The 115,343-nt window shown below is 71.4% G+C and carries 70 protein-coding genes and 1 pseudogene (1 of these 71 running past the window's edge); 35 read left to right on the forward strand and 36 right to left on the reverse strand.

Annotation, left to right across the window (positions count from 1 at the left end; genetic code table 11):
* The 5 genes from AB0E24_RS29880 to hemA form a co-directional block, all read right to left on the reverse strand.
* On the reverse strand, positions 1–15,962 hold a 15,962-nt coding region (locus tag AB0E24_RS29880), incomplete at its 3' end, for a type I polyketide synthase (RefSeq protein WP_359381600.1).
* Positions 15,963–16,056: 94 nt separating this feature from the next.
* Positions 16,057–34,278 (reverse strand): SDR family NAD(P)-dependent oxidoreductase, encoded by an 18,222-nt coding sequence (locus tag AB0E24_RS29885; protein WP_359381602.1) that lies wholly within the window; start codon positions 34,276–34,278, stop codon positions 16,057–16,059.
* A gap of 257 nt (positions 34,279–34,535) precedes the next feature.
* On the reverse strand, positions 34,536–35,603 hold the full coding sequence (locus tag AB0E24_RS29890; RefSeq protein ID WP_359381605.1) for an acyl-CoA synthetase family protein: 1,068 nt from the start codon (positions 35,601–35,603) through the stop codon (positions 34,536–34,538).
* A complete protein-coding gene (locus AB0E24_RS29895) occupies positions 35,600–36,229 on the reverse strand; it encodes a hypothetical protein (protein ID WP_359381608.1) in 630 nt (209 codons plus the stop codon). Before AB0E24_RS29895 ends, AB0E24_RS29890 begins: the two co-directional genes overlap by 4 nt.
* A 535-nt stretch (positions 36,230–36,764) precedes the next feature.
* Positions 36,765–37,991, reverse strand: coding sequence for a 5-aminolevulinate synthase (gene hemA / locus AB0E24_RS29900; protein ID WP_079260297.1), 1,227 nt, complete (start codon positions 37,989–37,991; stop codon positions 36,765–36,767).
* Between the two features lie 281 nt (positions 37,992–38,272).
* Between hemA and AB0E24_RS29905 the strand changes: the two genes are divergently transcribed.
* Positions 38,273–39,814: a class I adenylate-forming enzyme family protein gene (locus AB0E24_RS29905; protein WP_232636574.1), complete on the forward strand. Its 1,542-nt coding sequence runs from the start codon at positions 38,273–38,275 to the stop codon at positions 39,812–39,814.
* Positions 39,811–41,352 (forward strand): long-chain-fatty-acid--CoA ligase, encoded by a 1,542-nt coding sequence (locus tag AB0E24_RS29910; RefSeq protein WP_069867734.1) that lies wholly within the window; start codon positions 39,811–39,813, stop codon positions 41,350–41,352. The genes AB0E24_RS29905 and AB0E24_RS29910 overlap by 4 nt, the downstream gene beginning before the upstream one ends.
* Before the next feature lie 170 nt (positions 41,353–41,522).
* Here the strand turns inward: AB0E24_RS29910 and AB0E24_RS29915 are convergent.
* From AB0E24_RS29915 to speB, 8 genes and pseudogenes are all read right to left on the reverse strand, one after another.
* Positions 41,523–42,512: pseudogene (locus AB0E24_RS29915) on the reverse strand (extracellular catalytic domain type 1 short-chain-length polyhydroxyalkanoate depolymerase); the annotation flags it as partial.
* 38 nt (positions 42,513–42,550) lie between these two features.
* Positions 42,551–43,333 (reverse strand): SGNH/GDSL hydrolase family protein, encoded by a 783-nt coding sequence (locus tag AB0E24_RS29920; protein ID WP_232636576.1) that lies wholly within the window; start codon positions 43,331–43,333, stop codon positions 42,551–42,553.
* A gap of 169 nt (positions 43,334–43,502) precedes the next feature.
* Positions 43,503–44,018: a GNAT family N-acetyltransferase gene (locus AB0E24_RS29925; protein ID WP_093707122.1), complete on the reverse strand. Its 516-nt coding sequence runs from the start codon at positions 44,016–44,018 to the stop codon at positions 43,503–43,505.
* A gap of 79 nt (positions 44,019–44,097) precedes the next feature.
* Positions 44,098–45,546 (reverse strand): gamma-aminobutyraldehyde dehydrogenase, encoded by a 1,449-nt coding sequence (locus tag AB0E24_RS29930; protein ID WP_359381612.1) that lies wholly within the window; start codon positions 45,544–45,546, stop codon positions 44,098–44,100.
* Positions 45,543–45,950, reverse strand: coding sequence for a YybH family protein (locus AB0E24_RS29935; protein ID WP_069867730.1), 408 nt, complete (start codon positions 45,948–45,950; stop codon positions 45,543–45,545). Before AB0E24_RS29935 ends, AB0E24_RS29930 begins: the two co-directional genes overlap by 4 nt.
* A 26-nt stretch (positions 45,951–45,976) precedes the next feature.
* A complete protein-coding gene (locus tag AB0E24_RS29940) occupies positions 45,977–46,621 on the reverse strand; it encodes a cyclase family protein (RefSeq protein WP_359381615.1) in 645 nt (214 codons plus the stop codon).
* A gap of 7 nt (positions 46,622–46,628) precedes the next feature.
* Positions 46,629–48,170 carry a purine-cytosine permease family protein gene (locus AB0E24_RS29945; protein WP_359381618.1) on the reverse strand — a complete coding sequence of 514 codons (1,542 nt, stop codon included), beginning with the start codon at positions 48,168–48,170 and terminating at the stop codon, positions 46,629–46,631.
* Positions 48,163–49,125, reverse strand: coding sequence for an agmatinase (gene speB, locus AB0E24_RS29950; RefSeq protein ID WP_174884425.1), 963 nt, complete (start codon positions 49,123–49,125; stop codon positions 48,163–48,165). Before speB ends, AB0E24_RS29945 begins: the two co-directional genes overlap by 8 nt.
* A 111-nt stretch (positions 49,126–49,236) precedes the next feature.
* Here speB and AB0E24_RS29955 point away from each other — a divergent pair, with 111 nt between their 5' ends.
* Positions 49,237–50,697: a PucR family transcriptional regulator gene (locus tag AB0E24_RS29955; protein ID WP_359381622.1), complete on the forward strand. Its 1,461-nt coding sequence runs from the start codon at positions 49,237–49,239 to the stop codon at positions 50,695–50,697.
* A gap of 127 nt (positions 50,698–50,824) precedes the next feature.
* Here the strand turns inward: AB0E24_RS29955 and AB0E24_RS29960 are convergent, their stop codons facing one another.
* The 5 genes from AB0E24_RS29960 to AB0E24_RS29980 all read right to left on the reverse strand — a co-directional run bounded on the left by AB0E24_RS29960 (position 50,825) and on the right by AB0E24_RS29980 (position 56,879).
* Entirely contained in the window at positions 50,825–51,631 is an 807-nt protein-coding gene (locus AB0E24_RS29960; RefSeq protein WP_435865337.1) for a class I SAM-dependent methyltransferase, read from the reverse strand.
* Positions 51,628–53,232: a PucR family transcriptional regulator gene (locus AB0E24_RS29965; RefSeq protein WP_069867727.1), complete on the reverse strand. Its 1,605-nt coding sequence runs from the start codon at positions 53,230–53,232 to the stop codon at positions 51,628–51,630. The genes AB0E24_RS29960 and AB0E24_RS29965 overlap by 4 nt, the downstream gene beginning before the upstream one ends.
* Positions 53,233–53,328: 96 nt before the next feature.
* Positions 53,329–54,723, reverse strand: coding sequence for an NAD(P)/FAD-dependent oxidoreductase (locus tag AB0E24_RS29970; protein ID WP_100808272.1), 1,395 nt, complete (start codon positions 54,721–54,723; stop codon positions 53,329–53,331).
* A 62-nt stretch (positions 54,724–54,785) separates the two neighbouring features.
* A complete protein-coding gene (locus AB0E24_RS29975) occupies positions 54,786–55,451 on the reverse strand; it encodes an HAD family hydrolase (RefSeq protein WP_069867725.1) in 666 nt (221 codons plus the stop codon).
* A 57-nt stretch (positions 55,452–55,508) separates the two neighbouring features.
* Positions 55,509–56,879 carry an MFS transporter gene (locus tag AB0E24_RS29980; protein ID WP_069867724.1) on the reverse strand — a complete coding sequence of 457 codons (1,371 nt, stop codon included), beginning with the start codon at positions 56,877–56,879 and terminating at the stop codon, positions 55,509–55,511.
* Between the two features lie 404 nt (positions 56,880–57,283).
* Here AB0E24_RS29980 and AB0E24_RS29985 point away from each other — a divergent pair, with 404 nt between their 5' ends.
* Positions 57,284–58,270, forward strand: a complete 987-nt coding sequence (locus AB0E24_RS29985) for a D-2-hydroxyacid dehydrogenase (RefSeq protein ID WP_359381631.1) — start codon at positions 57,284–57,286, stop codon at positions 58,268–58,270.
* A gap of 108 nt (positions 58,271–58,378) precedes the next feature.
* On the opposite strand, the gene AB0E24_RS29990 is transcribed toward AB0E24_RS29985, so the two are convergent.
* The gene (locus tag AB0E24_RS29990; protein ID WP_359381632.1) at positions 58,379–60,085 is read right to left on the reverse strand and encodes a CocE/NonD family hydrolase; all 1,707 of its coding nucleotides are present in this window, start codon (positions 60,083–60,085) and stop codon (positions 58,379–58,381) included.
* 99 nt (positions 60,086–60,184) lie between these two features.
* Between AB0E24_RS29990 and AB0E24_RS29995 the strand changes: the two genes are divergently transcribed.
* Positions 60,185–60,907, forward strand: coding sequence for a TetR/AcrR family transcriptional regulator C-terminal domain-containing protein (locus tag AB0E24_RS29995; protein WP_359381634.1), 723 nt, complete (start codon positions 60,185–60,187; stop codon positions 60,905–60,907).
* A 54-nt stretch (positions 60,908–60,961) separates the two neighbouring features.
* Here the strand turns inward: AB0E24_RS29995 and AB0E24_RS30000 are convergent, their stop codons facing one another.
* Together AB0E24_RS30000 and AB0E24_RS30005 are read right to left on the reverse strand one after the other, a co-directional pair.
* Entirely contained in the window at positions 60,962–61,420 is a 459-nt protein-coding gene (locus AB0E24_RS30000; protein ID WP_069867719.1) for an RrF2 family transcriptional regulator, read from the reverse strand.
* A 33-nt stretch (positions 61,421–61,453) separates the two neighbouring features.
* Positions 61,454–62,680: an acyl-CoA dehydrogenase family protein gene (locus AB0E24_RS30005; protein ID WP_147965513.1), complete on the reverse strand. Its 1,227-nt coding sequence runs from the start codon at positions 62,678–62,680 to the stop codon at positions 61,454–61,456.
* Positions 62,681–62,805: 125 nt separating this feature from the next.
* Here AB0E24_RS30005 and AB0E24_RS30010 point away from each other — a divergent pair, with 125 nt between their 5' ends.
* On the forward strand, positions 62,806–65,796 hold the full coding sequence (locus tag AB0E24_RS30010) for an ATP-binding SpoIIE family protein phosphatase (RefSeq protein ID WP_359381638.1): 2,991 nt from the start codon (positions 62,806–62,808) through the stop codon (positions 65,794–65,796).
* Positions 65,797–65,889: 93 nt separating this feature from the next.
* On the opposite strand, the gene AB0E24_RS30015 is transcribed toward AB0E24_RS30010, so the two are convergent.
* Positions 65,890–66,630, reverse strand: coding sequence for an SDR family NAD(P)-dependent oxidoreductase (locus AB0E24_RS30015; protein WP_069867718.1), 741 nt, complete (start codon positions 66,628–66,630; stop codon positions 65,890–65,892).
* 174 nt (positions 66,631–66,804) lie between these two features.
* Here AB0E24_RS30015 and AB0E24_RS30020 point away from each other — a divergent pair, with 174 nt between their 5' ends.
* On the forward strand, positions 66,805–67,650 hold the full coding sequence (locus tag AB0E24_RS30020; RefSeq protein WP_359381641.1) for an SDR family NAD(P)-dependent oxidoreductase: 846 nt from the start codon (positions 66,805–66,807) through the stop codon (positions 67,648–67,650).
* A 96-nt stretch (positions 67,651–67,746) separates the two neighbouring features.
* Positions 67,747–69,480, forward strand: a complete 1,734-nt coding sequence (locus AB0E24_RS30025) for an IlvD/Edd family dehydratase (protein ID WP_359381644.1) — start codon at positions 67,747–67,749, stop codon at positions 69,478–69,480.
* 34 nt (positions 69,481–69,514) lie between these two features.
* Here the strand turns inward: AB0E24_RS30025 and AB0E24_RS30030 are convergent, their stop codons facing one another.
* From AB0E24_RS30030 to AB0E24_RS30045, 4 genes are all read right to left on the reverse strand, one after another.
* Positions 69,515–70,525: an alpha/beta hydrolase fold domain-containing protein gene (locus AB0E24_RS30030; RefSeq protein WP_100808268.1), complete on the reverse strand. Its 1,011-nt coding sequence runs from the start codon at positions 70,523–70,525 to the stop codon at positions 69,515–69,517.
* Between the two features lie 137 nt (positions 70,526–70,662).
* Positions 70,663–71,382, reverse strand: coding sequence for a TIGR03943 family putative permease subunit (locus tag AB0E24_RS30035; RefSeq protein ID WP_359381647.1), 720 nt, complete (start codon positions 71,380–71,382; stop codon positions 70,663–70,665).
* A complete protein-coding gene (locus AB0E24_RS30040) occupies positions 71,379–72,392 on the reverse strand; it encodes a permease (RefSeq protein ID WP_359381649.1) in 1,014 nt (337 codons plus the stop codon). The genes AB0E24_RS30035 and AB0E24_RS30040 overlap by 4 nt, the downstream gene beginning before the upstream one ends.
* A gap of 154 nt (positions 72,393–72,546) precedes the next feature.
* Positions 72,547–73,701 (reverse strand): Gfo/Idh/MocA family protein, encoded by a 1,155-nt coding sequence (locus AB0E24_RS30045; RefSeq protein ID WP_359381652.1) that lies wholly within the window; start codon positions 73,699–73,701, stop codon positions 72,547–72,549.
* 146 nt (positions 73,702–73,847) lie between these two features.
* On the opposite strand from AB0E24_RS30045, the gene AB0E24_RS30050 reads away from it, so the two are divergent.
* The 10 genes from AB0E24_RS30050 (at position 73,848) to AB0E24_RS30095 (ending at position 84,098) form a co-directional block, all read left to right on the forward strand.
* On the forward strand, positions 73,848–74,876 hold the full coding sequence (locus tag AB0E24_RS30050; protein WP_359381654.1) for a LacI family DNA-binding transcriptional regulator: 1,029 nt from the start codon (positions 73,848–73,850) through the stop codon (positions 74,874–74,876).
* Between the two features lie 288 nt (positions 74,877–75,164).
* Positions 75,165–75,344, forward strand: a complete 180-nt coding sequence (locus AB0E24_RS30055) for a hypothetical protein (RefSeq protein ID WP_359381656.1) — start codon at positions 75,165–75,167, stop codon at positions 75,342–75,344.
* Between the two features lie 2 nt (positions 75,345–75,346).
* Positions 75,347–75,991, forward strand: a complete 645-nt coding sequence (locus AB0E24_RS30060; protein WP_069867707.1) for a TetR/AcrR family transcriptional regulator — start codon at positions 75,347–75,349, stop codon at positions 75,989–75,991.
* An 86-nt stretch (positions 75,992–76,077) separates the two neighbouring features.
* Entirely contained in the window at positions 76,078–77,307 is a 1,230-nt protein-coding gene (locus AB0E24_RS30065) for a cytochrome P450 (RefSeq protein WP_079256322.1), read from the forward strand.
* A 17-nt stretch (positions 77,308–77,324) separates the two neighbouring features.
* Positions 77,325–77,519, forward strand: a complete 195-nt coding sequence (locus AB0E24_RS30070; RefSeq protein ID WP_069867705.1) for a ferredoxin — start codon at positions 77,325–77,327, stop codon at positions 77,517–77,519.
* 206 nt (positions 77,520–77,725) lie between these two features.
* Positions 77,726–78,490: an SDR family NAD(P)-dependent oxidoreductase gene (locus AB0E24_RS30075; protein ID WP_069867704.1), complete on the forward strand. Its 765-nt coding sequence runs from the start codon at positions 77,726–77,728 to the stop codon at positions 78,488–78,490.
* 154 nt (positions 78,491–78,644) lie between these two features.
* On the forward strand, positions 78,645–80,249 hold the full coding sequence (locus tag AB0E24_RS30080) for an NAD(P)-binding domain-containing protein (protein WP_069867703.1): 1,605 nt from the start codon (positions 78,645–78,647) through the stop codon (positions 80,247–80,249).
* 9 nt (positions 80,250–80,258) lie between these two features.
* Positions 80,259–81,377, forward strand: coding sequence for an alpha-hydroxy acid oxidase (locus AB0E24_RS30085; RefSeq protein WP_359381661.1), 1,119 nt, complete (start codon positions 80,259–80,261; stop codon positions 81,375–81,377).
* Complete coding sequence (locus AB0E24_RS30090) at positions 81,374–82,807, forward strand: cytochrome P450 (protein ID WP_232636593.1); 1,434 nt, start codon at positions 81,374–81,376, stop codon at positions 82,805–82,807. The genes AB0E24_RS30085 and AB0E24_RS30090 overlap by 4 nt, the downstream gene beginning before the upstream one ends.
* Before the next feature lie 13 nt (positions 82,808–82,820).
* Positions 82,821–84,098, forward strand: coding sequence for a cation:proton antiporter (locus AB0E24_RS30095; protein ID WP_232636594.1), 1,278 nt, complete (start codon positions 82,821–82,823; stop codon positions 84,096–84,098).
* A gap of 96 nt (positions 84,099–84,194) precedes the next feature.
* Here the strand turns inward: AB0E24_RS30095 and AB0E24_RS30100 are convergent, their stop codons facing one another.
* The 3 genes from AB0E24_RS30100 to AB0E24_RS30110 all read right to left on the reverse strand — a co-directional run bounded on the left by AB0E24_RS30100 (position 84,195) and on the right by AB0E24_RS30110 (position 87,927).
* A complete protein-coding gene (locus AB0E24_RS30100) occupies positions 84,195–85,769 on the reverse strand; it encodes a class I adenylate-forming enzyme family protein (RefSeq protein WP_147965501.1) in 1,575 nt (524 codons plus the stop codon).
* A gap of 163 nt (positions 85,770–85,932) precedes the next feature.
* Entirely contained in the window at positions 85,933–86,538 is a 606-nt protein-coding gene (locus AB0E24_RS30105) for a GOLPH3/VPS74 family protein (RefSeq protein ID WP_359381666.1), read from the reverse strand.
* A gap of 96 nt (positions 86,539–86,634) precedes the next feature.
* On the reverse strand, positions 86,635–87,927 hold the full coding sequence (locus tag AB0E24_RS30110; RefSeq protein ID WP_174884403.1) for a helix-turn-helix transcriptional regulator: 1,293 nt from the start codon (positions 87,925–87,927) through the stop codon (positions 86,635–86,637).
* Between the two features lie 162 nt (positions 87,928–88,089).
* Here AB0E24_RS30110 and AB0E24_RS30115 point away from each other — a divergent pair, with 162 nt between their 5' ends.
* Positions 88,090–89,010 (forward strand): NADP-dependent oxidoreductase, encoded by a 921-nt coding sequence (locus tag AB0E24_RS30115; RefSeq protein ID WP_359381668.1) that lies wholly within the window; start codon positions 88,090–88,092, stop codon positions 89,008–89,010.
* A gap of 1 nt (position 89,011) precedes the next feature.
* On the opposite strand, the gene AB0E24_RS30120 is transcribed toward AB0E24_RS30115, so the two are convergent.
* Positions 89,012–90,478 (reverse strand): glycoside hydrolase family 76 protein, encoded by a 1,467-nt coding sequence (locus tag AB0E24_RS30120; protein ID WP_102933588.1) that lies wholly within the window; start codon positions 90,476–90,478, stop codon positions 89,012–89,014.
* A gap of 18 nt (positions 90,479–90,496) precedes the next feature.
* On the reverse strand, positions 90,497–91,708 hold the full coding sequence (locus AB0E24_RS30125; RefSeq protein WP_359381671.1) for a glycoside hydrolase family 64 protein: 1,212 nt from the start codon (positions 91,706–91,708) through the stop codon (positions 90,497–90,499).
* 320 nt (positions 91,709–92,028) lie between these two features.
* Between AB0E24_RS30125 and AB0E24_RS30130 the strand changes: the two genes are divergently transcribed.
* From AB0E24_RS30130 to AB0E24_RS30140, 3 genes are all read left to right on the forward strand, one after another.
* On the forward strand, positions 92,029–92,607 hold the full coding sequence (locus AB0E24_RS30130; RefSeq protein ID WP_359381673.1) for a DsbA family protein: 579 nt from the start codon (positions 92,029–92,031) through the stop codon (positions 92,605–92,607).
* 143 nt (positions 92,608–92,750) lie between these two features.
* Positions 92,751–92,921: a hypothetical protein gene (locus AB0E24_RS30135; protein ID WP_158525863.1), complete on the forward strand. Its 171-nt coding sequence runs from the start codon at positions 92,751–92,753 to the stop codon at positions 92,919–92,921.
* Positions 92,922–93,217: 296 nt separating this feature from the next.
* Positions 93,218–93,868 (forward strand): TetR/AcrR family transcriptional regulator, encoded by a 651-nt coding sequence (locus AB0E24_RS30140; RefSeq protein WP_079256330.1) that lies wholly within the window; start codon positions 93,218–93,220, stop codon positions 93,866–93,868.
* 224 nt (positions 93,869–94,092) lie between these two features.
* On the opposite strand, the gene AB0E24_RS30145 is transcribed toward AB0E24_RS30140, so the two are convergent.
* The 3 genes from AB0E24_RS30145 to AB0E24_RS30155 are packed head-to-tail and all read right to left on the reverse strand — an operon-like array spanning position 94,093 to position 96,641.
* On the reverse strand, positions 94,093–95,157 hold the full coding sequence (locus tag AB0E24_RS30145; RefSeq protein ID WP_359381676.1) for a 4-oxalomesaconate tautomerase: 1,065 nt from the start codon (positions 95,155–95,157) through the stop codon (positions 94,093–94,095).
* Positions 95,154–95,933 (reverse strand): 4-carboxy-4-hydroxy-2-oxoadipate aldolase/oxaloacetate decarboxylase, encoded by a 780-nt coding sequence (locus tag AB0E24_RS30150; protein WP_359381679.1) that lies wholly within the window; start codon positions 95,931–95,933, stop codon positions 95,154–95,156. Before AB0E24_RS30150 ends, AB0E24_RS30145 begins: the two co-directional genes overlap by 4 nt.
* A gap of 57 nt (positions 95,934–95,990) precedes the next feature.
* Positions 95,991–96,641 carry a GntR family transcriptional regulator gene (locus tag AB0E24_RS30155; protein ID WP_069867692.1) on the reverse strand — a complete coding sequence of 217 codons (651 nt, stop codon included), beginning with the start codon at positions 96,639–96,641 and terminating at the stop codon, positions 95,991–95,993.
* A gap of 195 nt (positions 96,642–96,836) precedes the next feature.
* On the opposite strand from AB0E24_RS30155, the gene AB0E24_RS30160 reads away from it, so the two are divergent.
* On the forward strand, positions 96,837–99,395 hold the full coding sequence (locus AB0E24_RS30160) for a polysaccharide lyase family 8 super-sandwich domain-containing protein (protein ID WP_359381683.1): 2,559 nt from the start codon (positions 96,837–96,839) through the stop codon (positions 99,393–99,395).
* On the opposite strand, the gene AB0E24_RS30165 is transcribed toward AB0E24_RS30160, so the two are convergent.
* Positions 99,382–100,986 carry an APC family permease gene (locus AB0E24_RS30165; protein ID WP_359381686.1) on the reverse strand — a complete coding sequence of 535 codons (1,605 nt, stop codon included), beginning with the start codon at positions 100,984–100,986 and terminating at the stop codon, positions 99,382–99,384. The two genes, AB0E24_RS30160 and AB0E24_RS30165, sit on opposite strands and share 14 nt — an antisense overlap.
* Positions 100,987–101,190: 204 nt before the next feature.
* Between AB0E24_RS30165 and AB0E24_RS30170 the strand changes: the two genes are divergently transcribed.
* The 3 genes from AB0E24_RS30170 (at position 101,191) to AB0E24_RS30180 (ending at position 103,347) form a co-directional block, all read left to right on the forward strand.
* Positions 101,191–102,063, forward strand: coding sequence for a polysaccharide deacetylase family protein (locus AB0E24_RS30170; protein ID WP_435865338.1), 873 nt, complete (start codon positions 101,191–101,193; stop codon positions 102,061–102,063).
* Between the two features lie 52 nt (positions 102,064–102,115).
* Positions 102,116–102,652, forward strand: coding sequence for a DoxX family protein (locus AB0E24_RS30175; protein WP_069867688.1), 537 nt, complete (start codon positions 102,116–102,118; stop codon positions 102,650–102,652).
* Positions 102,653–102,873: 221 nt separating this feature from the next.
* Positions 102,874–103,347, forward strand: coding sequence for a hypothetical protein (locus tag AB0E24_RS30180; RefSeq protein ID WP_100808253.1), 474 nt, complete (start codon positions 102,874–102,876; stop codon positions 103,345–103,347).
* 73 nt (positions 103,348–103,420) lie between these two features.
* On the opposite strand, the gene AB0E24_RS30185 is transcribed toward AB0E24_RS30180, so the two are convergent.
* A complete protein-coding gene (locus AB0E24_RS30185) occupies positions 103,421–104,188 on the reverse strand; it encodes an NPP1 family protein (RefSeq protein WP_069867686.1) in 768 nt (255 codons plus the stop codon).
* Between the two features lie 292 nt (positions 104,189–104,480).
* Here AB0E24_RS30185 and AB0E24_RS30190 point away from each other — a divergent pair, with 292 nt between their 5' ends.
* The 9 genes from AB0E24_RS30190 to AB0E24_RS30230 form a co-directional block, all read left to right on the forward strand.
* On the forward strand, positions 104,481–105,431 hold the full coding sequence (locus AB0E24_RS30190; RefSeq protein ID WP_435865339.1) for a formylglycine-generating enzyme family protein: 951 nt from the start codon (positions 104,481–104,483) through the stop codon (positions 105,429–105,431).
* A gap of 44 nt (positions 105,432–105,475) precedes the next feature.
* Positions 105,476–106,666, forward strand: a complete 1,191-nt coding sequence (locus tag AB0E24_RS30195) for an ROK family transcriptional regulator (RefSeq protein ID WP_359381832.1) — start codon at positions 105,476–105,478, stop codon at positions 106,664–106,666.
* 54 nt (positions 106,667–106,720) lie between these two features.
* The gene (locus AB0E24_RS30200; protein WP_069867684.1) at positions 106,721–107,530 is read left to right on the forward strand and encodes an ABC transporter permease; all 810 of its coding nucleotides are present in this window, start codon (positions 106,721–106,723) and stop codon (positions 107,528–107,530) included.
* Positions 107,527–108,306: an ABC transporter ATP-binding protein gene (locus AB0E24_RS30205; RefSeq protein ID WP_079256339.1), complete on the forward strand. Its 780-nt coding sequence runs from the start codon at positions 107,527–107,529 to the stop codon at positions 108,304–108,306. Before AB0E24_RS30200 ends, AB0E24_RS30205 begins: the two co-directional genes overlap by 4 nt.
* Before the next feature lie 53 nt (positions 108,307–108,359).
* Positions 108,360–109,340, forward strand: coding sequence for an aliphatic sulfonate ABC transporter substrate-binding protein (locus AB0E24_RS30210; protein ID WP_093699961.1), 981 nt, complete (start codon positions 108,360–108,362; stop codon positions 109,338–109,340).
* Positions 109,337–110,803 (forward strand): sulfatase family protein, encoded by a 1,467-nt coding sequence (locus tag AB0E24_RS30215; RefSeq protein WP_359381696.1) that lies wholly within the window; start codon positions 109,337–109,339, stop codon positions 110,801–110,803. Before AB0E24_RS30210 ends, AB0E24_RS30215 begins: the two co-directional genes overlap by 4 nt.
* The gene (locus AB0E24_RS30220; protein ID WP_359381699.1) at positions 110,804–113,191 is read left to right on the forward strand and encodes a glycoside hydrolase family 43 protein; all 2,388 of its coding nucleotides are present in this window, start codon (positions 110,804–110,806) and stop codon (positions 113,189–113,191) included.
* A gap of 88 nt (positions 113,192–113,279) precedes the next feature.
* Positions 113,280–113,513: a hypothetical protein gene (locus AB0E24_RS30225; RefSeq protein WP_069867679.1), complete on the forward strand. Its 234-nt coding sequence runs from the start codon at positions 113,280–113,282 to the stop codon at positions 113,511–113,513.
* A 122-nt stretch (positions 113,514–113,635) separates the two neighbouring features.
* Positions 113,636–115,343: the 5' portion of a glycoside hydrolase family 2 protein gene (locus tag AB0E24_RS30230; protein ID WP_359381702.1), read on the forward strand. Its footprint extends 188 nt past the window's final position; 1,708 of the gene's 1,896 nt are visible here — the first part of the coding sequence; it begins with the start codon at positions 113,636–113,638; the stop codon falls past the right edge of the window.

Genomic DNA, 115,343 nt, shown 5'->3' on the forward strand with positions numbered 1-115,343 from the left:
ATCACACCCGCCACACCCGCAGCCGCCTGCGTATGACCGATGTTCGACTTCACCGCCCCCAACCACAACGGCCAACCCTCCACCGCCCGCTCCTGGCCATACGTCGCAAGCAACGCCTGCGCCTCAATCGGGTCACCCAGCGTCGTCCCCGTACCATGCGCCTCCACCGCATCCACCTCAGCGGCCGACAACCGAGCACTCTCCAACGCCGCCCGAATCACCCGCTGCTGCGACGGACCATTCGGCGCCGACAACCCATTCGACGCACCATCCTGATTCACCGCCGAACCACGCACCACCGCCAACACCCGATGACCACTCCGCCGCGCATCCGACAACCGCTCCAGCAACAGCATTCCGACGCCCTCGGCCCAGCCGGTACCGTCCGCGGCCCCCGCGAAGGGCTTGCAGCGCCCGTCCGGGGCCAGTCCGCGCTGACGGCTGAACTCGACGAACGCGACCGGGCGGGCCATGACCGTCGCGCCACCCGCGAGGGCCAGCGAGCACTCGCCCTGCCGCAGCGCCTGTGCGGCCCAATGCAGCGCCACCAAGGATGACGAGCATGCCGTGTCCACGGTCACCGCCGGGCCCTCGAAGCCGAAGGTGTAGGAGATACGCCCCGAGGCCACGCTTCCGGCGTTGCCGGTCATGAGATAGCCCTCGGCGGCCTCGCCGGCCTGGTGCACCGCATCGCCGTAGTCGTGGTAGGTCAGCCCGCAGAAGACGCCGGTCTGGCTGCCGCGCACCGAGGCCGGGTCGATACCAGCCCGCTCCAGCGCCTCCCACGACGTCTCCAGCAACAACCGCTGCTGCGGATCCATCGCCAACGCCTCACGCGGCGAAATACCGAAGAACTCCGGATCGAACTCACCCGCGTCATAGAGGAAACCACCCTCACGCGCATACGCCGTGCCCCGGTGATCAGGATCCGGGTGATACAGACCCTCCAGGTCCCAACCACGATCGTCGGGCAACCCCGAGATCGCGTCCCCACCGCTGATGAGCAGTTGCCACAGCTCTTCGGGCGTACGCACACCGCCCGGGAAGCGGCAGCCCATTCCGACGATGGCGATCGGCTCGTCGTCGGTCGTGTCCTTGCGCACCGACGGCGTGGCCCGGGCCCGGTCGACGGCCGAGGCCCCGGCCTGTTCGGAGCCCATCACCTCGCCGAGGATGTGGCGGGCGACGGCGATCGGTGTCGGATAGTCGAAGACCAGCGTGGCCGGAAGCCGAAGCCCGGTGCCGGCGTTGAGGCGGTTGCGCAGCTCGACCGCGGTGAGCGAGTCGAAGCCGATCTCGCTGAACGCACGGTCGGGAGCGATCGCGTCCGATTCCGTATGGCCGAGCACGGCTCCCGCATGCTCGGTCACCAGTTCCAGCAGGACGTTCTCCCGCTCGGACGGGGGCAGTCCCGTGAGACGCCGTACGAGGGCGGTGGCACCGTCCTGGCCCTCGGCAGTGGCGTCGATCACTCGGCGGGCCGGGGCGCCGATGAGGTGGCGCAGCAGTGCGGGTGTGGTGCCGGGACGGGCGTGTTCGCGGAGCACCGCGACGTCCATGCGCGTCGGCACCAACAGGGCGTCACCGGCCGTGTGTGCCGCGTCGAAGAGGGCCAGCCCCTCGTCGGCGGACAGCGGGGTCATCCCGAACCGGGCCATCCGGGCCATGTCGACCTCGCCCAAGTGGCCGGTCATATCGCTGCGTTCGGCCCAGAAGCCCCAGGCCAACGACACCCCCGCAAGCCCACGCGCCCGACGACGCGCCGCCAGAGCATCCAGGAACATGTTCGCCGCCGCATAATTCCCCTGCCCCGCCGCACCGAAGGTCGCAGCCGCCGACGAGAACACCACAAACGCCGACAGATCCAGGCCGCGCGTCAACTCATCCAGATGCACCGCCGCATCCACCTTCGGCCGCAACACCGCGTCCATGCGCTCCGGCGTCAACGACTCGACCAGACCGTCATCCAGCACACCGGCCGCATGCACCACACCACGCAACGGACGATCCACCGGAATACGCGCAAGCACACCGGCCAACGCCTCACGATCCGCGACATCACACGCCTCGAACACCACGTGTGCGCCGATTTCGGTGAGCTCGGCCTCCAGCTCCGCGGCACCCGCCGCGTCGCGGCCGCGTCGCGACACCAGCACCACGCTGCGCACCCCATGGCGGGCGACCACATGACGCGCCACCAGCCCACCCAGTACACCGCTGGCGCCCGTGATCAGTACCGAACCGTCGGGCTCCCACACCAGCTCGCGCTGAGACGCCACGGGAACCAGGGCCCGGGTCAGCCTGGGGGCGGACAGACCTCCCCCACGCACGGCGATCTGAGGCTCTCCGGTGGCCACCGCCGCACCGATCGCCTCGGCGGCCCACTCCAGGCTCTCCAGATCCACCAGCATGAATCGGTCCGGATGTTCGGCCTGCGCCGAGCGCACCAAACCCCAGACCGTGGCGGCCGCCGCATCCGGCACATCCTCGTCCGGCACGGCCGCCACCGCACCGCGCGTCACCACCACCAGTCGCGCGTCGGCGCACCGCGCGTCGGCCAGCCATGCCTGGAGCGCGTCCAGTGCGCGATGCGTCGCCTGGTGTGCCACGGACACGAGGTCGCCTCCCGCCTCGACGGTGTCGGTGGCCGAGGCGGTGAGGAACGGCAGGAGCACGAGGTCGGGGACGGCCGTGGCCGATGCGTCGGACCGGAGCAGTGCGCCCATGTCGTCGTACTCGTCGATCCGGCCCCCGCCGGATTCGAGTGCGGTGCGCAGCTCCGCGCCGTCAGGGCCGACGACCGTCCAGTGGGACCGGTCCGGCTCGGCCCCGGATGAGCCTGCCGGGACGCTCATCCACTCCACCCGGAACAGTGACTCATGGGGCATCCGGCCCCCGGTGAGCTGCTCCGCCGTGAAGGTACGGGTCACCATCGCGGCCACGTCGGCCACCGCGTGGCCCGATTCGTCCGCCAGCAGGATCGACACACCGTCGTTCCGTTCCGGCTCCGTGGCGAGCCGTACGCGCAGGGTCGTCGCGCCGGTGGCGTACAAGGACATCCCGGTCCAGCGGTACGGGAGCCGGACGCGGCCGCCGCCGTCGTCGGCCGCCAGATCGGCCACGGCGTGCAGGGCCGCGTCGAGCAGCACCGGATGCAGACCGAAGCGGCCGGCGTCCGAGCGCATGTCCTCCGCCAACGCCACCTCGGCAAAGATCTCCTCACCGCGACGCCACGCATGGCGCAGGGCCTGGAAGGCGGGTCCGTACTCCACTCCGCCGAGCGCGGCCGCGCTCGGATACCGTGCGGCGATATCGATCGGCTCGGCGTCCGCCGGTGGCCACTGACCGAGCCCGGTTTCCGTCGGCATGGTGGGCCCCTCCGTGATCAGCACACCGGTGGCATGGTGCGTCCACGGCAGGTCGGCGGGCCCGTCCTCGAAGCGCGAGTAGAGGTTCACGGTGCGTCGTCCGGAGTCGTCCGGGCTCCCGACCGTCACTTGCAGCTGAACGGCGCCGCGCTCGGGAAGGGCGAGGGGCGTTTCCTGTGTCAGCTCCCCCAGGTGGGCGCAGCCGACCGCGTCACCGGCTCGCAGCGCCAACTCGACCAGGGCGGACCCAGGGAGCAGCGCGGTGCCGTGGATGGTGTGATCGGCCAGCCAGGGGTGCGACCTGAGGGAGAGCCGACCGGTGAACAGATGTCCGCCGGACTCGGGCAGCGCGACCGCCGCGCCGAGCAGGGGGTGGTCCGCGGAGACCAGCCCGGCCGAGGACACATCGCCCGCCACCGCCGAAGGCTCGACCCAATAGCGCTGGTGCTGGAAGGCGTACGTCGGCAGATCGACGCGCTTTGCCGTCGTATCCGCGAACACCCCAGGCCAGTCGACGGACGCGCCGCCCACGTACGCCTCGGCCAAGGAGGTGGCGAAGCGGTCGAGACCGCCTTCGTCGCGGCGCAGCGACCCGACAGCCGTGACCCGGGTGCCGTGGTCCTCGGCGGTCTGCTCCACACCCATCGTCAGGACGGGGTGTGCGCTGGCCTCGATGAACGTATCGAAGCCGTCAGCCAGCAAGGCGCGGACGGTCTCGTCGAAACGCACGGTCTGACGCAGATTGCGGTACCAGTACCCGGCGTCCAACGCGGTCGTATCCAGCACCCCACCGGTCACCGTCGAATAGAACGGCACCGACGACGACCGAGGGCTGATCCCCGCGAGCTCTCGCAGCAACTCGTCCTCGATGGCTTCGACATGGGCGCTGTGGGAGGCGTAATCCACAGGGATACGGCGTGCCCGGATCCCATCGCCCTCGCATACGGCCAGCAGCTCGTCCAGGGCGTCGGCATCGCCGGAAACCACGACCACCGAGGGTCCGTTGACTGCCGCCACCGACAGCCGCTCGCCCCAACGGACCAGCCGCTCCCGCACCATCTCCACGGGCAGCGACACCGACACCATGCCGCCACGACCCGACAACGCCCGCAACGCCCTGCTCCGCAACGCCACCACCCTCGCGGCGTCCTCCAACGACAACGCACCCGCCACACCCGCCGCCGCGATCTCACCCTGCGAATGCCCAATAACAGCAGCAGGCTCGACACCGTACGAACGCCACAACTCCGCCAACGACACCATCACCGCGAACAGAGCGGGCTGCACCACATCCACCCGCTCCAACACGGCCGCAGCACCCTCACCACCCCGCAACACATCCCCGAGCGACCACTCCACAAACGGCGCCAACGCCGCCGCACACTCACCCACCCGCTCCGCGAACACCGGCGAAGACTCCAACAATCCCGCCGCCATCCCCACCCACTGCGACCCCTGACCAGGGAAGACCAACACCGCACGACCATCAGCACCGGCCATGCCCCGGATCAACCCCGAGGCGTCCCGGCCCTCCGCGAGCGCGGCCACACCGTCGACCAGTCCATCCCGGTCCCCGGCCAGCACCACCGCACGGTGCTCGAACGCACTGCGCGTCGTCGCCAGCGACAGCCCGACGTCCTCGGCCGAGAGCTCCGCCCGCGCACGCACATGGGCCAGCAGCCGGTCCGCCTGGGTGCGCAGCGCGGCCTCGGACTTGCCCGACACCAGCCATGGGGTGCCGGGTATCCGCCCCACCCCGCCGACCGGCCCGTCCACCATGGGCCGCTCGGGCTCCGGATCCCGCGGCGGAGCCTGTTCGAGGATGATGTGGGCGTTGGTGCCACTGACGCCGAAGGAGGACACGCCCGCCCGCCGCAACCGACCGGTCTCGGGCCATGGCGTGGCCTCGGCCAGCAGTTGGACGGTGCCGGGCGACCAGTCCACGTACGGGCTGGGCTCGTCCACGTTCGGCATCCCGGGCAGCAGACCGTGCCGCATGGCCAGCACCATCTTGATCAGACCCGCCACGCCGGCGGCCGCCTGGGTGTGCCCGATGTTGGACTTGATGGACCCCAGCCACAGGGGCTGGTCGTCGGTGTGTTCACGCCCGTACGTGGCGAGCAGTGCCTGCGCCTCGATCGGATCGCCCAGCGTCGTACCCGTACCGTGTGCCTCCACGACATCGACCTGCCCGGCCGTGAGCCCGGCGTTGGCCAGCGCCTGACGGATCACCCGCTGCTGGGACGGCCCATTGGGCGCGGTGAGGCCGTTGCTGGCACCGTCCTGGTTGACGGCGGAGCCACGTACCACCGCCAGCACCTCATGGCCGTTGCGGCGCGCGTCCGACAGCCGTTCCAGCAGCAGCATGCCCACGCCTTCACCCCAGGCCGTGCCGTCGGCGGCGGCCGCGAACGGCTTGCACCGGCCGTCGGGCGCCAGGCCCCGCTGGCGGCTGAACTCGACGAAGCCACGCGGGGAGACCATCACCGAAACGCCACCGGCGAGCGCGAGAGAGCACTCACCCTGCCGCAGCGACTGTGCCGCCAGGTGCAGCGCCACCAGCGACGACGAGCAGGCGGTGTCCACCGTGACCGCCGGGCCCTCGAAGCCGAAGGTGTAGGAGATGCGACCGGAGACGACGCTGGCCGCGTTTCCGGTGGCCACATAGCCCTCGGTGGTCTCGGGGGCACGGTCGAGCAGGGACACGTACTCCTGGCCGTTGGTGCCCATGAACACGCCGGTACGGCTGCCGCGCACCGTTTCGGGGTCGATTCCGGCCCGTTCCCACAGCTCCCACGACGTTTCCAGCAGCAGCCGCTGTTGCGGGTCCATGGCCAGCGCCTCGCGTGGCGAGATGCCGAAGAAGGACGCGTCGAAGCCGCTCACCTCGGAGAGGAACGCACCCTCGCGTACGTAGCTCTTGCCGAGCGCGTCCGGGTCCGTGTCGTACAGTCCGTCGAGGTCCCAGCCACGGTCCGTGGGGAAGGCCGAGACGGCGTCCTCTCCGGCCGCCAGCAGCCGCCACAGGTCTTCGGCGGAGCGTACGTCGCCGGGGAAGCGGCAGCTCATCGAGACGATCGCGATCGGATCATCCGTCGCGGTGGACTCGGTCGTGGCCACGTCGGCGGTCGCGCCGTCCGTCTGCTGGTGGCTGCCGAGCAGTTCGGTGAGCAGATATCCGGCGAGCGCGGTCGGTGTGGGGTAGTCGAAGACCAGGGTGGCCGGGAATTGGACGCCCGTGGCCTCGCTGAGCTGGTTGCGCAGGCCCACCGCGGTCAGGGAGTCGAAGCCGATCTCCATGAAGGCGCGGCCGGGCCCGATGGCGTCCACACCGCTGTGCCCGAGTACGGCGGCCACATGGGCACGCACGAGCTCCAGCAGGCTTCGCTGGCGTTCGGCTCCGGACAGTGCCTCCAGCCGGCGGACGAGCGCCGAAGACCCCTCGATGTAGGGCGTTTCGGTGTCGCCCGGCCGGGTGGCCGCGGCCAGCTTCCGGACTTCCGGGACTCCGCTGAGCAGCCGGGAAAGCCGCCGCGCCTCGAAGGTATCGGCGAAACGCTCCCAGTCGGCGTCGACAACGGCGAGTGCGGCGTCCGAGTGGGTGATGGCGCGCTCCAGCGCCGCCAGAGCGAGCCGTGGATCCATCGCGGTCATGCCATTGCGCCGGATGGTGCGGCTGACTTCGGCGCTGCTGACGGCCATGCCGTTGTCGGCCCAGGGTCCCCACGCCACCGAAGTGGCCGGCAACCCCGCACCACGCCGCCACTCCGCCAACGCATCCAACACCGCATTCGCCGCCGCATAATTCGCCTGCCCAGCCGCACCCACCACCCCCGAAAACGACGAAAACAACACAAACGCCGAAAGACCCAACTCACACGTCAACTCATGCAGATGCCACGCCGCCTCCGACTTCGCCCGCAACACACCCTCGAACCGCCCCACCGACAGCCCGTCCAGCACCCCGTCATCGAGGACACCCGCCGTATGCACCACCGCCGTCAGCGGAAACTCCACCGGCACCCGGGCCAACACCCCGGCCAACGCCTCACGATCACCCACATCACACGCCACCACCGTCACCCGAACACCCACCCCACGCAGCTCAGCACACAACTCATCCACACCCTCAGCCCCAGGACCACGACGCGAAACAAGCAACAGATGCTCCGCACCCAAACCCGCCAACCACCGCGCCACATGCCCACCCAACGCACCCGTACCACCCGTCACCAACACCGTCCCCGACGGCACCCACCCCCCAACGGTGCTTCCGCCCACCGACGCCCGGACAACACGACGCCCAAACACCCCCGACGCCCGCACCGCCACCTCAACCTCACCCACACGACCACTCACCACGCCCACCAGACGATCCGCCACCCGCGCATCCCACACCTCGGGCAGGTCCAGCAGACCGCCCCACCGCTCCGGCACCTCCAACCCGGCCACCCGGCCCAGCCCCCACACCGCCGCCTGCTCCACCTCGCGCACGTTCTCGGAACCAGACACAGCGACCGCGCCGCGCGTCACGGACCACACCGGAGCGGCCACACCCACATCGCCCACCGCCTGCACCAGCGACAGCGTCAATGCCACGCCCAGGGGCACCGACCGGTACTGGTCATGTCGGCCCTCGGCAAGCGCCAGCAGGGACAACACCCCTGTGACATCGGTCGTTTCGGACCCGGCCAGCGCCTCGCGCAGCCGCGCCGCCACCGCCTCACGGTCGGTGTCATCGGGCCCCAGCTCGACCTTCACCGGCCACACACCACGCCCGGTGAGGGCATCCGCACATGCCGATACCCATGGGTCGGCGGCCATCCCCGCGGGGACCGCCAGCAGCCACGGCCCCGTCAGCGTCCCCGCCCCATCGGACACCGGCGACCACGACACGCGGTAGCGCCACCCGTCCACCGTGGCGCGCTCACGACCACGGCGACGCCAGGACGAGAGCACCGGCAGCACCGCCGCGAGCGATTCGCCGGCGCCGCTTTCGTCCGTCACCGCCAGCGTGTCCGTGAGCGCGGGCAGATCCTCACGCTCCACCGCGTCCCAGAACTCGGCGTCCACGGCATCCGCGCTCCCCGTCTCAGCCGTCGAGACGGACGACTCCAGCCAGAAGTGCTCCCGCTGGAAGGGGTACGTGGGCAGCTCGACGGGCCGGGGTCCCGCAGGTGCCAGCTGGGCGGCCCAGTCCACGGAGCGGCCCCGCACATGGATCTGCGCCAGCCCCTCCATGACCGAGGCGGTCTCTTCTCGACCGGTGCGGAGAACAGGGGCGAATACGGCGTCCGGGACGCACTCCTGCCCCATCCCGGAAAGGACTCCGTCCGGGCCCAACTCCAGGTAGGTGACCGCTCCTTGTCCGGCCAGGGTCTGCACCCCATCGGCGAAGCGCACGGTCTCGCGGACATGCCGCACCCAGTATTCGGCCGAGCACAGCGTTTCGGCATCCGCCACCCCGCCCGTCACGTTCGATACGACGGGGATGCGCGGGGGCGCGTACGACAGTCCCTCCGCCACCTGCCGGAACTCCGCCAGCATCGGCTCCATCAACGGCGAATGGAAGGCATGCGAAACACGCAGCCGCTTCGTCTTGACGCCCTCGGCCTCCAGCAGCCCAGCGACCTCCATCACCGCGTCTTCCACACCGGAGATCACGGTCGAGCGCGGACCGTTGACCGCCGCCACACTCACCTCGGCCTCACAACCGGCCAACAACGGCAGGACATCCGCCTCGGCGGCCTGCACCGACACCATCACCCCACCCGACGGCAGCTGCTGCATCAACCGCCCACGAGCCGCCACCAACACACACGCGTCTTCAAGCGACAACACACCCGCCACATACGCCGCCACCAACTCACCAATCGAATGCCCCGCTACGAAATCCGGCCGCACACCCCACGACTCGACCAGCCGGAACAGCGCCACCTCCACCGCGAACAACCCACACTGCGTAAACCCGGTCTCATCCAACACATCCGTGTCCGCATCCCCGAACACCACATCCCGCAGCGGGCGCGCCAACTCCATGTCGAACAGCGCACACACCTCGTCAAACGCGTCGGCGAACACCGGGAACGCCTCATACAGCTCCCGGCCCATCCCGACCCGCTGACTGCCCTGCCCCGAGAACAACACCGCCAACTTCCCCGGCAGCACCGAACCCCGCACCACACCAGCCGCCGGAACGCCCTCCACCAGCGCCCCCAACCCAGCGGCGAACCCCTCACCGTCACCCGCCAGCACCACCGCCCGCTCTTCAAGGGCCGACCGGGTCGTGGCCAGCGACAACGCCACATCGGCCACCGACGCCTCCGCCCCGGCCTCACCCCGGGCGTAGGACAGCAACCGCTCCGCCTGCGCCCGCAGCGCACCCTCGGACTTCGCCGACACCACCCACGGCACCAGCCCCGGCTCCTCGGGGCCCTCGGTCACAGGCCCGGCGACCGGCTGCTCCTCCGGAAGGTGTTCCAGGATCACGTGTGCGTTGGTGCCGCTGATACCGAACGACGACACCCCCGCACGCCGCGGACGATCCGCGTCCGGCCACTCCACCTCGTCCGTCAGCAGCTCCACCGCGCCCGCCGACCAGTCCACATGCGGCGAGGGCTCATCAACATGCAGCGTCCTCGGCAAAACCCCGTGCCGCATCGCCAGCACCATCTTCATCACACCGGCCACACCCGCGGCGGCCTGCGTATGACCGATGTTCGACTTGATCGAGCCCAGCCACAGCGGCCGGTCCTCGGCTGTCCGCTCCTGGCCGTACGTCGCGAGCAGCGCCTGCGCCTCGATGGGATCGCCCAGCTTCGTCCCCGTACCGTGCGCCTCCACCGCGTCCACCTCGGCGGCCGACAGGCGGGCGCTCTCCAGCGCCGCCCGGATCACCCGCTGCTGGGAGGGGCCGTTCGGCGCCGTCAGACCGTTCGACGCGCCGTCCTGGTTGACCGCGCTGCCCCGTACCACCGCCAGCACCCGGTGCCCGTTGCGCCGTGCGTCGGACAGCCGCTCCAGCAGCAGCACACCGACGCCCTCCGCGAGCCCCATTCCGTCCGCGGCCCCCGCGAACGCCTTGCAGCGGCCGTCGAGCGCCAGGCCCCGCTGGCGGCTGAAGCCGATGAGGGCGCCGGGGTTCGGCATGACGGCGACCCCACCGGCGAGCGCCAGCGAGCACTCCCCGTTCCGCAGTGCCTGGGCCGCCAGGTGCAGCGCCACCAGCGACGACGAGCACGCGGTGTCCACCGTCACCGCGGGGCCCTCGAAGCCGTAGGCGTATGCGACGCGTCCGGACACCACGCTGGCCGCGCTGCCCGTCATCAGGTGGCCTTCGGAGCCCTCGGGCGCCTCGTGCACTCGCGGTCCGTACTCCTGGTAGTTGGAGCCGATGAAGACGCCGGTGCGGCTGCCGCGCAGCGCGAGCGCCGGCACACCGGCGCGCTCGAAGGCTTCCCATGAAGTTTCCAGCAGCAGCCGCTGCTGGGGGTCCATCGCCAGCGCCTCACGCGGCGAAATACCGAAGAACGCCGGGTCGAACTCGCCCGCGCCGTAGAGGAATCCGCCCTCGCGTACATACGTCCTGCCGGGCGCGTCCGGGTCCGGGTCGTAGATGCCCTCGATGTCCCAGCCCCGGTCGGTGGGCAGTCCGCCGATCGCGTCACCACCGGACACGATCAGCTGCCACAGCTCCTCGGGGGAGGCCACTCCGCCCGGGTAGCGGCAGCTCATCGCCACGATGGCGATGGGGTCGTCGTCGGAGTCCGCGGGCACGGCCCGGGGCACCGCCACCCCGGCCGCCGTGTTCGTGAGGGCGGGGACGTCGGCCTCGCCGTCGGTCGCCGCCCCCGTCAGCTCGGTGAGGATGTGCTCGCTCAGTACGGCGGTGCTGGGGTAGTCGAAGGCCAGCGTGGCGGGCAGGCGCAGCCCGGTGGCGGCGTTCAGCCGGTTGCGCAGCTCGACGGCGGTCAGCGAGTCGAATCCGAGGTCCTTGAAGGCTCGTTCGGAGTCCACCGCGTCCGAGGTGGCGTGGCCCAGGACGGCCATCACCTGCGCGCGCACCAGTTCCAGGACGGTGTGCTCACGCTCGGTGGGGGTCAGTCCGGCCAGCCGCTGCCGCAGGCCCGAGGAGGCGTCGGCCGAGGCGTTCGCGATCGCCGCGTCGCCGTCGGTGCCCTCCTGAATGCGTCGCATCGCGGGCAGTTCGTCCAGCAGCGGGCTGGGGCGGGCGGAGGTGAAGACCGGGATGAAGCTGTCCCAGTCGATATCGGCGATCGCCAGGTGGGTCTGGTCGTGGTCGAGTGTCTGCCGCAGTGCGGCGACGCCGAGCGCGGGGTCCATGAACCGCAGTCCGCGCCGCCGCAACTGGTCCAGGTCCAGGGCCTCGGGCATGTTGTCGCCGGTGGCGTCCCACACTCCCCAGGCCACCGAGGTGGCCGACAGGCCGTTCGCCCGCCGTCGCTCCGCGAGCGCGTCCAGGTAGGCGTTTGCGGCGGCGTACGCGCCGTGGTCGCCCACGCCCCACAGCCCGGAGACCGAGGAGAACAGCACGAAGGCGTCCAGCGGGGTGTCGCCCAGCAACTCGTCCAGATGGGCCGCGCCCGCCACTTTCGCGTCCATGACCTGGGCGAACTCCGCCGAAGTCGTGGCGCCCAGCCCGGCCAGGTCGATATGGGCCGCGGCATGGATGACGGCGGTCAGCGGCTGGTCGTCCGGTATGGCCGCGAGGACGCGCTGGAGCGCGGCGCGGTCGGCCACATCGCAGGCGGCGACGGTGACCGGGGTGCCCTGTTCGGCGAGTTCGGCGACCAGGTCTTCCGCGCCGGGGGCCGCCGGCCCACGACGGCTGGTCAGCACCAGGTGTTCGGCGCCGTTGTGCGCCAGCCACCGGGCCAGATGGGTGCCGAGGGCACCGGTGCCACCGGTGATGAGGACCGTGCCACGGGGCTTCCAGGCGCGCCGCGCGGGGGTGTTCCCGAGGGGCGCGGGTTCGAGCCGGCGCAGCATCACGCCCGAGCCGCGGATCGCGACCTGGTCCTCGGGGCCACCGGCCGCGAGTACTCCGGCGAGCCGGGTCCCGGCCCGGGTGTCCATGGTCCGCGGCAGGTCGATCAGCCCGCCCCAGCTGTCCGGGTACTCCACTCCGGCCACCCGGCCCAGGCCCCACACCGCGGCCTGGGCGGGGCTGGTGAGCGGGTCGGAGCTGCCGATGGACACCGCGCCCCGGGTGGCGCACCACAGCGGTGCCCGGACACCGAGGTCGGCGAGGGCCTGGATCAGCGCGAGGGTCAGGGTCAGGCCGGTGGTGGCCACCGGATGTGCGGGATAGGGGCGCTCGTCCAGCGGCAGCAGCGACAGCACCCCGGACAACGTGTTCAGCGGGTGGTCGGCGGTGGCGGCGCGCAGCCGCTCGGCCACCGTGGCGCGGTCCGCGTCGTCTTCGCCCAGTTCGACGAGGACGACATCGGCGCCGTGTCCGGCGAGTGCCTCGCGGGAGGCCGTGACCAGCGGGTCGCCGGTACGGGAGCCGGGTGCCAGCAGCAGCCATGGCCCCGTGAGCGAGGGGGCCGGGGTGCCGCTCGTGGGGCGCCAGATCACACGGTAGCGCCACTCGTCCACGGTCGATTCGGAGCGCCGCTGACGGCGCCACTGTGCGAGGGCTGGCAGGACGGTGCCCAACGAGGTGTGCTGCTCGGTGGATTCGACCTGGAGGGTTGCGGCCAGCGCCTCGGCGTCCTCGCGCTCCACGGCCTGCCAGAAGTGCGCGTCCGCGGCGTCTTCGGCCGAGGTGCCGTCGATGGGACGCGCCGTGGTGGCCGAGGTGAGCCAGTAGCGCTGGTGCTGGAAGGCGTAGGTGGGCAGGTCGACGGGGTGCGCACCGGTCCCGGCGAAAACCTTCCGCCAGTCGACGGCGATGCCGCCGACGTGCGCCTCGGCCAGGGAGGTCAGGAAGCGTTCCGGCCCGCCTTCGTCGCGGCGCAGCGAACCGATGGCCGCCACCTCAGTGCCGTGGTCGTCGGCCGTCTGCTCGATGCCCATGGTCAGCACCGGATGCGCGCTGGCCTCCACGAACGTCTGGAAGCCCTCGTCGAGAAGCACCCGTACGGTGTCGTCGAAACGCACGGTCCCGCGGAGGTTGCGGTACCAGTAGCCGGCGTCCAGCTCCGTGGTGTCCAGCACACCGCCGGTCACCGTCGAGTAGAACGGCACCGAGGAGGGTCGCGGGGCGATCCCGGCGAGGGTGCGCCGGATCTCGTCCTCGAGGCTCTCGACGTGGGCGGAGTGCGAGGCGTAGTCGACGGGGATGCGGCGCGCCCGGATCTCCTCCGCCTCACAGGCGGTCAGCAGCTCGTCCAGCGCGTCGGCGTCGCCGGAGACCACGGCCGCCGAGGGGCCGTTCACCGCCGCCACCGACAGCCGCTCACCCCATGCGGCGATCCGCTCCCGTACGCGTTCCACGGGCAGCGACACCGAGGCCATGCCGCCGCGCCCGGACAGCGCCCGCAGCGCCTTGCTCCGCAACGCCACGACGCGTGCGGCGTCCTCCAGGGAGAGCGCCCCGGCGACACACGCGGCGGCGATCTCGCCCTGTGAGTGGCCGATGACGGCCGCGGGCTCGACTCCGTACGAGCGCCACAGCTCCGCCAGCGAGACCATCACCGCGAACAGGGCGGGCTGCACCACATCCACCCGCTCCAACGCGGCCGCGGCGCTCTCCCCGCCGCGCAACACGTCCACGAGTGACCAGTCCACATGCGGGGCCAGGGCCGCCGCACACTCACCGATCCGCCGGGCGAACACCGGGGAAGAATCCAGCAGCCCGGCTGCCATCCCCACCCACTGCGAGCCCTGGCCGGGAAAGACGAAGGCGACTCCGGCGCTGCGCCTGGCGACGCCTTCGACCAGCCCGGAGGTCGCCCGGCCCGCGAGGTGATCGGCCAGGGTACGTACCGCGTCCGCACGGTCGGATGCCAGCACGACCGCACGGTGGTCGAAGGCGGTCCGTGCGGTGGCGAGGGAGAGTCCGATGTCCCCTGCCGTGACCTCCGGGTGCTGCTCCGCGTGGTCCAGCAGCCGCGTGGCCTGGGCGCTCAGCGCCGCCTCTGACTTGCCCGACAGCGGCCAGGGGACGAGCGGCAGCACCGTCCGGGGCGCCTCCGCCGACTCCGCCACGTCCGTGCCGGAGGTGGCATCGGTGGCGGCCGGTGGTGGCGCCTGCTCGATGATGGCGTGGGCGTTGGTGCCGCTGATGCCGAATGAGGACACCCCGGCCCGGCGCGGTTCCTCACCTTCGGGCCATGGGGTGGCCTCGGTGAGGAGTTCGACGGTGCCCGCAGTCCAGTCCACATGCGGGGACGGCTCGTCGATGTGCAAGGTGCGGGGCAGCACACCGTGCCGCATCGCCAGCACCATCTTCATCACACCGGCCACACCGGCCGCCGCCTGCGTATGCCCGATGTTCGACTTGACCGACCCCAGCAGCAGCGGTTGGTCCGCGGTGCGCTCACGGCCGTAGGTGGCCAGCAGGGCCTGGGCCTCGATCGGGTCGCCCAGTTTCGTACCCGTCCCGTGTGCCTCCACGGCGTCGACCTGCCCGGCCGTGAGCCCGGCATTGGCCAGCGCCTGACGGATCACCCGCTGCTGGGACGGCCCGTTGGGCGCGGACAGCGCGCTGCTCGCACCGTCCTGATTGGTCGCCGTGCCACGGACGACGGCCAGCACGGGGTGCCCGTTGCGGTGTGCGTCGGAGAGCCGCTCCAGGAAGAGCATGCCCGCGCCTTCGGCGGGCCCGAAACCGTCGGCCGCCGCCGCGAAGGGCTTGCACCGGCCGTCCGGTGCGAGTCCGCGCTGCCGGCTGAAGCCGATGAAGGTGCCGGGTGTGGCCATGACGGTGACACCACCGGCCAGGGCGAGGGAGCACTCCCCCTGCCGCAGGGCCTGTACGGCCAGGTGCAGGGCGACCAGCGACGAGGAGCACGCGGTGTCCACCGTGACGGCCGGGCCCTCCAGGCCCAGGCTGTAGGCCACGCGCCCGGACACCACGCTGATGGCGCTGCCGGTCACCAGATGGCCCTCGACACCGTCGGTGGCCTCGTGCACCCGCGGCCCGTAGTCGGGGGCCACGGCCCCGACGAAGACGCCGGACCGGCTGCCCCGGAGCGAGTCCGGATCGATGCCCGCCCGCTCGATGGCCTCCCACGAGGTCTCCAGCAGCAACCGCTGCTGGGGGTCCATCGCCAGCGCCTCACGTGGCGAGATCCCGAAGAAGGAGGGATCGAAGTCGCCGACGTCGTGCAGGAATCCGCCCTCGCGCGCATAGGAGGTGCCCGGCCGGTCGGGGTCCGCGTCGTAGAGCGAGCCGAGGTCCCAGCCGCGGTCCTCGGGGAACGCCGTGATGGCGTCCTCGGCCCCGCTCAGCAGCCGCCAGAACTCCTCGGGGGAACGCACCCCGCCGGGGAAGCGGCAGCTCATCCCGACGATCGCGATCGGCTCGCGGGCCGCGGACTCCACGTCCTGAAGGCGCTGCCGCGTCTGGTGCAGATCAGCCGTCACCCGCCGGAGGTAGCCGAGCAGCTTTTCTTGTTCCGACATCAGAACCTCTCGGGGTCGCGCTTCGGGAGCGGGGTGGTCGGCGGGCAGGTGGTGTGGCTTCGTGGGTGCGCCGTGGTGGCGGCCGCTGTTCGGATCACGACGACCCGAACTCCTGGTCGATGAAGGCGAAGAGCTCGTCGGCCGCCGCCGTCTCCAGATGGTCGGCGACGTCGTCCGGCCCTCCGGGAGCGGTGGCGGGGGCCGTGTCGCCGGAACCGTTGGCCGTGGCCGTGTCGCCGGATGCGGTGGCGGGGTCCGCACTGCTGGGAGCGTTGGCCGCGCCATTCGGCGCCGGGCCGCCACGATCGCCGTCCCATCGAGACAGAAGGCGCTTCAGCCGTCCGGTCACCATCTCGCGGGTGGCGTCATCGGCGGCCGTGTCCGTGCCGAGCAACGCGGCTTCCAGCCGGTCGAGTTCGGCGGCCATGTCCGACTGGCCGCCCACCGCCACGGGTGCGATCTCCTCACCCAGGTGTCCGGCCAGTGCGGCAGGGGTCGGGTAGTCGAAGATGAGGGTCGCGGGCAGCCGCAGCCCGGTGGCGGCGTTCAGCCGGTTGCGCAGTTCGACCGCGGTGAGCGAATCGAAGCCGAGCTCCAGGAAGCCACGGTCGGTGACCACCGACGACGGTGTCCCATGGCCGAGGACCGTGGCGGCGTGTTCCTGGACCAGACGCAGCAGCGTCCGCCGCCGCTCCCCCTGTCCGAGCCCGGCCAGACGCCTGGCCAGCGGCGCCTCCCTCGACCCGGGGTCATCCTGGGCCGAGGCGCGCCGCGGCGGGGCGGGCCGCCGTATGAGTCCGTTGAGCAACGGGGGTACGGGCGTGGTGTCGGCGGCGGCCGCCAGGTGGATCAGGTCGAGCCGCGCGGGCACCACCACGCCCTCGGCCAGCCGGCCGGCCGTGTCGAACAGCCGCACCCCCTCCTCGGACGGGAACGGCACCACTCCGACCCGTGTCATACGCGAGAGGTCCGCCTGACCGAGGTGTTCGGTCATCCCCGTGCGCTCGGCCCACATGCCCCAGGCGAGCGACACTCCGGGCAGGCCCATGGCCCTGCGCCGCTGGGCCAGCCCGTCCAGGAAGGTGTTGGCGGCGGCGTAGTTGGCCTGCCCGGCGGATCCCAGGACACCGGCGGTCGACGAGAACAGGGCGAACATGGCCACATCGAAGCGGCGTGTCAGCTCATGCAGATGCCACGCCCCGTCGACCTTGGCGCGCAGCACCGCGTCGAGCCGCTCCGGTGTCAGCGAGGCCACCGTTCCGTCGTCCAGGATGCCCGCGGCGTGCACCACACCGGTCAGACCGTGTCCATCGGGCAGCTCCGCCAGCAGATCGGCCAGCGCCTCACGGTCGGCGACATCGCAGGCGGCGACGGTGACCGAGGCCCCCAGCGCCGTCAGCTCCGCCTCGAGCCCCGCCAGGCTCTCGGCCGCGCGGCCACGGCGGCCGACCAGCAGCAGCCGGTGTATGCCGCGCTCCGCCACCAGATGCCGGGCGATAATTCCGCCCAGGACACCTCCAGCGCCGGTGATCAGTACGGTCCCCTGCGGATCCAGCGCGGCCGGAACGCTGAGCACCAGCTTGCCCACATGGCGCGCCTGGCTCATGAACCGGAACGCCTCGGGAGCCCTGCGCACATCCCACACCCGGGTGGGCAGCGGCTCCAGCACACCTCGTTCGAAGAGGGCCACGATCTCCGCGAGCATCTCGCCGATGCGCTCGGGGCCCGGCTCCGCCAGGTCGAACGCCCGGTACAGCACGCCCGGATGGTCCGCGGCCACCGCGTCGGCGGACCGTACGTCCGTCTTGCCCATCTCGATGAAGCGCCCGCCCTCGCCGAGCAGCCGCAGCGACGCGTCGACGAACTCACCGGACAGCGAGTCCAGGACGACATCCACCCCACGACCGGTCGAGGAGTCCCTGAACCGCCGCTCGAACTCCACCGTCCGCGACGAGGCGATATGCGCCTCGTCCAGCCCGAGGTCGCGCAGGACATCCCACTTGGTCTCGCTCGCGGTGGCGAACACCTCGACGCCCCAGGCCCGCGCCAGCCGCACCGCCGCCATTCCCACGCCACCGGCGGCGGCATGGACCAGCAGCGATTCACCGCGCCGTACGCCCGCCAGTTCCCGTAGCGCGTACAAAGCCGTCACGAAGACGATGGGGACGGCCGCGGCCTCGGTGAAGGACCAGCCGTCCGGGATCCGCACCAGGGTGCGCTGGTCCACCACCGCCAACGGCCCGAAGCCACCGGACCACAGCCCCATCACCCGGTCGCCGACGGCGAGGGATGTCACACCGGGACCGGTGGCCACGACCACCCCGGCCCCCTCGCCACCCATCATGGCCTCGTCCGGATACATGCCCAGGGAGATGAGGACATCGCGGAAGTTCAGGCCCGTGGCGCGAACGGCCACCCGCACCTCGTGCTCGCCGAGCTCCCGGGTGGCGTCCGTGGCCGTGGCCAGCGTCAGCCCCTCCAGCGTGCCCGTCCCGGACGCCTCCAGCCGCCACGCCTCCGCGCCGTCCGCGGGCGTCAGCACACCCTTCGCGGCTCCGGGGACCAGACGCGGCACCAGCACCTCGGCACCACGTACCGCGAGCTGAGGTTCGCCGGTCGACACCGTCTGGTGCACCACGGCGAGCGACGGCTCGCCACCGTCCACATCCAGCAGGACGAACCGGTCCGGATGCTCGGCCTGCGCCGACCGCACCAGCCCCCACACCGGGGCCGCCGCCAGGTCACGCGGGTCCGCACCGTCCTCGGTGGCCAGCGCGCCACGGGTGACGAACACCAGCCGCGCCCCGGCGAACCGGTCCTCCGCCAGCCATTCCCGTACCAGGTCCAGGGTGCGGTGGGCCACCGTCCGCGTGGCCGGGACGATGTCCTCGCCGGCGCCGGAGGACATGGTGACGAACACCAGGTCCGGCGTGGGAGCGCCGGATCGCACATGTGCTTCGAGAGCGGCCAGGTCGGCGTGTTCCTCCACCGATCCGTCGGCCGCCTTCAACGCCCTGGCCAGGCCGAAGGCGTCCGGTCCGGCCACGGCACACCGATCGGTGGCGAAGGTCGCGGCCGGAGCCGGGTCGGTGGCGGGCGTTGCGACCCACTCCACCCGGTACAGCGACTCACCGTCGTCGGTGGACGCTGCGAGCTGTGCCTCCGAGACCGGTCGGGTGACCAGCGCATCCGCCGTGGCCACCGGCGTTCCGGCGGCGTCGGCCACCAGCACGGACATCCCGTCGGCACCGGCGCGGGCCAGCCGTACCCGCAGGGAGGTCGCGCCGGTGGCGTACAGCGACACACCGCTCCATACGAACGGCAGCCGGATCCCGTCCGCGGCCCCGCCCTTCTTCGCGGCGGCGCACACCAGCCAGGCGTGCAGCGCCGTGTCCAGCAGCGCGGGGTGCAGCCCGAACCGGGCCGCATCCGCCCGCGACTCCTCCGGCAGCGCCACCTCGGCGAAGACCTCGTCGCCCTTGCGCCAGACGGCGCGCAGCCCTCGGAACACCGGCCCGTACGCAAGCCCGGTGGCCGCCACATCCTCGTAGAAGCCCGCGGTCTCGACCGCCTCGGCCCCCGGCGGTGGCCATGTGATCAGGTCCGCCGGGTCCGTCGTCCGGGCGACGGCACCGGACGCCGGGGCCAACATGCCCTTCGCATGGCACATCCACGACGCGTTCGGAGCATCGTCACGGCGGGCATACACGCTGAACTCGCGCTGCCCGTCCTGCGCGGGCCCGTTCACCACCAGCTGCACCTGGACCGCCCCCTCGTCGGGCAGTACCAGAGGCGCCTCCAGCGTCAGCTCCTCCAGCCGGTCGCAACCGACCGCGTCACCGGCCCGCGTCGCGAGCTCGACAAACGCCGTACCGGGCAGGATGGCCCGGCCCAGCACCGCGTGGTCGGCGAGCCAGGGATGGGTACGGAGCGACAGCCGCCCGGTGAGCAGGAAACCGTCGGAGCCGGGCAGCGGCACGGCGGCCCCCAGCAGCGGATGCCCGGCCGAGTCCAGCCCCACCGATGACACATCACCGGCCTCCGCGGTCTCGGACTCCAGCCAGAAGTGCGTGCGCTGGAAGGCGTACGTCGGCAGATCGACGCGCTCCGCCCCGGTCCCGGTGAAGAGCCCTGCCCAGTCGACGGACGCGCCGCCGACGTACGCCTCCGCCAGGGAGGTCAGGAGCCGCTCCAGGCCACCTTCATCGCGGCGCAGCGAACCAACGGCGGTGACCCTGACACCCTGGTCCTCGGCCGTCTGCTCCACACCCATCGTCAGGACGGGGTGGGCGCTGACCTCGATGAACACCTGGAAGCCATCGGACAGCAGGGCGCGTACGGTCTCATCGAAACGGACCGTCTGGCGCAGGTTGCGGTACCAGTACCCGGCGTCCAGCGCGGTCGTATCGAGCACCCCACCGGTCACCGTTGAATAGAACGGCACCGACGACGGCCGAGGACCGATCCCCGCGAGCACTTGCCGAAGCTCGTCCTCGATGGCCTCGACGTGAGCACAGTGCGAGGCGTAATCCACAGGCACACGACGCGCCCGAATCCCCTCCGCCTCGTACAGCGCGAGTAGCTCGTCCAACGCGTCCGCGTCACCGGAGACCACCACCGCCGACGGCCCGTTCACCGCCGCCACCGACAGCCGCTCACCCCACATCGCAAGCCGCTCCCGAACCTCCTCCACCGGCAGCGGCACCGACACCATGCCGCCACGGCCTGATAGCGCCCGCAGCGCCTTGCTCCGCAACGCCACCACCTTCGCGGCGTCCTCCAACGACAACGCACCCGCCACACACGCCGCCGCGATCTCACCCTGCGAATGACCGATAACGGCCGCGGGCTCCACGCCGTACGAACGCCACAACTCCGCCAACGACACCATCACCGCGAACAGAGCGGGCTGCACCACATCCACCCGCTCCAACGCAGCGGCATCACCCAACACATCCACCAACGACCACTCCACAAACGGCGCCAACGCCGCAGCACACTCACCCAACCGCTCCGCGAACACCGGAGAAGACTCCAACAACCCCGCCGCCATACCCACCCACTGTGACCCCTGACCAGGGAAAACCAACACGACATGGTCCCTGGCGGCCGCCGTCCCCCGCACCACACCGGGTGCCGCATGCCCTTCGGCCAGCGCGCCCAGGCCGTTCAAGATGCCGTCCCCGTCTCCCGCCAGAACCACCGCGCGGTGTTCGAACACACTGCGTGTGGTCGCCAACGACAGCCCGATATCGGTGGGCGACAGCTCTCGGCGCTCACGCATGTGTGTCAGCAACCGCTCCGCCTGTGCCTCGACCGCGGCGTCCGACCGTCCGGAGATCACCCATGGTGTGATCTCCGGCAGTTCCGCGGCCAGGGTGTCGTCATCGACGCCAGCGCTGGGAGCCTCCTCGAACGGAGCCTGTTCCAGCACGGCGTGGGCGTTGGTTCCGCTCATCCCGAAGGCGGAGACCGCCGCGCGCCGCGGCCGTCCCGTCTCCGGCCAGGGCATATCGTCCGTCAGCAGACGCACTCCGCCCGTGGACCAGTCCACATGCGGCGATGGCTCGTCCAGGTGCAGTGTGCGCGGCAGCAGCCCATGTCGCATACCGAGCACCATCTTGATCACACCGGCCACGCCCGCCGCCGCCTGTGTATGCCCGATGTTCGACTTCACCGAGCCGAGCAGCAGCGGCCGTTCTTCGGGGCGGCCCTTGCCGTATGTGGCCAGCAGGGCCTGTGCCTCGATCGGGTCGCCCAGCGTGGTCCCGGTGCCATGTGCCTCGACCGCGTCCACCTCGGCCGCCGACAGCCGCGCGTTCGCCAGCGCGGCGCGGATCACCCGCTGCTGGGACGGCCCATTGGGCGCGGTGAGACCGTTGCTCGCACCGTCCTGGTTGACCGCGGTGCCACGTACCACCGCCAGCACCTGATGGCCGTTGCGCCGCGCGTCCGACAGCCGCTCCAGCAGCAGCACACCAACGCCCTCCGCCGGGCCGAAGCCGTCGGCGGCGGCGGCGAAGGGCTTGCAGCGCCCGTCCGGTGCCAGCCCGCGCTGGCGGCTGAAGCCGACGAAGGTCCAGGGGGTGGACATGACGGCGGTGCCACCGGCCAGGGCCAGGGAGCATTCGCCCTGCCGCAGCGACTGAGCGGCCAGGTGCAGCGCCACCAGCGACGACGAGCACGCCGTGTCGACGGCGACGGCCGGCCCTTCGAAGCCGAACGCATAGGCGAGCCGACCGGAGGTCACGCTGAGGGCGTTGCCGGTGAGCAGGTAACCCTCGACACCGCTCGCCGGCCGGATCGGGCCCGCGCCGTACCCGTGTGATCCGGCGCCCACGAACACACCGGTCTGGCTGCCACGCAAGGAGGCCGGGTCGATACCCGCACGCTCGAAGGTCTCCCATGACGTCTCCAGCAGCAGCCGGTGCTGCGGATCCATCGCCACCGCCTCACGCGGGGAGATACCGAAGAACGCCGCGTCGAATTCACCGGCGCCGTCGACGAAGCCACCGTGCCTGGCGTAGGTCTTCCCGGGCACTTCGGGGTCGGGGTCGTAGAGCCCGTCGAGCTCCCAGCCGCGGTCCTCGGGGAAGCCGGATATCGCATCACGGCCCTCGGTCAGCAGGTCCCACAGGTCCTCCGGGGAGTGGACGCCGCCGGGCAGACGGCACCCCATCGCCACGATGGCGATCGGATCGTCGTCCGGCTCGGCCCGGGTGACGGGTGTGGGCACCGAGGGGGCATCGCCTTCCCGGAGGCCGAGCAGTTCCGTGCGGAGGTATTCCGCGAGCGCCACCGGGGTCGGGTAGTCGAAGACGAGCGTCGCGGGCAGCCGCTCCCCTGTCGCCACGTTCAGCCGATTCCGCAGTTCCACCGCCGTGAGGGAGTCGAACCCGTGCTCCTTGAAGGAGATCTCCGGCTCGACCGCGTCCGGTGCGCTGTAGCCGAGGACGGTGGCGGCCTGATCCTGGACCATGCGCAGCACCATTCGTTCGCGCTCCGCGTCGCCCCCCACGCTCAGCAGCCGCTGCCGCAGCGACGCCTCCTCCGCTCCGAGCGCCACCTCAGCCAATGCGCGCCGGACCACCGTGGCCCGTTCCGGCCGAACGCCGCCGGGCTTCGCTGCCGCGGCCGTGAGCTGCTCCTCCGTCACCGGCCGCGCCACCAGCGCGTCCACCGTGGCCACCGGTGTTCCAGCCGGGTCGGCGACCAGCGCGGACAGGGTGTCGGTGCCCTTACGGCTCAGCCGCACACGGAGCGTGGACGCCCCGGTCGCATGCAACGACACACCGCTCCAGAGGAACGGCAGGCGGATACCGTCCGCATCGCCCGACAGGGGCGCCAGGCCCGGCTGCAAGGCGGTGTCCAGCAAGGCCGGATGGATGCCGAACCGAGGCACCTCACCACGCGCTTCCTCCGGCAACACCACCTCGGCGAAGAGCTCGTCACCGCGGCGCCACACCGCACGCACCCCACGGAACACAGGGCCGTACGCCACCCCGGCGTCGGCCAGCCGCTCGTAGAACCCGGCGGTGTCGACGGCCTCCGCGCCCTTCGGCGGCCATACGCTGAGGTCGGCGGCCGGGTTCGGGGCCGTGACAGGGCTATCGGCCTCACCGTGGGCTTCGCTGTGAATCAGCGTTCCCGAGGCATGCCGGGTCCACGGCCGGTGCGCGGTGTCCTCGGTCCTCGCGTACATCCGCAAGGGGCGCCCGCCGCCCTCGTCAGCCGCGCCAACGGTCAACTGGATCTGTACGGCGCCCTGTTCGTGAAGCACCAGAGGCGCCTCCAGCGTCAGCTCCTCCACCCGGTCGCATCCGGCCGCGTCACCGGCCCGCAGCGCCAACTCGACGAACGCGGACGCGGGCAGCAGGGCCCGGCCGAGTACGGTGTGTTCGGCCAGCCAGGGATGCGTACGGAGCGAGAGGCGGCCCGTCAGCAACCACCCGTCCGAGTCGGGCAGCGCGGTCCCCGCACCGAGCAGAGGGTGGTCGGCGGAGACCAGTCCGGCGGAGGACACATCACCCGTCGCGGCTGAGGGCTGGACCCAGTAGCGCTGGTGCTGGAAGGCATACGTCGGCAAGTCGACGCGTCGGGCGCCGGTGCCCGCGAACATCACCGACCAGTCGACAGCGGCACCGCCGACGTACGCCTCGGCCAGGGAGGTGGCGAAGCGGTCGAGACCGCCTTCGTCGCGGCGCAGCGACCCTACGGCGGTGATGTGCGTGCCGTGGTCCTGAGCCGTCTGCTCCACGCCCATCGTCAGAACGGGGTGGGCGCTGGCCTCGATGAACGTATCGAAGCCATCGGCCAGCAGGGCGCGGACAGTCTCCTCGAAGCGCACCGTCCGGCGCAGATTGCGGTACCAGTACCCGGCGTCCAGTTCCTGGGTGTCCAGCACACTTGCCGAAACCGTGGAGTAGAACGGCACCGACGACGAGCGCGGAGCGATCCCCTCAAGAGCCTGCTGAAGTTCGTCCTCGATGGCCTCGACATGAGCGCAGTGGGAGGCGTAGTCCACCGGGATACGACGCCCCCGGATCCCCTCCGCCTCGCACCCCGCCAGCAGCTCGTCCAACGCATCGGCGTCACCGGAGACCACGACCGCCGAGGGCCCGTTCACCGCCGCCACCGACAGCCGCTCGCCCCATCGGACCAGCCGCTCCCGCACCGCCTCCACGGGCAACGACACCGACACCATGCCGCCACGACCCGACAACGCCCGCAACGCCCTGCTCCGCAACGCCACCACCCTCGCGGCGTCCTCCAGCGACAACGCACCCGCCACACACGCCGCCGCGATCTCACCCTGCGAATGCCCAATAACAGCGGCAGGCTCGACACCGTACGAACGCCACAGCTCCGCCAACGACACCATCACCGCGAACAGAGCAGGCTGCACCACATCCACCCGCTCCAACGCCTCCGCAGCACCCTCACCACCCCGCAACACATCCCCGAGCGACCAGTCCACAAACGGCGCCAACGCAGCCGCACACTCACCCACCCGCTCCGCGAACACCGGCGAAGACTCCAACAACCCCGCCGCCATCCCCACCCACTGCGCCCCCTGACCAGGGAAGACAAAGGCGACACGGTCCGAAGGGCCAGAGGCCACCCCGTGCACGAGGCCCGCGGTCTCGCGGCCCTCCGCCAGCGCAGACAGACCGTTTATCAGGACGGTGCGGTCACCGCCGAGCACCACCGCCCGACGCTCGAAGAGCGCGCGTGTGGTCACCAGCGACAGACCGACGTCCAGAGACTCTGGACCGGCCTCGTCGCCCACCATCGCCAGCAGGCGCGCCGCCTGATCCCGGAGCCCCGCGTCGGACCTCGCCGATACCACCCACGGCACCACGGCCGGTTCGGAAGTGGTCTCCGTGGCGGCGTCGGGCTCCAACGGCCCCTGCTCCAGGATCACATGGGCGTTGGTGCCGCTCACTCCGAAGGAGGAGACGCCCGCCCGACGCGGCCTGCCGGTCTCGGGCCATGCGATCGGGGCGGTCAGAAGCTCCACCGCGCCCGCCGACCAGTCCACATGCGGTGACGGCTCATCGATGTGCAGGGTCCGCGGAAGCACACCGTGGCGCATGGCCAGCACCGACTTGATGATCCCGGCCACACCGGCCGCGGCCTGAGTGTGCCCGATGTTGGACTTGATCGAACCCAGCCGCAGCGGCCGCTCCTCGGGCCTCTCCTGCCCGTACGTGGCGAGCAGTGCCTGGGCCTCGATCGGATCGCCCAGCGTCGTACCCGTACCGTGTGCCTCGACCACATCGACATCGGCGGCCGACAGTCCGGCGTTCGCCAGGGCGGCCCGGATCACCCGCTGCTGCGATGGGCCGCTCGGCGCGGTGAGACCGTTGCTCGCACCGTCCTGGTTGACGGCGGAGCCACGTACCACCGCAAGGATCCGGTGGCCGTTGCGGCGCGCGTCCGACAGCCGCTCCAGCAGCAGCAAGCCCACACCCTCGCCCCAGCCCGTGCCGTCCGCGGCCGCCGCGAACGCCTTGCAGCGACCGTCGGCCGCCAGTCCGCGCTGACGGCTGAACTCCACGAAGAGCTCGGGGGTGGACATGACGGTGACACCGCCGGCGAGCGCGAGCGAGCACTCGCCCAGGCGCAGGGACTGCGCCGCCAGATGCAGGGCGACCAGCGATGACGAACAGGCGGTGTCCACCGTGACCGCCGGGCCCTCGAAGCCGAACGTGTAGGAGATACGGCCGGAGACGACGCTGGCCGCGCTACTGGTGACCAGGTGCCCCTCGACATGCTCCGATGGCGCCTGGCGCAGGCTGGTCCCGTAGTCCTGACCGTTGCTGCCCACAAAGACCCCGGTCCGACTGCCCCGGAGCAGTGTGGGATCGATCCCCGCCCGCTCGAACGCCTCCCACGATGTCTCCAACAGCAGCCGCTGCTGCGGGTCCATCGCCACCGCCTCGCGCGGCGAGATGCCAAAGAACTTAGGGTCGAAGTCGCCCGCGCCTTCGAGGAATCCGCCCTCGCGGACATAGCTCTTGCCGTGCTCGTCCGGGTCCGGTCCATAGAGCGTGTCCAGGTCCCATCCGCGGTCGGCGGGGAACTCGGTCAGCACCTCGCGTCCGGCGAGCAGCAGCTGCCATAGGTCTTCGGGCGTTCGTACCTCGCCGGGAAAGCGGCAGCTCATGGCCACGATGGCGACGGGTTCGTCGCCGATGGCCACGGCGGCGGGCACCGCGGCGTCCGCGCCGTTTCGCAGCCCCAGCACCTCGGTGCGCAACAGTTTCACCAGCGCCGTCACGGTGGGGTGGTCGAAGAGCAGGGTGCTCGGCAGGCTCAGCCCGGTGGCCGCGTTCAGCCGGTTGCGCAGGGTCACCGCCGCGAGGGAGTCGAAGCCCAGTTCCTTGAAGGCCCGGTCGGCGTCGATGGCCTCGGGACGGCGGTGGCCCAGGACGGCTGCCACATGCGAGCGCACGAGCTCAAGGAGGACACGGTCTTGTTCGGCCGCTCCCAGCCCGGCGAGTCGTCGGCGAAGCGACCCGTCAGCGGTGGTCTCCTCGTGGGGGGCGTCGGATGAGCCGTGGGCCGTCAGGTCGTTCAGGAGTCGGCGCGAACGCGCGTCCGCCATGGTCCGGGCCAGGGTGTCCCACTCGACATCGGCGAGGATCAGCGACGCTGCCGCCGGGTGGTTGACGCTCTTCTCCAAGGCAGCGACGGCGGACTCGGGGTCCATCGCGGGAAGGCCATGGCGCCGCCACCGATCCGCGATGCCCTCTGCCATGCCGTTGTCGGCCCAGGGCCCCCACGCCACCGAAGTGGCCGGCAACCCCGCACCACGCCGCCACTCCGCCAACGCATCCAACACCGCATTCGCCGCCGCATAATTCGCCTGCCCAGCCGCACCCACCACCCCCGAAAACGACGAGAACAACACAAACGCCGAAAGATCCAGCTCACGCGTCAACTCATGCAGATGCCACGCCGCCTCCGACTTCGCCCGCAACACACCCTCGAACCGCCCCACCGACAACCCGTCCAACACCCCGTCATCCAGCACACCCGCCGCATGCACCACCGCCGTCAACGGAAACTCCACCGGCACCCGGGCCAACACCCCGGCCAACGCCTCACGATCACCCACATCACACGCCACCACCGTCACCCGAACACCCACCCCACGCAGCTCGGCACACAACTCATCCACACCCTCAGCCCCAGACCCACGACGCGAAACAAGCAACAGATGCTCCGCACCCAAACCCGCCAACCACCGCGCCACATGCCCACCCAACGCACCCGTACCACCCGTCACCAACACCGTCCCCGACGGCACCCACCCGCCAACGGTGCTTCCGCCCACCGACGCCCGGACAACACGACGCGCAAACACCCCCGACGCCCGCACCGCCACCTCGACCTCACCCACACGACCACTCACCACATCCACCAGACGATCCGCCACCCGCGCATCCCACACCTCGGGCAAGTCGACAAGGCCGCCCCACCGCTCCGGGGCCTCCAGTCCGGCCACCCGGCCCAGCCCCCACACCGCCGCCTGCTCCACGCTCAACGGACTCTCCGAACCGCCGACCGCCACCGCACCCCGCGTCACACACCACACACGGCCACCCACACCCGCATCCCCGACCGCCTGAAGCAGGGACAACGTCAGCGCCACACCCAACGGCACCGCCCCGTACTCGCCATGCCGCCCCTCCGCCAGCGCCAGCAGCGACAGCACACCCCCGGCGTCGGAGACATCGGCCTCATCCAGAGCCCCGCGCAGCCGGTCCGCCATCACCGCACGGTCGGCATCGTCATGCTCCAGCTCGACGACAACGGGCAGGGCACCTCGCCCGGCCAGCGCGGCCACACAGGCCACAACCCACTCATCCCCGGCCAGTCCAGCGGGGACCGCCACCAGCCACGTGCCCGTCAGCGCACCCGCCACGTCCGAAACGGGCGACCACGACACCCGGTGGCTCCACCGGTCGGCCGCGGGCGCCGCCGCCGGAGCCGTGCCGGTACGGACCGGCTCCAGCCAGAAGCGCTCGCGTTGGAACGCATACGTCGGCAACTCCACACGACGAGGGCGGGCCGGTGCCAACACAGCAGACCAGTCGACCTGCCGCCCCCGTACATAAATCTCGGCGAGCGCTTCCTGTATCGACGCGACTTCGCCCCGGCCATCGCGCAGCGCGGACGCGAAGACGGCGTCGGACACACATTCCTGACCCATCCCGGACAGCACCCCATCCGGACCCAGCTCCAGGAAGGTGGTGACTCCCGCGTCCGCCAGACTCCGCACCCCATCCGCGAACCGCACGGCCTCACGGACATGCCGCACCCAGTACTCGGCCGAGCACAGCACCTCGACGTCAGCGACCTGGCCCGACACATTCGACACGACCGGGATGCGCGGGGGCGCGTACGACAGCCCCTCCGCCACCTGCCGGAACTCCGCCAGCATCGGCTCCATCAAGGGTGAATGGAAGGCGTGCGAAACGCGCAGCCGCTTGGTCTTGACGCCCTCGGCCTCCAGCAGCCCGGCAACCTCGGACACCGCCGCCTCGGCACCGGAGATCACGGTCGACCGCGGACCGTTGACCGCCGCCACACTCACCCCGGCCTCACAACCGGCCAGCAACGGGAGCACATCCGCCTCGGCAGCCTGCACCGACACCATCACCCCACCCGACGGCAACGCCTGCATCAACCGCCCACGAGCCGCCACCAACACACACGCATCGTCGAGCGACAACACACCCGCCACATACGCCGCCACCAACTCACCAATCGAATGCCCGGCCACAAAATCCGGCCGCACACCCCACGACTCCACCAAGCGGAACAGCGCCACCTCCACCGCGAACAACCCACACTGCGTAAACGCCGTCTCATCCAGCCCCTCCACATCCCCGCCGATCACCTCCCGCAAAGGACGCTCCAGCAATCCGTCAAACCGCCCACACACCTCATCGAACGCCTCCGCGAACACCGGAAACGCCTCATACAACTCCCAACCCATCCCAACCCGCTGACTGCCCTGCCCTGAAAACAACACCGCCGACTTCCCCGACACCACCGAACCTCGCACCACACCAGCCGCCGGAAGACCATCCACCAGCGCCCCCAACCCAGCGGCAAACCCCTCACCATCACCAGCCAGCACCACCGCCCGGTGCTCGAACGCCGAGCGCGTGGTCACCAGCGACGAGGCCACATCCACGACCGACGCCTCGGCGGCCATGCCACCGCTCACCGCCGACAACAACCGCTCCGCCTGCGCCCGCAACGCACCCTCGGACTTCGCCGACACCACCCACGGCACCAGCACCGGGGCCTCGCGCCCCTCGTCCACCGGCTCGACAACGCCCAGTTCTGCGGGAGCCTGCTCCACAAGGACATGGGCGTTCGTTCCACTGATGCCGAACGACGACACACCGGCACGCCGCGGACGCGCCGTCTCCGGCCACTCCACCGCATCCGTCAACAACTCCACCGCACCCGCCGACCAATCCACATGCGGCGACGGCTCATCGACGTGCAGCGACTTGGGGAGCACCCCATGCCGCATCGCCAGCACCATCTTCATCACACCCGCCACACCGGCGGCCGCCTGCGTATGACCGATGTTGGACTTCACCGAGCCCAGCCACAGCGGCCGGTCCTCGGCGCCCCGCTCCCGCCCATAGGTCGCGAGCAGCGCCTCGGCCTCGATCGGGTCGCCCAGGGCCGTGCCGGTGCCGTGCGCCTCGACCACGTCCACATCGGCGGGCGAAAGCCGCGCGTTCGCCAACGCCGCCCGGATCACTCGTTGTTGGGAGGGTCCGTTCGGCGCAGTCAGACCGTTTGACGCGCCGTCCTGGTTGACGGCGCTGCCCCGCACCACGGCAAGCACCTGGTGACCGTTGCGCCGCGCGTCGGAAAGCCGCTCCAGCAGCAGCATCCCGGCGCCCTCGGCAAAGCCCGTGCCGTCCGCCGCCGACGCGAACGGCTTGCACCGGCCGTCCGGGGCCAGCCCTTGCTGCCTGCCGAACTCCACGAACAGCCCCGGCGTCGACATCACCGTCACCCCACCGGCGAGCGCGAGCGCGCACTCCCCCTGGCGCAACGACTGGACCGCCAGATGCAGCGCCACCAAAGAGGACGAGCAGGCGGTGTCCACCGTCATCGCCGGGCCCTCGAATCCCATGGCGTAGGAGATACGGCCCGAAGTGACGCTGACGGTGTTGCCGGTCAGCAGGTATCCCTGTAGCTCATCCGAAGCGTCGTGCATCCGTGGTCCGTAGTCCTGGGCCATCGCGCCCACGAAGACACCGGTCCGGCTCTTCTCCCGCCCGGCCGGGTCGATACCGGCCCGTTCGAAGACCTCCCAGGAGGTCTCGAGCAAGAGCCGCTGCTGCGGGTCCATCGCCAGTGCCTCGCGCGGCGAGATCCCGAAGAAGTCGGCGTCGAAGTCGCCTGCGTCGTAGAGGAATCCGCCCTCGCGGGTGTAGGTCGTCCGGGCTCGTCCAGGGTCGGAGTCGTACAGGCCGGACAGGTCCCAGCCCCGGTCCGCGGGGAACGTCCCGATGGCGTCGCCGCCTGCGGCGATCAGCTGCCACAGCTCCTCCGGCGACCGCACACCACCGGGGTAACGGCAGCTCATGCCGACAATCGCGATCGGCTCGTCCAGAGCCGCGCCGACCGGCACCGACGCGGCTGTCTCCCGTCCGTCGTCGCCCAGGAGCGCGTCCCGCAGATGGCGTACGAGTGCCTGGGGCGTGGGGTGGTCGAACAGCAGCGTGGTCGGCAGCCGGAGTCCGGTGGCGGTGTTGAGACGATTGCGGAAGTCGACGGCGCCGACCGAATCGAAGCCCAGTGCCTGGAAGGTCCGGCCGAGATCGACGGCTTCCCGACCTTCGTATCCCAGGGCCGTGGCGACCTGGTCACACACCAGATCGGCCAGTATCTCGCCTTGCTGGAGGTCGTTCAGCGCGACGAGACGTGTCCGCAGGAGGGACGCCGTATCGGTCGCCGATGTGTGGTTCTCTCCGCCCCTGGGGTCGATCGCATCGGCCTCGATGTGCGGGCTCGGCTGCGGCAGCGCCTGGACATCCAGCCAGTGCCGCCGGCGCTGGAAGGCGTACGTGGGCAGCTCGACCCGCCGCGCTCCCGTCCCCGCGAACATCCGCGCCCAGTCGACAGCGGCCCCGCCCACGTACGCCTCGGCCACGGAGGTCAGAAAGCGACCCAGGCCGCCTTCGTCACGGCGCAGCGAGCCGACGGCGGTGACCCGGGTACCGTGGTCCTCGGCCGTCTGCTCCACACCCATCGTCAGCACCGGATGGGCACTGGCCTCGATGAACACCTGGAAACCGTCAGTCAGCAGGGCGCGTACGGTCTCTTCGAAGCGCACCGTGTGGCGCAGATTGCGGTACCAGTACCCCGCGTCCAGCCCGGCGGTATCGAGCGTCCCACCGGTCACCGTCGAATAGAACGGCACCGACGACGACCGAGGACTGATCCCGGCAAGCTCCCGCAGCAACTCGCCCTCGATGTCCTCGACATAAGCGCAGTGCGAGGCGTAATCCACGGAGATGCGGCGCGCCCAGACCTCCTCCACTTCGCACCATGCCAGCAGCTCGTCCAACGCGTCCGCGGCACCGGAGACCACGACCGCCGAGGGCCCGTTCACCGCCGCCACCGACAACCGCCCACCCCACGCCACGAGCCGCTCCCGCACCTCCCCCACCGGCAACGAGACCGACGCCATGGCCCCGCGCCCCGACAACGCCCGCTGTGCCTTGCTCCACAACGCCACCACGCGGGTCGCGTCCTCCAACGACAACGCGCCCGCCACACACGCCGCCGCGACCTCACCCAGCGAATGCCCCACCACCGCCGCAGGCTCGACACCGTACGAACGCCACAACTCCGCCAGGGACACCATCACCGCGAACAGAGCCGGCTGCACCACATCCGCCCGCTCCAGCGCGGCCGCGGCACCTTCCCCGCCCCGCAACACATCGACCAACGACCAGTCCACAAACGGCGCCAACGCGGCCGCACACTCACCCACCCGCTGGGCAAACGCGGGCGAAGAGTCCAACAACCCCGCCGCCATACCCACCCACTGCGACCCCTGACCAGGGAACACCAACACCGCACGGCCATCAGCGCCCGCAACCACACCCCGCACCACGCCTGCCGCGTCCCGGCCCTCCGCCAGCGCGGCCACGCCACCGACCAGACCGCCCCGGTCGTCGGCCAGCACCACCGCACGATGCTCGAACGCACTGCGTGTCGTCGCCAAGGACAGCCCGATGTCCTCGGCCGACAGCTCGGGCCGTTCCTCCGCGTACGACGCCAGCCGGCCCGCCTGGGCCGGCAACGCCGCTTCGGAGCGTCCGGATACCACCCAGGGGATCCGGCCCGAAACACCCTCCGGCGCGGATTCCACCGCGCCCGGGGCCACGGCCGGTTCCGGGACTCCGGAGAGCACTACATGGCAGTTGGTGCCGCCCACTCCGAAGGAGCTGACCCCGGCGGTCAGTGGCTTTCGCGTGTCCGGCGTGTCCGGGTCGGCGGTCCACGGTTCGGAGGTCGTCTGCACACGCAGGTTGAGCTGGTCCAGGGGAATGTCCGGGTTGGGCGTCCGGAAGTTGAGGCTGGGGAAGAGTTCGCCGTGTTTGAGCCCCAGGGCCGTCTTGATGAAGCCGACGACACCGGCCGCGCCTTCCAGATGCCCCACATTGGTCTTCGCCGACCCCACCCGCAGCGGGGCTCCAGTGGGCCGAGCGGCGCCCAGAACCGCGCCCAGGGCCGCCGCCTCGACCGGGTCGCCGACCTTCGTGCCGGTGCCGTGGAGTTCCACGTACTGGACATCGGCGGGGTCCACTCCGGCCTGCTGGTAGGCGCGGCGCAGGAGGTCCTCCTGGGCGGCCTGGTGGGGGGTGGCGAGGTGGTCCCCGCCCCCGTCGTTGTTGAGTGCGCTGCCACGGATGACGCAGTACACGGGGTCCCCGTCGGCAAGGGCGTCCGCGAGGGGCTTGAGGACGACGACGCCGCCACCCTCGCCGCGTACGAAGCCGTTGGCGCGGGCGTCGAAGGCGTAGGTGACGCCGTCCGGGGACAGCGCGCCGAACCGGGCGGCGGTGACGTCGCTTTCGGGGACGAGGTTGAGGTGCACGCCACCGGCGATGGCGATGGATGTCTCGCCGCGACGGATGCTTTCGCAGGCCAGGTGGATGGCCGCGAGCGATGACGCCTGTCCGGCGTCGAGGGTGAGGCTGGGGCCGCGCAGGCCGAGGTGGTGGGAGACGCGGTTGGCGATGATGCCGCGGTGGAGTCCGGTGAAGCTGTGCCGGTCGATGGCCGCGGGGCCGCCCCGCCGGATCAGCGTGGCGTAGTCGTCCGCGATCACTCCGATGTACACGCCGGTTCGGCTGTCGCGGAGCCGGTCCGGGATGATTCCGGCGTCTTCGAGGGCCTCCCAGGTCAGTTCCAGGGTGAGTCGCTGTTGGGGGTCCATGGCCGCGGCCTCGCGCGGCGATATGCCGAAGAAGGCGGCGTCGAAGTGGTCGATCCGGTCCCGGTCCAGGAATCCGCCACGGCGGGTGGCGACCGTGCCGGTGCCCGTATCCGTGTCGGTACCCGAATCCGTGTCGGTACCCGAATCCGCGCCCGCGCCCCATCGTCCCTCGGGGGCTTCCGTGATGGCGTCGGCGCCGTCGCGCAGGAGTTGCCGGAACGTGGCGGGGTCGGGTGCTCCGGGGAGGCGGCAGGACAGGCCGACGACCGCGATCGGCGCGTCCGTCGTGCTCGGCGAGGTGCCGTCGGAACCCTTCATGAGCGTGACTCCCTGGATCCAGGAACGTAGGACGTCAGGCGCACACCAGCGCAGGGCGGAGGTGTGCGCCGCGTCCGGGCAGGACAGCGGGACAGCGGAACAGGAGAACAAGATGGCGAAGTGGGGAGGAATGGGGCGGGACATGGGCGGGCAGGGCCCTCCCCGTGGCACATGCCACGCGGTTCGTTCGTGTCCCGTGTCCGGTGTCCCGTGTTCCCCGGGCTTCGTGGAGGCTGTTTTCGGGGTGTGGGCGAGGGCTAGTAGATGCCTTCCGGCGCCGATCGCACGACCTGGAGTGGCTTCACGTTGGCGACGCCGTCACATGGCCACTCCTCGCCCGTGTCGTACCGCACCGCGAGGTCGCGCTCCAGCACATTGGGCAGGAAGAGATCGTCGTGCAGGACGGTCAGCCGGACCTGGCCCTGTTCGCCGTATGCGACGACCTTGGACCAGTCGTCCTTGTCGACGACCGCCATGGTGACCTGCGGGTAGTTCGGCAGGTACGGCATGAGGGCACCGTCGTGCTCCACGGGCAGGCCCACGGTGTTGCCGAAGGTGTTGGCGTAGGTGACGACGACCAGTCCGCCGCCCAGGGCGTTGTGGAACGACCGGCGCATGGCGGGGGTGGCGTGTGTCCCGCTGAGCCGTACGCCCTTCAGCCGCGCCACCAGCTCCGGCCTGCTCTTGATCAGGGCTTGGAGCAGGGCCGGGGTGGTGACGAGGTAGTCCACCGGCTGGTGCTCCAGGACGGCCGCGATCTGCTCGGTGACGTGGGCCGAGTACTCCTGCGCTTCCTTCAGCCTGCCGTCGCGGAGCAGCCGCTTGACCCAGCGGGGGTCGAAGTCGATGCCGTACACCCGGCCGTCGTACAGGTCCGCCAGGTCCACGGCGCCGTGTCCGATGAGGTGCGGGCCGGTGGGGGTGGCCTGGAGCCAGTTGCGGCCCGGTTCGAATCCCTCGCGCTCGATCACCCAGCGCCGCCATGCGGCGCGGTGCTCGAGCATCGGCTCGGTGTAGTAGACGCGGCAGGGGTTGCCGGTCGTGCCTCCGGAGTCCCACACCCGGCCGGTCAGCGGCCGGGGCACGGCCTGGGGCACGAGTTCGGCCGGGTCCAGGGTGCGCAACTCGCCCAAGGGCATCGGGCCGAACGCGGAGAGCTCGTCGTGGCGGGTGATGTCCCCTGGATCGATGGCGAGTTCGGCGGCGCGCTTGAGCCAGTACGGGGTGCCGGTGTCGGGGTCGAAGTGGCGGCGGACGACCCGGCGTGTCCAGGCGTCGATGTCCTGCGACAGCCACTGGTCGATCTGCTCGGTCACGTCCTTCACTTGGTCACCCCGGCTTCCGTGGAGGGAAGTTCGATGCCGAAGTCGTAGACTGCGGTCATCGCCTCGAAGACATGGTCCGGCGATTCCACGTGGACCACGGGGAACGACGCGTTCTGGAAGGTGCCGAACGCGGCGGGGCCGAGCACCAGGCCCAGTTCGGTGCCGCTGTCCTCGAGTCCGCCGATCATGTGCGGGACGCTCACGGGGGCGGTGGGGTTGCGGTGGAAGAGATCGCGGATCTCGTCGGCGGTGGTGAGGGCTTTGCGCTCCATGCACGAGTGCACGGGCACCCGTGGGTCGTGGAAGGTCATGGCGTCCAGCGTGGGCTCGAGGAAGTCGCTGATGTGCCGCTGGAGCGGGGAGTGGAAGGCGGCGCCGTGGTCTTCGGACACATGCAGCGCGCCGGCCGGGAGCCCTTCCCCGAACCGCTGGAGTGCGGAGCGGTAGCCGCCGAGCAGCACCATGCGCTCCTGGCCCGTGCCGACTCTTCCGAGGTCGGCGGAGAGATACACATCCGGAACGTCGTCCAGCAGGTCGCCGGGGGCGGTGTCATACGGGATCCGCAGCATGGCAACGGCCTGCGGACCGGTGTCCGCGGCGGGCGGGGGGACTTCCCGCAATCGCATCAGAAGCGTGAAGAGATCCCGACGTTCTACGGCTCCGGCGAGACTCGCACCGACCAGCGCGCCGAAACTCAGTCCGCATACCGCTGCCGGTGTTATGCCGTATTCCTCGGCGAGAACATCCGCGATTCCTAATACGGCCGCGGCCTGACGAATGGCGCCTACGCCTTGTCGATGCTCCTGCCCGGGTTGCCGTTCTTCCCTGAATATGCGGTGGACGTCGATGCCCGTCCATTCCGCGATTCGTTGATAGGTGTGCTGCACACTCGGAAAGAGTTCATACAGCTCTGCGCCGGCTCCCGGCTGATCGTTCATACCACCGTCGAGGACATACGCAAGCGTCACCCCGAAACCCCCGTTTCCGCCCGTTCGCACCGTGCCAAAGCGTGCTGCGTCGACGCGACACCAAAGCGACTGCTCCCCCGAGCTCCCCGTTACGCAAGCGGGTCTCAAGAATCGCCCTGTTCGCGTGGTGTCATCAAACCTCTCGCCGCCAAGGCGTGTCAAGCAAGATCGACATGCCTTGTGTCATCTGTGCCTAACCCTGGTCGCCCTCATTGCGCAACTCTATTTCGGCCTCCGCACGGGGGCCGCCGAACTCCTTCCAGACCTGGTCAAGGGCGCTCACGAACATCTCCACCTCGGCGGTGGAATGCACGGCTCCGGGTGCGACCCGCAGGATCTCCTCACCGGCCCGTACGCTCGGCGCGTTGATCGCCTGTACGTAGACGCCGTGCCGCTCCAGCAGCGCCGTGGACATGCGCTTGCACATGGTCTCCTCCCGCACCAGCACGGACACGATGTGGGTCAGGTCGGAGATGAAGGGGATCCGGCGCTCCTTCAGTAGTCGGTGCATCAACTGTGCGTTATCCCACAACCGTTGCCTTTCGGCCTCGGAGGAGCGCAGATGACGGACGGCGGCGAGGGCTGCCGCGGCCACGGCGGGCGGCATCGCGGTGGTGAAGATGAAGGAGCGGGAGAACATCCGTACGGCCTCGATCACCTCGGCCGGGCCGGCGATGTACCCGCCGTTGGTGCCAAAACCCTTGGCCAGCGTGCCCATGATGACGGTGAACCGGTCGGCCAGTCCCTCGCGCGCCGCGATGCCCGCGCCCTGCGGGCCGTACATGCCCACGGCGTGCACCTCGTCAAGGAAGGTCATCGCACCATGGCGCTTGGCGATGTCGGCGATCTCCGCGAGTGGCGCGATATCGCCGTTCATCGAGTAGACGGACTCGGCCACGATCAGCTTGGGCGCGTCGGGGTCGGCGGCCGCGAGCAGCTCTTCGAGGTGTGCGGTGTCGTTGTGCCGGAAGATCCGCTTCTGGGCGCCGCTGTGGCGCAGGCCGTCGATGATGGAGGCGTGGTTCAGCGCGTCGGAGAAGACGACGCACCCCTCCATACGGCCCGCGATGACCGACAGCGCGCCGTCGTTGGCGGTGTAGCCGGAGGTGAAGAGCAGGGCGTCGTCCTTGCCGTGGAGCGCGCTGAGCTCCTGCTCCAGCAGCACGTGGTAGTGGTTGGTGCCGCCGATGTTGCGCGAGCCGCCGGCGCCCGCCCCGTACCGGTCGACGGCTTCCTTCATGGCGTCCAGGACGGCGGGGTGCTGGCCCATGCCGAGGTAGTCGTTGCTGCACCAGACGCTGATGCGGGAGGCGTCCTCGACACCTCTGACGCTGGCGGCGGGGAACTGACCGGCGAGCCGTCCGATCTCCAGGAACTCTCTCTTGCCACCGTCAGAACCCTCGGTGAGGCGCGAAAACATGTCCAGATATTGGGTCGTCACGTCCACTCACTTCGCTTTTCGGCTACTTGGGGAGCGCGCAGAAAACGGGATGAGCCGTGTCGGCCCCCCGCCAACGCCAATCTACATGCGGCCGGCCGTCAATCGGTATGCCGAAAGGCAGCTTCCGCACACCCAACCCGGTTTCACGGCAAGAAAGTGACGGGCGGTTGGAAGAAGGTTGCCATGCCGAGGGCGGGGTGTCATCCTTCAGCGGGAAACGGCACCTTGAACTCATCGGCACACGGCGAACTGGAGTTTCGATGTCTCCGACCGACAATTACGTCCGACGGGTCCTCGAGGCTCTATCCGCCGATCCGGAGCGGGTGGCCCTGCTCCGGGAGGATGAGCGGTTCACGGCCGGTGAGTTCACCCGGACCGTGGCCGCGGCCGCGGAATTCCTGCGCCGCCAGATAGTGGAAGATGAAATTCCGGTCGTGGCCGTGCTGACGGTCGCCAACACCCCGGCCACCATCATTCTGCGCTATGCGGCCAACTTGATCGGCGCCACGGTGGTCCATTTGCACTCCACCAACGCGGTGGATCCCACCGATCAGCTGGCCACCCGCGAGCGGTACGAGATCCTCAAGAAGACGGGCGCCACTTTCCTCGCCGTCGACGAGGAGAACCTGGGCCTGGCCCGGGAGCTGTGCGAGCGGCTGCCGGAGCCGCCCCGGCTCGCCGCGCTGGGCTCCTTCGGTCCCGATGTGCTGGACCTGACCACCGGCGACGCGGACGCCGTCGATCTGAAGGTGGTGGAGACCGACCCCGAGCGTCCGGCCGTGGTGCTGTTCACCAGTGGCACCAGCGGCACCCCGAAGGGTGTGACACTTCCCTTCCGGGTCCGAACTCTCTATCTGCGGGCGGGACTTGACGCACCCGGACCGATCACCTACCTGTCGACGCTGCCGGTGAGCCACTCCAACGGCTCAGGCGCCGACCTCGCCCTCGCCTCCGGCGGCACGGTGGTCCTGCACAACGGCTTCGACGCGAGCGCGGTGCTCGGCGCGGTGGAGCGCCACCGGGTGTCCGCGCTCACCCTCACCCCTCCGCAGCTGTACATGCTGGTGGACCACCCGGCCATCAAGGACACCGATCTGTCGAGCATCCAGATCATCTCCTACGGCGGCTGTCCCGCCTCCCCGGCCCGGCTGGCCGAGGCGGTCGAGGTGTTCGGCCCGGTGCTGCTCCAGTTCTACGGCACCACCGAGACCAGCGGTATCAGCGTGCTCGCCCCGCCGGACCACTTCGACCCCGAGCTGCGGATGACGGCCGGCCGACTGACCGCCGAGGTGCGCGTCCGCGACCAGGACGACGACCGCGATCTGCCGGTGGGCGAGATCGGCGAGATCTGCGTACGGTCGCCGTTCAACATGCTCGGCTACTGGCGCGAGCCGGAGCTGACCGCGGAGAGCGTACGCGACGGCTGGGTGTACACCGGCGACCTCGGCTCCCTCGACGAGCGTGGCTATGTGCGTCTGCACGGCCGGGTGGGCGAGGTGATGAAGACCAACGGCATCAAGGTGCATCCCATAGCGGTGGAGAACGCGCTGCTGACCCACCCCGATGTCGCCCAGGCCGCGGTGTACGGAGTGGCCGACGGGGACCGGGTGGAGCACATCCACGCCGCCGTGGTGCTCCGGCCCGGGGGCGCGGCCGACTTCGCCGCGTTGCTCGGCCATGTGGCCGGTGAGCTGTCGCCCAAACATGTGCCGGCCGCGATCACCTTCCATGACGACCTTCCGCTGACCGGTGCGGGCAAGCCCGACAAGCAGCGGCTGGCCGCCGAGCGGACCGGGGCATGACGCTCACCGCGGCGGCGGTGCTGGCCGAGTCCGCGCTGCGGCGCCCGGACCACCCCGCACTCGTCTTCGGCCCGCGGCGCATCACCTACCGCGAGCTGTGGGACGCCACGCGGCGGTACGCCGCCGTACTGCGCGATCACGGCATCGGCCCCGGCGACCGGGTCGCGCTGCTGCTGCCGAACACACCGCACTTCCCGATGGTGTATTACGGCGTGCTGGCCCTGGGCGCCGTGGCCGTCCCGGTGCACGGTCTGCTGCGCGCCGAGGAGATCGTCCATGTGCTCCGCGACTCGGAGTCGAAGGTGCTGGTGTGCGGGGCGCCGATGCTCACCGAGGGTGCCAAGGGCGCGGAGGTGGCCGGGGTTCCGGTGATCACCGTTCTGGAGGAGCGTCATGACGGCCGTCCGCGCCTGGACGCCCTCGCCGAACACACCGGGCCCATCGACGGCTGCGTTCCGCGCGAGCCCGGCGACCTCGCCGTGGTCCTGTACACCTCGGGCACCACCGGCCGGCCCAAGGGCGCGATGATCACCCACTTCAACCTGGTGATGAACGTGAGCACCACGATGCTCTCGCCGTTCGACCTCGGCCCCGACGATGTGCTGCTCGGCTGTCTGCCCCTGTTCCACACCTTCGGGCAGACCTGCGGAATGGGCACCACTTTTCTGGCCGGCGGCACGATGGTGCTGATGAGCCGGTTCGACGGCCCCGGGGCGCTGGACCTGATGGTCACCGAGGGGTGCACCGTCTTCATGGGCGTGCCCACCATGTATCTGGCCCTGCTCGACGCCGCCGCCAAGGACCCACGCCGCCCCGCCCTGGACCGCGCCTTCTCCGGGGGCTCGGCGCTTCCGGTGAAGGTGCTCGAGGACTTCCAGGAGGTCTTCGGCTGCCCGATCTACGAGGGGTACGGCCTGACCGAGGCGTCACCGGTGGTCGCCTACAACCAGAAGGCGTGGCCACGCAAACCGGGGACGGTGGGACGCCCGATCTGGGGCGTCGAGGCGGAGATCGCCGCGGCCGAGGTGGAGGACCGTATCGAACTGCTGCCGACGGGCGCGGTCGGTGAGATCGTCATCCGCGGCCACAATGTGATGGCCGGATACCTCAACCGCCCGGAGGCCACGGCGGAGGTCCTGGTCGACGGCTGGTTCCGCTCCGGCGACCTCGGCACCAAGGACACGGAGGGCTATCTCACCCTCGTGGACCGCAAAAAGGACCTGGTGGTGCGCGGTGGATACAACGTCTACCCACGCGAGGTCGAGGACGTACTGATGCGCCACCCGGCCATCGCCCAGGTGGCCGTCGTCGGACTGCCCGACGAGGTGTACGGCGAGGAGGTGTGCGCCGTGGTACGGCCACGCCCCGGAACCGCTCCGGACACGGCACTCGGCTCCGCGATCGTGGCGTGGGCCAGGGAGCGACTCGCCGGGCACAAGTACCCCCGCCGGGTGGAGTTCATCGACACGTTCCCCCTGGGGCCCAGCGGCAAGGTGCTCAAACGCGACCTCGTCAGCCGCTTCACCCCCGGCCGGTAGAGAATCAACTCGCCACGGGGCCATTCCGCCGATCCCGAGGCGCGTTTTCTCCGGCGGGTGTCGGAGGGCGGACCGTGGAGGCGCGGCGGACCGCTTCCGCATCGTCGCGGAAGCGGTCCGGCCGATGGCCTTGCCCGCGGCTCTCCCTGCCGGCTACCGGCCTCCGTTCAGCCGGCGTCCAGACCGAAGAAGGTGATGGCCCGTGCGGCCATTCCGGCGGTCGGGAGGGAGTGGCCCGCGCCCTGGATGCTGATCGCCTCGACGGGGGCCTGGTTGCCCGTGGCGCCGTAGCGGGTGCGGGTCCAGGAGGACTGTGGACGGTCCGTGAAGGCGGGGGTCTGGCTCACCCCGAGCACATTGGTCCACTGCTTGATCTCCTCGCCGAAGTTCGGATAGCGCAGGGTGCCGTCGCTGGTGCCGTGCCACAACTGCATCCTCGGCCGGGCGCCTTGGTATCCGGGGTGGGCCCCCCGAACGAGATCGCCCCACGCCTGCGGGGTCTTGGTGATGGTGCCGTTGGCGCAGGCGCTGTTCCAGCTGGATCCATCGGTGGTGGCGAAGCAGCCGAAGGGCACGCCCGCGAACGCCGCGCCCGCCTTGAACACATCCGGGTAGTCGCCCAGCAGGACGTTGGTCATCATGGCGCCCGACGAGGCGCCGGTGACGTACACCCGGTCGGGGTCGGCGTTGTGGCGTTGCTGGGCGTAGCGGACCATCGAGACGATGCCCACCGGGTCGCTGCCGCCGTCGTGCCGCAGCGCCTGCGGGGAGGAGACATCGAAGCAGGCGCCGCTTCTGGTGGCCGAGGGGTAGATGACGATGAAACCGTACCGGTCGGCCAGGGAGGCGAACTCCGTACCGGAGTGGAACGCGGGGCCCGAGCCGGTGCAGTAGTGCACCGCCACGAGGACGGCGGGCCGTGCCGCGACGTTGTTCGGCACGTACTCGTACATACGGAGGTTGCTCGGGTTGTTCCCGAAGCCCGTGACCTCGGTGAGCGATGCGGCCGCCGCGGGGGTCGGTGCGAGCAGGAGCAGTGAGGCGAGCAGCGGCAGTACGCCGCCGAGTAAGCCGCGTAACGCCGTGGCCGTCGACCTCGGTGTGTTTCGGCGTCGGCCGGGCGTGGATGTGGTTCCCACAGGCGCGGGGGTGCGGTTCATGGGCTGTCCTTCCTGGGGCTGTGACGGTGAACGGCGGCTCATGCCGCCCGTGCGGCCGACCCGTTGCCATACGCCGTGGACCCGGCGGTGCCGGACGAGGGCGTGGCGGACGAAGGGGTGCCGATGCTGCCCGGCACCGACAGCAGCCCCCGCCACCAGACGTCGGCCATCTTGTCGTAGCCACCCGCGTTCGGGTGCACTCCGTCGGCCAGATCCGCGGGGGTCAATGCGCTGTACATGTCAACCAGATGGACACGCTTGCCCGCGTTGGCCTTGCTCCGCACGATGCCCGGGATCGCCGCGTTGTAGGCCCGCACGGTCGAGTCCATGAAGCCCAGCGGGGTGATGGTGGCGACGAAGAGCTCCGCGTTCGGCGCCTGGGCGGTGATGTGGTCGATCAGTGTGGAGAGCCTGGCCGGGGCCCCGGCGGGGTCGCTGCCGTAGATGTCATTGGTCCCGATGTGCAACAGGATGGTGTGCGGGTTCTGGTTGCGCAGCCAGTTGACGACGTTGTCGTCGATCTGCTGGATCGTCCAGCCCGAGTGCCCCTCGTGGTCGTGATCGCCGAGCCCCGCCGGGCCGTTGAAGAGCGAGCCGACGAAGTCGACCTTGTAACGGCCGGCCGTGAACTTCTGCCACAGGCCGACGCGGTAACCGCCCGGAACGTTGAACCCGTCGGTGATCGAGTCGCCCAGCGGCATGACCTTCACACCACCGTTGGACTCGGCGTGGGCCGTACCGGCGCCGAGCGGGACGAGGACGGCGAGGAACGCGAGCAAGGGGATCAGGGCGGCGAGCGGATGTCTTCCAGTGCGTGCCATGGGCTTTCCTTTCGGCGGTCCACTAGATATGGGAGCGCTCCCATACGGGTGATAGGGCAGCCCTCGACCACCGTCAAGCCCTCTCGTGCTCCTCAGATACGTCCGCGTATGGACATCAACGCTGGGAGCGCACCGAGCACACCGCTACGGCGAGCGGTGTGCTCCCAGCTCAGGACGGCTGAACGGCGAGGTGCCGGCGGAAGCACACCCGGTGCTGTCCGGGGCCGTCGTAATCGCCGTGCACCGGAAAGCCGTTGACCTCACGGTCGCCCTCTTCGAGCGTGAACCCCATGGCCCGGTGGAAGGCCACGGATCCGGTGTTCATGGGCGAGGTGATGGAATGCACCTCCCGACGCCCCGCCTCGGCGGCGCGCTCGAAGAACGCCGTGTAGAGCCTGCGGCCCACCCCCTGCCCCCGCAGTTCGGGGGCCACCCCGACGAAGTGGATATACGCCTCGTGGTCGTTGTCCGCGGCGTGGAAGCCCACCAGGAACGCCTTGATCCCGTCGTCGTCCTCCAGCACCAGGCTGGTGCCGGAGAAGAACTGGAGGAACAGCCTGGGCAGCAGCAGGGACAGCTCACGGGCCTGGACGGGGGTGCGTGAATCGCCCCACCAGTGCCGCACCCTCTCGACGATGGTTCCATGGTCGGAGACATGGGCCCGGCGCAGTGTCATCTCACTCATGCCGCCACAGACTAAGCGCTCCGCCGGAAGTGCCGCCCTGACACGCCGTCGATCGTCCGCGGCGCCGTCGTGGCCGATCTCAGAGGGCCGTCATGACGTGCTTGATACGGGTGTAGTCCTCGAAGCCGTACGCGGAGAGGTCCTTGCCGTAGCCGGACTTCTTGTAGCCACCGTGCGGCATCTCGGCGGCGAGGATCATATGGGTGTTGATCCATACGCAGCCGAAGTCCAGGGCCCTGGACATCCGCATCGCGCGGGCGTGGTCCTTGGTCCACACCGACGAGGCGAGGGCGTACTCCACACCGTTGGCGTAGGAGATCGCCTGCGCCTCGTCCGAGAACGGCTGCACGGTGATGACCGGGCCGAACACCTCGTTCTGGATGATCTCGTCGTCCTGCTGGAGCCCGGAGACCACGGTGGGCGCGTAGAAGAAGCCCTTCTCGCCCACCCGGTGGCCGCCCGCCTCGACCTTGGCGTGTGCCGGGAGCCGGTCGATGAAGCCCGAGACCTGGGCCAGCTGACCGGCGTTGTTCAACGGCCCGTACAACACGTCCTCGTCATCGATGCCACCGCCGGTCTTCGTCCCGGCGGCGGCACTGGCGAGCGCGCTCACGAACGCGTCATGGACCGACTCGTGGACCAGCACCCGGGTGGCGGCCGTACAGTCCTGGCCCGCGTTGAAGAATCCGGCGAGGGAGATGCCCGCCACGGCCTCCGCGATATCGGCGTCCTCGAAGACCACCGCCGGGGCCTTGCCGCCCAGTTCCAGATGGACCCGTTTGATGTCCTTCGAGGCCGACGCGGCGACCTGCATGCCCGCGCGCACCGAACCGGTGATGGCCGCCATCGCCGGGGTGGGGTGCTCGACCATCAGTCGGCCGGTCTCGCGGTCGCCGCACACCACGTTGAAGATGCCGGCCGGAAGGCCCATCTCCGCGACGATGTCGCCGATGATGCCCGCGAGCAGCACGGTGGAGGCGGGGGTGGTGTCCGACGGCTTGAGGACGACGGTGTTGCCCGCGGCGAGGGCGGGGGCGAACTTCCACACGCCCATCATCAGCGGGTAGTTCCACGGCGCCACCTGCGCGCACACCCCGATCGGCTCCCGCCGGACGATCGAGGTCATGCCCTCCATGTACTCGCCCGCCGACCGGCCTTCCAGCAGGCGTGCGGCACCGGCGAAGAACCGGATCTGGTCGACGATCGGGGCGATCTCCTCGGTGAGGGTGAGGGCGCGGGGCTTTCCGGTGTTACGGCACTCCGCATCGGCGATCTCCTCCGCGCGGGCCTCGACCGCGTCCGCGATCCTCAGCAGCAGCTTCTGCCGGGTGGACGGGGTGGCGTCGCGCCAAGTGGGGAAGGCGGCCGCGGCGGCGGCCATCGCGGCGTCGACGTCGGCGGCGCCCGACAGGGGCGAGGAGGCGTACACCTCGCCCGTGACGGGGTCGGTGACCTCGAGGCGGCGGCCGTCGGCCGCGTCGGTGTACTCGCCGTCGATGTGGTTGCGCAGTACGAGAAGTTCGCTCATCGTTCCGTCTCCGTGGTGGTGCCGGGTGCTGCCGAGAGATGTTCGTGCACGGCCAGCCAGTGGCCGGATTCCTGACGGCGGAAGACGATGGTCTCGCGCTCGTGGGTGGTCTCCGCACCGGCCGTGGTGCTCACCGTGGTCTTCACCCGGTGGGTGAACACCGCGGTGTCGCCGAGGAGTTGGACCAGCCGGTCGGTGGAGGCGCAGTCCAGTACGCGGAAGTCGTCCTCCGCGACCCAGTGGTCCCACAGCGCGCGGTAGTCCGCGGTGGAGGTGAGCCGTTCGGAGGTGGTGTGGAAGACGAACGTGGCGTCGGGTGCGAACGCCGCGAAGTAGTCGTCGAGGCGGCCTTCGCCGAACGCCGCCACCAGGGCGTCGGCGGCCTTCAGAACCTCGTCGTTCATGGGGTGGTACTCCTTGCGTGGGTGGTTCAGCCGACGCGGGCCACGGCCCGTACCGGGGCGCCGTCGGCGGCGGGGAGCCGCAGCGGCAGCAGGGAGACCTCGATGGGCTCTCCCGCCGACTGCGCGTCGAGCAGGGGGTCGAGACCGGTGAGGTTCTCGGCGATGACGGCGTGTGCGCCGCACAGGATCCGGTGGGCGGGAAAGTCGTCGGCGGGGGTGGTGTCGACGCTCAGCGCGTCGATACCGACGGTGCGGATCCCCGCGGCCACCAGGAGTTCGGCGGCTTCCGGGGTCAGATACGGATGGGCGGGGTAGGCGTCGGTGCCCCAGTGCCGCGACCAGCCGGTGGCCACGAGCACGATCGTTCCGGCCCGCGGCGGCCCCTCGAACAGGGACGGTCCGAGTGGTGTCCGGGGCCCGGCGCCACGGGCGTCCACCACCACGGCCGGGCCCCAGAACCGCTCCAGGGGCAGTTGGTCCAGGGTGGGCAGCGTGTCGTCGATGTGGAACGGGGCGTCGACATGGGTGCCCGACTGCGACCCCATGTCCAGGTGCAGCACATTCACCCCGTCGTCGGTGGCGCTCAGCGCCGGGGCGACGGTGACCCGCGGATCGCCGGGGTAGACCGGCATGCCCGTGGCGATCGGGACGGAGAGGTCGATCAGGCGCACGCCGGCCTCACACCCCTTCCGCCACCGCGGGCACGGGCGCGCCGGCCTCCGTGGTGATGGGCGGTACGGGCGCGTCCGAGGCGCGGACCAGGCGCGGCCCCTCGGGCCCGTACACCTCGCGCGGCTCGGGGAAGAGCCACAGCAGCGCCAGGTAGAGGAGCGCGGCGGTGGCGAGGCCCACCGGCAGCGAGAGGTCCGCGCCGTCGGCCAGATCGCCGAGCGGACCGACGTACTGCCCCGGGAGGTTGACGAAGAGCAGGGCGAGGACCGCCGAGGTGAGCCAGGCGCCCATGCCACGCCAGTTCCAGCCGTGGTGGAACCAGTAGCGGCCGCCGCGCTGGCGCCGGTTGAACACCTGGAGCGAATCGGGGTCGTACCAGCCGCGCCGGGTCACGAAGCCGAGCACCATGATGACCATCCAGGGCGCGGTGCAGGTGATGATCAGCGTGGCGAAGGTGGAGATGGACTGGGACAGATTGGCGGCGAACCGGCCGAGGAAGATGAACCCGATCGAGAGCACCCCGACGAACAGCGTGGCCCGCACCCGGCTGAACCGGGGGAACACGCTGGAGAAGTCCAGGCCGGTGCCGTAGAGCGAGGTGGTGCCGGTGGACATGCCGCCGATGAGGGCGAGCAGGCACACCGGCAGGAAGTACCAGCCGAGCGAGATGGCCAGCAGTCCGCCCACGTAGTTCGGTGCGCTCGGGTCCATGTACGGCGCGGCCTTCGCGGCGATGATCGAGGCGGTGGCCAGGCCGAAGAAGAACGGCAGGATGGTGGCGATCTGGGAGGCGAACGCGGCCGTGACGACCTTGCGGCTCGGGGTGTCGGCGGGGATGTAGCGGGCCCAGTCGCCGAGGAAGGCGCCGAAGGACACCGGGTTGGACAGCACGATCAGCGCCGAGCCGATGAACGCGGGCCAGAACCCGGTGGTGGACGCCGAGGGGAACACGCCCTGGTAGCCGGGGTCGAAGTCCCCCGCGAAGGCGAAGAAGCCGAGGACGAACAGCGTCGAGGCCGCCACCACCGCGATCTTGTTGACGAAGAGCATGAACCGGAAGCCGTACACGCACACCGTCAGCACCAGCAGCGCGAAGACACCGTAGGCGAGGGCGAACACCCCGTCGTTCTGTGGCACGCCCATCAGCCGGTGGGCGCCGCCGACCAGTGCGTCACCGGAGGACCACACCGAGATGGAGAAGAACGCGATGGCGGTGAGCAGCGACAGGAAGGAGCCGACGATCCGCCCGTGCACCCCCAGGTGTGCCGAGGACGAGACCGCGTTGTTGGTGCCGTTGCGCGGGCCGAACACCGCGAGCGGGGCGAGGATCAGGGAGCCTCCCACCACACCGAGCAGGGTGGCCGCCAGGCCCTGCCAGAAGGAGAGCCCGAAGAGGATCGGAAAGGCGCCGAGCACACAGGTGGCGAAGGTGTTGGCGCCGCCGAACGCGACGCGGAACAGGTCGAAGGGGGTGGCGCTGCGGTCCGCGTCGGGGATGCGCTCGACACCGTAGCTCTCGACCTCGGTCAGTGCCGGGGATTCACTCATCCGTCTTCTCTCGCTTCTTCTGGAGGGCCAGCAGACTGATCAGGTCGTAGGCGACGTGGGAGGCCGCGACCGAGGTGATCTCGGCGTGGTCGTAGGCGGGCGCCACTTCCACCACGTCCGCGCCGACCAGCCGGCATCCGGCCAGTCCGCGCAGGATCTCCAGAAGTTCGCGCGAGGTGAGACCGCCCGCCTCCGGGGTGCCGGTGCCGGGGGCGTGGGCCGGGTCGAGGCAGTCGATGTCGATGGAGATGTACAGCGGCCGGTCGCCGATGCGCTGGCGCAGCTGGTCGGCCACCTCGTCGGCGCCGCGCCGGTAGACATCGGCCGAGGTGACGATGCCGAAGCCCAGCTTCTCATCCTCGGTGAGGTCCTCCTTGCCGTACAGCGGGCCGCGGGTGCCGACGTGCGAGAGGGCGGAGGTGTCGACGATGCCCTCCTCCACGGCCCGGCGGAACGGGGTGCCGTGGGTGTGCTCGGCGCCGAAGTAGGTGTCCCAGGTGTCCAGGTGCGCGTCGAAGTGGAGCACCGCCACGGGGCCGTGCCGCCGTGCGGCGGCGCGCAGCAACGGGAGCGCGATGGTGTGGTCGCCGCCGATGGTGACCAGGCGGGCGCCGTCGGCTTGCAGATGGCCCGCGGCGTCCTGGATGGTCTCGATGGCCTCGCCGATGTCGAAGGGGTTGACGGCGATGTCACCGGCGTCGGCCACCTGCTGGGTGGCGAACGGCGACACGTCCAGGCCCGGGTTGTACGGGCGGAGCAGCCGGCTGGCCTCGCGGACCGCGGCGGGCCCGAAGCGGGCGCCGGGGCGGTAGGAGACACCGCCGTCGAACGGGACGCCCACCACGGCCACGTCCGCCCCCGCCACCTCGTCGAGGCGGGGCAGCCTGGCGAAGGTGGCCGGGCCGGCGAAGCGCGGGACCCGGGAGGAGTCGACGGGTCCTCGGGGTTCGGTCATGGTGATGGCAGTCCCTTCTTGATGTGCGCCGGAGGTGTCCGGTCGGGCGAGTCTGCACAGCGGAGGAAGCGCGCGACAATCGTTGCTGAGACAAAGAGTTAGGCTCAATTTGTGGTGAACAACAAAGAGCAGGGTGTGACGGTCGGCGATCTGCTGTCGTATCCGGCGCTCCAGCTACGGCTGATCGCGGGCGGCGCCGGGCTGCACCGCTCCGTGTCCTGGGCCCATGTGAGCGAGTTGGACGACCCCACACCCTGGCTGCTCGGCTCGGAAATGATCATGACGACGGGGATAGCGATGCCCCGTTCGGCGGCCGGGCAGCGCGGCTATCTGGAGCGGCTGGACGACGCCGGGGTGGCCGCCCTCGCCGTCTCCGCCCAGTTGCGGATGCCCCCGCTGCGCAGGGCGTTCTTCGACGCCGCGGAGGAGCGCGGCATGCCGGTCCTGGAGATCCCGCTGGCCGTACCGTTCATGGCGGTGGCGCAGGAGGTGGCCGCCGCGGTGCAGGAGGACGCCCGCCACCGGCTGGGCGCCCAGCTTCAGGTGTTCGGCGCGCTGCGCTGGCTGACCTCGGAGAACCTGGACACCGCGACGCTGTTCAGCCGCCTGGAGAAGCTCTCCGGATACGACATCTACCTGTGCACCCCCCAGGGCCGGACACTGCTGCCCGGTGTGCCCGCGCCCGACGCGTCGGTGATCCCCGGCTCGGCTGACGGCCCGCCGACCATCCCCGGTGGCTTCGCCCTCCCGGTCCCCTCCCCCGGTGGCCCGGCGGGTTTCCTCATCGCCTTCGAACGGGAGGGCGCACGCCCGGCGGGGCTCGCCGTGGTGCAGCACATCGCCACGGTGGCCGCCCTCCAGCTCGCCATGGTGCGCACCGAACGGGAGACGCTGCGCCGCGAGGGCGCGGAGATCCTCGCCGAACTGCTCCAGGGCGCGCTCGAACCCGCCGTGGCGCGGCGCCATCTGCTGCGCCACTCCATCGAGGGCGAGACCGTGCTGGCGGTGGTCAGGGGCGCCACCGAGGACGCCGTGCTGCGGGCGCTGGAGGATCAGCCGTGTCTGCTGCTCAAGCGCGGCGAGGACCGCTATCTGCTCGGCTCGCCCGATCTGGCGGAGGCGATCGAGTCGCTGCCGGACGTGGCCGCCGGGATGAGCCGCCCGTTCAGCCCCGGCACCCCGCTGCGGATCGCCCAGCGCGAGGCGCTGTGGGCGGCCTCCCACGCCGTCGCGTCCGGCCGCGCCCTCGTGCGGTACGGCGACGATGTCACCGGCCGCTGGCTGCCCGACGACCCGGCCGCGCTCACCGACCTGGTGGAGCATGTGCTGGGCGAGGCGCTGCGCTACGACACGGGCCACGGCTCACGGCTGCTGACGTCGGTGCGCATCTGGATGGAGCGGGACCGCCGTACGGACGAGGCGGCCGCGGCGCTCCATGTGCACCCCAATACCCTCGCCTACCGGCTGCGCCGCTTCAGCGAGCTGACCGGCCGCGATCTGTCCTCCACCGCCGCGTTCGCCGAGGTCTGGCTGGCGATCCGGGCCGCGGGGCAGCTCGGTCTGCTCGACTGAGCAACGTCTCGACCGAGCGACGTCGTCGGCCCCGGTGTCATCGGCCACGGGATCCGCTGGGCACCGTCGTCGGCCCGGCTTCCGGCCGAGCGCCATCGTCGGCCACGGGATCCGTGGCCCTCACCGCTCAGCGGGGCCGCCGCCCCCAGCAGGTGATGAGCGGCGCTGTGGTGACGTCCATGCCCTCACCGCGCAGATGGTCCAGATGGCGCTCGATCTCCTCCTCGGTGGCCGCTCCGCCCGCCACCAGTCGCCCGCGCAGCTGACGTACGGTGGCCGCCTCCAGCTCCCGGCAGGCCGGGGAGGTCAGCGGGAAGCAGCCCTCGGCGCGGACATCGTGGAGTCCGGCGCCGCGCAGCAGGGCGGGCAGGGTGCGGCCGAAGGCGAGGTCCACACCGCGCTCGGCGAGCAGCGCGCGGAAACCGCGGCGGATCCGGTTGGCCAGCTCCTCGGCCGGACCGCGCTCATCGGGGCAGGCCAGGGGCTGGAGTGCCGGGTCGGCGTCCTCCACCACCAGCCATCCGCCCGGCCGCACCGCCCCGGCCACCCGCCGCAGCGCCTCGGCCCGGTCGGGCAGATGCACCAGCACCAGCCGGGCGTGGACGAGGTCGAAGCCACCGCCGGGTGGCTCATCGCGGGCCACATCATGGCGCCGCACCTCGATCGGGCCCGCGGCCGGGCCGGACAACCGCGTCAGCCAGGAGGTGTCGATGTCGGTCACCAGCACCTGCCCGGTGGGCCCGGTCCGCTCGGCGAGGGCGGTGGGCATCGAGGGCCCGCCCGCTCCCACCTCCCAGCAGCGCCATCCGGTGGCCGGGCCGAGCCGGTCGAGGTGGTCCAGGGTCCAGGGGTCGAAGAGCTCGGCCAGCGCGTCGAAGCGCCGCCCGGCCTCGCGCTGCCGGTTGTCCAGCAGATAGCCGCTCTCGGATGTCATGCGCCCCATCCTTCCGCGCCGGCCGCCGTCAGCGTGTCCAGGGCGGTGACGGCGACATGGAGCTGGGTGCGCTGCGCACCGGACTCCAGATCGCGGCCGAGGAGCCGTTCGATGGTGTGCAGCCGCTGGTAGAACGCCTGGCGGGACAGGCCGATCTGTTTGGCGGCGATGGACTTGTTGTCCGCGGCGAGGTAGTGGCGCAGCGTGGTCAGCAGATCGCCGGCGTGCCGCTCGTCGTACTCGATCAGCCTGCCCAGCTGGTGCTCGACGTACTTCTGCACACGTATGTCGTCGCGGAGCGCGTACAGCAGCTCGGGAAGGCCGATGTCGGAGGGTACGTGGAACGGCCGGTGCGGGGTGCCCGGGCCGATGGCGTCCACGACCTCCTCGGCCTCCCGGAACGCCCGTGCCACCTGGTCGATCTCCGTCACCCCCGGGCCGACCGCCACCACCGCCGCCGTGCCCAGGGTTTCCTCGGTGAGCCGGCTGACCCGCTCCACCACCGGCTGCCAGGCACTGGCCCGGGCCAGTGCGAGCAGCACCCCGGTCCGGTCCGGGGAGAGCCGCCCCACCAGGGCCCGGATGCCGGAGTCGCGCAGGGCATCGGCGAGCCGGTCGTCCAGGCCCGTCTTGTCGGCCGTGGCGCCGTGGTGGCCGATGGCGAGGGCGATGAGGCGGTGGCCGACGACGGGTATGCCGAGGGCCTCGATGCGGATGCGGGCCTCGGTGCGTCCGCGGTAGCTCCAGCGCAGCAGTTCCCGCAGCGCGCAGGTGTGGGCCTGGCGGTCCCACTGGGCGTGGCCGGTCAGCCGGGCCAGGGTGAGGGCGGTGGCGGCGCGTTCCAGGATCATGGTGTGTTCCGGGTCGGCCGCGGTGGCGGCCGCGTCCGGCACCGCCACCAGCCGCCCCCAGCGCCGCCCGTTGTGCTCGACGGGCGCCACCAGCCAGTCCTCCGGCCCGCTGACCGCCGTGGTGTCGGGGGTCGGCGTGGCGCGGGAGCGGCGCGCCCACGCCTCCAGGACCTGGCCGGCCGTGCCGCCCGCCGTGCGGGAGACCACCGCGTGGTGCAGCAGGTTCTCCAGGACCACCGGGCGGCCCATCAGATCGGCGGCGGTGCGCACCAGCTCCTCCGGGTCCGCGTTGCGCAGCGTCAGCGCGGTGAAGATCTCATGCACCTGCTGGGAGCGGCGCAGCAGCTCGCCCTGCGCGTCGAGGATCAGTGCGTGCACGGTCTGGGTCACCTCGATGAAGCGGATGCCCCGGGACAGCACGATCAGCGGGAGGTCCCGTGCGCGGCAGGCGGCCACCAGCTCCGGCGGCACCTGCTGGTAGCGGCGGCCGAGCTCCACCACGAGCCCCGCGGCGCCGATGTCGGCCAGCTGGTCGGCGTAGCCGCGCAGCCGGCTGGGGTCGTTGGGCTGGGGCATACCGGTGGTCAGCACCAGCTCGCCACCTTCGAGGAACGAGGCGGGGTCGAGCAGCTCGGTGACGTGCACCCAGCGGACCGCACGGGCCAGTTGCCCCTCACCGGCCATGACACGGGGGCGTCCCGCGACGATGACGGGAAGGCGCAGGACGTCGGCAACCGTGAGCAACGGCATCTGGACGGACTCCCTCCGGATACCGCTCATCATCGCAGAGCCGGACCGCCGGGCCCAGGGCCGCCGAACGGGGCCAGGACACGGCGGCGGGCGCTCTCACGGGCGGCGTGCGATGAGGTCGGCGATGGTGGCGATGGGTGAGGTACGGACACGCCCGCCCGCCTCGTGGCGGTCGGCGAGGCGGTAGGCGGCGTACAGACCGCGCACCCCCAGCCAGCGGAACGGCTCGGGCTCCCAGGCGCCCGGGGCGTGGCCGGTCCACGGCAGCCGGGTGAGCCGGGTGTCGCGCTCCAGGACCAGATCGGTGAGGGTGCGGGCGGCCAGGTTGGTGGAGGTCACTCCGTGGCCGACGTAGCCACCGGCCCAGCCGAGCCCGGTGGCACGGTCCAGGCCGACCGTGGCGGACCAGTCGCGGGGCACGGCCAGCACTCCGCACCAGGCGTGGTGCACCCGGGCCCCGGCGGTCTGCGGCAGCATCCGCTCCAGGGTCCGGGTGAGCTGGCCGATCGTCCGCTCGCCGACCCGCCCCTCGTGGTCGGTGCGCGAGCCGAAGCGATACGGCACCCCGCGCCCGCCGATCGCGATCCGGTCGTCCGCGGTGCGCTGGGCGTACATATGGCCGTGGGCGGTGTCCCCGAGGGTCTCCCGGCCCTCCCAGCCGATCTCCCGCCAGGTGCGGGCGGGCAGTGGCTCAGTGACGATCATGGAGCTGTTCATGGGCAGCCAGGTACGCCGCAGCCCCTTGAGGGACGCGGTGAACCCCTCGGTGGCGCGGAGGACGACGGGGGCCCGCACGGTGCCGTGTGCGGTGACCGCACGGCCCGGTTCGATGGCGGTGACGGGGGACTTCTCATGGATGGTGACCCCGAGCCGTTCGACGGTGTCGGCGAGGCCGCGGACCAGCGCGGCCGGCTGGAGCCGGGCGCAGTGGGGGGTGAAGGCGGCGGCGGTGACCCCGTCGACGCGGATGCGGGCCGCGGATTCGGCGGGGGTGAGCAGCACCGAGTCGGCCACCCCCCATTCATGGTCCTGCTCGACCTTGTGGCGCAGCCGGGTGGCCTGGGCGGGGGTACGGGCGACGCGCAGGGTGCCGCCCTTGACGATGCCGGCGTCGATGCCCTCGCGGGCGGCGACGCCGATCACCTCGTCCACCGCCTCGTTCATGGCCCGCTGCCAGTCCAGGACCGCGGGCCTGCCGTAGGCCCCTGCCATCCGGTCGCGGGCGCCGGGGATCAGTCCGGAGGCCCAGCCGCCGTTGCGCCCGGAGGCGCCGAATCCGGCGAACTCGGCCTCCAGGACGGTGATCCGGAGGCCGGGGTCGGCGTGTTTGAGGTAGTACGCGGTCCACAGCCCAGTCAGTCCGGCGCCCACGACGCACACATCCGCGTCGCGGTCGCCGGGCAACGCCGGGCGGGGGGTGGGGAGTTCGGCGAACCAGTGGGCGACGCGGCCGTTGACCGGTGCCGGGCGGCCGGCCGTGGTGGCGGTCATGGGTTCCCTTCTCGGCGCGGAGCGGTGGGGTGGGCGGACGACAGTGGTGACGGGCGCGTGGGTCAGACCCCGAGCAGTCCGGGCAGCTCGGACAGGTCCTTGATCTCCTCGTACGGCTGGAAGGCGGCCGAGCCGGGGAAGCCGTAGCGGTTCACCCAGATCCGCCGCATGCCCGGGTAGCGCTTGGTCGGCATGATGTCGTACTCCCAGCCCTGGGCGGTGTGGATGATGTCCCCGGGGCCACGTCCGGTGGCCGTCATGAGGTACTCGAACGCCCGCGGCAGCGGCTTGTAGGCACCGGCCTGTTCGGCGGTGAGCACATAGTCGAAGTCCACGCCCAGCGCCTCGACGGCGTAGGCGATCAGGTCGTCCTCGCTGTTGGAGAGGATCGCGATGTCGTACTCGCCCTTGAGGCGGCGCAGCGCGTCGGGGACCTCGCGGAAGGGGGTGAACTTCTTGACGGCCTCGATCAGCGCCTCGCCGTCCTCGTCCCGGTACTCCAGGCCGTGCAGTGTCATGACATTGCGCAGGGTGCGGCGGAGGATCTCCCGGTAGGGCAGATACTCGTCCAGGACGCCCTGGAAGCGCATCACATACGCGTCGTGGTGGAACCGATCGGGGTCCACGCCGATCTCGGCGAGCCGGTCCTCGACGATCTCATGGGTGGCGGTACGGGTGTCGAAGTTGATGAGGGTGCGGTAGCAGTCGAAGGAGACCAGCTTGCGCATGGGCGAGTCCTTTCCGGTGGCGGCGCCGTGAAGCATTGTGACGGGGGGTCAGGGGTGTCAGGGGCGGCGGCTGCTGGCTTCGGCCAGGCCGAGGTCCTTGGTCTCGGGGGCGAGGAGGACGGAGACCACCAGGCCGATGAGGGTGATCACCACCCCGATGGCGAGGGTGCCGCGGACCCCGAGGTCGGCGGTGGCCATCGGGAGCAGGAAGGTGCTGGACGCGGAGCCCACCCGGCTCATGGCAGTGGCGACGCCGACACCGGTGGCCCGCAGATCCGTGGGGAACAACTCGCTGGGGTAGACGAACTGAAGTCCGCTGCCCGCGGCCTCGAAGAACTGGAAGGCGGCGAAGAGGCCCACCACCAGGGCCGCGTAGTGCAGTGGCAGCACGGTGAGCGCGATCAGGGAGACATTGACGCACAGAAAGCTGCCGATGAGCAGCGGACGCCTGCCGATGCGGTTGACCACGGCCAGCCCGAGGCCGGTTCCGGCGACCGCGATGGTGGTGATCAGCGCGCTGGCGCCGAAGGTGCCGGTCACCCCGAAGGACTCCAGCATCTGCGGCTGGAAGGAGCGCACCGCGAAGGCCGGTGCCACCTGACAGATCCAGAACAGCGAGCAGAACAGTGCGGGCATCCCATAGCCGCGGCGGAACATCTCGGCGAGATTGCCCAGACCCGAGCCGCCGCGCCGGTCCTGGCGGACCTCGGCGAGCAGTTCCTCGGCGCTGACCTCCTGGCCGAGGTGACGGCGTACGACCTGTCTGGCCTCGTCCACCCGTCCCCGCGACGCCAGCCAGCGCGGCGATTCGGGAACACCCGCCCGCAGAAGGAGGAAGAGCACGGCGGGGACCGCGCCGGAGGCGAGCATCCAGCGCCAGGAGTCGTCGCCGGTGCCCAGCAGCAGCCAGCCGGCCCAGTAGCTGACCCCATAGCCGACCCACCAGGCCAGGACCAGCCCGGACAGGGCGGGGCCGCGCATCCGGCGCGGCACCAGCTCGGTCGTGAGGGCCGAGGCGATCGGGTAGTCGGCGCCGATCGCGACACCGATGAACAGCCGCAGCACCACCAGTTGCCACGCCTCGGTGACGAAGAACTGAAGCGCGGAGCCGATCACGAACGCGACCAGGTTGAGCACATACATCAGATGGCGGCCCACCCGGTCGGTGATCGGGCCGAACACCGCGCCGCCGAGGAAGACACCGATGAGGACGGACGCCGCGACGAGCCCGGTCCACAGCGTGTCCAGGTCCAGGGCCGGGGTGATCAGGCTGAGCGCGACGCCCATGATGCCGAGCAGATAGCCGTCGCAGAACGGACCGCCCATGGCGACGGCGACCATCCTGCGGTGGAAGGCGGTGACGGGGGCGTTGTCCAGGGTCTCGGCGGAGTTCCGGAGGGGCTCTCGGGAGGTTCTGGGAAGGGACATGCTTGCATCTCCTGGGGACGAGGAGGGGCGCTGCGGCGCGGGCCGACGCCACGCCGGGGCGGTGGCGGGCATCGTGTGTCAAGCATTCGGTGGGCACGCACGGCGGGGTACGCGGCGGGACGGACGCGTACGGCGGGTACGCGGCGGGGCGGGGTGTGCCCCGGGGACGGGGATGGGCTCCGGAGCGACCGGTGGCGTGTTCCGGCTGGCCATCACCCTGGTTCAGCCGCCGGCCACCGTCAACGTCCACCGTGTTCCGTCCCTCGTCATCGGGTGGACACTCTGTCCGTTGCCCATCGGCGTGGCGGCGGCCACGCTTGAGGCGTCCGCACGTACCCGGCACGCCCGTGGGAGGCCCGCCATGACCGATGCCACCGCCGCGGCCGCCGCCGTGGGAGCCGGACGTGGCTGACCGGCTCGTCGTCCTGTACCGGGACCATCTGCCGCCCGACCGGGCGCGGATCGAGTCCCTCGCCGAGACGGTGTACGCCACCGAGGAGGAGCTGCCGCTCTTCCTCCCCCGCGCGGACACGCTGCTCGCGTGGTGGCCGCTGTCCTCCGCGGTGGCCTCCGCCTGGCCCGACGACCCGGCGAAGGCCCCGGGCTGGGTGCATGTGGCGGCGGCGGGGGTGGACCCGTTTCTGTTCCCCGCGCTGACCGGCAACCCCGAGGTGGTGCTCACCAACTCGCGGGGCGTCTACGACCGGCCCATCGCCGAGTACGTCCTGGGGCTGATCCTCTCCCTCGCCAAGGACTTCCCCGGCACCTGGGAGCATCAGCGGCGCCGCGAGTGGCGCCCCTCGGACAGCGAACGCATCGGCGACCGTACGGTCCTGGTCTGGGGCACCGGCTCCATCGGGCGTGCCGTCGCCCGTCTGCTGCGCGCGGTCGGCATGCGGGTCGGCGGCGCCGGCCGTACACCACGGGCCGCCGACCCGGACTTCGGTGTGGTGCACGGCCCGGCGACCCTGCGCGCGGCGCTGGGCGAGGCGGACTATGTGGTTCTGGCCGCCCCGCTCACCCCCGCCACCCGTGGCATGGTCGACGCGCCCGTACTGGCGGCGATGAAACGGGGCGCGCGGCTGCTCAACGTCGGGCGTGGCCCGCTGGTCGATGAGCAGGCCCTCGTGGACGCCCTGGCCCAGGGCAGGCTGGCCGGGGCGGCGCTGGATGTCTTCGCGCATGAGCCGCTGCCCGTGGAGTCGCCCCTGTGGGAGATGCCGGGCGTCATCGTCTCCCCGCACACCGCGGGCGAGGTGACGGACTGGCGCGGAGACCTCGGCGAGTTGTTCCTCGACAATCTGATCCGCCGCGGTGAGGGCCGTCCGTTGCGCAATGTGGTCGACAAGGCCCTCGGCTATGTGGTGGACGAACCGGCGCCGCCACGGTAGGAAGCCCGCGGCGGCGCGGGGCTCCTGCCGCGGCCGGGTGTCCGCCCGGTGCCGGGCGGGCCGGTGCGCCGGCTGCCGGCGCGCCCCCCGCACGCGCCGGTCGCCGGTTCACCGCTCGGCGCGGGCCCGGGGGAGCTCCAGCGCCGAGGTCCCGTGCACGGTGATGCGCACGGGCGTGAGGGTGGTCGCGTCGAGCGTGGGCTCGCCGCTTCCGGTGTTGCGGGCGAAACGGGGGTGGGCGCCCCCGCTGATCTGGAGGCGGACCCGGTGGCCGGAGGCGAAGCGGTGGGCGGTGGAGCTCATCGGCACGGTGACCTCCAGAGGATGCTCCGGCCCGGTCGGCAGCCTCATCAGCCCGTCGCACACATTGATCGAACGGCCCTCTTCGTCGACATCACACAGGCGGGCGAAGACATCGGCGTACCCGGTGTCCGTGGAGACCCGCAGCCGCGCGGCGACCGGGCCGAGGACGTCCACCGGCTCGTCCAGCGGCTCGCTGGTGAACGTCAGCACATCGGGGCGCGCCTCGAGTTCGCCGTTGTCACGCCTCCCGGCGGTGCCGGAGAGCAGCGGCCCGCCGATGGACGGGGTGGGGTCGGCCGGGTCGTAGCGGAAGGAGGCGAGGGCGTCGCGGGAGGATGCCGGGGAGCCGGACACCTCGGGTGACCGCCGGGCGAGCCGCCCGTCCGGCGCGAGGTGCCACTGGCCGGTGGCCGTGGGCGGCGGCCAGTCGTCGAGGTCCCGCCACTCCCCCTGACCGCCGATGTGCACCCGCACCGGGGCCGGGCGCAGCCCCGAGGGGTCGTCGCACAGATGCGCGCGCAGCCAGGCGAGGCTTTCGGCGAACACCTCCGGCCAGCCCTCCTGGAGCGCGGAGGTGTGCGTCCACGGGCCGATGAGCAGGGAGGTGTCACAGCCGGACCGGCGCAGCCTGCCGTACTGCTCGACGGTCTGGTCCACCAGGGCGTCCTGCCAGCCGCTGATCAGACGGGTGGGAGTGCGCAGCCCGTCGGCGGCGCCACCCGTGGACGCGCCCTTCCAGAACGGGTCGCCGGCGTCCGGATGGGACATCGCTCCGTCCAGCCAGGGCACATCGCCCCCGAGGCCGAGCGCATACGATCCGCGCAGCGGCAGCGCCCGCGTCATTCGCTTCAGATGGCGCCGCAGGCGCAACGTGGCCCGTACGAAGGTGCCGAGCCCCCGGTGCTGGGAGGTCATACCGGAGCCGACGAGCAGGGTGTTCTCCAGTTGGAGCGCGCCACCGCGGTGGAACAGGGCGTGCGGGTCGTGCAGCCCGACCTGCACCACCATCGCCCGCAGCTCCGGCGGCGGGTCCAGGGCGAGCGCCCACTGCACATAGCCGAGATAGCTGGGGCCGAGGGTGCCCAGCGCGCCGTTGAACCAGGGCTGGTCCCGCAGCCAGTCCACGGTGGCCCGGCCGTCGGCCGCCTCATTGCGCCACAGGTGGAACTCGCCGCCCGAGCCGCCGGTGCCTCGGCAGCTCTGGAGGACGACATGGAAGCCCTGCTCGGCGAAGAGCACACCGTACATGGGCGACCAGGGCACTCCCCTGCCGTAGGGCGAGCGCACCAGCAGGGTGGGGAAGTCGCCCTCCGCGCGGGGGAAGTAGTGGTCCGTGCGGAGAGGGCTGCCGTCGGCGGCCGGCACGTCGAGGTCCGGCTCCCGTCCGGCCTCGTACCGCCTGGCCGGAAGGCCACGCCAGAGCGCCCTCAGCAGCCGCGCCGACAACGGCGGTTTGCCCGAGGGCGGCACCCAGGTGGCCCCGGACACCCCATCGCGCGTGGGTGACGTCATCGCGTACTCCCCTCCCCCTAATCTCGTACCGCGTACGAGAATAGTGGATGCTTGGATGGTTTCCGCAAGTAGGCATGGCGGGGAAGGAGCGATCAGGTCGTGGTCAGCGGTGATGGGCCGGGCGCCGGAGGCATCGACCCCCAGCAGCTGTGGCTGAGCTCCCCTCGCCCCCGCAAGGGGCGCAAACCCGCCTTCAGCCGTGCGGCGATCACCGCCGCGGCCGTCGCCCTCGCGGACGCCGAGGGAATCGACGCGGTCACCATGAGACGGGTGGCCTCGCGGGTCGGAGCCGGTGTGATGTCGCTGTACAGCTACGCTCCCGACAAGGACACGCTGCTGCACCTGATGGTCGACCACGTCAGCGGCGAACTGTCACCGCCGGCCCCGCCGACCGGCGACTGGCGCGCCGATCTGAAGGCCATCGCCCATGCCCAGCGCGCCCTGATGCTCCGCCACCCCTGGCTGCCCACCGCGCTGTTCAACCGCCGCTGGTCCCTGGGGCCCAACACCCTGGCCTTCGTGGAGCACGCGCTGGCCGCCCTGCGGCCCACCGCGCTGGACGGCGCCGCGAAGCTGGAGGTGTTCAGCCTGATCACCGGTTTCGTCGCCAGGCTCGTCGCCGACGAGATCGCCCAGGCGGCGCTCGCCGGCTCGCCCGAGCGGGCCGCCGCCGAGGCCCGCTACCTCGCCGCGGTGGCCGCCGACGGACACCATCCGGAACTCGCCGAGGCGCTCTCCGCCCCCGTGCGCCCGCTCACCCCCGACGCCACGTTCGCCCGGCTGCTCGACCGCATGGTCGACGGTCTGGACACCGGCACCTAGGGTCTGTCGTCAAAGGTGGCGTCGGGAGCAGGGCGCCCCCTTTGGCGACAGGCCCTAGGGATTGGTCCACGCCTCCGGGTCCTCGGCGAGGCCGAGGACGTCGCCGGGCAGCTTGGCCGCGGCCACCTCCGCGAGGGTCACCTCGCCGAGGATCTTGCGCACATTGGCCCGTACCGCGATCCACAGCGGCAGCAGCGACTCCGCCGGTCCGCGGTAGGACAGCTCGGGCGGGCGCACTCCGCGCACCGACACCAGGGGTCCGTCGACCACCCGGATCACCTCGGCGATGCTGATCGTGTCCGCCGGGCGGGCCAGCCGGTAACCGCCCTTGCCACCGCGCTGGCTGGCCACCAGTCCGCCCCGGCGCAGATCGCCCAGGATCCCTTCGAGGAACTTGTGCGGTATGCCCTGCGCGCCGGCGAGCACCTCGGCCTTGACCGAGGTGTCCTCCCCCGCCGCGGCCAGTTCCAACGCCGCCCGCACCGCATAGTCCGCCTTCGCCGAGATCCGCATGCGCCGATTATCCGCCACCGGCCCGCCGGACCCTCAGAAGGGCAGGGTGAACGGGGGGTGCTCACCGTTGAGGAAGTAGTCCCCGACCTCGTGGAGCCGGTGGGCGACGGGGTCGTAGAGCGTATGGGTGCGCGCGTTGCGCCAGAAGCGGTCGAAGCCGTAGGCGGAGGAGGCGGAGCGCGCGCCGACGACGTCCAGGGCGCGGGCGGTGGCGTCGTGGGCCGCCCGGGCGGCGGCCGCCTCGGCCGCGGCGGCGAGCACGGTGATCTCGGCGCATTCGTCGTAGGTCAGGGCCTCACCCCGCGCCAGCCCGCCGTCCAGGGCCTCCAGCGCCTGATCGGCGAGGGCGGCGGCGGAGAAGGTGGCGACGGTGAGCTCGCCGTAGGTGGTCAGCGCGTACGGATCGCGCGGGGAGGTGTGCGGCCAGGGCGCGTGCACCGCCCTGGTGTACTCGCGGGCCTCGGCGAGCACTCCCTGCGCGATCCCGAGACATATCTGCGCCGAGACCAGACGTCCGGTCGGCGCGGACAGACCGCTGAAGGGAGAGAAGGTGTCCTCGTCCCAGGAGAGCGGGCCGAGCACCGCGCCGTCCTCGACCGGCACCCCGTCGAACTCCACACTTCCGCCGGCCGCCAGCCGCTGCCCGAAGGTGTCCCCGTCGTCGCCGCCGCACACCACACCGGGATGGGCGGTGTCGATGAGCACGGCCAGCGGTTCGCCGGTGTCGGCGTGGGTGGCCCGGACGGCCAGCCGGTCGGCGACCAGGACACCGGTGGCGTACCCCTGGCGTCCGTTCACCACCGGGCCGTCCCTGCCGGGGGTGAACGTCAGCCGTGGCTCGCGGGCGGCCAGACCGCCGCCCCAGCACCACTGACCCGCCGCCGACTCCTTCTCCAGCCGGGCGGCGAGCTCGGCACCGCCGAAGAAGCGGGCGCTGAAGGACAGCAGATAGTGACAGCCGAGCACCTCGCCGATCGCGCCATCGGCCGCGGCGATCTTCCGCACCACGGCGCAGGCCGTGGACCAGCCCGCTCCCCCGCCCCCGTGCTCGACGGGGATCAGCAGGGTCAGGAGGCCCGCCTCGCGGAGCCGGGCGATCTCGCCGTACGGCGTCTTGCCCGCCTGGTCGCGGATGACCGCGTCCGTGGCGAGGTCATCCGCCGCCTCGGCGGCGATCTGAAGCCACCACGCGCGGTCGGGTGCTTCGGCCGCCGCATCCACCACCGTCACGCCCGCTCCCCTCCATACGCCGGATCTCATCATTCCCTATTTTTCCAGTAGGGAAAATAGGGAATTTGACGGTGGACGTCCAGCGAGCGATGTTGGGCATATGCCAGTGCTACGTTTGTTCGAGAATGCCCTATTCCATGAGGTGAGGTTCTGGAATGGTGGAGCGGCTCGGCACGGACATGGCGGAGCGTTCCCACTCATGGAGTGATGAACGGCTCTCCCTGCTTTCGGCGGTCGGCACCGCGCTCACCGACCGTGAGGTGATGCGGCACGCCCTGGACCAGGCAGTCTCCGAGCTCGGTGGGCTCGCCGGGCTGGTGCACTGGTCCTGCGGCCCGGCCGGCAGTCGTACGCTGCGCCTGGTCCTCGCCAGCGGGCTGCCGCTGCCCGCCCTCACAGGGTGGGAGGAGATCCGCGAGGACGAGGCCCCGAACGCCCCCGCCCGAGCCGTGCGCGACGCCCGCTTCGTATGGCTTCCGGCCGCCTCCGACGCGTCCCCGGGCCCCGGGGAGACCGGCCGTACCTCCTCGGGGACACTGCCGCCGGGGACCACGGTGGCGGCCGTTCCGCTGTCCGGGCCGGGCGGTCCGGTGGGCGCGCTGTCCGTCCTCACCGGCCCACGGGAGCCGACTCCGGAACAGACCGGCTTCCTCGAGGCGGTGGGACGCTGGGCGGAGCGCCGCCTCTCGCGCTCGACGGCGATCGGTGGCTGCGACGAACACCCGTGGTGGCAGCAGCGGCCGGGCGGCTCGGTGGTCCAGCAGTCCCTGGAGGCGGTCAAGGCCGGCTCCTGGGAGTGGGGCATCCGTGGTGGTGAGATGCGCTGGGACCGGGCGGGCCTGGCGCTTCTGGGCATCCCCCGCGGCTACGAGCGGCGGATCGAGAGCTGGATCAACCTGATCCACCCCGAGGACATGCCGCGGGTGATGGCCGCCACCGAGAAGTCGCTCCGCGAGCAGAGCTGCTACGAGGCCGAGTACCGGGTCCGCCGCCCCGACGGCACCACCGGCTGGGTGCAGAGCCGCGCCCATCTCGAACTCGACGAGGGCGGCGAGCCCGTCCGCATGATCGGGAAGATCTGGGACACCACCGAGAGCCGGATGGCCCGGGAATCGGTGGGGCAGGCGCTGCGGTACATGAGCGACGCGTTCTTCGCGGTGAACCGGGACTGGCGGATCACCTTCCTCAATGTCGAGGCCGAGCGGCTGATCGGCGCGGCCGGAGAGGTGCTCGGCCGACCGCTCTGGGAGGGCCCCGCGGGCACGGTCCCCGAGCTGGAGGACCGCTGCCGGCGCGCCGCCGCCGATGGCAGGCCGACCGGGTTCGACATCCGGTGGCCCACCGATGACCGCTGGTATCACATCCGGCTGGTCTCGGTGCCCGATGGGCTGACCGCCTATCTCACCGATGTCACCGAACGGCGCACCCAGGCCGCGCGGCGCGCGGCGGCCGAGCGTATCGGCGCGGAACAGACCGCCAGGATAAGCGAGTTGAGCAACGCTCTCGCCGACGCGGTGACCACCAAGGACGTCGTCCGGGTCGTCGCCGCGCATGTGCTGCCGCCGTTCGGCGCCTCGGGTCTGCTGATCCTGTGGCTGGAGGGCGGCCGGCTGAACGTGGTGGGCTCGGTGGGCTATTCCCGCGCCTTCATCAGCATGGTCGACGGGGTCCCGGCGTTCGGGGGCTACCGTCTGCTCAACGAGGTGCTCGGCTCGCGCCGTCCGTGCTTCATCTCCTCGACCGAGGAGTACCAGCGGCTGTTCCCCGATCTGGCCGGCAATCCCGCCATCGCCCGGAAGAACGCCTGGGCCGTGCTCCCCCTGATCGCCTCGGGCAACGCCATCGGCACCTGCACCGTCTCCTTCGACGAGCCCCACGACCTGTCCGCCGATGAGCGCACCCTGCTCACCGCCCTCAGCGGAATGGTCGCCCAGGCGCTGGCCCGGGCCCGTCTCTACGACACCGAACACGCCCGCGCCCAGGCGCTCCAGCGCGGTCTGCTGCCCCGGGCGCTGCCCTCCCTGGCCGCCCTCACCCCCGCGGTGCGCTATCTGCCCGCCAGCAGCGGCACGGACATCGGCGGCGACTGGTACGACGTCATTCCCCTGTCCGCGGAGCGGGTGGCCCTCGTCATCGGCGATGTGATGGGCCACGGTCTGGCCGAGGCCGCCACCATGGGGCGGCTGCGCACCGCCGTGCACACGCTCGCCAACCTCGAACTGCCCCCCGAGGAGGTTCTGGCCCATCTGAACGAGGTCGTCTGCGATCTGGGCGACGACTCCTTCGCCACCTGTCTGTACGCGCAGTACGACCCCGTCACGGGGCTCTGCTCGCTCGCCCGCGCCGGTCATCCGCCGCCGCTGATCGTGGACCCCGAAGGTGGCGTGGAGTGCCTGGACCCGACGCCCGATCCGCCGCTGGGCGCCGCCGAGCCCCCGTTCTCCACCGTGGATCTGCGGCTGCCCGACGGCAGTCTGCTGGTGCTGTACACCGACGGTCTGGTGGAGTCCGCGGCGCGCGACATCGACACCGGCATCGCCGAGTGCACCCAGGTACTCACCAGCGAGTACGGCCGGCTTCTCACCTGCCCTCCACGGCGTTCGCGCATCGGCGTCCTGGGGACGGGCGGCCGGCAGGCGGTGGACCACGACCGGCTCGACCGGCTCTGCGACCTCCTGGTCGGGGCCATGCTGCCCGCCCAGCGGCTGACCGCCGACGACACCGCCCTGCTGATCGCCCGGCTCCACGGGCTGGCGTCAGGGAACATCGCCGGGTGGCCGCTGCCGGAGGGCCCGGTGGCCGCCGGTCTCGCCCGTACCCGGGTCCGTGAACAGCTCCGGGCGTGGGGGCTCGACGAGCTGGTCGCGACCACGGAACTGCTGGCCAGCGAGCTCGTCGCCAATGTCGTCCGGCACGCCAGGGGGCCGACCCGGCTCCGGCTGATCCGCGGCAGATCGCTGATCTGCGAGGTCTCGGACGCCGGCGCCGCCGCTCCACGGATCCGCCGGGCCACCGAGCTGGACGAGGGAGGCCGGGGGCTCCAGCTGGTCTCCGCGCTCTCACAGCGCTGGGGGACCCGCTACACCGACGAGGGCAAGTGCGTCTGGACGGAGCAGCCCATCGCATGGGCCGGCACCCCGCGCTGACGGTCGTACACACCCACCGGCGGCGGCCAGGGCACCCGGCCGGGCTCGCGATGGCCGTCGTATCCGCCGCCCGCGCGCCCGGCCGGGCGTGTGTCAGCCGAAGGCGGGCTCGCCGCCCCGGGCCTCCAGGACCGCACCGGTGATGTAACTCGCCCGCGGGGAGACGAGGAAGACAACGGCCTCGGCGATCTCATCGGGCTCCGCGGGCCGGTCGAAGACCGTGGCCCGCGCCACGGTCCGCAGGGCCTCCTCCCCCATCTCGGCGGTGCCCGGGGTACGGACCGGGCCCGAGCGGACGGCGTTGACCCGGACTCCCCGGCCGCCGAACTCATCGGCCCACACCCGGGTCAGCAGCTCCAGCGCGGCCTTCGAGGCGCCGTAGGCCCCTGCGTTGCGGGCGGGGGCACCCGCGGCGATGGTGCTGAGGTTGACGATGGCCCCGCGGCCACGGGCGGCCATGCCCGGTGCGAGCCGCCCGACCAGCAGAAGCGGTGCGCGCGCGTTGATGGCCATATGGACGTCGAACATCTCCGGCGAGGTCCCGGCGGTGTCCGCGAACCGGTAGACACCGGCGTTGTTGACCAGGATGTCCACCTCCCCCGCCTCGGCGGCCAGCCGCCGCACATCGTCGGCCTCGGCCAGATCCGCGGCCACGAACCTGGCCCTGGCCCCCGCCGCCGACACCTCCTCGGCCACGCTCGCACCCCGTCGCGCGTCCCGGCCGTGGACGACGACCTCGGCCCCCCGCGCCGCCAGGCGCAGCGCCACGGCCCGGCCGATCCCCGCCGTGGCACCCGTGACCAGGGCAGTGGCACCGGACAGTTCACCACTCATGCGGACACTCCTCACCGTAGGCCGGACGCCGGACCACACCGCGCGTACCGGATGATTACCGCACCCGCCCACGCCCGGCCGAACGGCTCGCCGCCCCTGGGGCTGAACGGGCGCGCCGGGCCGATGAGATGACACGCGCTTCCGCGGGGCGCCGGTCTTTGCTGTACTGCGGGGGTGCGCGATACATCGTCAACCAGCCATGTCGCCCTGGTGACGGGGGCGAATCAGGGGATCGGCGCCGCGACGGCACGAGCGCTGGCGGCCCGCGGGGTCGCCGTGCTCTGCGCCTATCTGCGCCCATCCGGCCCCGGCGAAGGCTCCGGCGAAGGGGACGTCCCGGATCCCTCCCACGCCGCGGACCCCTACCACGCCGCGCGGTCCGTCGACGGCGAAGAGGTGGCGGCGGAGATCCGCCGGGCCGGAGGGCGGGCCGAGGCATGCGAGGCGGACCTCGCCGACCCCGCGGTTCCCGGGCGCCTCTTCGACCTCGCCGAGGACCGCCTGGGCCCGGTCGACATCCTGGTCAACAACGCCTCGGGGTGGATCCAGGACACCTTCACCCCCGATCCGGCCGACCGCTTCGACCGGCCGCTGCGCCCCGTCACCGCGGAAACCTGGTCCCGGCAGTTCTCGGTGGACGCGATGGCGCCGGCGCTGCTGATCGGCGAACTGGCCCGCCGCCACCGGGCACGCGGCGCCGACTGGGGGCGGATCGTGGGCCTGACATCGGGAGGAGAACTCGGTTTCCCCTCAGAGGTGTCCTACGGTGCGGCGAAGGCCGCGCAGACCGACTACACCCTCTCGGCCGCCGCGGAGCTCGCCGGCCTCGGCATCACGGCCAATGTGGTGCGGCCGCCCGTGACCGACACCGGGTGGGTCACGGACGAGGTCCGGCGGTTCGTCGCCTCGAGCCCCACCCATTTCCATGTCGCCGATCCGGCCGAGGTGGCGAAGACCATCGTCTTCCTCGCCTCGGACGAGGCCGCGCTCATCACCGGAAACGTCATCACCCTTCGCTGAGGAGGCTCCTACCGACACGGCTCGTCGTGCGGAAGGCTCCTCGCACCGCCGGACACCTCGTAGCCGCCATCACCGTTCGCCAGAGGGAGTGCAGAAGTGACTGACACGGGAACACACGGCCGTCGGCGCAGCTCGGCCTGGTTCGGCGCGGAGGGCCCCTCCGGCATGGTCTACCGGTCCTGGATGCGCAACCAGGGCTATTCCGGGGAGGTGTTCGACGGCCGTCCGGTGATCGGCATCGCCACGACCTGGTCGGAGCTGGCGCCCTGCAACAGCCATCTGCAACGGGTGGCGGAGTCGGTCAAGCGCGGGGTCTGGCAGGCCGGTGGCTTTCCGCTGGAGTTCCCCGCGATGGCGCTGGGCGAGACGCTGATGCGGCCCACCGCGATGCTGTACCGCAATCTGCTGGCCATGGAGGCCGAGGAGCTGATGCGGGCCAATCCGCTGGACGGTGTGGTGCTGCTGTCCGGCTGTGACAAGACCACCCCCGGTCTGCTGATGGCCGCCTCGAGCGTCGATCTGCCGGCCGTCATGGTCACCGGCGGCCCGATGCTCAACGGCAAGTACCGGGGCGCGGACGTGGGCTCGGGCACCCAGGTGTGGCGGTTCGAGGCCGAGCTGGCGGCCGGGCGGATGACGCAGGAGGAGTGCTTCTTCGCCGAGGGCTGTATGGCCCGGTCCAACGGGCACTGCATGACCATGGGCACCGCGTCCACCATGGCGTCGATGGCCGAGGCGCTCGGTATGCAGCTGCCGTATTCGGCGAGCTGGCCGGCGGTGGACTCGCGGCGGTACGAGACGGCGCAGCGCGCCGGGCAGCGGATCGTGGCCATGGTGGAGGAGGATCTGCGGCCGTCGCAGATCATGACCCGGGAGGCGTTCGAGAACGCGATCCGGGTCAACGCGGCCATCGGCGGCTCGACCAACGCGGTGATCCATCTGCTGGCCATCGCGGGGCGGCTGGGGGTGCCGCTGAGCCTCGACGACTTCGACGCGCTGGCCCGGGAGGTGCCCACACTGGTCGATCTCCAGCCCTCCGGACGGTTCCTGATGGAGGACTTCTGCTACGCCGGTGGGCTGCCGGTGGTGATGCGCGAGCTGGGGGCGCTGCTGCACACGGACACGGTCACGGTGAGCGGGCACACGGTGGCGGAGAACGTCGCCGACGCCGAGTGCTGGAACCGTGAGGTGATCCGGACGCTGGACGAGCCGTTCCAGGAAGCGGGCACCGGCACCGCCGTGCTGCGCGGCAATCTCGCGCCGAACGGCGCGGTGATCAAACAGTCCGCCGCCTCGCGCCATCTGCTCCGGCACCGCGGCCGGGCCCTGGTGTTCGACACGCCGGAGGACTACATCGCCGTACACGCCGACGAGGACCTGCCGGTGGACGAGGACACCGTGCTGGTGATACGGGGCAGCGGCCCTCGTGGCTACCCGGGCATGCCCGAGGTCTCCAATGTGGTGCTGCCGCCCAAGTTGCTGCGCAAGGGCGTCGAGGACATGGTGCGCATATGTGACGGCCGGATGTCCGGCACCGGCTTCGGCACCGTGGTCCTCCATGTGGCCCCCGAGTCCGCCGTCGGCGGCCCGCTGGCGCTGGTGCGCGACGGCGACTGGATCACCCTGGACGTCCCGGCGCGCACGCTGACCCTGGAGGTGGGCGAGGAGGAGCTGACGCGCCGACGGGCCGCGTGGGAGCCCCCGCCACCGGTCGCCGACCGGGGCTGGAGCAGGCTCTACACCGACCATGTGCTTCAGGCGGACCAGGGCCTGGACCTGGACTTCCTGGTCGGCTCCAGCGGACATCCGGTGCCCCGCGAATCACACTGAGTCCCTCGCGGGGCGCCTCTGGCGGGCGTGCCGGTCAGTGGGCCAGCAGCCTGCGCAGCCACCGCAGCCGCGCCTGCCACGCGTCCCGCGAGATGGCCGCCTGCGGTGCCATGCTGTCGAATCCGTGGAAACCGCCGGTCCAGACGTGCAGTTCGGCCTCTCCCCCGGCCTGCCAGATGCGGCGGGCGTAGTCGACGTCCTCGTCGCGGAAGGTCTCGGCGGACGCCACGTCGACGAACGCGGGCGGCAGGCCGGACAGATCCGCCGCACGGGCCGGTGCGGCGTAGGGCGAGACGTCGTCGGTGCCGCGCGCGGCGCCGAGCAGCGCCGTCCACCCGGCCTCGTTGGCGGCCCTGTCCCACACCCCGACGCCGGTCATCTGCCGGGCGGAGGGCGTGTCGTTGCGGTCGTCGATCATGGGGCACATCAGCACCTGCCCGAGCAGGGCGGGGCCGCCGCGGTCGCGGGCCAGCAGGGCGACGGCCGCGGCGAGGCCACCACCCGCGCTGCCCCCGACGACGATGACGCGCTCCGGGTCGATGCCCAGCTCCGCGGCGTGTTCGGCCGTCCAGACCAGACCGGCGTAGCAGTCCTCGACCGGCCCGGGGTGCCGGGTCCCGGGGGCCAGGCGGTACTCGACGGAGACCACGGAGAGCCGCAGTTCCTGGGCGAGGTCGAGCATCTCCGGTACGCCCGTGCGGTTGTCCCCGACCGTCATACCGCCGCCGTGGATGTGGTAGAGCGCGGGCACCGGGGTGGCCGCGTCCGCCAGGCGGCAGATCAGCAGTGAGACGTCCGGCGCGCCCGCCGGGCCGGGGACGGACCGCTCCTCGACCCGGAACGCCCCGTCGCGCTCCAGGGTCTCGTTCGTCACCGGTCGCATCCCGGGCACGTCCTCAGGAGGTGTCGCACCCGGGTCGGCCCCGGACCCGCCGGGCGGCATGAGCTCATGGATGGCCGCGAGCGCGGTGGCGAGTTCCGGGTCGAACGGCGGCGGCGGGCCGAGCGGTGCCGTGGCCGCACGGTCGGGGGAGGTGTGCTCCATGGTCGGCTCCCAGGGTCGTGGCAGGAGGAAACTCCTATGGTCGGGCGCCCACTGCCCCAAGATCAGCAGCCGCGCGGCGGGATTCTACCGGCCGGGTGGCGGGCGGGATGTGGACCGGTTTGACGCGTGGTCGGCCATCAGCCGTTCCAGCTCTCGTCGTACGGATCGCGCGGGGCCGGGACCGGCCTGGACCGGCTGACCTCGAGGTACGGGATGGCGCCACCGCCCACCGGGTCCTTGGTCCGTTTGCGGGTGTAGGTGCCGATGACCTGGAGCCAGGTGTCGGGTTGCAGCACCGGTGGGATCCGCCCGGTCAGGCCGATCTTGACAGGCTGGGCGTCGGCGGCGCAGCAGTTGAGGGCCATGCGGACGAGGTAGGGGGCGCCGTGGCCGTCGAGGGCGACGAAGCCGGTGATCTCGACCCTGCGGTGCTCCAGGGAGCGCCCGTGGTCGTACACCGCGCGCCCGGCGTAATCGGCCACGTTGAGCGGCAGCGGGTCACCTGCGGGGAGGTCGGGGAAGCCCCAAGGGCGTTGCAGCGCCGTACCGGTGTGCATGGCGGTGTACGAGCCCAGCGCGGGCGGCGCCACCAGGATGAGGGCGAACAGCGGGAGCACGAGCAGCCAGGAGACACGTGGCTCCCGGTGGGCATGGCCTCCGTCTGCGTCCCCCGCGTCCCGCGGCCCCCGCTCGTACCAGACGGTGGCGACGGCGACCGCGATCAGGACGACGCCGGCCGCGAGGAGCAACGGGCGCAGCCCCGCCTTCACATAGCGCAGATAGAGGTCGGTGAATCCGGCCCGCAGCACCGCCCCGCCGACCAGGAACAGTACGATCGCCTGAGCCTTGCGGTTCACAGCAGCACCGCCCCGACCAGGGCCGACACCAGAACGGCGAGGACGAAGGTGGCGGGGGCGAACCGCAGCGCGAACCCGCGGCCGAACGTGCCGGTCTGCATGGCGAACAGCTTCAGGTCGATCATCGGCCCGACGACCAGGAACGCCAGCCGGGCGGTGAGCGAGAACTGCGACAGGGACGCGGCCACGAAGGCGTCGGCCTCGGAGCAGATCGACAGCAGCACCGCGAGGACCGCCAGCGCGAGGACCGACACGACCGGGTCATCCGCGGCGCCACGCAGCCAGCTCGCCGGCACCACGGCCTTGAGGGTGGCCGCGGCCATCGCGCCGACGACGAGGAACCCACCGGCGTGCATCACATCGTGGCGTACGGACGCCCAGAACGCGGCGCCCCTGCCGTGGCCGTGGAAGGAGGGGCGGGCCGGTGGGCGCAGCCAGTCGGCCCGCCCCAACCGCTGCCACAGCCAGCCCATCGCACACGCCACGAGCAGACTCGCCACGAACCGGGCGAGCACCATCTCCGGTTGGCAGGGGAACGCCACGGCGGTGGCGGTCAGCACGATCGGGTTGATCGCCGGGGCGGACAGCAGAAACGCCAGCGCCGCAGCGGGGGTGACGCCCCGGCGCACCAGCGCCCCGGCCACCGGCACTGAGGCGCATTCACAGCCGGGCAGCACCGCCCCGGCCACCCCCGCCACCGGCACCGCGAGCGCGGGCCGCCGCGGCAGCGCGCGGGCGAAGAACGACGGCGGGACGAACACCGCGATGAGCGCCGACAGCAGCACCCCGAGCACGAGGAACGGCAGGGCCTGGAGGACCACCGCGACGAAGACGGTCATCCAGCTCTGCGCCACCGGGGCCGACAGCGCACGGCGGATCGGCCCCTGAGCGACCACCACCAGGAGCAGCAGCATGATCAGGCCGAGGGCGGAGTCGAACCGCCCGCCCCGCGGATCGCCCGCGGCGCGGCGGCCGGCCCCGGTCGGGGCGGCTTTGGTCGTGGTGGTCACGGGTGAGGCACCTCCGGCGTCGAGGGTGCGTGGCGGTGTTCCACGCCCCCTCCAGTACGCCGGTTCGGCCCCGAGTGCTCACCGCGTCCACCATGAGCCGGGTGTGCCGCGCCGCATGAGCCGGATGTGCCGCGCCACTTCGCTCAGCCGGGGCTCAGCCGGGGCTCACCCAGGTGCCCAGATCGGCGGAGCGGGTCATGGCGTCCAGCACGGTGGCGCTGCGCACGGCGTCGTCCAGGGTGGCGCCGTGGGCGGTGCCCTCGGCGATGGAGCGCATGAAGTGGTACGCCTCGATCACCTTCAGATCGTCATAGCCCATGCTGTTGGCCGAGCCGGGCTGGAAGGCGGCGTACTCGCCGTGGCCGGGGCCGATGTACACGGTGGAGACGGGCTGGTCCTGGTAGGCGCTGCCACGGCTGACGCCGAGTTCGCCCATGCGCCGGAAGTCCCAGAAGACGGCGCCCTTGGTGCCGTGGATCTCGAAGCCGTAGGTGTTCTGCTCGCCGACCGAGACCCGGCACGCCTCCAGCACCCCGCGGGCGCCGGAGGCGAAGCGCAGCAGACACGAGACGTAGTCCTCGTTCTCCACCGGGCCCAGCTCACCGCCGGTGGCCCGGGTGTGGCCCGCGGTGGCGCCGGTGGGACGGGCCCGCTCGGGCACGAACACGGCGGTGTCGGCGGTCAGGGTGTCGATCTCACCGAGCAGGAAACGAGCCAGGTCCACCCCGTGCGAGGCGAGGTCGCCGAGCACGCCGCTGCCGCCACGCGCACGTTCGTACCGCCAGGTCAGGGCACCCTCGGGGTGCGCGGCGTAATCGCTGAAGAGGCGGATACGGGCGTGGGTGACGGTGCCGATCTCCCCGGCGGCGATCATGGCGCGCGCCGTCTGGACGGCGGGTGCGTTGCGGTAGTTGAAGCCGACCGCGCCCTGGACCCCGGCCTCGGCCACGGCACCGGCGACCGCGCGGGCGTCGTCGGCGGTGAGCCCGACCGGCTTCTCGATCCAGATGTGCTTGCCCGCCCGGGCCATGGCGACGCCGATCTCGCGGTGCAGAAAGTTCGGCGCGGCGATGCTCACGGCCTGGACCCGGGGGTCGGCGGCGACCTCGCGCCAGTCCCGGGCTGCGGTGGCGAAGCCGTACCGCTCGGCGGCCTCCTCGGCCCGTCCGGGCACCTCGTCGGCGACGGCGACCAGTTCGGGCCGTACGGACAGCCGCGGGAAGTGGTGCGGCAGCCGGATGTACGCCTGGGTGTGCACCCGTCCCATCCAGCCGAATCCCACGACGGCGACCCCGAGCGTACTCACCATGGCTGCCCTTCTTCGGAGCTTCTTCGGAACCTTCTTCGAAACCGTCTTTGGACCGTTCCATATTTCTCCCGACCCACACTGGAAGCCCTATCCGCAGGTGTCAACCCCTTTGACAACCGTGTCCGCCTTATGGAACGGTCCACACCATGAGACCGCCGACGATCCGCGACGTCGCCGAACGGGCCGGAGTGTCGAAGTCGCTGGTCTCCCTCGTGCTGCGCGGCTCCGAGCAGGTGCGCCCCGAGAAGCGGCAGGCCGTCCTGGCGGCCGTCGAGGAGCTCGGCTACCGGCCCAACGCCGCCGCGCGCAGCCTCAGCGAGCGGCGCACCCGGACCGTCGGAGTGCTTCTCAACGATCTGCGCAACCCCTGGTTCGTGGAGCTGCTCGACGGCCTCAACTCTGAGCTGTACGCGAGCGGTCTGCGGACCCTGCTGGCCGACGGCCGGCTCAACCGGCGGCTCGGCGAGGACCTCACCCACACCTTCACCGAGCTGCGGGTCGACGGCCTGATCGCCGTGGGCACACTTCCCGATCCGGCGGCGGTGCGCACGGCGGCCGCCCGGGTGCCCACCGTGGTCGCGGGCACCCGCGAGCCCGTACTGCCCGACGTGGACATCGTGGCGGGCGACGACGAGCGGGGCGCCCGCCTCGCCACCGAGCACCTCATCGGCCTGGGCCACCGGCGCATCGCCCATATCGCCGGGCAGGGCGTGGTGGGCGAGCTGCGCCGCCGCGGCTTCGAGGCGGTGATGCGCGAGCACGGCCTTGCCGGGTCGGCCACCGTGGAACAGGGCGATCTGACCGAGGAGGGCGGCTACCGGGCCACGGTCCGGCTGCTGAGCGCGCCACAACGGCCCACCGCCGTCTTCGCGTTCAACGACATGACCGGAGTCGGCGCCCTGTCGGCCGCCGAGGAGCTGGGCCTGCGGGTGCCGGGCGACCTCTCCCTCGTCGGCTACGACAACACCTACCTCGCGCGGCTGCGCCATCTGTGGCTCACCACCGTGGACAACTCCGGCCACGACATCGGCCGCCGCGCCGCACGCCGCCTGCTCGACCGGATCGCCGCCCCCGGCCGCCCCGGCGAGATCGCCCTCACCACCCCGTCCCTCGAAGTGCGCGGCACGACGGCACCACCGCGACCGGCTGACCGCCCCCCGCACACGGACCATTGACGCCCCGTCGCCCGCTCCCGCCGGGTGGCCGTGGGGTGCCCCCGGCCGGTTCGCCCCGGTGCGAGGGTCCTCAACAGCCCGAGCCCGACGAGCGCCGCGACGAAGCGACAGGGAATGCGTTACGCAGTCCGGCGACGTTGATCGGCGACACCCGGAATGAACGCTGCTGCGTGGTAGAGCGCCCACGGGCGACGGCGGTCGAGAGTCTTAAATCAATCGCTTGACTTAAGGTGGCCCATGCGATTGCCTGATCTTGTCGATGACCGCCTCGGGCCGAGGGAGAGCGTCGTGGATCAGGGAGACGGCGAGGTGGCCGGCACCGTACTGCCGCGCGGCACCGCCGTGGTGTGCGGCATGGCCGTCGCCGACCGTGGGCCGTCCCACGAACCCGCGCTCACCGTAGGGCAGTTGCGGCAGTTGTCGGGCGTGGCCACAGGCGGGCCGCGCGAGCTTCCGGGGAGGTGGTGACCATGGCGGGCAGGGCCGTACGGCATGAGCGGGCCGATGCCACGCGCGAGGCGATCCTCGCCGCCGCGGAGCGGCTGTTCGCCGAGCGGGGGGTGTACGCGGTCTCCAACCGCCAGGTCAGCGAGGCCGCGGGACAGGGCAACAACGCGGCCGTCGGTTACCACTTCGGCACCAAGGCCGACCTGGTGCGGGCGATCGCCCGCCAGCACGCCGAGCGCATCGAGAGGATGCGCATACGGCTGCTGGACGAGATCGGCGACTCCACCGACGTACGGGACTGGGTGGCCTGTCTGGTGCGCCCGGCCGTCGAGCATCTGGCGGAGCTGCCCAGCCCGACCTGGTACGCCAGGTTCTGCGCCCAGGCGATGACCGACCCCGCGCTCCAGGAGATGATGGCCGAGGAGTCCCTGGCCTCTCCGGCGCTGCGGCGTACCGTCGAAGGATTCAACCGGTGCCTCCCCGAGCTGCCGCTCGAGGTGCATATCGAGCGCGGCGCCATGGCGCGCAATCTGATCCTGCACATGTGCGCCGAGCGGGAGCGCGCACTCGCCGAGCACACCGCCACACCCCGGTCCAGCTGGCACGACGCCGCCACCGGCCTGATCGACGGAATCGTCGGGCTGTGGCTGGCACCCGTCACCCGCTGATCGCGGGGCCACACACCAGCGGCCCGTGCGGGCCGCCGATCGACAACGGGGGTTCCACCACACACCTCGTACGAATTGAGGGAGCGATGACCAGCACAGTCAACCCGCTGGACGAGCGCGATGCGAAGGCCCCGGAGTATCCGATGGCCAGGGCGGCGGGGTGCCCGTTCGACCCGCCCCCCGCCCTGCGGGACAAACAGCAGGAGGGGCCGCTGGCGAGGGTCCGCCTCTGGGACGGCAGCACCCCGTGGCTGGCGACCCGGTACGCCGATCAACGGGCGCTGCTGGCCGACCCCAGGGTCAGCGCCGACATCAACCGGCCCGGCTATCCCCGGCAGGCCCCGATGCCCCCGGGAGGCACGGGGGTCAGCTTCATCCTCAAGGACGACCCCGAGCACGCCCGGCTGCGGCGGATGGTGACGGCGCCGTTCGCCATCAAGCGGGTGGAGGCGATGCGGCCCGGTGTGCAGAAGATCGTGGACGATCTGATCGACGAGCTGCTGGCCGGTCCGAACCCGGTGGACCTGGTGGAGGCGTTCGCCCTGCCGGTGCCCTCGCTGGTGATCTGTCAGCTGCTCGGAGTGCCCTACAGCGACCACGACTTCTTCCAGGACAACAGCAAGGTCATCATCAATCGGAACGTCACCCCCGAGCAGCGGTCGGTCGCCCATGGGAATCTGCTCGCTTATCTGGACGATCTGATGGGCGAGAAGATCGCCCGCCCCGTCGACGATCTGCTCTCCGGGCTGGCCGGGCGGGTCACGGCGGGCGAACTCGCCCGCGACGAGGCGGCACAGATGGGTGTGCTGCTGCTGATCGCGGGACATGAGACCACCGCGAACATGATCGCGCTCGGCACCCTCGCCCTGTTCGAGCACCCCGATCAGCTCGCCCTGCTGCGCGACACCGACGATCCCCGGCTGATCGCCTCGGCCGTGGAGGAGCTGCTGCGCTATCTGCACATCACCCACAGCGGGCGGCGCCGGGTGGCGACGGCGGACATCGAGATCGGCGGGGAGGTCATCCGCGCGGGCGAGGGGCTGATCCTGGCCAATGACATCGCCAACCGGGACCCGGACGTGTTCGCCGAGCCCGACCGGCTGGACCTCCGGCGCGACGCCCGCCGCCATGTGGCCTTCGGCTTCGGGGTGCACCAGTGCCTGGGCCAGCCGCTGGCCCGGATGGAGCTCCAGGTCGTCTACAGCACCCTGTACCGCCGCATCCCCACTCTGCGGTCGGCCGCCGAGCTGGATCGGATCCCCTTCAAACACGACGGATCCGTCTACGGCGTCTATGAACTTCCCGTGACCTGGTGAAGAGAGAGGAAACCCCGATGAAGGTGACCGTCGATCAGGACAAGTGCGTCGCGTCCGGCCAGTGTGTGGTCGCCGCGATGGAGGTCTTCGACCAGCGCGAAGAGGACGGCATCGTGGTGCTGCTCAACGCCGAGCCCCCGGCCGAGCAGGCCGACGACATCCGGCACGCCGCGGCGGTGTGCCCGGCCGTGGCCATCGAGGTCCGGGACTAGGGCCGGGACCGGGTCCGGGTCCGGGTCCGGACCAGGACCAGGACCGGGCCGCGGACCGTACGGCCGCGACCGGGCGGCGGCGCGGGCGTTCCCCCGCCCGCGCCGCCGCCACCCCGTACACACCCCGGGTGGGATGCGCACGGTCCGCGGAACACATCGACCTCGGACACGTCCATCTCGGACGACATCAAGAAGGGAAGACAACCGTGAACAGCACCGGTCTTCAGGATCGCGCCGTCATCGTCACCGGAGCGGGATCGGGGATCGGCCGGGCCGCGGCCCTGACGTTCGCCGCCGAGGGGGCGAAGGTGCTGGTCGCGGACCTCGACCGGGACGGCGCCGAACAGGTTGTCGCGGCGATAGGCGCGGCGGGCGGGGTGGCCCGCGCGGCCGTCGGCGACCTCGGCGACCAGCGGGTGGTGGACGAGGTCGTCGCCACGGCCGTGGAGGCGTTCGGCGGTGTGGACGTCCTGGTGAACAACGCCGGCATCATGGACCGCTTCTCGGCGGTGGCGGACACCGACGACACCGAATGGGACCGGGTGCTGCGGATCAATCTGACGGCCCCGTTCATGCTCACCCGGGCCGCGCTGCCGCACATGCTGGCGGCCGGCCGGGGCTCGATCGTCTTCACCGCGTCGGAGGCGTCGCTGCGCGGCAGTACGGCCGGCGCCGCCTACACCGCCTCCAAGCACGGTGTGGTGGGCCTGGTGAAGTCCCTCGCGGTGATGTACCGGGAGCAGGGGATCCGGGCCAACGCGATCGCCCCCGGCGGCACCGCCACCGCCATGCGGGTCGACGCCCGGCCGGGAGAACATGGCCCGGCCGTCATCGGAGCCCATACCTCGAGCGTCGGCAGGATCGCCACGGCCGAGGAGCAGGCCGCCGCCATCCTCTTCCTCGCCTCCGACGCCGCGAGCAATGTCAACGGCGTCCTCCTGCCCGTGGACAACGGCTGGTCGGCCGTCTGATCCGACGCCGGGCCCATCACACTGGCCTGTTTTCGATGTTGCTCAAGGTGACAGCGGCTCATTAGAGTGGTTGTTGAGACTTAAAGGAAAATTGTCACGGCTTTCCCCTGTCATCGCGCTCCCCACGGCATCGCGCTCTTGAAAGGAAGGCACTGTGCACAACCAATCTCTCCACTCTTCCGAGGCTCTTGACTACCTTGTCATCGGTGCCGGCCCCGCCGGCCTCCAGCTCGGGCACCTGCTGGCGACGGCGGGCCACACGTACCGGATCCTGGAAGCCGGAAACAGACCGGGCACCTTCTTCCAGAAGTTCCCCCGCCACCGTCAGCTGATCTCCAGCAATAAGGTGCACACCGGTATCGACGACCCCGAGTTCAACCTCCGGATGGACTGGAACTCCCTGCTGTCCCCCGATCCGGAGCTGCTGTTCACGCGTTACAGCAAGCGCTACTTCCCGGCCGCCGACGACTATGTGCGTTATCTGGCCGACTTCGCCGAGGCGTTCGACCTCGACATCGCCTTTGACACCCGGGCGGTGCGGATCCGCCGCGACGACGACGGCTTCACCGTCACCGATCAGCACGGCGGCGACCACCGGGGGCGCCGACTGGTGATGGCCACCGGGGTGAGCCGGCCCTATATCCCCGATGTGCCCGGTATCGAGACCGCCGAGGACTACTCCGATGTCTCGGTGGACCCCGAGGACTTCACCGACCAGCGTGTCCTGATCCTCGGCAAGGGAAACTCCGCGCTGGAGACGGCCGACAACCTCATCGAGACGGCCGCCGTCATCCATGTGGCCGGACCGCACGGCCTGCGGCTGGCGTGGAAGAGCCACTATGTGGGCCATCTGCGTGCCGTCAACAACAACTTCCTCGACACCTACCAGCTCAAATCGCAGAACGCCATACTCGACGGCAATGTGCTCTCGATCGAGAAGGAGCCGGGCGACGGCGGCCGGTACCGGGTGCGGTTCAGCTTCTCCCGGGCGAACGAGGTCGTGAAGGAGATCCCGTACGACCGGATCATCGTATGCACCGGCTTCCGCTTCGACGCCTCGCCGTTCGACCCCGAATGCCGCCCCGAGCTGGTCATCAACGACCGCTTCGCCGCCCTCACCCCGGCGTACGAGTCGGTCAATGTGCCCGGGCTGTACTTCGCCGGCACCCTCACCCAGCAGCGCGACTTCAAGAAGTCCACCAATGGCTTTATCCACGGATTCCGCTATGGCGTACGGGCGTTGAGCCGCATTCTCGACGAACGCCACCATGACCGGGCCTGGCCGGTGCAGCCGCTGGCCACCGATCCGGCCGCGCTGGCGGACGCCGTGGTGGCGCGGGTGAACCGCAGTTCCGCGCTGTGGCAGCAGTTCGGTGTGATCGGCGATCTGCTGGTCGCGGCCGACGGCGACCAGGCCCGCTACCACGAGGAGGTGCCGGTCGCCTACGCCCATGAATCCCCCCTGACGGCGGGCGCCGACTACTTCATCGTCACCCTGGAGTACGGCCCCGACCACGACAAGGTCGACCCCTTCGACATCACGGTGCGCCGGGCGGCGCAGAACTCGGTCGGGGAAGCCTTCGACGCCTCCTATCTGCATCCGGTGATCCGCCACTTCCGGGGCGGTGAGCTGCTCGGCACCCATCACATGGCCGAGAACCTGGAGAACGAGTGGAACCACCCGAAGGTCCACCACGCCCCGCTGGTCGAGTTCTTCGCGCGTGAGCTGGACGCGCAGCCCGCCGGCGCGGGGCGGTGATACCGCGCCATGCTGATGACCGTCCAGGACTTCGAAACCGCCGCCCGGACGAGACTCGACCCCGTCCACGCCGACTTCATCGCCGGTGGCGCCGGGGACGAGATCACCGTACGGGCCAATGAAGAGGCGTTCCGGCGGCTGCGGCTGCTGCCCAGGGTGCTGCGCGGCAACACCGAGCGGGCGCTGGACATCACCGTGCTCGGCAGCCGCGCACGGACGCCGATCCTGCTCTCGCCGACCGCCTTCCACAAACTCCTCGTCGAGGAAGGGGAGTTGGCCACCGCACGAGCCGCCACGGCCGCCGGCGCGATCATGATCGTGAGCATGGCCTCCACAGTCGCGGTGGAGGACATCGCGGAGGCCACCCGTGGCGCCGGTGAGGGCGGCGACCCGGCGCCCCTGTGGTTCCAGCTCTACCTCCAGCCGGACCTGGAGTTCACCCGGTCCCTGGTGCGGCGGGCCACCGACGCGGGGTGCTCCGCGCTGGTGGTCACCGTGGACTCCCCGGTGCGCGGCGCGCACGAGCGCGATGTGCGCAACGGCTTTCTCGACCTGCCGGACGGACTGCGCTGCGAGCACATGGTCGATCCGCGCGAGGGCGGCCGGGTGCGGCCGATCGCCATGTCGGCGGAGATCACCTGGACCCATATCGACTGGCTGCGCGGGATCACCTCGCTGCCGATCCTGCTCAAGGGCGCCCTGCACCCCGAGGACGCCCGGCTGGCGGTGCGCCATGGCGTGGACGGGCTGCTGCTGTCCAACCACGGGGGCCGTCAGCTGGACACGGTGCCCGCCACGGTCGAGCTCCTCCCCGAGATCCAGGCGGCGGTGGCCGGGCGGATCCCGATCGTGCTGGACGGCGGGGTGCGGCGGGGCACCGATGTGGTCAAGGCGCTGGCGCTCGGCGCGTCCGCCGTGGGCATCGGCCGGCCGGTGATGTGGGCCCTGGCCGAGGGCGGCGAGAAGGGCGTACGGCGGCTGCTGGAGCTGCTGCGCGAGGAGCTCGACCAGGCCCTCGCGCTGTGCGGCGCCGCCGGTGTCCAGGACCTCACCCCGGATCTGGTGCGCGCCCCGGTGTGGCCTCCCGCCGACGCGTCCGTCGCCCTGCCCGGTGGAGTGGTCTCATGAGCCGCCTCGGACGGGCGGCCACCGGTGCGGCGGCCGTGGCGCTGACGGCCAGCCTGCCGTACTGGCTGCCCCGGCTGGTGATCGACCTGCGGGTGCGCCTCTTCGCGCGGGTCAACGGCGAGGAGGGGATTCCGGCACCCGGCCGCGAGGTGCCCGTCGAGGAGTTCAAACGGGTCTACGGGCATCCGGCCGCGAACGGCCGCAGCCGCGGCGCCGCCCTGTCCGACCTCTTCTGGTACTGGCTCTCCCCCGGCCCCGAGGTGCACCAGGAGCATCTGGAACCCGGCCCCCGGTACGACGAGGTGGCCAGGACGACCCGGCAGATCCTCGCCGGGCTCTCCCGGGAGCGGTGGAGCGAACTGGTCGGCCGCTGCACCCGGCGGGTGCTCGATGAACTCGACCAGGACACCGGCGGACACGGCACCCGGGAACACCGGGTGCGGCTGCGCGACTTGATGATGCCGGTGTGGGCCGAGGTCTACTACGAAGTGGTCTTCCGCGAACCGTGCCCACGCCATGTCCGGGACCTGATCGTCGGCAACGCCGACGACGTGGTCAGCGCCCTGAAGTGCACCAGCCTGCGCCATATGGACCGGCGGATCCGGCTCACCGCGTATCTGCGCGAACGGCTGGCGAGCGATCCCCCGCCGGTGCCGCTGCCGTCGCTGCTCAACCGACGGGAGCAGGCGTACTACCTCCAGGGCACGTTCTTCAACACCGCCGTGGTGCAGACGTCGGAGGCGATGGCCCATCTGCTGCTGGCACTCGCCACGCACCAGAGCGTCCAGGACCGACTGCTCTCCGGCGAGGAGGACGCCGACTACCTGGACCATGTCATCAACGAGACGCTCCAGCACTTCCCGCTGTTCGGCGTGGCCCACCGCATCACCACCGGGGAGATCCCCCGGGCCGACGGACCTCCGATACCCACGGGTTCGGTCCTGCTGTTCAACTACCCCGAGTATCAGCGGTCGGGAGTCACCGGCCCGCAGCGGTTCGACCCCGGGCGCTGGCTGTCCGCCGACACCCGGCCCTCGGCCTTCATCCCGTTCGGCGTGACCGCCAACCGGCCCTGCCCGGCCCGTGGTTTCGCCGTGCTGACCATGCGGGTCGCGGCCGAGGAAATGCTGCGGCGCTTCCGGCTGGAGTCCACGGCCGAGCACACCCGGTCGCTGCCCAGCCGCGGGCCCTGTCTGCTGATCCCGCACACCGACCGGCCGGCCACGGCGGGCCGGAGACCGGCCGGGCGGGCGGCGAGGCTCGCCGGGATGCGGCTGGGCGACCGGTGGGCGGCCATCCCGCGCAGCCTCACCCAGCTGGTGCTCGGCGGCTACATGGTGTGGGACGCCCGGCGCCAGGGACTGTGCCGGAACTACTTCGCCACGGCCTCCGGTGATCTCGCCGAACCAGCCGTCGCCGTAAGCCGATGAGGAGGGTGAGACGATGACTCCCACAGAGCTCGCCCCCGCCTTCTTCATCGCGGCCGTGGTGATCCTGCTGACCTGCCGGCTGGTGGTGCTGATGGCGGGCCGGTTCGGCCAGCCGCCGGTGGTCGGGGAGATGATCGCCGGTGTGCTGCTCGGCCCGTCGCTCTTCGGGCTGGTGGCGCCGGGCGCCTCGGACGCGGTCTTCCCACCGGAGCTCAAACCGGTGCTCTATGTGGCCGGGCAGATCGGCCTGGTGGCGCTGATGTTCCACGCGGGGTACGAATTCAGGGCCCACGCCGGCAAGGGGCTGGCCGGAACCGCGGTGACGGTCTCCGCCGCCGGGGTGGTGGTCCCGCTGCTGCTGGGCGTGGGGCTGACCTTCGCCGCCCACGGCCACGTTCCCCTCTTCGTCGACGGGGTCTCGATCTGGGTGACCGCGGCCTTCGTCGGGGTCGCCCTCGCCATCACCGCCTTCCCGATGCTGGCGCGCATCATCACCGAGCAGGGGATCTCCGGGACCCGGCACGGCTCGCTGTCCCTCGCCTCGGGGGCCACCGACGACGCGGCCGCCTGGCTCATGCTCGCCGGAGTGCTGAGCGTGGCCTCGGAGAAGACGGGTCCGATCGTCAAGGCGCTGGGCGGTTCACTGGTGTTCGTGGCCGTCCTGTTCCTGGTGGGCCGGCGTCTGCTGGCGTGGATCATGACCAGGCCGGGGCTGAGCGATGAGACCCGGCTGCTGTTCACGGTCGCGGTGCTGTTCTGCGGCGCCTGGTTCACCGACATCATCCAGCTGTACGCGGTCTTCGGGGCGTTCTGCGTCGGGCTGGCCATGCCGCGCCATGAGGCGTCCGAGCGGGTGGTGCGGACCGTCCAGGGGGCGACCCAGGTCATCTTCGTGCCGATGTTCTTCACGTACTCGGGTCTGAACACACGCTTCGACGTGTTCGCCGACCCGGCCGTGATGGCCTTCGGTGCGGCCTGTGTCGTGCTCGCGTCGGTCGGCAAGTTCGGCGGTTGCTGGGCGGCCGCCAAGCTGTGCGGGGAGCCGGGTGCGGTGGCGGTCAGGGTCGGCGCCCTGATGAACGCGCGCGGGCTGATGCAGCTCATCGCCCTCAACATCGGGCTGTCGGCCGGGATCGTCGGCGATGAGCTGTTCGCGGCGCTGGTCCTGGTGGCGCTGGTGACCACCGTGATGACGGTCCCGGTGCTCAACTGGCTGGACCGCAGGGACGCCGGGTCCCGGACGGCCGGGGAACCGAGCGGCACCGCGGCGGCGGTACCGACCGGGAGCTGAGCACCGCGCACGGAAGACGTCCCGGCACGCACTCGGCGTGCCGGGACGTCCTAGTGTGTCAGACCACCGCCCGGCCGGACCGGCGACCCAGCGCCGTCACGCCGTCTCCAGCGGCCCGGTGACCCGCGACAGCAGCGCCCGCTTGTCCGGTTTGCCGCTCGGCGCCACCGGCACCTCGGTCACCACGGTGACGGTGGCGGGGACACTCGCCTCCCCCAACTCGGCCGCGACGAGGGCGCGTACGGCGTCGAGATCCGGTTCACGACCCTCGGCCGGGACCACGAAGGCGTGTGCGGCCTCGCCGGTGCGCTCGTCGGGCGCGCCCACCACATACGCCTGGTCGACATCGGGGTGGGCGGCCAGCGCGCGTTCGATGGCCCCGGCGTAGTGCACGATCGCGTTGATGATGACCACGTCCCGGGCGCGCCCGGTGAGCCGCAGAAAACCGTGTTCGTCCAGGTGTCCGACGTCGCGGGTACGCACCCACCCCGCCCGCAGGACCTCCCGGGTCTGCTCCTCGTCCTTCCAGTAGCCCGCCATCGCGGAGTCGGTGCGCACCCATATCTCGCCGGTGGTCCCGGCGGGCACCGAACGCCCCTCGGGGTCGCGGACGTCCAGCTCCACACCGGACCAGGCCCGGCCCACCGAGTCGTACACCTGGTCCGGCCACTGGGCCATATGGTCCGGGGTGAGCAGGGTGAGCATGCCGGTCTCGGTCTGCCCGTACCCCTGGTGCACCACCGGGCCCAGCCGCCGGGCCGCCTCCGCGAGCCGGTGCGGGGCGAGCGGGGACCCGGCCACGAGCAGCGCCCGGAGGCTGCTGGTGTCCACGCGGTCGGTGCGCAGCACGTCCAGCACATGGTGCAGCCGGGGCACGGTCATCAGACACGCGGTGATCCGGTGGCGCTCGAAGACCTGGGGGAAGGCGAGCGGCGGTTCGGGGATGACGGCGGTGCCACCACCCATCAGACAGGCTCCGAGATGCTCGAAGATCACCGCACTGGTCAGGGTGCCGAAGAGCAGATACCGCTCATAGCGCGCCGCGAGCCGTGCGGTCCCCTCGGTCCAACGCGCGGGCTGCCAGGCCCAGTTGAGGGCGAGCGAACGGTAGGTCTGCGTACAGCCCTTGGGTTGTCCGGTGCTGCCGCTGGTGAGCGTCACCATGGCGATGTCCTCGGGACGGCCCTGGGCGGTCAGCTCCCCCGTGGCCTTGGGGTGGGCGTCCAGGAGGTCCGGGCCCAGCCGCACCACGGTCACCTCACGCGCCGCGTCCAGCAGTTCGGGGGTGGCGCCGGTCTCGTCGGCCACCAGGACGTCGATTCCGTCGGAGAGGACGTAGCCGAGATGGGCCGGGGTCATACCGGGCCGCAGCCCGGTCACCCGGCAGCCCAGCAGGTAGGCCGCCATGAGCACCGCGAAACCCTCGGGTGTCACATCGGTGGCCACCGCGACCGACCGCCCCGGGCCGAGTCCGGCCGCCCGCAGCCCGTCGGCGCACCGGCCGATGAGCTCCAGCACCTCGCCACGTGAGAGGACGCGTGAGCGGTGTTCGAAGGCGGGCAGCTCCGGCCGCGTGTGGAAGGCGTCGATGACGGCCTGGGGGAAGGGCGCCGGTATGGGCTCGGCGTCGCGGTGGGATCTGTGACCGGACGCTCCGGCTAACGTGTCCATGTGCGTCTCCGTTCGGGGGGTGGTGCCCACTGGGACGTGGTGGATCACCGGACACGATACGGCCGTACGGCCCTCCCGGGGCCGGAGTTCGGGATCATCGACGGCGGTGCGGCACCCCTGGTGGCGTCCTGCTCCTCCCGGCGCCGCCCGCACCGTCACGCGGTCATTCGGCGCGCCAGACGTTGTCGAAGGCCGCTTCCTCGATGGCCCGCCGCTGCCGTTCGGCCTCCAGCTCCATCACGGCGTCGTTGACGGCGGCGAGCACGGTCACGGCCGCGTCGCCGGCCGCCGCCGCGGCGTCTCCCGCGGGCTCCTCGCGGACCCCGATGGCCGCCGCGAGGGATGCGAGAACGGGCTCGTCCGAGGCCCAGCGGTCCGTCGCGCGCCGACGGGCGGGTGAGTCGACCGGCACCGCCTGACCGGCGCGCACCGGCAGCCAGCCGTGGCGCCGCCGGGTGATCTGCCCCGCGGCCTCCAGGGCGTCCAGGTAGGCCGAGGACAGCCCGCGGCCCCTGCGCCACAGCCACTCGCCGACCGGTTCGTAGGGCGGCTGGCGGACGAGCGACGACACGGCCTCGTCCAGCAGACGGTCACCGGTCGGGGGGCAGAGGCGCGGCACGATCCGCTCGTCCTCGAACCCGAGGGCCTCGACGTCGAGGAGGTCGATCAGCTCGGCTCCCGCGAGCGCGAGCGAGAGATCGCCCCGCTCCAGGGGGCGGATGGGCGCCACGTCCAGCGTGACGATCATCAGGTCCCGCGGTGTGGTCATGAATCGCTCCGCTCGCCGTCCCTCAGCAACCATACGTCCCCCGGCGTTCGGCTGTCCGCCGGTGCGGTCCCGCGCATGCGCCACGTCACCGGCCGCTCAGGAGCCGGTCGCCCCCCATGCGTGGGCCAGCGCGGCCGCTTCGCCACGCGAGGTGACCCCCAGCTTCTCCAGGATGTTCGCCACGTGGAACTTCACCGTCGACTCGCTGATGTGGAGCTGCTGGGCGATCTGCCGGTTGCGCCGCCCGCGGGCCAGTTGCTCCAGCACCTCCAGCTCGCGCGCGCCGAGGGCGTACAGCGGATCCTCACCGGCCATCCGCGGCGGTCCCAGTGGCACGGTGGCCGTCACCGTGGTGCCCCACTCGGGGACCGCGTCCACGTCCAGCCGTCCGCCCAGCGCGGCCAGCCGCTCCCCGACCCGGCGGGCGTCCAGGGCGGTCCGCCGCAGGACGCCGGGGCCGTCGTCCCGCACGGTGGCGCGCAGCTCGCCCTCGCCGACCTTCCAGCCGATGTGGACGCGGCGCACCGGATGCGGCGCGCCGTCCTGGCCCGGCCCCTGCTCGTCGAGCATGGCGTGCACCACGGCCCGCACCACCGCGCGGGCCGTATTGGCCACATCGGCGGGGAGCGGCCGGTCCGCGCCCTCCTCCGTACCGGGCGGGCCCAGGTCCAGCCGTACGGTCAGGCCGCGCAGCTCCGGGCGGAGGGAATCGGCGAGCCGGGCGAAGGCGTCACCGGCGGGTTCCTCCACCAGCGCCTGATCGCGGTCGGTCCGGGCGCGCAGCTCGGCCAGGGCGGTGACGGCGAGGTCCACCGCGCGGGCCCGGGCGGTCGGATCGTCCAGATCGCGGCGGCGCAACACACCGAGCAGGGCGGACAGGGCAGCCCCATGGGCGTCGACGAGCTCGGCGATGGCCGTGGCCCGCGCGGCGGCCGCGGCGCGGGACTGGGCCAGCACCCCGGGCGCCGCCTCGGTCGCCATCCGGTCGCGGTGCGCGGTCACCAGGTCCCACAGGACGCGGGCCGTCGCCAGGGCCGCGGCCGGGACGGGGGTCTCCTCGGTCCGTACGAGGACGAGCAGCGCGCCCCGCGCGGTGGCGTCGCTGTACAGGGCCAGCACGGGCACATCGGCGCCCCCGATCCGGGCCCGGCCCTGCCAGCTCCCCTCGGCGCGGGCCGCCGGGGAGAGCGCGGCCAACTCGGTGGTGGTGATGGCGGCGCCGGGGTCGCCGGAGGGGTGTCCATGGGTCTTGAACGGTGAGTGCGGGCAGTTGCCGGAGAGCTCGGCCACCGCCCGGTGCGGAATCGCGTCGAAGAGCGCGGCGGACAGGCGCGGAAGGAGATCGCCCAGGGGCGCCCGGATCACATCGACTGCGGCCGTGAGGTCCATGTCCGTCAGCGTAGTGGGGCCTCCCCGCGGGCCCGGCCGTTCCTTCGGCCAGGTGGAACCGGCCGAAGGAACGGCCGGGGCGGGGCATGTCCCGGCCGAGGATGGCGTTGTCGCTACAAACGGCTGGTGCCCCATGAAACAGGGCTGACGGGAGTGAGAGAGATGAAGGCAATCGTCTACGAGGAGTACGGCGGCCCCGAGGTGCTGCGGCTGAAGGAGACGGAGGAGCCGCATCCGGGTCCCGGGCAGGTACGGCTGAAGGTCGTGGCCGCCGCCGTGAACCCCATCGACTACAAGATCCGCCGTGGCTGGATGCCGCAGATGGGCCCCGGGCTCCCCGCCGTCCCCGGCTCGGAGGCGGCCGGGATCGTCGACGAGGTCGGCGAGGGGGTCACTGATCGGTCGGTGGGCGATGAGGTGCTGGGCTGGACGGACACCGGCGCCTACGCCTCGTACGCCCTGGCCACCGCTGTCGTCCCCAAGCCGGCCGACCTCGACTGGGAGACGGCCGCCGCGCTGCCCGTGGCCACCGAGACCTCGGCGCGCGTGCTCGACCTGCTGGGGCTCAAGGAAGGCGAGACGCTGCTGCTGCACGGGGCCGCCGGTGCGGTCGGCGGGGTCGGCGTCCAGCTCGCGGTGGCCCGGGGAGTCACCGTCATCGGCACCGCCTCGCCCGCCAACCACGACTATCTGCGCTCGCTCGGCGCGATCCCCGTGGCGTACGGCGAGGGCCTGGCCGACCGGGTGCGCGCCGTGGCCCCGAAGGGTGTCGATGCCGTCTACGACGCGGCCGGTCAGGGTGCCCTGCCGGTCTCGATCGAGCTGCGGGGCGGCACGACCGACCGCATCGTGACCATCGCCGACCCCGCGGCCGCCGATCTCGGTGTCACGTTCTCCGGTGGCGGCGGTGGCCGCCCCCTGGAGGACATCGCCGGATACGCCCGGCTCGCCGCGGAGGGCCGGCTGCGGGTGCCCATCGTGCGGAGCTTCCCGCTCGCCGACGCCGCCGAGGCCCATGAGCAGAGCGAGGCCGGCCACAGCCGGGGCAAGCTCATCCTGCGGCCTGATGAAACGCCGTTGTGACCTAGGGGGCCGCGTTCATCAGGTCGAGCGCACTGTGCTGTCGTGCCGCGTCGGTCTTGTCCAGCGGTCCTGACCAGCGCAGTCCGTACTGGTCCAGGGCGTTGCGGTCGGCGGCGTAGGCGCGGTCGGCCTGCCGTTTGAGGTAGGCCGTGTAGGGGTGGTCGGCCAAGGCCGCGTTCAGCTTGGCCAGCCCCCGCACATGGGCGCCCTTGAACGACGGGCCGTCGGCGCCGCAGTCGCCGGTCTCGCACGGGTCCCTGAGGATGCCGTCGGCCGTGTTGAGCTGGGACGACGTAGTGGCGGCCGTGGCGATACGGCGGGCCGTGGCGAGCACGGAATCGTCACCGGTCGCCTTGTGCAGCTCGGTGAGGCCACCGAGCAGCACGCCCTGGTTGTAGGACCAGACGGCGCTGCCGTTGTTCTTGCACGTGCCCAGGTCGATGCCGTCGTTGACGAGGTTCGAGGAGTTCACCATGGCGGTGCCCTGGAACCAGGTCCACTCCGCCTTCGCCCGTTGGAGATAGGTGGTGTCGCCGGAAATCCGGTTGTGCAGGGCGGCGTTCAGCTGGAGGTAGAGGGAGTTGGCGATGGCGTTCTTGTAAGTCTTCGCGGTGCTCCACCACACGCCGCCACCACAGGTGGAGTCCCAGTAGGAGGCCATGTAGTCGGCGTCGGCACGGGCGGTGGCCAGATAGCGCGAGTCGCCGGTGAGGTCATAGGCGGCCACCCAGGCCAGACCCCACCAGCCGGTGTCGTCGATGTAGTCGTTGCGGAACTGCCCGCCCTGCGCACCGAGGTTGAGGTCGTAGGTGCGGGCGATCGCGTATTCGTAGCTGTGCATGCCGGAGACGCGGATGTTGTCGATGACGGCCGTGAGGGCGTTGGCCGAGTTCCACCAGCCGGTGGTGGAGAACAGCCCGGTCCCGTAGGAGTAGTAGGCCATCTGCGCGGTGGCGGCGGCCGTGCGGCGGTCCCAGGCGTTCCAGGTGGTACGGGCCCAGGGGGTACAGGCGATGTCGGGGCGGTCACCGGCCTTGCCGCAGGCCCGTAGCGCGCCGACGCCATGGGCGCCCCAGTCGTCCACGTTGTACATGAGGGTGCGCCAGCCGCGCTGTCCGGCGGGGATGGCGGTGTTGCCGAGGCGGCTGCCGGAGGACCAGGTCCGGCCGCCGTCGAACGAGCGGTCGAGCCACACCTCGTCACCGGGGCTGCCGTTGTCGATGGAGGCCCAGCCCATGGCGTCGGCGTCGTCGAAGTGCAGGGCGATGGAGCGGGAGAAGAGGGTGGCCGTCACGGGGTTGCGGCTCTGCGGGGCGAGCGCCGGGTCGCGGCTGTCGCAGTACTTGTTGCAGATGGTGGCGGACGGCGCCGCCTGGGCCGTGGCCGGGAGGAGCAGCGGGGCCAGCAGGGCGAGCGCTCCGGTGGCGAGGGCGGCCAGGCGGGTGAGCGGCGGTCTCTTGCGTCTCATGCCGTGCCTCCTGTCGGCCTAGTTGAAGGGGTCCAGGGTGATGGACGCCTGCTGCGGATTGCCGTCGTGGACGAGCGACTCGTGCTGCCCGACGTCGTCGAAGGCGAAGGCGTACGCCTTGCCGTCGGCCATCTGGGCGTGGATCGCGCGGGCGTAGTGGTTGGTCACGGCGTCGGTGTAGAACCCGGCGTCACTCGTGTCCGGCTGATTGGGGTTGGTGAGCAGCGTCGTGCGGTTGTAGCCCGCGCACAGGGTCCGCGAAATCGGGCCGCGCACCTGGTCGTTGGGCGCGTCGAGCCGCTTATAGCAGCCGAAGACCGAGTCGGAGTCCGGCTTCTGGAAGCTGGTGACCACGGCTCCTGCGCTGTTGGTGAAGTTCATGACGTCGCCGGAGACCCGGCCGAAGTACTTGGTGTCCGGCCGGTCGGCGAAGGGGGTGACCGTGAGGGTGGCGCCGGTGTACTTCTGCCACACCCGGTTGATGTAGTCGTCCATCGCGCTCGCGGGCAGGGCGCCCGCCTCGATGCCGTGTCCGGGCGACAGGGCCCGCAGGACGCTGCCGTCCGGCCGGGTCTGGATGAGCTTGCCCCAGCCGCCCGACTGTGCGCGCAGCGCGTTGAGGACGCCGTTGTAGCCGCCGGACTTGAGGTGCCCGGTGGTCTTCACGCTGCCATCGCCGCCCTGCACCCCCACCGCGTACGGCGCGGAGAACATGTCGACCTGGGTGCTGTTGATGTACAGCCCGGAGTCGTCGAGGGTGAACTCGCTCCAGTTGAACAGGATGTTCCGGTTGGGGTCCGAGGGGTTCTGCACGGCGGGCTGCACCAGGCCGCCGGTGGTGAGCCTGAAGTCCAGCTTCTGGCCGTAGGAGAAGTAGACCCGGCCGGAGAGCTTCGGGATGCGGATCGTCACGGACTGGCCGTTGGCCGGTCCCGCGATCGACGCGTCCGGGGCCGGGGTGGGCGGGTTGCCGCCGGCCGGCCAGGGGTGGAAGGTCCCGGAGGCGTCGGCCCAGCCCTGCTGCCCGGTCGCGAGCAGGGTGCCGAGCGTATAGACGTAGATCTGGTCGCCGCGCCCGGAGTTGTTGGTGAATTTCAGCGGGATCGTGCTCGGCACGGCCGCCCGGGCGGACGCCTCGGGGGCCAGTGCGGTGGTCATGCCCAGGGCCAGCAGCAGGGCCGACGCCCAGCAGGGCAGGGTCCGGAATCGGATGGAGACGCGTCTGGACATACGTCACCTCTCGCGCGGCCGCACGGCCGCGTCGCGGGGGAATGGGGAGGGTGCTCGTGAAGCCAGGTTGCGGAGGTCATCATGGCAGTGAACATGACACTGGTCTAGACATACTCACGTTCCGACATCAGCGCACCGGCGGGTGCGGAGCCTTGGGATCATGGGCGTCTGCCGGGTCGGGGTCGTCCCGTTCGACGCGGAGACCGCTCCCGCCCGGTCAGGAGACGACGCGCACCCCGCGGGTCATCCGCCTCCATACGGGTACTCGCGGGCTGCGGCCGACGTCCCCCGGCCGTTTTCCCGCTGGGAGGAGACCCCGTATGTACGCGCAGGCGCAGCCCCGCCCGGCGCACGTGCCGGCGGGGGTCAACGCGGAAGGCGATGGCATCGTGCTCGGCGACGGACCGGTGATGATCGACGCCTTCATCGACTTCCAGTGCCCTTACTGCCGGATGTTCGAGGAGTCGTCGGGGCCGATGCTCGACACCATGGTCGAGACCCGCCGGATCACCCTGACCTATCACCCGATGGCGTTCCTCGACGAGATGTCGACCAACCGGTACTCCACCCGGGCCTCGGCCGCCTCGGGCTGCGCGGCCGACGGCGGACGGTTCCTGGAGTATCTCTACATCGTCTTCGCCAACCAGCCGCCCGAGGGCGGGCCGGGACTCACCGACGAGGAGCTCATCGCGCTCGGCACCCCGGTCGGGCTGACCGGCTCCTTCGCGGGGTGTGTGCGCGGGGAGGCCCATCTCGACTGGCCACCGTATGTGACCGCGCGGGCGGCCGCGCGAAAGGTCGGCGCCACCCCGACGGTCCTGGTCGACGGGGTGCTCGTACGGCCTCATCAGAGGCTGATCAAGACGGCCGTGGAGGCCGCCCTCCACGCCAGGGGGTGATCGACGGACACCCCGGGAAGGGATCCGCCGGACAGCCTGCGCCCCGAGCCGCGGCGGGGCCGGTCCACCACCCGGCCGCACCGCGCCGACGTGGGCATTCGAGGTAAAATCGGCACCGTCCGCACTAGGAGCGGAGGCATCACATGACCGAGCCAGCCCCCTCCCACGTCGAACACAAGCGGGAAGCCGGCCACCCGGACGTGCCGTGGACGACCCCCTCGCAGGCCGAGGGCGAACGCGACGACGAGCAGGACACCGGCCACCCCGACGTACAGAGGACGACTCCCTCACAGGCCGAAGGGGAACGGGACTGAGCGGATCGGCGGAAGTCGGCCGCGGTTCGAAACGCGACCTGAAGCGGCACGGGGAACTACCCGACCGGCCACCACGGCGCCGCGGACGGTCGACGGCATCTCCGTGCGCTTCCGGCGGAGCGCTTGGGCACCACCCCTCTCGGCACCCGGGCCCGCCACCGGTGATACCCCACCGGCGGGCGGGCCCAGCCATGCGGCCCGGGTCGGGGGCGGCGGCCGGAGGCGGCGGCCGGAGGCGGCGGCCGATCCTCATGTGAGGGGCGGCTATCCTGATCGCGGTATCCCGGGGAGGCTGGATGGCACGCGCGACACGGACGGCCGGGACGAGCGGCACCGGCCCATCGGCGACCCGCCACCACGGCAACCGGCACGGGCGCAGTGAACAGGCCCGGCTGGCGGTGCTGAACGCGGCCGACGATCTGCTGGTCGAGAAGGGCTTCGCGGGCGTCACCATGGAGGGCATCGCCACCCGGGCCGGGGTCGCCAAACAGACCATCTACCGCTGGTGGAGCACCAAGACCGACGTCCTCATGGACGCCTTCCTCCAGGACGTGGCCGAGGACCTGGCCGTACGCGACTCCGGTGACCTCGCCGTGGATCTGCGCGCCTATCTGCGCGACCTGGCCTGGTTCCTCAGCGCGTCCGATTCCGGCGCCGTCTTCAGGGCGCTGATCGCCCAGGCGCAGCACGATCCGGAGTTCGCCCAGGACTTCCGGTCCCGATGCCTCGACCAGCAGCGCCGCCGCGACCGGCGCGCGCTGGAACGGGCCGCGGAGCGCGGGGAGTTGCCGCCCGGTCTGGATCTGGTGGCCGAGGCCGACCAGCTCATGGGGCCCCTCTACTACCGTGTGCTGGTCACCGGCGAGCCCGTCGGCCAGGACTTCACCGACCGGCTCGTCGACGCCTTCCTCCACCGCCACGGGCTGACGGCTCCGGCGACGGACTGACTCCCGGAGGCACCCGGCCGGACGGACTCACCGCCCGGACGACGCCATGCCCGCCGGTGCCGGGAGACCGTCCAGGAACAGGGCCCCGCGAGGAGTGCGGCACTTCCGCGCGGCGCGATGTCCCGCTCACGCGGCTCCGTGTCCAGCGCGGCCAGGGCGGTGGCCCCCTCGGGCGTGGCGGTGCCGCCCGCCTCGAACACGGCATGCGCCCCCGGGGCGCCGGATCAGGAGGGCCGGGGGAAGACCGTGCCGTCGAAGATCTTCCGCGCGGTGCGTACGACGGCCGTTCCCCGTGCCGCGGGCATGGCCCCGCTGTGGTCCACGGCCGTGTCGATGTCCAGGAAGCCGGTGGGGTGTTCGATGCGCAGCCGCTCCCCCCTCGCCGGGAGCCGGGCCACGTCCTCGCCGACGTTTCCCTCGACACACAGCCCGGCGGCGACACTGGCGGCGCCCAGGACGCCGATCGCCGTATGGCAGCGCACCGGGATGAAGGTGCGGGTCATCACGGTGCCACCGTGCGCGGGCGGGGCCAGCAGGCTGAGCTTGGGCACGGTCGTGGCGCTCACATCGCCCAGGCCCATCAACCGGCCCGCCACCCGCCGGATCTCCTGGAGCCGGGCGCCGAGCGACGCGTCCGCCTCCAGCTTTCCGGGGTCCTCATAGCCGGTGACGTTCAGCGCGGACGCGGCGATCAGCACGGTCGGCATGCCGTTGTCCACGCAGGTCACCGGGGTGCCGTCGATGAGGTCGCGGGCGTGGCCGGTGGGCAGCAGAGGGCCGCCGCCCTGCTGGAAGGCGATCACCATCGGGGCGGCGGAACCCGGGACACCCGAGATCTCGGCCGAGCCGGTGTAGTCCACGCGCCGGTCCGGGGTGGGAACGGTCACGGTGGCGTGGTCACCGGTGTTGACCATCCTGATCCGCACCGGTGTCCGCCCGTCCCGGGCGGCCACCAGACCCCGCTCCACGGCGAAGGGGCCGACCCCGGCCAGGAGGTTGCCGCAGTTCTGCCGGTCGGAGACCTCGGCCCGGTCCACACCGATCTGGAGGAACAGATAGTCGACGTCGGTCTCCGGGTCCTGGGAGGCGGAGACGACGGCCACCTTGCTGGTCAGCGGGTGTGCTCCGCCGAGGCCGTCGATCTGCCGCGGATCGGGACTGCCCATGATCCGCAGCAGCAGGTCGTCACGGGCGCCGGGGTCGGACGGCAGGTCCTCCGCGAGGAAGTAGCCGCCCTTGGAGGTGCCACCGCGCATCAGCATGCAGCGCACGCCTTCCGGCCCGCTCATGAGACGGCCCCACCGCGGGCACCTTCGGCGTACTCCGCGTGCTCCGCGTACTCTCCGTATGGCTGGTACCGCACCCCGAGCTGGGCGAGGGTCTCCCGCAACCCGTAGCGGTCCAGGCCCAGTTGGCCCTCGGCGAAGGCGGCCCTGGTCGCCTCCTCCTTCGCCGTGCGCGCCTTGGCCGCCTCGACGGCCGTGGCGGCCGACTCGCGCGGTACGCACATCACCCCGTCGTCGTCGGCGAGGATCACATCGCCGGGGCGTATCCACTGCCCGCCCACCACCACGGGCACATTGACGGATCCGGCCGTGGCCTTGACGGTGCCCTGCGCGCACACGGCGGCGGACCACACGGGGAAGCCCATCGCGCGCAGTTCGGCGGTGTCGCGCACCCCCGCGTCGATGACCAGGCCGCGCACGCCGCGGTGGTGGAGCGCGGTGGCGAAGAGCTCGCCGAACATGCCGTCCGTGGACGGCGATGTGGTGGCGACGACGAGGATGTCGCCCTCGGCGCACTGCTCGACCGCGGCGTGGATCATCAGGTTGTCGCCGGGCCAGCACAGCGCCGTGACCGCGGTCCCCGCGATGCGCACGTCCTGCTGGACGGGGCGCAGCCCGGGGCCGAGGCAGCCGGTGCGGCCCATGGCCTCGTGCACCGTGGCCACGCCGTACCCCCGCAGGGCGTCCACATGCCGGGCCTCGGCACGTGGCGGGCCGGTGACGATCAGACCGCTCGGCCGTGCGGCAGCGGGCAGGTCACCCGCGCTACCGTGCGTCATTGCTGGTATCTCCTTGCTGGACAGGTCGTCGCCCCACCCCGCGGCGCGAACCGCGCGTCATTCGCTCAACGCGTCGATCACACTGGTGAGGTGGGCACGGACGGCCGCTTCGGCCGCCTGTGGGTCCCTGGCCCTGATCGCCTCGATCACGGCCAGGTGTTCACCCAGGGACCGCTGGGCACGCCCCGGCCGCAGCGCGAGCTGGAAGCGATGGCGCACCAGCTGTGCGTTGAGCCGCTCCAGCAGCTCCACCGCCACCTGCTGACCGGAGAACTCCCGGATGCGGGCGTGCAGTTGATGGTTGAGGTCGGAGTAGGTCAGCGGTTCGCCGTCGGCGACCGCCTTGGACATCGCCGTGCCCAGATCGGCCAGTTCGGCCAGTTGCTCCTCGCCGGCCTCGACGGCCGCCTTGGCGGCGCACAGTCCTTCCAGGACCATGCGGCATTCGGTGATGGCCACGGCCTCCTCGACGCTCACCACCCGCACCCGTGAGCCACGGTTGCGGATCCGCTCGACCAGACCCTCGGACGCCAGATCGATCAGCGCCGCGCGGATGCTCGCCCGGGTCACACCGAACTGCTCGGCGAGCTCGTTCTCCACCAGCCGCTGGGCCGGCGCCATCTCCCCGCGCGAAATCGCCTGCCGCAGCTGCTCCAAGGCATGCTGCTTGGCCTGCTCTCCGGTGCCTGGACGAGCTTCGTTCGGCATCGTGTGCCCTCCCTGAGTGAGTGCCTGTCGAAGGTAAATCTAGGCCAACAAGATTGTCAACGATTCTGTTACCCATATTGGCGACATGCAGCTGCCCAGGTTCCCCGCTTCCGGTCCCGTGACAGGGGGTGCCGGGGTTGCTTGAATGGTGCGGCGGTTCCCCCATCGGATCCCGTCGACCGTTGGAGCGTGCCCGTGCCCCTCTCACGTCGTGCTCTCGTCTCCACGCTCCCGGCCGCCGCCCTGGCGGCCATGGCCCTGCCGCTTCGCGCGGCCGCGACCGGTGGGACGGCGGGAGGTCGGGCGACCGGGACGGCTCACACCCGGCTGATCGAGAACACCGTGGCCGCCTTCGCCGGAACACCGGACGTAGGCGCCCGCCCCGAGGTGCGCGCCAAACTCGCGTCCATCGCCACGACCGCCCGCTCCCGCCTCACCGCGATGGACCGCGCCGGGCAGGGCGAGCTCTTCCAGGGCGTCCCACTGGGCACGAGCGATCCCAACCTGGTCACCTCGTACCAGTACCTCTATGAGATCGCCCTCGCCACCCGCACACCGGAAGGCGGCACACCGTCCGGACCGGCCGGTGACACCGGCGTCCAGCGGCGCGTCATCGACGGGCTGATATGGCTCCATGAGCACTACTACGGCGACCAGTCGAAGGGCTACTACGGCAACTGGTTCACCTGGGAGATCGGCATCTCCACCCACGTCAGCAAGACGCTGGCGCTGCTCGCGGACGAACTCGCCGCCTACCGGCCCGAACTCGCCGCCACCTACGTCGCCTCGATGGACGCGTATCTGCGCAACGGCAAGGACGGTGACGTCGACCTCGACTCACGTTTCCACACCGGCGCCAACCTCGCCGACATCACCACCAACCGCGTCCTCCAGGGCGCCGTCCTCGGCGACGACGCCCGGATCACCAAGGCCGTCGCCGACCAGCTGACCGTCCTGGCGACCATCGACCCGTACGACCTCCGGCACGGTGTCACCGACGGCTTCTACGCCGACGGCTCCTTCATCCAGCACGCCTCCGTGGCCTATACCGGCTCCTACGGCAGGGGGCTGCTCACCCGCGTCGTGCAGACCATCAAGATGCTCGACGGCACCGGCTATACGGCAGATGACCGGCTGGTGCGAGTCGCCCAGGGGTGGGTGGTGGACGGCTTCGCACCGCTGATCTTCGAGGGCTGGCTGATGGAGATCGTCAAGGGGCGCGGGGTGTCCCGGCCGGCGACGGGGTACGCCGATACGGCCGAGGTGGTGGAGGCCGTGGTGGGCCTCTCCGCCCACGCCACCGGCGCCGACGCCACGGCGCTGAAGGGCTATGTGGCGTATCTGCGGCAGACCTCGAAGGCCACGCTCGACCCCTCGGCCTTCGTGTCCCCGGTGAGCATCGCGGCTTACGCCGACATCCTCGCCGACGCCTCGATCCCGGCCCGGGACCTCGGGCCCGCCGAGCGCCATGTCGCGTTCAACGCCATGGACAGAACCGTCCACCGGCGCCCCGGCTACGCCTTCGCCCTGGCCCGGAGCTCGTCCAGGATCAGCCGGTACGAGTACATGAGCGGCGAGAACCTGATGCCCTGGTTCCAGGGGGACGGCGCCCACCATCTGTATCTGTCCGGCCAGGACCAGACCCAGGCGTTCGGCATCGACTACCTCACCACCGTCCCGCCCCACCGCCTCGCCGGTGTCACCGCGCCGGTGGAGACCCGCCACACCGTCCCCGAGCTGTACGGCACGCTCTGGTACGACAACCCCGAGCGCGGCTTCACCTCCTCGTCGGAGGCGCAGAACACCTATGTCTACTTCCCCCGGAGCACCCACCCGTTCTCCGGTGGCGCCGCCCTGGGCCCGTACGGTGTGGCGGGGTTCGTCCAGTCCGACGATGTGGCGTACGCGGCGAAGCAGTCGGGCGGCCTCCCCGACGACTTCGTGGTGTACCGCGACGCCGATGCCACCAAGTCGTGGTTCCTGTTCGACGACGAGATCGTGGTACTGGCCGCGGGCGTCGGCGACACCGCCGGCCGCGCGGTGACGACGACCCTCGACACCCGGATCGCCGCCCCCTCGGACACCCTCGCCCTCACCGGGCGGCTGCGCGGCGGCGCCCCCTGGTCCGGCACCGGCACGGCCCCGCTCGAATGGCTGCGGTACGCCAATGCCACGCGGGCCGCCTCGGTCGGATATGTCTTCCTCGACGGGCCACCGCCCACCGTCACGCTCGACACCGTCACCCGCAGCCGCCGCGCCGTGCGCCTGTCCAACCCCGACCTCCCGGTGACCAAACAGCTCTTCGCCGTCACCGTGGAGCGTTCGGCCGGCGCGCCGCACACCTCGATGGCGTACGCCCTCGTCCCCAACGCCACCGAACACCAACTGGCCGCCTACGCCCGCCGTCCGCTCACCGTCCTGGCCAACACCACCCGGCTCCAGGCCGTGGTCCACCGGGACCTGCGCATCACCGCGCTCAACGCCTTCACCCCCGGCACCCACCGCGCCGGGCGGCTATGGGTGCGCGGGCCCGGCTCGGTGCTGCTGCGGGAGAGGCAGGACGGCACCGTGGCGATAGCGGTGTCCGATCCGACCACCGAACGCGACACGGTCCCGGTGGTCATCCGGGGGCGGAGGATGCGGGCCGTGGCGGCGGACGACGGCGTCCGGGTGGGCCGGGTCCCCGGGGGCACCCGGATCGTCGTCACCACCCGCCATGCCTACGGCCGCAGCTTCACCGCTACGCTGCGCTGATCTGCGAGGTCCGCAGGTGCTGGGCGCCCGCGCGGACCGCCCACCCGAACACGGCGAGCGCCAGGACACCCACCACCAGGGTGTCGTACGGCGCCGGGAGGCGAGCGGAACCGCCGAAGGTGCCCAGCCACGACAGCGCGGTCAGCGCGGCCAGATGGACGACCAGCCAGGCGCCACGCCGCAGCTCCACCCCCAGGGAGGCGCCTCCATCCGCACGGCGCTGAAACAGGAACAGCACCGCGCCCAGCAGCACGAACGGCAGGGCGAGCCGCAGATCGTGCCAGCCCGACCAGTAGACGAACTCGGTGGCCACCACGAAGCTCAGCGGTGCGATCCAGCGCACCCCCGGCACCTGGCCCTCGGCCAGAGCCACTCCCCGCTCCCGGTCATGTGCCCGGAACACCGCGACGGCGACCGCCGAGGCCGCGTAGATCAGCAAATACATATCGCCCATCACACTCACGATGTCCTGCCAGCCGCCGAAGGGCAGCATGAAGACGACGATGACCGCGAGGTTGAGCAGCAACGCCCGGCGCGCCACCCCGGACCGGGGGTGGATGCGCATGAAGACGCGGGGCAGCAGACCGTTCTTGGCCAGGGCGTATGTATGGCGGGCGTCGATGGCCACGCCCACGTACGCCGATCCGCCCGGTGAGATCACGGCGTCGGCGTAGAGCAGCGTGGCCAGCCAGTGGAGATTGAGCACCAGGGCGAGCTGCCCGAAGGGCGACTCGAAGTCGACTCCCTTCCAGCCGTGGCCCAGCAGCGCATCGGGCACCGTGAAGAGGAAGGCCAGCTGGAGCCCGAGGTAGACCAGCACGGCGAGGCCGATGCCGGTGAGCACCGCGGCCGGTACGTTACGGCGCGGGTTGCGGGCCTCCCCGGAGAAGTCGAGCGGGGCCTGGAAGCCGTTGACGGAGTACACGATGCCGCCACCGGCGAGCGCGGTCAGGCAGGCCGCGTAGCCGTACGGTGCGAAACCGCCGTGCTCGGTGAGGCGTCCGGAGTGGGTACCGGACAGGAACAGCGCGACGATCGTGACGATGGGCACGATGACCTTGAACACCGAGATCAGATTGTTCAGCCGGGCGAATATCCGCACGGCGAACCAGTTGCACGCCGTCAGCACGACACTCAGCGCGACGGCCACGGCGAGGCCCGGGACGGTCAGGGTGCCACCGCTGTAGAGCCCCGGCAGATAGTGCGCGGCGTACTGCATGATCGCGCTGATCTCGGCCGCCGTACCGCCCACCGAGAGCAGCACCGACCAGCCGATCATCGTGCCGACCAGCCGTCCGCTGGCGTACAGCGGCCAGCGCACGGTGCCGCCGCCCTCCGGGCGGGTGGCGCCGAGCTCCACCATGACCAGGGCGATCAGGGCGCACAGCACACCCGCCGCGATCCAGGACAGCAGGGCGGCGGGCCCCGCGGTCTGCGCGGCGTACATGGCCGCGAACAGCCACCCGGACCCCAGAATGTTGGAGAACCCGATCGCGGTCAGGGCCCAGAATCCGAGGTCCTTGTGGAGTCGTCGCTCCTCCGCGAGCACCGCCGGTGCGGCGATGGACTCCGGGGGGTCGTTCTGCGGCACGGTGACTCGTCTCCTCGGTGGCGCGTGAGCAGGTGGTGCGTGAACAGACAGTGCGTGAACGTACGAAAACCCCAGCGTGCCATGCGTGCGGACGGGGTCCGTCGACCCGCCCCGGAGCTCGGTAAGGGCCCCTGCGCGGCGATCGACGGAAAAACACCCCTCACCAGAGAGAAATCGCCAGATATCGGCCGGGGGCGTGTTCTCATGCTTCAGGTGTCCCCTCCCTCCCCTCCTTCCCGCCGTGCTGTGCTGCGGTCCGCGAGCGGTGTCGTGGCGGCCACGACCTGCGGTGTCGGCTGCGGCCACCCCGCCGACCCCGCGTCGTCCAGACCGGCCGGTCCCACCGATGCGCCCTCCTCCGGTGTGGCCTCGGACCGGGCCACGCCCGCCGGACACGCGCCGCGCGGACCGGCGCGCTTCCCCGGACTGCCACCACAGATCACCCACGGGCCGCGCGGTGGCGGCGCGGTGGCCCTCACCTTCCACGGCCAGGGCGACCCGGAGCTCGCCCGCTCGCTGTTGTCCGAGGCCGAGCGGGCCGGGGCCCGGGTCACCGTCCTCGCGGTCGGCACCTGGCTCGACGAGCGCCCGGAGATGGCCCGGCGGATCCTGGACGGCGGCCATGAGCTGGGCAACCACACCATGCGGCACCGCGCCGTGTGCGCACTGCCCGCCGACGAGGCGTACGCGGAGATCACCGAGTGCGCGGACCGGCTGCGCCGCCTCACCGGGACCATCGGCAGCTGGTTCCGGCCGTCCCAGGCCCGTACCGCCACCGATCTCGTGACGCGCCTGGCGGACCGCGCCGGATATCCGCACGTCCTCTCCTACGACGTGGACTCCCTCGACTTCCAGGACCCGGGGCCCGACGCGGTGCGGGACGCGGTCCTCGGCCAGGTCCGCGCCGGTTCCGTGGTAAGTCTGCACTTCGGCCACACCGGGACCCTGACCGCGCTTCCCGCGGTCCTCGACGGGCTGCGCCGGCGCGGGCTGCGCACGGTCACCACGACGGAGCTGATGCACTCCGATGGCGTAGCAGCGACGGCGGGCCCGGGGACGCGTACCGAGACTGGGTGAGACTCCGGGCGCCCGCCCGTGGTGTTGCCCGTACGGGAGCGGAGGAGACCCCATGCCCCAGCGCAAGGATCTGGGACTGCTCGCACTGCGCCTCGGCGTGGGCGGGGTCCTGGTCGCACACGGCACGCAGAAGCTCTTCGGCTGGTTCGGCGGCGACGGGCTGGCCCGCACCGGCGAGAGCATGGAGGCGATGGGCTTCCGCCCGGGGCGGACCAGTGGCCTGGCGGCCGGGCTGGGCGAGGCGGGCGGCGGGCTGCTGCTCGCGCTCGGCTTCGCCACTCCCGTGGCCGGGGCGGCGGCCGCGGGGACGATGGCGGGCGCGGTCTCGGTGCACGCCCCGGCCGGGTTCTTCGCCACGTCCGGCGGTTATGAGTTCACGGCCCTGCTCGGTTGCTCGGCGGCGGCGCTCGGTATCTCGGGGCCCGGCCGCTACTCCATCGATCACCTCACCTGCCATGTGCTGGACCGGCCCTGGCTGATCGCGGCGGCGTTCACCACGAGCGCGCTGGCGGCGGCCGGGGTCATCAAGCGCCGGTTGGCGGTGACCGCGGAGCGCGAACTCGTCGACGAGGAGGAACTGCTCGAGTAGGGACCGCCCACTCCGCTCCCCCCCTCGCGTCACCTGTACAGCAGGGGACGTACGGTGTGCGGGGGTCACACCCGTGCACACGCAACCGCAGCCGCCCAAGGTCGAATGGGCATGGTGGTATCAGCGGGTCCGTACGCCCACCGGACGCTCAGGGACATCGGCCACAATGTGCCCCAGGAGGCTGAGAGGCCACGGGACGCCACGTCCGAAGGGGGCAGGGGATGGCGGAGTTCGAGGTGGCCACCGGCGCCGCGGAGGTCCCCGACGGCGGCGACGGCCGGGGCCGCCTGGCCGCGGTACGGACCGCCTTCGAGGGGCTGCTCCAGATCCGCCGGCTGATGAACACCGACGCCGCCGACCCCGGAGGTGTGCCCGCCGAGTGGGAGCGGCGTCAGCCGGTGCGGGCCGTGGCCATCGCCCTGGAGGCGGCAGGTGTTCCGCCGTCGGCCATGGACACGGAGGGCCACCGCACGGCGACCGGCTACTGCCTGGGCGCGGCGGAGCGTCCCGGGGTGGTGCGGGTCGAGTGGCTTGGGCCGCCGGGGAGTGGCGCCGGGTACGCGGCGGAGGACGCGCTGCGGAACTGTGCGGCCGTGCTGCGCCGGCTGGGCTGGGAGGCGCTGGAGTACCGGGGCCCGCGCCGCCACCGTTACCTCGAGGTCGAGCCGCCCCCGGCCGGACCTCCCCGGCGCTGACCGGGCCGACGGGCGGACCCCGGCCCCGGGAGGCGGGGGCGGTGCCAACCGCTTCGCCTCCCGGGGGCGTTTCTCACGCGTTGGGGTCGAAGGGGATCTCGGACGGCTTGGCCCCCGCGAGGTGTGAGTTGAACGCGCTGTCCTTGAGACCGAAGTTGGCGCTGCCGAAGTCGGCCTGGCTCAGCTTGTCGCGCAGCCCGGCGGGGTAGCCGTTCCAGCCGACCAGCGCGGGGTACTGCCAGGTGTGGTAGTGGTTCTCCGGCGGCTCGTCGTTGGTGTTCGCCGGGCGGAAGCAGTGCGTGCTCAGGCCGTCCTTGTGGTACACGACCTTGGGGTGGGTCCCGTCCCAGAGGATCTGGTCACGGGGGTAGATGTTGAACTTGCCGTGGGCCGAGGTGGCGACGTACTTGGCCTCGTTGTCCTGCACCCACACCACGACGTGCTCCCAGTCGTGGCGGTGTCCGCCGAGACCGCTCCCGGCCACGGCCTGGTCCTTCTCGAAGTACAGGCCGTAGATGATCGCGCACCAGCCGTTGTTGCACTTGGAGCGGGCGTACCCGTTGGTGTTGTCGAGGTCCCAGGAGTCACGGCACTGGCCGTTGAGGGCCCCGCTGGGGTTGAGCCCGCCCGCGATCGTGCCGTCGGGGCCGATGGCGGGCGTGGGGTAGCAGCCGTCGGTGTCGTAGTCGAACGCCGGCTGGAACGTCTGCTCCGTGCCGTCCGCGTTGGCGGGCAGCGCCGTGGGCGGGTCGGCGAGCGCACTGCCGGGAAAGGCCACGACCAGGGCGATGGCGCTGCCGAGGATGGCGGACACTCTGCGGATCCGCGAACTCTTCTTCACTGCGTCCTCCTGAACGACCACGGCGTGGCTCCACACCGGGGTGGGGGGTTGGCATGCTCAGGTCAGCATGATCGCATTCCTTGGACGGCGGCGGGAGATGTCGCCGTGATGAAGAGTCAGCCAACAGCTATAGCAGGTGAGATGGGGTGGCAACAGGAGGGGAGCGGGCACCGGGCGCGGGACTCGGCGGATCCGCGGCCGGTTTCGGGTGAAATACTCGGCGCCGACCGCGGGCAGCGTTTCCGCGGGGCGTCACGCCCGCTACCGTCTCGCAGGCCCGGGAGAGATTCGCATGGACCGTATCCAGGCACGTCCCACCAGCTGTTGTGCGCCGTCGCGCGGCGGCGGCCCGGCGGTCACCGCCCCCTCGGCCGCGGCGCGGACCGGCCACCACGACGCGGACATGGTGCCGCTGCCGGGCGGGACCTTCCTGATGGGCGCCGAGGACGCGGAGGGTTTCCCCGCCGATGGCGAGGGGCCGGTCCGGGAGGTGACCGTCGCCGCGTTCCGGATCGATGTGCACGCGGTGACGAACGAGCGGTTCGCCCGTTTCGTACGCGAGACCGGCCATGTCACCGAGGCCGAACGGTTCGGCTGGTCGTATGTGTTCGCCGGGTTCCTGCCCGCGGCACTGCGCAAGGGCGCGCCACGCCCCGAGGGGACGCCGTGGTGGTGCGGGGTCGAGGGGGCCACATGGCGGGCGCCGGAGGGGCCGGGCAGTGATGTCGGCGAGCGGGGCCGCCACCCGGTGGTCCACATCTCCTGGAACGACGCGGTGGCGTACTGCCGTTGGGCCGGGGCCCGGCTGCCCACCGAGGCCGAGTGGGAGTACGCCGCCCGCGGCGGGCTGGTGGGGCGCCGGTATCCGTGGGGCGATGAGCTGACCCCCGGCGGTGTGCACCGCTGCAACATCTGGCAGGGGCGTTTCCCCGTCAAGAACACGGCCGAGGACGGCTATCGGGGGACGGCCCCGGTGGACGCCTTCGAGCCCAATGGGTTCGGTCTGTACAACGTGTCGGGGAATGTGTGGGAGTGGTGTACCGACTGGTGGTCCACCGACCACACCGACCGGCCGCGCACCGACCCCAGCGGCCCGGCCACCGGCATCGGCAAGGTGATGCGCGGCGGCTCCTATCTGTGCCATCAGTCGTACTGCAACCGCTACCGCGTGGCCGCCCGCACCTCCAACACCCCCGACAGCTCCACCGGCAACCTCGGCTTCCGCTGCGTCCGCGACGTCTGAACCCTCTTTTTTCCGGGGTGTTGACGTAATAGATCGGCGTGCGCATGCTGGTCGGCATGCACCCCCATCAGGACGGCCCCCTGGCCCGGCTGCGGCGGGGACACGAAGACTTGGTACTGGAGCTGTTGCGCAAACACGGCCCGCTCAGCCGGGCCGAACTGGGGCAGCACAGCGGGCTCTCCCGCACCACCCTCAGCGATATCGTCACCGAGCTGATCGAGAGCGGCGCCGTGGTGGCCACGGCGCCCGGAACGGCCCCGCGCAGACGGGGCCGGCCGGTGGAGGCGCTGACGCTCAACCCCAGCGCGGGCCAGGCCATCGGCATCGACTTCGCCCGCCGGGCGGTGCATGTCTCCGCGGTCAATGTCGCCCATGAGGTGATCGGGTCGGCCAGTGAACCGCATGACCCGGGACTGCCCTGGGAGGAGCGGATCGCCCTGGCCGAGCGGCTGGTCGGCACACTCGCCGACGGCGCCCTGCGGCTGGGCGCGCTGAACGCCATCGGGGTGGGCGTGGTCGGCCCGGTCGGCGATCCGGACTCGGGGCCCGCGCAACCCTGGCCGTCCACCGATCTGCCCGCCCTGCTGCGCAAGCGTTTCCAGGCCCCGGTGCTGGTGGACAACAACACCCGGCTCGCCGCGCTCGCCGAGGCGACCTGGGGCGCGGCGGCGGGCGGCCGGGATGTGCTGTATCTGCGGCTGTCGCACGGTGTGGGCGGCGGGCTGGTGGTGGCGGGCGCCCTGCACCGCGGGGCGTACGGGCTGTCCGGCGAGTTCGGGCATATCGCGGTCGAGTCGGGCGACGGACGATGTTCGTGCGGCGCCACCGGCTGCCTGGAGACGGTGGCCTCGGTGGGCGCCGTGCTCGCCGCCTACCGCCGCGCGGGCGGACTCGCGGACGGTCTGGCCGAGCTCCTCGGGGCGCTGGAGGCCGGCGACCCGGTGGCGCTGCGCACGCTGGAGGCGGCCGGCACCCATATCGGCACCGTACTGGCGGCGGTGTGCAACGCGGTCGGCCCCGGGGTGATCGTGCTCGGCGGCGAACTCGCCACGGCCGGCACACCACTCTTCGAACCGGTCGGACGAGCGCTGCGCGCACACATCATGCCGATCTCACGGGACCGTGTGGACCTCAGGCCCGCGACGCTCGGCGAAGCCGGTGGCGCCCTGGGCGGTATCGCCCTCGTCCTGCATGAATCCCCCCTGCTCAGCCATTACCCGGCCGCTCCGGGCTGACCCCGGCCCGGCCCCGGGCCGAAGAGGAGGACCCATGAACTCCGCGAGGCGTCCATGACGGTGGTCACCGCGCCCGAGAAGACCCCCACCACACCGGAAGCGCCACGCGGCGCACGACGTACCGTCCGCCCCCTCGTGTTCAATCTGATCGCCCTCGTCCTGGGCGTCGCCCTCTGGGCGCTGACCGCCGCCGCGGGGCTCGCGGACATCCCCGGACCGCTCTCGGTGAGCTCCAGGGCGCGGGAACTGCTCTCCGACGGAACCCTCGCCCAGGACGCGCTGGCCAGCCTGCGGCGGGTGCTCCTCGGGTTCGCGCTCGGCACCCTGGTCGCCGTGCCCGTCGGCTTTCTGATGGGCTGGTATCCGGTGGCCCGGGGGCTGCTGGAGCCGTACGTCCAGTTCTTCCGCACGATCCCGCCGCTGGCGCTGATCCCCCTGGTGATCGTGTTGATGGGCATCGGCGAAACACCGAAGGTCTTCGTCATCTTCCTGGCGGCGTTCATGTCCTGTGTGGTGGCCGCCTTCCAGGGGGTGACCGGCGTGGACCGGACGCTGATCGACGCGGCGCGGGTCCTGGGCGCCTCGGACCGGACCGTCTTCCTCAAGGTGGTCATCCCGGCGTCCACCCCGTTCATCCTGGTCGGCATGCGCATCGGGCTCGGCGCGGCCTGGGCGACCGTGGTGGCGGCCGAGATGATCGGCGCCCAGAAGGGGCTGGGCTTCGAGATGGTCCACGCCCAGACCTACTACGACGTGCCCACGATCTTCGTGGGTCTGATCAGCATCGGTGTCATCGGCCTGGTCATGGACCGGCTGTTGCTGCTGGCCGAACGCCGTCTCACCGCGTGGCAGGAGCGTCGATGAGCCCCAAGATCTCTTTCCGGGACGTGGTCAAGACCTACCCGATGAAGAACACCACCTTCACCGCCCTCGGCCAGGTCTCACTGGACATCGGGGACCGGGAGTTCGTCGCGGTCGTCGGGCCGTCCGGCTGCGGCAAGTCCACCTTGCTGAGCATGGTGGCCGGACTGGTGCAGCCCACCTCCGGCACGGTCACGGTGGACGGCGCGCCCGTCGCCGGACCCGGCCCGGACCGTGGGGTGATCTTCCAGCAGTACGCCCTGTTCCCCTGGCTGACGGTGCGCGGCAATGTCGAGTTCGGGCTGAAGCTGGCACATGTCCCCGCCGCGGAGCGCAGGCGGCGCGCCGACCACGCCATCGAGCTGGTGGGGCTGGCCGACTTCGCCGACGCCCTGCCCAAGACCCTCTCCGGAGGGATGAAACAGCGCTGCGCCATCGCCCGGGCCTACGCCGTGGACCCCGAAGTCCTGCTGATGGACGAGCCGTTCGGGGCGCTGGACGCGCTGACCCGGGTGCAGTTGCAGGACCAGCTGCTGGACACCTGGACTCAGGAGCGGCGCACCGTCCTGTTCATCACGCACGACGTCGACGAGGCGGTGTATCTGGCCGGGCGGGTGGTCGTGATGGCCGCCAGGCCCGGCCGGATCCACCGGGTCATCGAGGTGGACCTGCCCTATCCGCGGACCGAGGAGATACGGCTCTCCGCGGAGTTCGCCCGGATCCGCAACGACGTCTGGACCCACGTCTACCACCAGTCACCGGCCGGCTCCGCCGCCTGACCTCACCCCCCTCACTCCCCCATCCCACCCCATTCCGAAGGGACCCACCCGAGATGAGGATGAGCCGACGCGACTTCATATACACACTCTCCGCGACCGGAGCGGCGCTTTCGGTAGCGGCGTGTTCCTCCTCCGGCAGCGGCGGCGGCTCCGCGGTCAGGTTCGGCTATATCGCCGACTACAACGGCGCGAGCCTGCTGGCGATCGCCGAGGAGCGTGGCCTGTGGAAGAAACACGGCCTGACCGCCGAGCCCAAGGTGTTCGTCAACGGCCCGGTCCAGATCCAGGCCCTGCGCACCGGCAATCTGGACTACGGCTACATCGGGCCGGGAGCCCTGTGGCTGCCCGCCTCCGGCAAGGCCACCATCGTGGCCATCAATACGCTCACCTACGCCGACCGGGTCATCGCCAGACCCGGTATCACCTCGATCCGGGGTCTGCGGGGCAAGAAGGTCGGCGTCCCCGAGGGCACCTCCGGTGAGATGGCGCTCAACCTCGCGCTCCAGCGGGCCGGGATGACCATGAAGGACATCTCGAAGGTGGCGATGGACGCGCCCACCGTGGTCTCCGCGTTCGCCTCCGGGCAGATCGACGGCGCCGGGATCTGGTACCCCCTCATCGACACCATCAAGGGGAAGGTGCCGGGGATGAGGGAGGTGGCGAGCACCGAGGACTTCTCCGGTTCCGCCTTCCCCACCGCGTTCGTCTCCGCGGCCAAGGGCAAGCCGGAGCGCGACCGGAAGGTGGTGGCGGTCCTCCAGGAGGCCAACGACTGGCGGGCCGCGCACCCCGAGGAGTCCATCGCGCTGGCGGCGAAGCTGCTGGGGGCCGATGAGGCGAAGGTGGCGGCGGACGCGGAGCATGTGAAGACGATGACGACCGCCGAACTCGTCGCCGGCACCAAGGACGGCACCGTCGACAAGTGGCTGGACGGCATGAGCCGCTTCTTCGTCCGGACCGGGCAGCTGCAAAAGTCGCCCGCCGTGTCCACGTTCTACGCCGGTGACCTCTACACGAAGGCGGCCGCCCGATGAACCTGCTGTTCCTGATGACCGATCAGCACCGCGTCGACACCCTCGGCTGTTACGGCAATCCGCAGGTGGCCACGCCGAACCTCGACCGGCTGGCGGCGACCGGGACCCGCTTCGACCGGTTCTACACCCCCACCGCCATCTGCACCCCGGCCCGCGCCAGTCTGCTCACCGGACAGGCGCCCTTCCGCCACCGGCTGCTGGCCAACTACGAGCGCAACGTGGGCTATCTGGAGGATCTGCGGGAGGACGCCTTCGCCTTCCCCGGCGCCCTGGCCGAACGTGACTACCAGCTCGGCCTGGTCGGCAAGTGGCATGTCGGCACCCATCGCAACGCGGCCTCGTACGGCTTCGACGGACCCGATCTGCCGGGCTGGCACAACCCCGTGGACCATCCGGACTACGCGGCGTACCTGAAGGAGCGTGGCCTGCCGCCGTACCGGATATCCGATCCCATCCGCGGCACCACCCCCAACGGCAATCCGGGCAATCTGCTGGCGGCGCGGCTGCACCAGCCCGTGGAGGCCACCTTCGAGCACTATCTGGCCACCCGCGCCATCGAGCAGCTGGAGCGCTACGCCACGACCGGTCGGCCGTTCTTCCTCGCCACCCACTTCTTCGGACCGCATCTGCCGTATCTGCTGCCCGACGCGTACTTCGACGCCTACGACCCCGACCTGGTGGAGCTGCCCGCCTCGATCGCCGAGACCTTCGAGGGAAAGCCACCGGTGCAGCGCAACTACAGCGCCCACTGGACCTTCGACACCATCCCCATCGAGGTGACCCGCAAGCTGATCGCGGTCTACTGGGGCTATGTCACGCTGATCGACGAGCAGATCGGGCGCATCCTCACCCGCCTCGACGAGCTCGGACTGGCCGATGACACCTCGGTGTTCTTCACCGCCGACCACGGCGAGTTCACCGGCGCCCACCGGCTGCACGACAAGGGCCCGGCGATGTACGAGGACATCTACCGCATCCCCGGCATCATCCGGATCCCCGGCGCGGCCCCGCAGGTCCGCCAGGAGTTCGTCAGCCTCACCGACTGCACGGCCACCATCCTGGACCTCGCGGGCTGCGACACCTCACCCGCCGTGGACAGCAGGAGCCTGGTGCCGCTGGTGCGGGGCGAACATCCGCGGTGGCCGGGCGAGTTGCTCGCCGAGTTCCACGGCCACCACTTCCCGTATCCGCAGCGGATGATCCGCGACGAACGCCACAAGCTCATCGTCAACCCCGAGTCGGTCAACGAGCTCTACGACCTGGACACCGACCCCCATGAGCTGGCCAACCGGTATGAACACCCCGAGCTGCTGCCCGTGCGCCGCCGTCTCATGCGCCGTCTGTACGAGCTGCTGCGGGAGCGCGGCGACAACTTCTACCACTGGATGACCCCGATGTTCGACATCGGGGACCTCGACTACGACCCGAGCCTGAGCTCCTTCGAGCCGGAAGGGACCGCGTAGATGAGACGAAGCCCGAGACGAAACCCCGGCACTTTCATCCCCGCGCTGCTGTGCGCACTGCTGGCCGGGCTGCTGCCCGCGGCCCAGGCGACCGCCGCCGCGCGCCCGGCCCGCGAGGCACCGGCACGGCCCACCCCCACGACGCCCCACGAGGCGCCGACGTATCACAACCCCCTGACGGCCGGAGTGGTCGACACCTTCCCCGACCCGGTGATGATCCGCGGCAAGGACGGCCTGTGGTACGCGTACGGCACCCAGAACCCGGTGTTCCAGAGCGGGGGCGAGGACGGTGAGCGGATGCTGCCCATCCTCCGCTCGGCCGACCTGGCGCACTGGGAGTACGCCGGTGAGGTCTTCACCCCGGAGACCAAACCCGCCTGGCACAAGGGCGCCCGGCTGTGGGCCCCCGACATCCGCTATGTGGACGGCCACTACACCCTCTACTACTCGGTGTCCGCCGAGAACACCGTCGGAGTGGCGACCGCGCCCACCCCCATCGGTCCCTGGACCGACCGGGGAGCCGTGCTGCCCTCGCCGAGCGGCTGCGCCACCGGCAACATCGACCAGGCCCAGTTCACGGACGAGGGCGGGCAGCCCTATCTCTACTGGGGCAGCTACGACACGATCTGCGTCGCGAAGATGAACACCGCCCGCACCCGCATCGAGGGCGCGGTGACCGAAGTGGGGCAGGGCCGCCGGATGGAGGGCGGGTTCGTCGTCCGGCGCGGTGGCCACTACTACCTCTTCTACTCCGACGCGGGATGCTGCGACGGCGCCTACAGCGGCTATCAGGTCAAGGTCGGCCGGGCGACCAGCCCGACCGGGCCGTTCGTGGACGACGAGGGCATCCCGCTGACGGCCGCCACCAGCAAGGGCGGTGTGGTGCTCACCGCCAACGGCAACGGCTGGATCGGCCCCGGCCACAACGCCCTCCAGACCGATCTGTCCGGTCAGGACTGGCTCGTCTACCACGCCATCTCCTCCGACGACCCGGACTTGAAACCGGCCGCGGGCGGCACGCTGAAGCTGTCCAAGCGGCCGATGCTGATGGACCGGCTGGACTGGATCGACGGCTGGCCGGTCGTACGGGCCGGGGCCGGCCCCTCCCAGGGCGCGCGGCGGGCCCCGGTGGCCTCCTGGGCCGCGGGCGGCACGTTCAACGACGGTTCGCTGAAGGGCTGGCACGGCGGTGGCGGCTCCGGCACCGGCGGCTGGGGTGTCGAACATGAGCCGGACGCTCAGGGCTTCGTCGCACCGCGCGGGAATCCCACCGGCCCCGTCCACCTGGTCTCGGACCGGTCCGCCCCGGCGGCCCGGCGTGCCGAGGCCGATCTGCGGGTCACCTCGGCCACCGGTGCGGCCGGGCTGCTCGCCGAGTACACCGGCCCGGACGACTTCGTGGTCGCGTGGCTGGACAGGGAGCGCAACGCACTGGTGACGGACGTGCGGATCGACGGCCACGGCCGCGGCATCCGTACGACCCCGCTCCCACCGGACTTCGCCTGGGACACCTGGCACAACGTGGCGGCCGAGATACGCGGCACCCGGATGACCGTGGAGGTGAGCGCGGACCGGCTGCGGGACGCGGTGGCCACCCAGGAGCGGGCGCTGCCCGCGGCGGCGGTCCGCCCCGGCAAGGTCGGCGTCGCCGCCCGTGGCACCGGGGTGGCCGCCGACAACGTGGGGGCCGCGGCGCTGCACACACCGGTCACCACCCGTGTCCCCGAGCGTGTGCCGGGTCCGCTGCTGCCCGACTACAGCGATGACTTCGACACCGCCACCGTCCCCGGCACCACCGCGGATTCGCCGTGGTCATGGGTGCGCGGACCGGCGTCCGGGGTCACGATGGCCGAGGGCGCCCTCTCCTGGCCGACCCAGGGCGCCGAGCTCTACCTCGGCACCAATACCGCGTCGGTGCTGACCCGGGACGCTCCCCCGGGCGACTACACCGTGGAGACCAGGCTCCGCTTCGCCCCGGGGCGGGCCAATCAGCAGGCCGGGCTGGTGCTGTACGGGAACGACGACCGCTACCTCAAGCTGGTGCACGCGGTGCTCCCGGTGAGCCACACAGATGGGAAGGCGACGCATGTCACCGAGTTCGCGAAGGAGGGCGAGCGGCCCACCACCACACCGCCGACCCCGGTGGCCTACGGGCCGATGTTCGGCGGCCCGCCCGCGGACACGCTGTGGATGCGGCTGTCGTACCACGCCGACACCACGCGGAACGAGACCGAGGTGTGCGCCGCCACCAGCACGGACGGTGTGCGCTGGACGCACACCGGCGTCTGGACCCTGCCGACCGTGAGCAGGCTCAGGATCGGCCTGGTGGCGCAGAACACCGCGGGCGCGATCGCGCGGTTCGACTATGTGCGCACCTATCGCGGCTGAGGCTTCCACGTGGCCCCCGTCCTATCCTGATCGTCGTTGTTGACGTGAGGACGGGGGCCGCTTCGGCGGCCGGAGAAGGTGAGAGAGCGTGGCCAAGCCTGTACGTGCGGCGATCGGGGACAACTGGATCACATGTGTGTTCTGCAAGGGCGACCTTTTCCGGGATCGCGAGGTGAAGCTCAACAGCACCGGCATGGAGTTGCTCAAGTTCGGCTGGGCCAACGAGTCGGCCACCGGGTTGATCTGCTGGAACTGCGGCTTTGTGCACCTTTTCGCCAACCGGGACATCGAACTGTACAAGGTCAAGAAGGGCGAGATCTAGCCACCCGCACCGGCGGCCGCGCGAGGTCACGGCAAAAGTTGCTGCGCGGGATCTTTACAACGATGTAAACCGGTGATGGCATACCCCTGCCCGGTCGAATCCCCTGCTCCCCCGGAGATCCCATGGCACAGCCCGGCGTGGCCTCGCCCGAAGTCTCGAACGCCGTTCCACGACCCGAATATCCCCGCCCCAACTTCGTCCGTGAAGAGTGGCTCAATCTCAACGGCAGCTGGCAGTTCGCCTTCGACCCCGGTGACAGCGGGCTCGAGCGCGGTCTGGTGCACCAGGAGCTGGACGAGCGGATCCTGGTCCCGTTCTGCCCCGAGTCCGAGCTGTCGGGGATCGGGGACACCGACTTCCACCCCGCCGTCTGGTACCGGCGCACGGTCCGGATACCGGCGGACTGGGCCGGCCGGCGGGTGCTGCTGCACTTCGGGGCCGTCGACCACGATGCCACCGTCTGGGCCGACGGCCGCGAAGTGGCCCGGCACAGCGGCGGCTTCACCTCCTTCACCGCCGACCTCGGCGAGGTGCCGGGCGCGGCGGGCGGCGACGCGAAGGTGGTGATCGTCGTACGGGCCCGGGACGCCCGGCACGGCCCCCAGGCGCGCGGCAAGCAGGCCACCGAGTACGCCAACAGCGACTGCCACTACACCCGCGCCACCGGCATCTGGCAGACGGTGTGGATGGAGCCGGTGTCAGAGGTCCATCTGCACCGGCCCCGGATCACCCCCGACCTGGCGTCCGGGGCCTTCCACCTGGAGCTGCCGCTCAGCGCCAACCGCCCGGGCCACCGGATCACGGCCCGGGTGAGCGACGCGGACGGCGAGACGGTGGCCGAGGCGACCGTGCGCGCCGACCTCGGCATGGCACCCCGCATGGTGCTCACGCTGCCCGAGGACCGGCGCCGGCCGTGGTGTCCGGAGGACCCCCATCTGTACCGGGTGCGGATCGAGCTGCTGGACGGCGGCGGCGCGGCCGTGGACCGCGCCGAGTGCACCGCCGGGCTGCGCTCGGTGGCCATCGACGGCAAGCGGCTGCTGCTCAACGGCCGCCCCGTCTTCCAGCGGCTCGTCCTCGACCAGGGCTGGTACCCCGACGGGCTGATGACCGCTCCCGACGACGCCGCCCTGGTCCGGGACATCGAGCTGTCGCTGGCCGCGGGGTTCAACGGGGCGCGGCTGCACCAGAAGGTGTTCGAGGAGCGCTTCCTGCACCACGCGGACCGGCTCGGCTATCTCGTCTGGGGCGAGTTCGGCGACTGGGGAGCCAATACGGGGCGCACCGCCTCGGACAACCAGCGGCCCACCGCCGGTTTCATCGCCCAGTGGCTGGAGGCCGTGGAGCGGGACTACTCCCATCCGTCGATCGTGGGCTGGTGTCCGCTCAACGAGACACACCAGGAACTCCACGACCGGCAGACGGTCCTGGACGATGTCACCCGGGGGATGTTCCTGGCCACCAAGGCCGCCGACACCTCCCGGCCGGTCCTGGACGCGTCCGGCTACTCCCATCGCGTGGCCGAGACCGATGTGTACGACTCGCACAGCTATGAGCAGGACCCGGAGGCGTTCCGCCGCCAGATGGCGGGGCTGGACAAGAACGAGCCGTTCATCAACCCCGACGACCAGGGAAACCCCGACAAGAAGGACACCGACGCGGTGTGGTCGCTGCCGTACCGCGGCCAGCCCTACTTCTGTAGCGAGTTCGGCGGCATCTGGTGGAATCCGGAGGAGGCGGATGCCGCGGCCGGTGACGACCGCGAGGTGTCCTGGGGCTACGGGCAGCGGCCGCGGACCGAGGAGGAGTTCCAGACGCGGTTCGCGGGGC

The sequence above is a fragment of the Streptomyces malaysiensis subsp. malaysiensis genome (assembly GCF_040653035.1).
Classification (GTDB): domain Bacteria; phylum Actinomycetota; class Actinomycetes; order Streptomycetales; family Streptomycetaceae; genus Streptomyces; species Streptomyces malaysiensis.

Bases quoted from the DNA above. Each gene is read 5' to 3' on its own strand.
- AB0E24_RS29885 (WP_359381602.1), bottom strand. From the start codon at position 34,278: ATGAAGGGTTCCGACGGCACCTCGCCGAGCACGACGGACGCGCCGATC.
- AB0E24_RS29895 (WP_359381608.1), bottom strand. From the start codon at position 36,229: ATGCGATTGCGGGAAGTCCCCCCGCCCGCCGCGGACACCGGTCCGCAG.
- hemA (WP_079260297.1), bottom strand. From the start codon at position 37,991: ATGTTTTCGCGCCTCACCGAGGGTTCTGACGGTGGCAAGAGAGAGTTC.
- AB0E24_RS29905 (WP_232636574.1), top strand. From the start codon at position 38,273: ATGTCTCCGACCGACAATTACGTCCGACGGGTCCTCGAGGCTCTATCC.
- AB0E24_RS29910 (WP_069867734.1), top strand. From the start codon at position 39,811: ATGACGCTCACCGCGGCGGCGGTGCTGGCCGAGTCCGCGCTGCGGCGC.
- AB0E24_RS29920 (WP_232636576.1), bottom strand. From the start codon at position 43,333: ATGGCACGCACTGGAAGACATCCGCTCGCCGCCCTGATCCCCTTGCTC.
- AB0E24_RS29925 (WP_093707122.1), bottom strand. From the start codon at position 44,018: ATGAGTGAGATGACACTGCGCCGGGCCCATGTCTCCGACCATGGAACC.
- AB0E24_RS29930 (WP_359381612.1), bottom strand. From the start codon at position 45,546: ATGAGCGAACTTCTCGTACTGCGCAACCACATCGACGGCGAGTACACC.
- AB0E24_RS29935 (WP_069867730.1), bottom strand. From the start codon at position 45,950: ATGAACGACGAGGTTCTGAAGGCCGCCGACGCCCTGGTGGCGGCGTTC.
- AB0E24_RS29945 (WP_359381618.1), bottom strand. From the start codon at position 48,170: ATGAGTGAATCCCCGGCACTGACCGAGGTCGAGAGCTACGGTGTCGAG.
- speB (WP_174884425.1), bottom strand. From the start codon at position 49,125: ATGACCGAACCCCGAGGACCCGTCGACTCCTCCCGGGTCCCGCGCTTC.
- AB0E24_RS29960 (WP_435865337.1), bottom strand. From the start codon at position 51,631: ATGACATCCGAGAGCGGCTATCTGCTGGACAACCGGCAGCGCGAGGCC.
- AB0E24_RS29965 (WP_069867727.1), bottom strand. From the start codon at position 53,232: ATGCCGTTGCTCACGGTTGCCGACGTCCTGCGCCTTCCCGTCATCGTC.
- AB0E24_RS29970 (WP_100808272.1), bottom strand. From the start codon at position 54,723: ATGACCGCCACCACGGCCGGCCGCCCGGCACCGGTCAACGGCCGCGTC.
- AB0E24_RS29975 (WP_069867725.1), bottom strand. From the start codon at position 55,451: ATGCGCAAGCTGGTCTCCTTCGACTGCTACCGCACCCTCATCAACTTC.
- AB0E24_RS29980 (WP_069867724.1), bottom strand. From the start codon at position 56,879: ATGTCCCTTCCCAGAACCTCCCGAGAGCCCCTCCGGAACTCCGCCGAG.
- AB0E24_RS29990 (WP_359381632.1), bottom strand. From the start codon at position 60,085: ATGACGTCACCCACGCGCGATGGGGTGTCCGGGGCCACCTGGGTGCCG.
- AB0E24_RS30000 (WP_069867719.1), bottom strand. From the start codon at position 61,420: ATGCGGATCTCGGCGAAGGCGGACTATGCGGTGCGGGCGGCGTTGGAA.
- AB0E24_RS30005 (WP_147965513.1), bottom strand. From the start codon at position 62,680: ATGAGATCCGGCGTATGGAGGGGAGCGGGCGTGACGGTGGTGGATGCG.
- AB0E24_RS30010 (WP_359381638.1), top strand. From the start codon at position 62,806: ATGGTGGAGCGGCTCGGCACGGACATGGCGGAGCGTTCCCACTCATGG.
- AB0E24_RS30015 (WP_069867718.1), bottom strand. From the start codon at position 66,630: ATGAGTGGTGAACTGTCCGGTGCCACTGCCCTGGTCACGGGTGCCACG.
- AB0E24_RS30030 (WP_100808268.1), bottom strand. From the start codon at position 70,525: ATGGAGCACACCTCCCCCGACCGTGCGGCCACGGCACCGCTCGGCCCG.
- AB0E24_RS30045 (WP_359381652.1), bottom strand. From the start codon at position 73,701: ATGGTGAGTACGCTCGGGGTCGCCGTCGTGGGATTCGGCTGGATGGGA.
- AB0E24_RS30050 (WP_359381654.1), top strand. From the start codon at position 73,848: ATGAGACCGCCGACGATCCGCGACGTCGCCGAACGGGCCGGAGTGTCG.
- AB0E24_RS30060 (WP_069867707.1), top strand. From the start codon at position 75,347: ATGGCGGGCAGGGCCGTACGGCATGAGCGGGCCGATGCCACGCGCGAG.
- AB0E24_RS30065 (WP_079256322.1), top strand. From the start codon at position 76,078: ATGACCAGCACAGTCAACCCGCTGGACGAGCGCGATGCGAAGGCCCCG.
- AB0E24_RS30070 (WP_069867705.1), top strand. From the start codon at position 77,325: ATGAAGGTGACCGTCGATCAGGACAAGTGCGTCGCGTCCGGCCAGTGT.
- AB0E24_RS30085 (WP_359381661.1), top strand. From the start codon at position 80,259: ATGCTGATGACCGTCCAGGACTTCGAAACCGCCGCCCGGACGAGACTC.
- AB0E24_RS30090 (WP_232636593.1), top strand. From the start codon at position 81,374: ATGAGCCGCCTCGGACGGGCGGCCACCGGTGCGGCGGCCGTGGCGCTG.
- AB0E24_RS30095 (WP_232636594.1), top strand. From the start codon at position 82,821: ATGACTCCCACAGAGCTCGCCCCCGCCTTCTTCATCGCGGCCGTGGTG.
- AB0E24_RS30100 (WP_147965501.1), bottom strand. From the start codon at position 85,769: ATGGACACGTTAGCCGGAGCGTCCGGTCACAGATCCCACCGCGACGCC.
- AB0E24_RS30105 (WP_359381666.1), bottom strand. From the start codon at position 86,538: ATGACCACACCGCGGGACCTGATGATCGTCACGCTGGACGTGGCGCCC.
- AB0E24_RS30110 (WP_174884403.1), bottom strand. From the start codon at position 87,927: ATGGACCTCACGGCCGCAGTCGATGTGATCCGGGCGCCCCTGGGCGAT.
- AB0E24_RS30115 (WP_359381668.1), top strand. From the start codon at position 88,090: ATGAAGGCAATCGTCTACGAGGAGTACGGCGGCCCCGAGGTGCTGCGG.
- AB0E24_RS30120 (WP_102933588.1), bottom strand. From the start codon at position 90,478: ATGAGACGCAAGAGACCGCCGCTCACCCGCCTGGCCGCCCTCGCCACC.
- AB0E24_RS30125 (WP_359381671.1), bottom strand. From the start codon at position 91,708: ATGTCCAGACGCGTCTCCATCCGATTCCGGACCCTGCCCTGCTGGGCG.
- AB0E24_RS30130 (WP_359381673.1), top strand. From the start codon at position 92,029: ATGTACGCGCAGGCGCAGCCCCGCCCGGCGCACGTGCCGGCGGGGGTC.
- AB0E24_RS30135 (WP_158525863.1), top strand. From the start codon at position 92,751: ATGACCGAGCCAGCCCCCTCCCACGTCGAACACAAGCGGGAAGCCGGC.
- AB0E24_RS30140 (WP_079256330.1), top strand. From the start codon at position 93,218: ATGGCACGCGCGACACGGACGGCCGGGACGAGCGGCACCGGCCCATCG.
- AB0E24_RS30145 (WP_359381676.1), bottom strand. From the start codon at position 95,157: ATGAGCGGGCCGGAAGGCGTGCGCTGCATGCTGATGCGCGGTGGCACC.
- AB0E24_RS30150 (WP_359381679.1), bottom strand. From the start codon at position 95,933: ATGACGCACGGTAGCGCGGGTGACCTGCCCGCTGCCGCACGGCCGAGC.
- AB0E24_RS30155 (WP_069867692.1), bottom strand. From the start codon at position 96,641: ATGCCGAACGAAGCTCGTCCAGGCACCGGAGAGCAGGCCAAGCAGCAT.
- AB0E24_RS30170 (WP_435865338.1), top strand. From the start codon at position 101,191: ATGCTTCAGGTGTCCCCTCCCTCCCCTCCTTCCCGCCGTGCTGTGCTG.
- AB0E24_RS30175 (WP_069867688.1), top strand. From the start codon at position 102,116: ATGCCCCAGCGCAAGGATCTGGGACTGCTCGCACTGCGCCTCGGCGTG.
- AB0E24_RS30180 (WP_100808253.1), top strand. From the start codon at position 102,874: ATGGCGGAGTTCGAGGTGGCCACCGGCGCCGCGGAGGTCCCCGACGGC.
- AB0E24_RS30190 (WP_435865339.1), top strand. From the start codon at position 104,481: ATGGACCGTATCCAGGCACGTCCCACCAGCTGTTGTGCGCCGTCGCGC.
- AB0E24_RS30195 (WP_359381832.1), top strand. From the start codon at position 105,476: ATGCTGGTCGGCATGCACCCCCATCAGGACGGCCCCCTGGCCCGGCTG.
- AB0E24_RS30200 (WP_069867684.1), top strand. From the start codon at position 106,721: ATGACGGTGGTCACCGCGCCCGAGAAGACCCCCACCACACCGGAAGCG.
- AB0E24_RS30205 (WP_079256339.1), top strand. From the start codon at position 107,527: ATGAGCCCCAAGATCTCTTTCCGGGACGTGGTCAAGACCTACCCGATG.
- AB0E24_RS30210 (WP_093699961.1), top strand. From the start codon at position 108,360: ATGAGGATGAGCCGACGCGACTTCATATACACACTCTCCGCGACCGGA.
- AB0E24_RS30215 (WP_359381696.1), top strand. From the start codon at position 109,337: ATGAACCTGCTGTTCCTGATGACCGATCAGCACCGCGTCGACACCCTC.
- AB0E24_RS30220 (WP_359381699.1), top strand. From the start codon at position 110,804: ATGAGACGAAGCCCGAGACGAAACCCCGGCACTTTCATCCCCGCGCTG.